Annotated in this window: 89 protein-coding genes (2 of these 89 cut by a window edge); 49 read left to right on the forward strand and 40 right to left on the reverse strand. The window is 69.3% G+C overall.

Annotated features, from left to right (window positions below; genetic code table 11):
- Nucleotides 1-2,198 carry the 5' portion of a DNA mismatch repair protein MutS gene (gene mutS, locus ACX114_RS20440; protein WP_459286937.1) on the reverse strand. It extends 577 nt beyond the left edge of the window, so only the first 2,198 of its 2,775 coding nucleotides appear in the window; it begins with the start codon at nt 2,196-2,198; its stop codon lies beyond the left edge, outside the window.
- A 151-nt stretch (nt 2,199-2,349) separates the two neighbouring features.
- On the opposite strand from mutS, the gene nhaA reads away from it, so the two are divergent.
- From nhaA to ACX114_RS20460, 4 genes are all read left to right on the forward strand, one after another.
- Nucleotides 2,350-3,705 (forward strand): Na+/H+ antiporter NhaA, encoded by a 1,356-nt coding sequence (nhaA, locus tag ACX114_RS20445; protein ID WP_459286939.1) that lies wholly within the window; start codon nt 2,350-2,352, stop codon nt 3,703-3,705.
- Entirely contained in the window at nt 3,702-5,387 is a 1,686-nt protein-coding gene (locus tag ACX114_RS20450) for an ABC1 kinase family protein (protein WP_459286941.1), read from the forward strand. Before nhaA ends, ACX114_RS20450 begins: the two co-directional genes overlap by 4 nt.
- Before the next feature lie 151 nt (nt 5,388-5,538).
- Nucleotides 5,539-6,030, forward strand: coding sequence for a hypothetical protein (locus ACX114_RS20455; RefSeq protein ID WP_459286942.1), 492 nt, complete (start codon nt 5,539-5,541; stop codon nt 6,028-6,030).
- Nucleotides 6,027-7,529 carry a hypothetical protein gene (locus ACX114_RS20460; RefSeq protein WP_459286944.1) on the forward strand — a complete coding sequence of 501 codons (1,503 nt, stop codon included), beginning with the start codon at nt 6,027-6,029 and terminating at the stop codon, nt 7,527-7,529. The genes ACX114_RS20455 and ACX114_RS20460 overlap by 4 nt, the downstream gene beginning before the upstream one ends.
- A 52-nt stretch (nt 7,530-7,581) precedes the next feature.
- Here the strand turns inward: ACX114_RS20460 and ACX114_RS20465 are convergent, their stop codons facing one another.
- Together ACX114_RS20465 and ACX114_RS20470 are read right to left on the reverse strand one after the other, a co-directional pair.
- Nucleotides 7,582-9,012 carry a hypothetical protein gene (locus ACX114_RS20465; protein WP_459286946.1) on the reverse strand — a complete coding sequence of 477 codons (1,431 nt, stop codon included), beginning with the start codon at nt 9,010-9,012 and terminating at the stop codon, nt 7,582-7,584.
- Nucleotides 9,013-9,095: 83 nt separating this feature from the next.
- Nucleotides 9,096-9,965: an alpha/beta hydrolase family protein gene (locus ACX114_RS20470; RefSeq protein WP_459286947.1), complete on the reverse strand. Its 870-nt coding sequence runs from the start codon at nt 9,963-9,965 to the stop codon at nt 9,096-9,098.
- A gap of 135 nt (nt 9,966-10,100) precedes the next feature.
- Between ACX114_RS20470 and ACX114_RS20475 the strand changes: the two genes are divergently transcribed.
- Nucleotides 10,101-10,505, forward strand: a complete 405-nt coding sequence (locus ACX114_RS20475) for a GFA family protein (RefSeq protein WP_459286949.1) — start codon at nt 10,101-10,103, stop codon at nt 10,503-10,505.
- A 7-nt stretch (nt 10,506-10,512) separates the two neighbouring features.
- On the opposite strand, the gene ACX114_RS20480 is transcribed toward ACX114_RS20475, so the two are convergent.
- A complete protein-coding gene (locus ACX114_RS20480) occupies nt 10,513-11,109 on the reverse strand; it encodes a TetR/AcrR family transcriptional regulator (protein ID WP_459286951.1) in 597 nt (198 codons plus the stop codon).
- A 102-nt stretch (nt 11,110-11,211) separates the two neighbouring features.
- Between ACX114_RS20480 and ACX114_RS20485 the strand changes: the two genes are divergently transcribed.
- Nucleotides 11,212-12,738: a flavin-containing monooxygenase gene (locus ACX114_RS20485; RefSeq protein WP_459286953.1), complete on the forward strand. Its 1,527-nt coding sequence runs from the start codon at nt 11,212-11,214 to the stop codon at nt 12,736-12,738.
- Nucleotides 12,731-13,552, forward strand: a complete 822-nt coding sequence (locus tag ACX114_RS20490; protein WP_459286955.1) for an SDR family NAD(P)-dependent oxidoreductase — start codon at nt 12,731-12,733, stop codon at nt 13,550-13,552. The genes ACX114_RS20485 and ACX114_RS20490 overlap by 8 nt, the downstream gene beginning before the upstream one ends.
- A 14-nt stretch (nt 13,553-13,566) precedes the next feature.
- Here ACX114_RS20490 and ACX114_RS20495 read toward each other — a convergent pair whose 3' ends face one another.
- Together ACX114_RS20495 and ACX114_RS20500 are read right to left on the reverse strand one after the other, a co-directional pair.
- The gene (locus ACX114_RS20495) at nt 13,567-14,025 is read right to left on the reverse strand and encodes a DUF2267 domain-containing protein (protein ID WP_459286957.1); all 459 of its coding nucleotides are present in this window, start codon (nt 14,023-14,025) and stop codon (nt 13,567-13,569) included.
- Nucleotides 14,026-14,146: 121 nt separating this feature from the next.
- Entirely contained in the window at nt 14,147-14,665 is a 519-nt protein-coding gene (locus ACX114_RS20500; protein ID WP_459286959.1) for a hypothetical protein, read from the reverse strand.
- A gap of 135 nt (nt 14,666-14,800) precedes the next feature.
- Here ACX114_RS20500 and ACX114_RS20505 point away from each other — a divergent pair, with 135 nt between their 5' ends.
- Complete coding sequence (locus ACX114_RS20505; protein WP_459286961.1) at nt 14,801-16,141, forward strand: hypothetical protein; 1,341 nt, start codon at nt 14,801-14,803, stop codon at nt 16,139-16,141.
- Nucleotides 16,142-16,180: 39 nt separating this feature from the next.
- Here the strand turns inward: ACX114_RS20505 and ACX114_RS20510 are convergent, their stop codons facing one another.
- From ACX114_RS20510 to ACX114_RS20520, 3 genes are read right to left on the reverse strand one after another with little or no spacing between them, the layout of a single operon-like run.
- Nucleotides 16,181-19,297, reverse strand: coding sequence for an efflux RND transporter permease subunit (locus tag ACX114_RS20510; protein ID WP_459286963.1), 3,117 nt, complete (start codon nt 19,295-19,297; stop codon nt 16,181-16,183).
- Nucleotides 19,294-20,481, reverse strand: coding sequence for an efflux RND transporter periplasmic adaptor subunit (locus tag ACX114_RS20515; RefSeq protein WP_459286965.1), 1,188 nt, complete (start codon nt 20,479-20,481; stop codon nt 19,294-19,296). Before ACX114_RS20515 ends, ACX114_RS20510 begins: the two co-directional genes overlap by 4 nt.
- Before the next feature lie 5 nt (nt 20,482-20,486).
- Nucleotides 20,487-21,893: a TolC family protein gene (locus tag ACX114_RS20520; protein WP_459286967.1), complete on the reverse strand. Its 1,407-nt coding sequence runs from the start codon at nt 21,891-21,893 to the stop codon at nt 20,487-20,489.
- 208 nt (nt 21,894-22,101) lie between these two features.
- Between ACX114_RS20520 and ACX114_RS20525 the strand changes: the two genes are divergently transcribed.
- Genes ACX114_RS20525 through ACX114_RS20555 form a run of 7 tightly spaced genes read left to right on the forward strand, consistent with a single transcriptional unit; the run spans nt 22,102 to nt 28,509 of the window.
- Nucleotides 22,102-23,958 (forward strand): putative metal-binding motif-containing protein, encoded by a 1,857-nt coding sequence (locus ACX114_RS20525; RefSeq protein ID WP_459286969.1) that lies wholly within the window; start codon nt 22,102-22,104, stop codon nt 23,956-23,958.
- A 21-nt stretch (nt 23,959-23,979) separates the two neighbouring features.
- A complete protein-coding gene (locus ACX114_RS20530) occupies nt 23,980-24,678 on the forward strand; it encodes an ABC transporter ATP-binding protein (RefSeq protein ID WP_459286971.1) in 699 nt (232 codons plus the stop codon).
- A 19-nt stretch (nt 24,679-24,697) separates the two neighbouring features.
- On the forward strand, nt 24,698-25,477 hold the full coding sequence (locus ACX114_RS20535) for an MlaE family ABC transporter permease (RefSeq protein WP_459286972.1): 780 nt from the start codon (nt 24,698-24,700) through the stop codon (nt 25,475-25,477).
- Nucleotides 25,474-26,220 carry an MlaE family ABC transporter permease gene (locus tag ACX114_RS20540; RefSeq protein WP_459286974.1) on the forward strand — a complete coding sequence of 249 codons (747 nt, stop codon included), beginning with the start codon at nt 25,474-25,476 and terminating at the stop codon, nt 26,218-26,220. Before ACX114_RS20535 ends, ACX114_RS20540 begins: the two co-directional genes overlap by 4 nt.
- Nucleotides 26,217-26,960 (forward strand): ATP-binding cassette domain-containing protein, encoded by a 744-nt coding sequence (locus ACX114_RS20545; RefSeq protein WP_459286976.1) that lies wholly within the window; start codon nt 26,217-26,219, stop codon nt 26,958-26,960. The genes ACX114_RS20540 and ACX114_RS20545 overlap by 4 nt, the downstream gene beginning before the upstream one ends.
- Entirely contained in the window at nt 26,953-27,963 is a 1,011-nt protein-coding gene (locus ACX114_RS20550) for an MlaD family protein (protein WP_459286978.1), read from the forward strand. Before ACX114_RS20545 ends, ACX114_RS20550 begins: the two co-directional genes overlap by 8 nt.
- Nucleotides 27,964-27,978: 15 nt before the next feature.
- Nucleotides 27,979-28,509 (forward strand): hypothetical protein, encoded by a 531-nt coding sequence (locus ACX114_RS20555; RefSeq protein WP_459286980.1) that lies wholly within the window; start codon nt 27,979-27,981, stop codon nt 28,507-28,509.
- Between the two features lie 164 nt (nt 28,510-28,673).
- Here ACX114_RS20555 and ACX114_RS20560 read toward each other — a convergent pair whose 3' ends face one another.
- The 3 genes from ACX114_RS20560 to ACX114_RS20570 form a co-directional block, all read right to left on the reverse strand.
- Entirely contained in the window at nt 28,674-33,125 is a 4,452-nt protein-coding gene (locus ACX114_RS20560; protein ID WP_459286982.1) for a hypothetical protein, read from the reverse strand.
- A gap of 545 nt (nt 33,126-33,670) precedes the next feature.
- Nucleotides 33,671-34,210 carry a hypothetical protein gene (locus ACX114_RS20565; RefSeq protein ID WP_459286984.1) on the reverse strand — a complete coding sequence of 180 codons (540 nt, stop codon included), beginning with the start codon at nt 34,208-34,210 and terminating at the stop codon, nt 33,671-33,673.
- A gap of 65 nt (nt 34,211-34,275) precedes the next feature.
- Nucleotides 34,276-34,476, reverse strand: coding sequence for a hypothetical protein (locus tag ACX114_RS20570; protein ID WP_459286986.1), 201 nt, complete (start codon nt 34,474-34,476; stop codon nt 34,276-34,278).
- A gap of 196 nt (nt 34,477-34,672) precedes the next feature.
- Between ACX114_RS20570 and ACX114_RS20575 the strand changes: the two genes are divergently transcribed.
- Nucleotides 34,673-35,182 (forward strand): DUF2267 domain-containing protein, encoded by a 510-nt coding sequence (locus tag ACX114_RS20575; protein WP_459286988.1) that lies wholly within the window; start codon nt 34,673-34,675, stop codon nt 35,180-35,182.
- A gap of 53 nt (nt 35,183-35,235) precedes the next feature.
- Complete coding sequence (locus tag ACX114_RS20580; RefSeq protein WP_459286990.1) at nt 35,236-36,153, forward strand: LysR family transcriptional regulator; 918 nt, start codon at nt 35,236-35,238, stop codon at nt 36,151-36,153.
- Between the two features lies 1 nt (nt 36,154).
- Here ACX114_RS20580 and ACX114_RS20585 read toward each other — a convergent pair whose 3' ends face one another.
- A complete protein-coding gene (locus ACX114_RS20585) occupies nt 36,155-36,736 on the reverse strand; it encodes an NADPH-dependent F420 reductase (protein ID WP_459286992.1) in 582 nt (193 codons plus the stop codon).
- A 334-nt stretch (nt 36,737-37,070) separates the two neighbouring features.
- Between ACX114_RS20585 and ACX114_RS20590 the strand changes: the two genes are divergently transcribed.
- Entirely contained in the window at nt 37,071-38,123 is a 1,053-nt protein-coding gene (locus tag ACX114_RS20590; protein ID WP_459286993.1) for a hypothetical protein, read from the forward strand.
- A 7-nt stretch (nt 38,124-38,130) separates the two neighbouring features.
- Here the strand turns inward: ACX114_RS20590 and ACX114_RS20595 are convergent, their stop codons facing one another.
- The gene (locus ACX114_RS20595; protein WP_459286995.1) at nt 38,131-38,538 is read right to left on the reverse strand and encodes a PaaI family thioesterase; all 408 of its coding nucleotides are present in this window, start codon (nt 38,536-38,538) and stop codon (nt 38,131-38,133) included.
- 112 nt (nt 38,539-38,650) lie between these two features.
- Here ACX114_RS20595 and ACX114_RS20600 point away from each other — a divergent pair, with 112 nt between their 5' ends.
- Nucleotides 38,651-39,106 carry a MarR family winged helix-turn-helix transcriptional regulator gene (locus ACX114_RS20600; RefSeq protein ID WP_459286997.1) on the forward strand — a complete coding sequence of 152 codons (456 nt, stop codon included), beginning with the start codon at nt 38,651-38,653 and terminating at the stop codon, nt 39,104-39,106.
- A 366-nt stretch (nt 39,107-39,472) separates the two neighbouring features.
- Here the strand turns inward: ACX114_RS20600 and ACX114_RS20605 are convergent, their stop codons facing one another.
- Complete coding sequence (locus tag ACX114_RS20605) at nt 39,473-40,588, reverse strand: Gfo/Idh/MocA family protein (protein WP_459286999.1); 1,116 nt, start codon at nt 40,586-40,588, stop codon at nt 39,473-39,475.
- A gap of 153 nt (nt 40,589-40,741) precedes the next feature.
- On the opposite strand from ACX114_RS20605, the gene ACX114_RS20610 reads away from it, so the two are divergent.
- Together ACX114_RS20610 and ACX114_RS20615 are read left to right on the forward strand one after the other, a co-directional pair.
- On the forward strand, nt 40,742-41,512 hold the full coding sequence (locus ACX114_RS20610) for a sporulation protein (protein ID WP_459287001.1): 771 nt from the start codon (nt 40,742-40,744) through the stop codon (nt 41,510-41,512).
- Nucleotides 41,513-41,603: 91 nt separating this feature from the next.
- A complete protein-coding gene (locus tag ACX114_RS20615) occupies nt 41,604-43,409 on the forward strand; it encodes a DEAD/DEAH box helicase (protein ID WP_459287003.1) in 1,806 nt (601 codons plus the stop codon).
- Between the two features lie 54 nt (nt 43,410-43,463).
- Here ACX114_RS20615 and ACX114_RS20620 read toward each other — a convergent pair whose 3' ends face one another.
- From ACX114_RS20620 to ACX114_RS20630, 3 genes are all read right to left on the reverse strand, one after another.
- The gene (locus ACX114_RS20620; protein ID WP_459287005.1) at nt 43,464-46,307 is read right to left on the reverse strand and encodes a type 2 lanthipeptide synthetase LanM family protein; all 2,844 of its coding nucleotides are present in this window, start codon (nt 46,305-46,307) and stop codon (nt 43,464-43,466) included.
- A 116-nt stretch (nt 46,308-46,423) separates the two neighbouring features.
- Entirely contained in the window at nt 46,424-46,621 is a 198-nt protein-coding gene (locus tag ACX114_RS20625) for a DUF6229 family protein (RefSeq protein ID WP_459287006.1), read from the reverse strand.
- Nucleotides 46,569-47,345, reverse strand: a complete 777-nt coding sequence (locus ACX114_RS20630) for an IS630 family transposase (RefSeq protein ID WP_459287008.1) — start codon at nt 47,343-47,345, stop codon at nt 46,569-46,571. Before ACX114_RS20630 ends, ACX114_RS20625 begins: the two co-directional genes overlap by 53 nt.
- Nucleotides 47,346-47,929: 584 nt before the next feature.
- Between ACX114_RS20630 and ACX114_RS20635 the strand changes: the two genes are divergently transcribed.
- From ACX114_RS20635 to ACX114_RS20655, 5 genes are read left to right on the forward strand one after another with little or no spacing between them, the layout of a single operon-like run.
- On the forward strand, nt 47,930-49,315 hold the full coding sequence (locus ACX114_RS20635) for a hypothetical protein (protein ID WP_459287010.1): 1,386 nt from the start codon (nt 47,930-47,932) through the stop codon (nt 49,313-49,315).
- A gap of 41 nt (nt 49,316-49,356) precedes the next feature.
- Complete coding sequence (locus ACX114_RS20640) at nt 49,357-51,501, forward strand: CHAT domain-containing protein (RefSeq protein WP_459287012.1); 2,145 nt, start codon at nt 49,357-49,359, stop codon at nt 51,499-51,501.
- Nucleotides 51,498-56,696 (forward strand): ATP-binding protein, encoded by a 5,199-nt coding sequence (locus ACX114_RS20645; RefSeq protein WP_459287014.1) that lies wholly within the window; start codon nt 51,498-51,500, stop codon nt 56,694-56,696. The genes ACX114_RS20640 and ACX114_RS20645 overlap by 4 nt, the downstream gene beginning before the upstream one ends.
- Before the next feature lie 26 nt (nt 56,697-56,722).
- Entirely contained in the window at nt 56,723-58,183 is a 1,461-nt protein-coding gene (locus tag ACX114_RS20650; protein WP_459287016.1) for a hypothetical protein, read from the forward strand.
- A 15-nt stretch (nt 58,184-58,198) separates the two neighbouring features.
- Complete coding sequence (locus ACX114_RS20655; protein ID WP_459287018.1) at nt 58,199-59,572, forward strand: metallophosphoesterase; 1,374 nt, start codon at nt 58,199-58,201, stop codon at nt 59,570-59,572.
- Between the two features lie 9 nt (nt 59,573-59,581).
- Here ACX114_RS20655 and ACX114_RS20660 read toward each other — a convergent pair whose 3' ends face one another.
- Nucleotides 59,582-60,781 carry an MFS transporter gene (locus ACX114_RS20660; protein WP_459287020.1) on the reverse strand — a complete coding sequence of 400 codons (1,200 nt, stop codon included), beginning with the start codon at nt 60,779-60,781 and terminating at the stop codon, nt 59,582-59,584.
- 249 nt (nt 60,782-61,030) lie between these two features.
- On the opposite strand from ACX114_RS20660, the gene ACX114_RS20665 reads away from it, so the two are divergent.
- Together ACX114_RS20665 and ACX114_RS20670 are read left to right on the forward strand one after the other, a co-directional pair.
- The gene (locus ACX114_RS20665; protein ID WP_459287022.1) at nt 61,031-61,396 is read left to right on the forward strand and encodes a MerR family transcriptional regulator; all 366 of its coding nucleotides are present in this window, start codon (nt 61,031-61,033) and stop codon (nt 61,394-61,396) included.
- The gene (locus ACX114_RS20670) at nt 61,383-62,306 is read left to right on the forward strand and encodes an alpha/beta fold hydrolase (RefSeq protein WP_459287023.1); all 924 of its coding nucleotides are present in this window, start codon (nt 61,383-61,385) and stop codon (nt 62,304-62,306) included. Before ACX114_RS20665 ends, ACX114_RS20670 begins: the two co-directional genes overlap by 14 nt.
- An 11-nt stretch (nt 62,307-62,317) precedes the next feature.
- Here the strand turns inward: ACX114_RS20670 and ACX114_RS20675 are convergent, their stop codons facing one another.
- Nucleotides 62,318-63,229: a glutaminase gene (locus ACX114_RS20675; RefSeq protein WP_120580796.1), complete on the reverse strand. Its 912-nt coding sequence runs from the start codon at nt 63,227-63,229 to the stop codon at nt 62,318-62,320.
- 70 nt (nt 63,230-63,299) lie between these two features.
- Here ACX114_RS20675 and ACX114_RS20680 point away from each other — a divergent pair, with 70 nt between their 5' ends.
- The 3 genes from ACX114_RS20680 (at nt 63,300) to ACX114_RS20690 (ending at nt 66,273) form a co-directional block, all read left to right on the forward strand.
- Entirely contained in the window at nt 63,300-64,694 is a 1,395-nt protein-coding gene (locus ACX114_RS20680) for an alpha/beta hydrolase family protein (RefSeq protein ID WP_459287026.1), read from the forward strand.
- A 460-nt stretch (nt 64,695-65,154) separates the two neighbouring features.
- On the forward strand, nt 65,155-65,523 hold the full coding sequence (locus tag ACX114_RS20685; RefSeq protein ID WP_459287028.1) for a DUSAM domain-containing protein: 369 nt from the start codon (nt 65,155-65,157) through the stop codon (nt 65,521-65,523).
- A gap of 129 nt (nt 65,524-65,652) precedes the next feature.
- On the forward strand, nt 65,653-66,273 hold the full coding sequence (locus ACX114_RS20690) for a dihydrofolate reductase family protein (protein ID WP_459287030.1): 621 nt from the start codon (nt 65,653-65,655) through the stop codon (nt 66,271-66,273).
- 13 nt (nt 66,274-66,286) lie between these two features.
- On the opposite strand, the gene ACX114_RS20695 is transcribed toward ACX114_RS20690, so the two are convergent.
- Nucleotides 66,287-67,048, reverse strand: a complete 762-nt coding sequence (locus tag ACX114_RS20695) for a ParA family protein (protein ID WP_459287032.1) — start codon at nt 67,046-67,048, stop codon at nt 66,287-66,289.
- Between the two features lie 211 nt (nt 67,049-67,259).
- Here ACX114_RS20695 and ACX114_RS20700 point away from each other — a divergent pair, with 211 nt between their 5' ends.
- The 4 genes from ACX114_RS20700 (at nt 67,260) to ACX114_RS20715 (ending at nt 73,216) form a co-directional block, all read left to right on the forward strand.
- A complete protein-coding gene (locus ACX114_RS20700; RefSeq protein ID WP_459287034.1) occupies nt 67,260-68,096 on the forward strand; it encodes an MBL fold metallo-hydrolase in 837 nt (278 codons plus the stop codon).
- A complete protein-coding gene (locus ACX114_RS20705; protein WP_459287035.1) occupies nt 68,093-69,697 on the forward strand; it encodes a sigma-54-dependent Fis family transcriptional regulator in 1,605 nt (534 codons plus the stop codon). Before ACX114_RS20700 ends, ACX114_RS20705 begins: the two co-directional genes overlap by 4 nt.
- A 250-nt stretch (nt 69,698-69,947) precedes the next feature.
- Entirely contained in the window at nt 69,948-71,288 is a 1,341-nt protein-coding gene (locus tag ACX114_RS20710; protein WP_459287037.1) for a sugar porter family MFS transporter, read from the forward strand.
- A 131-nt stretch (nt 71,289-71,419) separates the two neighbouring features.
- Nucleotides 71,420-73,216 (forward strand): DUF4215 domain-containing protein, encoded by a 1,797-nt coding sequence (locus ACX114_RS20715; RefSeq protein ID WP_459287039.1) that lies wholly within the window; start codon nt 71,420-71,422, stop codon nt 73,214-73,216.
- 15 nt (nt 73,217-73,231) lie between these two features.
- On the opposite strand, the gene ACX114_RS20720 is transcribed toward ACX114_RS20715, so the two are convergent.
- The 4 genes from ACX114_RS20720 to ACX114_RS20735 form a co-directional block, all read right to left on the reverse strand.
- Entirely contained in the window at nt 73,232-74,134 is a 903-nt protein-coding gene (locus ACX114_RS20720; protein ID WP_459287041.1) for a hypothetical protein, read from the reverse strand.
- Nucleotides 74,135-74,247: 113 nt separating this feature from the next.
- Nucleotides 74,248-76,578, reverse strand: a complete 2,331-nt coding sequence (locus ACX114_RS20725) for a serine/threonine-protein kinase (RefSeq protein ID WP_459287043.1) — start codon at nt 76,576-76,578, stop codon at nt 74,248-74,250.
- Nucleotides 76,579-76,595: 17 nt separating this feature from the next.
- The gene (locus tag ACX114_RS20730; protein ID WP_459287045.1) at nt 76,596-78,266 is read right to left on the reverse strand and encodes an adenylate/guanylate cyclase domain-containing protein; all 1,671 of its coding nucleotides are present in this window, start codon (nt 78,264-78,266) and stop codon (nt 76,596-76,598) included.
- A gap of 127 nt (nt 78,267-78,393) precedes the next feature.
- Nucleotides 78,394-79,329, reverse strand: a complete 936-nt coding sequence (locus tag ACX114_RS20735) for a hypothetical protein (RefSeq protein WP_459287047.1) — start codon at nt 79,327-79,329, stop codon at nt 78,394-78,396.
- A gap of 71 nt (nt 79,330-79,400) precedes the next feature.
- Here ACX114_RS20735 and truD point away from each other — a divergent pair, with 71 nt between their 5' ends.
- The 7 genes from truD (at nt 79,401) to ACX114_RS20770 (ending at nt 87,860) form a co-directional block, all read left to right on the forward strand.
- Nucleotides 79,401-81,014, forward strand: coding sequence for a tRNA pseudouridine(13) synthase TruD (gene truD, locus ACX114_RS20740; protein ID WP_459287049.1), 1,614 nt, complete (start codon nt 79,401-79,403; stop codon nt 81,012-81,014).
- Nucleotides 81,015-81,092: 78 nt separating this feature from the next.
- Nucleotides 81,093-81,683 carry an RNA polymerase sigma factor gene (locus ACX114_RS20745; protein ID WP_014396809.1) on the forward strand — a complete coding sequence of 197 codons (591 nt, stop codon included), beginning with the start codon at nt 81,093-81,095 and terminating at the stop codon, nt 81,681-81,683.
- Entirely contained in the window at nt 81,680-82,186 is a 507-nt protein-coding gene (locus ACX114_RS20750; RefSeq protein WP_459287051.1) for a hypothetical protein, read from the forward strand. The genes ACX114_RS20745 and ACX114_RS20750 overlap by 4 nt, the downstream gene beginning before the upstream one ends.
- Nucleotides 82,187-82,194: 8 nt before the next feature.
- Nucleotides 82,195-83,751, forward strand: coding sequence for a bactofilin family protein (locus ACX114_RS20755; protein WP_459287053.1), 1,557 nt, complete (start codon nt 82,195-82,197; stop codon nt 83,749-83,751).
- Nucleotides 83,752-83,962: 211 nt separating this feature from the next.
- Nucleotides 83,963-85,309: a 2Fe-2S iron-sulfur cluster-binding protein gene (locus ACX114_RS20760; RefSeq protein WP_459287054.1), complete on the forward strand. Its 1,347-nt coding sequence runs from the start codon at nt 83,963-83,965 to the stop codon at nt 85,307-85,309.
- On the forward strand, nt 85,306-86,796 hold the full coding sequence (locus tag ACX114_RS20765) for an FAD-dependent oxidoreductase (protein WP_459287056.1): 1,491 nt from the start codon (nt 85,306-85,308) through the stop codon (nt 86,794-86,796). Before ACX114_RS20760 ends, ACX114_RS20765 begins: the two co-directional genes overlap by 4 nt.
- 278 nt (nt 86,797-87,074) lie before the next feature.
- Nucleotides 87,075-87,860 carry a trypsin-like serine peptidase gene (locus tag ACX114_RS20770; protein WP_459287058.1) on the forward strand — a complete coding sequence of 262 codons (786 nt, stop codon included), beginning with the start codon at nt 87,075-87,077 and terminating at the stop codon, nt 87,858-87,860.
- Between the two features lie 26 nt (nt 87,861-87,886).
- On the opposite strand, the gene ACX114_RS20775 is transcribed toward ACX114_RS20770, so the two are convergent.
- A complete protein-coding gene (locus ACX114_RS20775) occupies nt 87,887-88,762 on the reverse strand; it encodes an SDR family NAD(P)-dependent oxidoreductase (RefSeq protein WP_459287060.1) in 876 nt (291 codons plus the stop codon).
- Nucleotides 88,763-88,908: 146 nt separating this feature from the next.
- Here ACX114_RS20775 and ACX114_RS20780 point away from each other — a divergent pair, with 146 nt between their 5' ends.
- Nucleotides 88,909-89,370 carry a universal stress protein gene (locus ACX114_RS20780; protein ID WP_120580698.1) on the forward strand — a complete coding sequence of 154 codons (462 nt, stop codon included), beginning with the start codon at nt 88,909-88,911 and terminating at the stop codon, nt 89,368-89,370.
- Nucleotides 89,371-89,382: 12 nt separating this feature from the next.
- Here the strand turns inward: ACX114_RS20780 and ACX114_RS20785 are convergent, their stop codons facing one another.
- From ACX114_RS20785 to ACX114_RS20805, 5 genes are all read right to left on the reverse strand, one after another.
- On the reverse strand, nt 89,383-90,063 hold the full coding sequence (locus ACX114_RS20785; RefSeq protein WP_206794356.1) for a Fe2+-dependent dioxygenase: 681 nt from the start codon (nt 90,061-90,063) through the stop codon (nt 89,383-89,385).
- 39 nt (nt 90,064-90,102) lie between these two features.
- The gene (locus tag ACX114_RS20790; protein ID WP_459287063.1) at nt 90,103-91,632 is read right to left on the reverse strand and encodes a TonB-dependent receptor; all 1,530 of its coding nucleotides are present in this window, start codon (nt 91,630-91,632) and stop codon (nt 90,103-90,105) included.
- The gene (locus ACX114_RS20795) at nt 91,629-92,375 is read right to left on the reverse strand and encodes a TonB-dependent receptor plug domain-containing protein (protein WP_459287065.1); all 747 of its coding nucleotides are present in this window, start codon (nt 92,373-92,375) and stop codon (nt 91,629-91,631) included. The genes ACX114_RS20790 and ACX114_RS20795 overlap by 4 nt, the downstream gene beginning before the upstream one ends.
- A 301-nt stretch (nt 92,376-92,676) precedes the next feature.
- Nucleotides 92,677-94,173 carry a PepSY-associated TM helix domain-containing protein gene (locus ACX114_RS20800; protein WP_459287067.1) on the reverse strand — a complete coding sequence of 499 codons (1,497 nt, stop codon included), beginning with the start codon at nt 94,171-94,173 and terminating at the stop codon, nt 92,677-92,679.
- A 27-nt stretch (nt 94,174-94,200) separates the two neighbouring features.
- A complete protein-coding gene (locus ACX114_RS20805) occupies nt 94,201-95,073 on the reverse strand; it encodes a TonB family protein (RefSeq protein ID WP_459287069.1) in 873 nt (290 codons plus the stop codon).
- A gap of 281 nt (nt 95,074-95,354) precedes the next feature.
- Between ACX114_RS20805 and ACX114_RS20810 the strand changes: the two genes are divergently transcribed.
- From ACX114_RS20810 to ACX114_RS20820, 3 genes are all read left to right on the forward strand, one after another.
- Nucleotides 95,355-95,786 carry a hypothetical protein gene (locus ACX114_RS20810; RefSeq protein WP_459287071.1) on the forward strand — a complete coding sequence of 144 codons (432 nt, stop codon included), beginning with the start codon at nt 95,355-95,357 and terminating at the stop codon, nt 95,784-95,786.
- Between the two features lie 397 nt (nt 95,787-96,183).
- A complete protein-coding gene (locus ACX114_RS20815) occupies nt 96,184-98,241 on the forward strand; it encodes a cation:proton antiporter domain-containing protein (protein ID WP_459287073.1) in 2,058 nt (685 codons plus the stop codon).
- Between the two features lie 84 nt (nt 98,242-98,325).
- A complete protein-coding gene (locus ACX114_RS20820) occupies nt 98,326-98,871 on the forward strand; it encodes a hypothetical protein (RefSeq protein WP_459287075.1) in 546 nt (181 codons plus the stop codon).
- A gap of 30 nt (nt 98,872-98,901) precedes the next feature.
- Here the strand turns inward: ACX114_RS20820 and ACX114_RS20825 are convergent, their stop codons facing one another.
- Nucleotides 98,902-99,549, reverse strand: coding sequence for a cysteine hydrolase family protein (locus ACX114_RS20825; RefSeq protein WP_459287077.1), 648 nt, complete (start codon nt 99,547-99,549; stop codon nt 98,902-98,904).
- Nucleotides 99,550-99,733: 184 nt separating this feature from the next.
- On the opposite strand from ACX114_RS20825, the gene ACX114_RS20830 reads away from it, so the two are divergent.
- Nucleotides 99,734-100,498, forward strand: a complete 765-nt coding sequence (locus ACX114_RS20830; protein WP_459287079.1) for an SDR family oxidoreductase — start codon at nt 99,734-99,736, stop codon at nt 100,496-100,498.
- On the opposite strand, the gene ACX114_RS20835 is transcribed toward ACX114_RS20830, so the two are convergent.
- The 6 genes from ACX114_RS20835 to ACX114_RS20860 all read right to left on the reverse strand — a co-directional run bounded on the left by ACX114_RS20835 (nt 100,462) and on the right by ACX114_RS20860 (nt 108,949).
- Complete coding sequence (locus ACX114_RS20835; protein ID WP_459287081.1) at nt 100,462-101,331, reverse strand: helix-turn-helix domain-containing protein; 870 nt, start codon at nt 101,329-101,331, stop codon at nt 100,462-100,464. The two genes, ACX114_RS20830 and ACX114_RS20835, sit on opposite strands and share 37 nt — an antisense overlap.
- A gap of 81 nt (nt 101,332-101,412) precedes the next feature.
- Nucleotides 101,413-103,590 (reverse strand): PQQ-dependent sugar dehydrogenase, encoded by a 2,178-nt coding sequence (locus ACX114_RS20840; RefSeq protein ID WP_459287083.1) that lies wholly within the window; start codon nt 103,588-103,590, stop codon nt 101,413-101,415.
- The gene (locus ACX114_RS20845; RefSeq protein WP_459287085.1) at nt 103,478-106,012 is read right to left on the reverse strand and encodes a PQQ-dependent sugar dehydrogenase; all 2,535 of its coding nucleotides are present in this window, start codon (nt 106,010-106,012) and stop codon (nt 103,478-103,480) included. The genes ACX114_RS20840 and ACX114_RS20845 overlap by 113 nt, the downstream gene beginning before the upstream one ends.
- 20 nt (nt 106,013-106,032) lie before the next feature.
- On the reverse strand, nt 106,033-106,989 hold the full coding sequence (locus ACX114_RS20850) for a WD40 repeat domain-containing protein (protein WP_459287087.1): 957 nt from the start codon (nt 106,987-106,989) through the stop codon (nt 106,033-106,035).
- Nucleotides 106,976-107,686: an immunity 52 family protein gene (locus ACX114_RS20855; protein WP_459287089.1), complete on the reverse strand. Its 711-nt coding sequence runs from the start codon at nt 107,684-107,686 to the stop codon at nt 106,976-106,978. The genes ACX114_RS20850 and ACX114_RS20855 overlap by 14 nt, the downstream gene beginning before the upstream one ends.
- Nucleotides 107,687-107,701: 15 nt before the next feature.
- A complete protein-coding gene (locus tag ACX114_RS20860) occupies nt 107,702-108,949 on the reverse strand; it encodes a Tox-REase-5 domain-containing protein (RefSeq protein WP_459287091.1) in 1,248 nt (415 codons plus the stop codon).
- Between the two features lie 296 nt (nt 108,950-109,245).
- On the opposite strand from ACX114_RS20860, the gene ACX114_RS20865 reads away from it, so the two are divergent.
- Together ACX114_RS20865 and ACX114_RS20870 are read left to right on the forward strand one after the other, a co-directional pair.
- Nucleotides 109,246-109,848, forward strand: a complete 603-nt coding sequence (locus ACX114_RS20865; RefSeq protein ID WP_459287093.1) for an SRPBCC family protein — start codon at nt 109,246-109,248, stop codon at nt 109,846-109,848.
- 130 nt (nt 109,849-109,978) lie between these two features.
- The gene (locus tag ACX114_RS20870) at nt 109,979-110,626 is read left to right on the forward strand and encodes an SRPBCC family protein (protein WP_459287095.1); all 648 of its coding nucleotides are present in this window, start codon (nt 109,979-109,981) and stop codon (nt 110,624-110,626) included.
- Nucleotides 110,627-110,693: 67 nt separating this feature from the next.
- On the opposite strand, the gene ACX114_RS20875 is transcribed toward ACX114_RS20870, so the two are convergent.
- Both ACX114_RS20875 and ACX114_RS20880 read right to left on the reverse strand, forming a co-directional pair.
- Nucleotides 110,694-112,352, reverse strand: coding sequence for a M1 family aminopeptidase (locus ACX114_RS20875; RefSeq protein WP_459287097.1), 1,659 nt, complete (start codon nt 112,350-112,352; stop codon nt 110,694-110,696).
- A gap of 101 nt (nt 112,353-112,453) precedes the next feature.
- Nucleotides 112,454-115,343 carry the 3' portion of a discoidin domain-containing protein gene (locus ACX114_RS20880; RefSeq protein ID WP_459287099.1) on the reverse strand. 1,598 nt of this gene lie beyond the right edge of the window, so 2,890 of the gene's 4,488 nt are visible here — the last part of the coding sequence; the start codon falls outside the window, past its right edge; it ends in the stop codon at nt 112,454-112,456.

The following is a 115,343-nucleotide window of genomic DNA, read 5'->3' on the forward strand; positions in this document are numbered from 1 at the left end:
AGGCTCTTCCTCGTGGCGTGATGGAGGATGTGGCTGGTCTCCGTCATCTCCACCATGAACGTGGACTGCCCGCGCGCCAGGTTGTCCGCCGCGCCCACGCGCGTGAAGATGCGGTCGCACAGGCCGATGCGCGCCGACTTCGCCGGCACGAACGAGCCCGCCTGCGCCATCAGCGCCGTCAGCGCCACCTGCCGCATCACCGTGCTCTTGCCCGCCATGTTCGGGCCGGTGATGACCAACAGCTGCGCGTCCTCCGGATCCAAGCGCACGTCGTTGGGGACGAAGGACTCGCCCGAGCCCAGCATCCGCTCCACCACCGGGTGCCGGCCGCCGGTGATGGTCAGCCCCTCCCCTGAGTCCACCTGGGGCCGCGTGTAACCGTACTCCGCCGCGCACCGCGCGAAGGACACCAGCGCGTCCGCCGTGGCCACCGCCTCCGCCGCGGAACGGATGCGCGGCGCCGCGGCGATGACCTTCGTGCGCAGCTCCTCGAACAACTGGAGCTCCAGCACCACGCGGCGCTCCTCCGCCGTGAGGACCTTCTCCTCGTACTCCTTCAGCTCCTCGGTGACGAAGCGCTCCGCGCCCACCGTGGTCTGCTTGCGGATGTAGTCCTTGGGCACCGCGTGGAGGTTCGCCTTCGTCACCTCCAGGTAGTAGCCGAACACCTTGTTGTAGCGGATCTTCAGCGAGGAGATGCCCGTGCGGTCCTTCTCCCGCTGCTCCAGCTTGAGCAGGTAGTCCTTGCCCGTGGTGGACAGCGCCACCAGGTCGTCCAGCTCCGCGTGGAAGCCCGGGCGGATGAAGCCGCCCTCGCGGATGACCACCGGCGGCTCGTCCGTCACCGCGCGCATCAGCAGGTCCGCCAGCTCCGGCAGCGCGCCCAGCGGTCCGGACAGCGACTTCAAGAGCGCCGCGTCACACCGCGCGAGCGCCGCGCCCAGCTTCGGCAGCTGCGTCAGCGACAGCCCCAGCGCGCGCAGATCGCGAGCGTTGCCCGCGCCCAGCGACAGCCGTCCGCACAGCCGCTCCAGGTCGCCCACCTCCTTGAGCGTGGCCACCAGCTCCTCGCGCCACACGCTCTTGCCGGAGAGCTCCTCCACGGCATCCAGCCGCGCTTCGATCTCCGGCAGCGAGCACAGCGGCGCGGACAACCAGCGCGCCAGCTTGCGCGCCCCCAGGCCCGTGGCCGTCCGGTCCAGCACGCCCAAGAGCGACCCCTTGCGGCCACCGTCGCGCAGGCTCTTGAGCACCTCCAGGTTGCCCCGCGAGGACTCGTCCATCACCAGGCAGCCCGCGCGCTCCTGGCGCGACAGCCGGTCCACGTGCGCCGCGGGCGTCTTCTGCGTGTCCTTGAGGTAGCGCAGCGCGGCCCCGGCCGCCCCGGTGGCCAGCGGCGAGCCGTCCAGCCCGAACGCGGACAGCGACTGCACGTTGAAGTGCGAGCGCAGGAACGCGGCGGCCCGCGTGTGCTCGAAGGCCGCGCCCTCGCCTTCCGCCACGGCCGGCACGCGCGACAGCCGCTGGCACACCTGCGCCACCTCCGGCGCGTCCCGCATGCCCTGCGGCACCAGCAGCTCGCGCGGCTCCACGCGCGACAGGCCCTCCACCAGCTCCGACAGCCCCTGCGCTTCGAAGGTGTAGAACTCGCCGGTGGACGCCTCCAGCAGGGCCGCGCCGAAGCCCGCCTCCCCCCAGCACACGGCCGCGAGGAAGTTGCTGGCCTGCGGCTCCAGCACCTCGTCGTCCAGCACCATGCCGGGGGTGATGACCCGGGTGACCTCCCGCTGCACGATGCCCGGCCCCGCGCCCGGCTCCGTCACCTGCTCGCAGATGGCGACCTTGAGCCCGTGCTCCACCAGCTTCGCGATGTAGCGGCGCGAGGAGTGGTACGGCACCCCGCACATGGGGATCTTGTCCGCGCCCTTGGCCCGGGCCGTGAGGGTGATCTGGAGCAGCTCCGAGGCCTTCACCGCGTCCTCGAAGAACATCTCGTAGAAGTCACCCAGCCGGAAGAAGAGCACCGTGTCGGGGTGGAGTGCCTTCACCTCCAGGTACTGGCGCATCATCGGAGTCAGGGAAGCGATCTCCCGCGCACCCGCGGGGGCCTCACCCGTTCCGACTTCCGGAGTCGTGTCCTCGTCGGGCAGCACCACGTCCGCTGCCTTGCCTGTCTTCGTCTGCTGCGTCACCGCCATCCCCGACCTTCTCTCACGACCTTACCCCTGGATCAACGAACCGGATGCCCTACCTGCCGCGTATGCCTACCACCGCCGTCCGACATTTCGGCAGGCGCCTTTCCGAAAACGGTTTGCTGGGCCTCCGCCCCCCGGCAGTCTGCCCTGCGACATGGCGAACGCTCCTCAGACGACGACCCGTCCTCCCGTCCCCGCCCTGTTCAAGGTGGCCCTGGCCCCCGTGCAGGCGTTCTTCCGGCTGGAGGCCAGCAGCGGCATCCTGCTGGCACTCTGCGCGGTGGCCGCGCTCGCCTGGGCCAACTCCCCGTGGGGCGGCACCTACGCCGCCGTCTTCGACGCGCCCCTGCACCTGGAGGTGGTGGGCCACGGCGGCCAGTTCACCTTCCGTGAGTTCATCAACGACGGGCTGATGACGCTCTTCTTCTTCCTCGTGGGAATGGAGATCAAACGCGAGCTGTCCGCGGGCGAGCTGCGCACGTTCTCCCGCGCGCTGCTGCCGCTCATCGCCGCGCTGGGCGGCATGGTGGTGCCCGCGGGCCTCTACTACGCCTTCACGAAAGGCACCCCCGCGGAGGGCGGCTGGGCCATCCCCATGGCCACGGACATCGCGTTCGCCATTGGCTGCCTCACGCTGGTGAAGGCGCGCGTCAGCCAGGGGCTGGTGGTGTTCCTCACCGCGCTCGCCATCTTCGACGACATCGGCGGCATCCTCGTCATCGCGCTCTTCTACGGCACGGGCCTGCACGTGGAGTGGCTCGCGGTGGCCGCGGGCCTGGTCGCGGTGCTCTGGGGGCTCAACCGCTTCTACGTGCGCAACGGGCTGGCCTACGCCGTCGCGGGCGCGGCGCTCTGGTACGCCATGCACCACGGCGGCATCCACGCCACCCTGTCCGGCGTGGTGCTGGGCCTGTGCATCCCCGCGCTGCCCACCCGCCCGGGCCGCGAGGTGCTGGAGGAGCTGGCGGAGTACATCAAGGGGCTGGTGTCCCGGCCAGACGACGAGAGCGCGCGGGGCGCGCAACTGCTCCACATCGAGGAGGCGCTGGAGGACATCGAGCCGCCCCTCAACCGCTTCGTGCACCTGTGGCACGGCTACGTGGCCTACGGCATCGTGCCGCTGTTCGCGCTGGCCAACTCCGGCGTGGACGTGTCCGCCATGTCGCTCTCGGACCTGCTCAAGCCCCTGCCCCTGGGCATCATCGTGGGCCTCTTCGTGGGCAAGCAGCTGGGCATCTTCCTGTTCACCTTCGCGGCGGTGCGGGCGGGCGTGTCCCCGCTGCCCACCGGCGGCAGCGTCGCGCAGCTGCACGGGGTGGCGGTGGTGGCCGGCATCGGCTTCACGGTGGCCCTCTTCGTGGCCGGGCTGGCCTTCGCGGGACAGCCGGGCCTGCTGGCGGAGGCCAAGCTGGGCATCCTGGTAGGCTCGCTGCTCTCCGCCGTCGTGGGCTACGTCCTCTTGCGCTACGTGGCCAGCCCGCCCCAGGCTGCGACACAGGCCTCCTCATGAACCTCCAGGACCTCAACCGCATCCGGCAGATTGCCCTCATCGCCGCCCGCCACGGCTTCGGCGAGGTGACCGAGCGCGCGGGCGTCTGGCGCCTGCTCGGCGGCCGCAAGGAGAAGGTGGAGGTCTCCGAGGAGGCCCGCCGCGAGTCCACCGCGCGCCGCTTCCGCCTCTTCCTGGCGGAGCTGGGCCCCACGTTCATCAAGCTGGGCCAGGTGCTCTCCACCCGCGCGGACCTGCTGCCCGGGGAGTTCGTGGAGGAGCTGGCCACGCTCCAGGACGACGTGGAGGCCATCCCCCTTGAGCAGGTCCACGCGCAGATCCGCGACGCCCTGGGCAAGGAGGTGCAGGAGCTGTTCGCCCAGGTGGATCCGGAGCCGCTCGCCGCCGCGTCCATCGCGCAGGTGCACCGCGCGGTGACGCTGGAGGGCGAGGAGGTCGTCATCAAGGTGCAGCGCCCCGGCATCGACCAGCGCATCGACGCGGACCTGGGCGTGCTGCGCTCGCTGGCGCGCCTGCTGGAGGCCGTGGTGGAGGAGACGGGCATCTACTCGCCCTCCGGCATCGTGGACGAGTTCGACCGGGCCATCCACGAGGAGCTGGACTTCATCAACGAGGCCACCAACATCCGCGCGTTCCTGGAGAACCACAAGGACCGCCCGTACCTCAAGATTCCGCGCGTGCACGCGGCGCTCTCCAGCCGCACCGTGCTCACCATGGAGTTCATCCGCGGGGAGAAGATCAACCCCGCCACGCTGGCGGAAGCCGACCGCAAGCAGATCGCCCAGCACATCCTGGAGGCCAGCTTCCGCCAGCTCTTCGACGACGGCCTGTTCCACGGCGACCCGCACCCCGGCAACGTGCTGCTCATGGAGGGCAACCGGCTGGCGCTCCTGGACTTCGGCGTGGTGGGCCGGCTCACCCGCCCCATGCAGGAGACGCTGGTGATGCTGTGCCTGGCGGTGGCGCTCAAGGACAGCGACTCCGTGGCGCGCATCCTCTACCGCGTGGGCGTGCCGGACGCGCGCGCCAACCTGATGGGCTTCCGCAACGACATCGAGTCCATCCTCGGCCAGCACCTGCCCACCACGCTGGGCCAGGTGGACGCGCGCACGCTCCTGCGCGACCTGCTGGACCTGGCCGTGAAGTACCGCATCCGCATCCCCAAGGAGTACGCGCTGCTGTCGCGCGCCTCCGTCTCCACGGAAGGCATGCTGCGCGGGCTCTACCCGGAGCTGAACATCATCGAGGTCGCGCTGCCGTACGCGAAGGAGCTGATGGCGGGCCGCTATGACCCCACCCAGCTCCAGGGCGGCCTGATGCGCACGCTCCTGCGCTTCCAGTCCATGGCGCAGGACCTGCCCACCCAGCTGTCCCAAATCCTGCTGGACCTGGAGACGGGCAAGTTCAGCGTCACGGTGCGCGCGGAGCAGTTCGACAAGCTCAACGAGAACCTGCGAAGCGTGGCCGTCATCGCCTTCCTGGGCCTGTGCGCGTGCGGCTTCATCGTGGGCGCGTTCATCGCCTTCGCGCCCCGGCCGCCCATGTACGGGAACGTGCCGGTGCTGGGCATCGTCGGCATCGCGCTGGCGGCGGCCCTCTTCGGCGCGGTGCTCACCTGGTACCTGTTCGGCGGCCGGTTCGGGAAGGTCAGCGTGACCCGGTTCCTCAAGAAGCGCAGGTAGCCCCAAGACTTCACCGGCGCTCGGGAGGGGGGGGTGTGACAACAACCCACCTGGGGAGGAGCAGGCGGGCGCGGCGGGCGCGTGTCACGCGAGTGCCAACGGATCCGTTGAAGGGTGCACACTCAGGCGCGCCCCGGGTATTCTGCGGGGCTTGTCGTTCTCCCCTCTTGCCCCCGTGCTCGACTTGTTCGCGAACCCAACCGCCGCCCGTCGTCCGTACCGCGCCCCGCTGGCCACGCTGTTCGCGGCCGCGCTCCTCGCCACCACCGCCGGCTGTGCTGGCGGGCTTGATGAACCCGAGCGCTTCACCGGGGGCAGCAGCGCCTGCGCCACCGGCACCACCGGCGCGAGCATCATCCAGGCGCAGTGCTTGTCGTGTCACTCCACGGCCAGCAGCGGGTCCGCGGGTGGGGGCCTGGACCTGCAGGCAGCCGGCCTCCCCGGGCGGCTCTACACCACCGACGCGGCGTGCAACGACGCGAAGCTGGCGGACAGCGCCAACCCGTCCCAGTCCTTCTTCCTGAAGAAGCTCACGCCGTCGCCGGGCTGCGGCTCGCAGATGCCGCTGGGCGCGTCGCTGAGCGCTTCGGACACCGCGTGCCTCACCGAGTGGCTGGTCGCCGGAAAGCCGAGCTCCCCGTGATGACGCGCACCCGCTTCTCCTCCGCCGCGGCCCTCCTGGGCGCGGCCCTGCTGCTCTCCCCCGCCGCGTACGCCGCCCCGAGGAAGGCGTCCGCGAAGACGGCGCAGTCCTCGAAGAAGAAGGCCCAGCCCGCGGAGGCGCGCCGCGTGGCGGTGCTCGCCTCCGGTCCGCACGCGGACGCCGCGCGGGACGCGCTGGAGGCGGAACTCAACCGCCGTCCGGCCCGCTACGAAGTCGTCCCCGAGTCCGCGGTGCGCGCCGCCGCCTCGCGCATCGGCAGGGACCCGACGCAGCCCGCTGGCGCCGCCGCCGTGGCGAGCGAGCTGGGCCTGAGCGCGGTGCTGGTGGCGGACACGTCCACCGTGGGCCGGAAGCACCAGGTGCGCGTCACCGTGCGCAACGGCAAGGATGGCAAGGCCCTGGCCTCGCCCGCCGCCGCGAAGCCCGCCACGCCGAAGCTGGTGCCCGTGGCGGTGAAGCGCCAGTGGACGGCGCTGGAGCGCGGCCTGCTGAAGTCCAAGGCGCCAGAGGCCGCCCCGGTGGCGCCCCCGCAGCCCCCCACGCCCGTGGAGCCGGAGCCGGCGGTGAAGCCCGCGGCGCCCATCGCGGAGACGCCGGCGCCCGTGAAGACGCCCGACCCGGAGCCCATCCGCAAGCCGGTGGCCGCCGCACCCAAGGAGCCCAAGGAGCCCAAGGCCCCGGAGAAGACGGAGGAGGACTCCCTCTCCACGGAGGCGCAGGTGGCCTCCGCGCCCATCGTGGAGGGCGCGCTGGGCGTGAAGCTCTTCGGCCGGTCGCTGCGCTACAAGGACGACGTGTTCGGCGTGCTGCGTCCGTACACGCTGGGCCCGGACGTGGGCGGCTTCGCGCTGCCGGGCGCGCCCCAGGTGGCGGGTGACGTGACGGTCTATCCGCTCGCGGCCTTCCAGAAGGGCGCGCTGGCGCGGCTGGGCATCATGGGCTCCATCGATCAGTCCTTCGGGCTGAAGTCCACGGGCTCCTCGGGGGAGGTCTCCTACCCCACCACGGCGCGCGAGTGGCAGGCGGGCCTGCGCTACGTCATTCCCTTCGGCGCGGCGAAACAGCACGGCTTCGAGATCACCGGCGCGTACGGGATGAACACCTTCCGCGTCGACGCGGTGGACGGCGAGCGGCCGTTGGACCTGCCCAACGTGGAGTACAAGACGGCGGGCCTGGGGCTGGGCGTGCGCGCGGCGCTGTCGGAGAAGCTCGACTTCAACTTCCGGCTTGGCTACCAGCACCCGCTGGACTCCGGCGAGCTGTCCTCCGACACGTGGTTCCCGCGCATGTCCGCGGGCGCCGTCACGGGCAGCGCCACGGTGGCGTACCGGCTCAACCGCATCCTGGACGTGAGGCTGAAGGCGGACCTGCGCCGCTACTTCTTCAAGTTCAACCCGGAGCCGGGCGACCCGTACGTCGCCGGTGGCGCCGTGGATCAGTACCCCGGCCTGTCGCTCCAGCTGGGCTTCCGCTACTAGCGGGAGCGGTTCACCGCCGGGCCCTGAATCGGGGGCCCGGCGCGGCCAGGGCCTACTGGGACTTGAGCTTCGCGATCCGCCTCTTGAGCGTCAGGACCTGCCCCTCGAGGCGCTCGATCTCATCGTCCTTTTCGCTCAGCGCATTGCGCTTCCGCTTGAGCTTCTTCTTCTGCTCCGCGATCAGCGTGTCCTTCGACTCGAGCTCGGACGTCTTCTGTTTCAACTGCGTCCGCTTCTCCCGGTTCCTGTCGATGAGGTCCCGCAGGCTCCGGGTGCGGCCCAGCGAATGCTCGGTCAGGGCCAGCTTCGTGTTCTCGGCGAGCACGTCCTCGATCTCCGAGTCCTCCTCGTCGCTGGCGAACCCGTCGTCCATGGTGTCCATCATGAGCGTGAGGGCCTTCTCCTTGCGCTCCTTGCCTTCCGCGCGCGAGTCGCCCTTCACCTCGAACAGGAACATCTCGTTGACGCGGTTCTCCCGCTTCATGCTCCCCCGGAAGACATCCCCGTGCATCTGGATGGACTTCCGGTTGCGGGGCGTCTGGTTGAACGCATCCACCTTCGTCCCGAAGCCTCCGCCATCGAGGGTGGCCAGCGTTCCCTCCATCCCCATGGGGTGGTCCTCCACGAAGGCCTCACCGAACGCCATGCTCTCCGACAACATCTGCCGGCCGGTCGTCCGGTTCTTCGACATCTGATTGCAGATCTTGCAACTCAGCACGAGGTTGTCGACGTTGTTGAAGAGCTGGAGCATGCCCTGCGCGCTCCCCTTCCACTTCCCCTTCTTGGTCTTGAAGAAGAACTCGTCGAAGTCACGGCCCTGCGCCACGAGTGAGTCCGTGAGCTCCTGCTTGTAGGCGGCCTCGTTCGTGTCCAGGAGCTTCTCCGTCGCCTGGAACCACTGGCCGATCTCCTCCGCGGTGACGATGTGGTCACTGTCGAGCGTATAGGTCTCGAACCAGCGGTGGCAGTAGCTGCAGTACGTGCCCGACACATCCATCTTCTTGCCGGTGTGGGTCGAGACGAGCTTGAAGTCGAAGACGTCGCCCTTCTGCACGCGGTTATCGATCTGTGGAACGCGGACCGCGCCTGTCGTCTTGGAGTCCGGCTTGTAGTCGAAGGGCCGGACCGAGGGCGTGTCGATCGACTCGAAGCCGCCGCGCGCGACCTTGCCGGTCTTGGTGAGCGGGAGCGCCTTCTCCATCCGCTTGTCCTTCTGCCCCAGGTTCTCGACCTTCGGCGGCAGGTTGAACGACGGGAACGTCGCCACCGCCAGCTGGAAGCAGTCGTCGTCATCCGGGTCGACGTAATAGGTCCGCCCCGACTTTGACGACGTGACCTCCACGAACTTCGCGGTGACCTTGGCGACGGTGAAGACCGTCGGAGAGCCCCCCTCCCCCGTGAACTTCAGCTTCTTCAAGGCCGAGTCCTTGAAGAAGTCCACGTCGCTTTTGACGTAGTACGCAGCGCCTTTGATGAAGGCCATGGGAGGGTGCTCCTGTCAGCCGCCGGGTCGCGGCCTGCATGAGGGAGCAAGGCTAACGGAAGCAGCCTGGGTGCGCGATCCCCTCAGCCGCGCTCTGGGGCGTGGCGGCGCAGCCACTCCCTCACCGTGGGCCAGAGCGTGGTGGCGTGGTGCTCGCGGAAGAAGCCCAGGTGGCAGATGCCCTGGCCGGCGCTGTCCGCGGGGGAGAACTGCCGCCGCTCCACGGCGCAGCCGGTGAGGTGCTCACAGACCAGGTCGATGGCTTCGGGCGGCCCCCAGGGATCATCCTCCAGGCCGATGGCCAACACCGGCATGCGCAGCCGGCCCAGGCGGGCCGCGGCGTCCACGCTCGGATCATCGAAGTAGAAGCGGGGCAGCGACGCCCAGCGGCTCCACTCCAGCGACGCCCGGGCGGGCACGTCCTCGCCGAGCCCCAGCCGCGCATAGGGCATGTAGCCCAGGAACCGCGCGCACAGCGGCCCGATGAACTTGAGGTACAGCCGGATCAGCATCCGCTCCCGGAAGGAGCGGATGAACCGCAGGCTCCCGGCCTGGGACGCCACCGTCACCGCCGCGGTGAGCTGCTGGCTGCTCGCGCTCAACGCGATGGCGTGGCCGCCGAAGCTGTGTCCCACGGCCAGCAGCGGCAGCCCCGGGAATCGCTCCGCCGCCCAGCGGGTCACCGCGTCCACGTCCTGGTCGGCCCAGGTGAGGAACCCGGCACGCGTCCGCTTCGCCACGCCGGACGGGTGCACCCCCCGGTAGTTGTAGGTCACCACTGCGAAGCCGTCGTCCGTCAGCCGCGCGGCGAAAGCGAAGTACATGCTCGCGGGCATGGCCGTGGCGGGATGCATCAGCACCACGCCCCGGACAGGGCCCTCCGGGCTGTGCAGCGTGGCGTGCAGCTCGAAGCCATCGGCGCAGGTGATGCGATGCGGAGTCGAGCGTGCCATGGCCCCCGTGAGCGGCTTCGCGAAAGAACCTATCGGCTAGCATGTGACACCAGGCCGGGCAAGGCCGCGCCCTGGAGTCAGTGCGGAAGGCTTACATGGGTGACACACTCGCCCGCCCCTTCCAGGAGACAGCCCATGTCCCAGCGTCGAGCGTCATGCGTCTGCGGTCAGCTTCGCGTGGAGTGCACGGGAGACCCCGTCCGGGTCTCCATGTGCCACTGCTTCGCCTGTCAACAGCGCTCCGGCAGCGTGTACGCCGTACAGGCCCGCTTCCGGCGCGAAGACATCACCGCCATCGAAGGACGCTCCAGCACGTTCATCCGCAAGGGTGACGAGAGCGGCCTCCCCACCACCTTCCACTTCTGTCCGGAGTGCGGCTCGACGGTCTACTACGTGAGCTCGCAGCAGCCGGAGCTGGTGGCGATCGCCGTGGGAGCTTTCACGGATCCGAAGTTCCCTGCCCCGGCCTTCTCCGTCTACGAGGAGCGGAGCCACGCCTGGGCCGTGCCCCGGGACATCCCCATGGAGCACATGGACTGAGCGCCGTTCACTTCGTGAGAGGCCGCGCCTCCAGCAGGCCCCGCACGAAGGCCGCGACCGGACCCGCCAGCTCCGAGAGCCGGTCGACGCGGTCCTCCTCCACTGCCTCCAGGATGAGCTCGTTGATGCCACCCACGAGCGCCATCGCGATCGCCGGGGACAGCGTCTCCCCGGTGCCCGCCGCGTCGAACTCCCGCCGCATCAGCTCCGCGAAGCTGCGCATCACCTGACGGCGCAGCTCGAAGCCCTTCGGGCCGACGTGGAGGATCTCCACCAGCAGCGTCCGCACGAGCCCCGGCCGGCTCTGGAGGCTGGAGAGATACACGGCCGCGCCGATGGTGGCCCGCATCTCGCCCGGAGGCGCGTGCTGGATGGCCGCCTGGATCTCCGCCAGCAGCCGCGCGCTCTGCGCCGCGTAGAGCGCCAGCAGGCACGCGTCCTTGTCCTCGAAGTGCTCGTAGAACGTGCGCTTCGACACGCGCGCGTGCCGCACGATGTCCGCGATGGTCAGCCGGGCGTAGCCCACCTCGATGATGGCCTGCGCCAGGCCCGCGACGAGCCGCTCCCGGGGGGCTTCGCCTGGCTGGTCGGACGGCGACGTCATGCGGCTCCCGGGGCTGGTACTTGACGGTACCAGACGTCACTGCTACCTCTGTTCAACAGACGCATAGGCTGGGTACCTTCCTGTACCACGAGGAGTCGCGTGATGCCCCTGTCCTCCGCCGAGCCGTCCTCGCACGTCGATGTGTTGATCATTGGCGCGGGCCTGTCGGGCATCGGCGCCGCGTACCATTTGCAGGAGCGCTGCCCCACCCTGAGCTACGCCATCCTGGAGGGGCGCGGGGCCATGGGCGGCACGTGGGACCTGTTCCGCTATCCGGGCATCCGCTCGGACTCGGACATGTACACGCTGGGCTACCGGTTCCGGCCGTGGCTGGGGGGCAAGGCCATCGCGGATGGGCCCTCCATCAAGGCGTACATCGAGGAGACCGCGGCGGAGTACGGCATCGACCAGCGGATCCGCTACCACCACCGCGTCACCCGCGCGGAGTGGTCCTCCGCGGACGCGCGCTGGACCGTGGACGTGGAGGTGGGGCCGGACCGCGCGCCCCTCCGCATGACGTGCGGCTTTCTCTACGCCTGCACCGGCTACTACGACTACGCGAGCGGCTACACGCCCACGTGGCCCGGCACGGAGCGCTTCCAGGGCCGCGTCGTGCACCCGCAGCACTGGCCGGAGGACCTGGACTACGGCGGCAAGCGCGTGGTCGTCATCGGCAGTGGCGCGACGGCGGTGACGCTGGTCCCCGCGATGGCCGGGCGCGCCGCGCACGTCACGATGTTGCAGCGCTCGCCCACGTACATCGCGGATCAACCCGCCGAGGACAGCGTCGCCCGGGCGTTGAGGTACATCCTCCCCCGGCGCGCGGCCTATGCGGTCGCGCGCTGGAAGAACGTCGTGCGCGGCATGCTCCTCTACCGCCTCGCGCGCAGCCGGCCGGGACTCTTCAAGTGGCTCCTGCGCCTGGGCGTACGGAAGGCGCTCGGCAAGACGTTCGACGTCGATACGCACTTCGCCCCCCGCTACAACCCGTGGGACGAACGGCTGTGCGTCGCCCCGGACGGCGACCTCTTCCGCGCAATCCGCGAGGGCCAGGCCTCCGTGGTGACGGACCACATCGAGACCTTCACCGAGAAGGGCCTCCAACTGCGCTCGGGCGCGCACGTGGACGCGGACATCATCGTCACCGCCACGGGGCTGAACGTGAAGATCCTCAGCGGCCTGGCGCTGTCCGTGGACGGCGCGCCCGTCCAGCTGGCCCAGACGCTCGCGTACAAGGGGATGATGTTCAGCGACGTGCCCAACCTCGTCGCGGCCTTCGGGTACACCAACGCGTCGTGGACGCTGAAGTGCGACCTGGTGGCCGAGTACACCTGCCGCCTGCTCAACCACATGAAGCAGCACGGCTACACGCAATGCGTGCCCCGCGTGACGGGCCCGGCCATGACGCCGGAGCCGGTGCTCGACTTCAGCTCCGGCTACGTGCAGCGCGCGCTGGACGCCCTGCCCCGCCAGGGCACGCGCGCCCCGTGGCGCCTGTACCAAAATTACGTGCGCGACCTGGTGATGATGCGCTTTGGCCGCGTGGACGACGAAGCCATGGAGTTCAGGGGACAGGCGCTGCTTCCGGAGGCGGGCACCCGCCCCGACGCGGAGGTGGCGCGTGGCTGAGCGCATGCGGCTTCAGGGCAGGACGGCGGTCGTCACGGGCGCGGCGAGCGGCATCGGCCGCGCCATCGCGGTCTGCCTGGCACGCAAGGGCTGTCACCTCGCGCTCGCGGACGTGAACGAGGCGGGGCTCGCGGAGACGGCGGAGCTCGCGAAGGCGCCGGACGTGCGCATCAGCAGCCACCGGCTGGACGTGTCCGACAAGGAGGCCGTGGAGGCCTTCCCGGCGAAGGTGACGGCGGAGCATCCCGGGGTCGACCTGCTCTTCAACAACGCGGGCGTCGCGCTCGGAGGCACCTTCGAGCAGGTGAGCAGTGACGACTTCGAGTGGCTGTTCGGCATCAACTTCTGGGGCGTGGTGCGCCTGAGCCGCGCCTTCCTCCCCCTGCTGCGCCAGAGCGACGACGCGCGGCTGGTGAACCTCTCCAGCGTCTTCGGCCTGGTGGCCCCACCGGGACAAGTGGCCTACGCGGCCAGCAAGTTCGCCGTGCGCGGCTTCTCGGAAGGCCTGCGCCACGAACTGGAGGGCACCACCGTGGGCGTCACCGTGGTGCACCCGGGCGGCGTCGCGACGTCCATCGCCGCGAGCGCCCGGGTCCCCTCCGGCGCGACGGCCGAGGAGGTCACCCGCCGCCGCAAGTCTTTCCAGAAGATGCTGCGGCTGCCGGCGGAGGCCGCAGGCGACATCATCGTCCGCGGCGTCGAGGCGCGCGAGCAGCGCATCCTCGTGGGCAAGGACGCCGTGGCGCTGGCGATGCTCGCCCGCCTCTTCCCCGTGACGTACTGGAAGCTGCTCGGCTCGCGCCTGCGGTCCTGAAACCTGTCCGACAGTCAGACAGGTCTGCGGAACAGGTCGCCCAGGTCGGCGGGCAGCTGCGACGCCACGGCGGCGACCTCGTCCTCGGGGATGCGGTCGCGCACGGCGGTGAACACCGCGGTGACGACGCGGAAGGCTTGGTCGGGCTTGATGTTCAGGTGGTCCGCCACGTCGGTGATGAACTCATCGCGGCCAATGCGCTTGGCGCGTGAAGGTCCCCGGTGCACCGAGCAGGCCCCCAGGATGGCACCAATGCCGCCGGGCAGCGCGCGGTAGAGCTTCACGTCCTCGCCATCCGACAGCCGCCGGGCGAGCGAGCAGAACACCGCCTTCGCCGCCTCCCGGGCCTCCAGGCCCTGGCTGTGCATGACGGCGTCCCCCTGGATTTCGTCCAGGAACGGCTGGAGCTCGAGCGACTCATCGCGCTCCTTGACGGGCACGGCGTGGGTGTCGGGAGGAACAGTCGAGGCCATGGCAGCGTCTCCGAAGTTCAGGGCCCCCAAGACGGGGCCGTGGTTCCGAAGACGCTGCGCATGTGCCAGGCCCCCTGCATCGTCCACCAGCGCCAGGGGCGCGCGGGCGGCCGGGCCCCCGTCACAGGGGCCGGGTGATGAGCTCCTTCCGGCCAATGGGGCTGATGCCCCGCGCCACCAGCTTGCGGGCCGCGAGCACGGACACGCAGTCATCCGTGCTGTGGATGTCGCCATAGAACGTCAGCAGCGTGGCGGGCTCCACCACGCGCATCTCGCCCACCTGGACGGACGGGACGTGGCGGACGAACACGTCCAGGATGACCTTCGCCCCCTCCAGGTACTTCGCGTACCGGTAGAAGTTCGTGGAGGTCGCGTCGAAGCGCGTCCAGATGCGCGCGAAGCCCCGGGCGTTCAGCAGCCCCACCAGCTCCGCGAAGCGCTCCGGCGCGACGAAGAGGTCCACGTCCTTGTGGTCGTGATCGATCTTCAGCTCTTCGTGCGGAGGAGCCATGAAGTGCCAGGCCCAGCCGCCGGAGAAGGTGACGAGCGGCGCCAGGGCCCGCAGCTCCGCCTCCGAGATGCGAAGGCGTTCCGCGTTCCAGGCCTCTTCCGCCCGCTTTGGATTGCGTGGGTCGCCCATGGCGTCCTCCCGAGTGGCGCGCAAGGACGCGATGCCTCCAGGAACCTGACCAGCCACACCTGGCAGGTGATGTTCCTGACGGAGCGTCCGTGCTCTCATCCCGCGCCGGACAGAAGCAAGACGCGAGGTGGCCCCGTGTTCAGGTATCGCTGCAGGACCTGTCGCCAGAGCTGGCGCTCCACCGCGGCCTGTCCCTTCTGTCCCTTCTGCCCGTTCACCTTCCGCAAGCCGGAGCTGCTCGAAGGGACGGCGCCGTCCGTCCTGGAGAACGAGGCGATGACCTGCCCGGACTGCTCGGCGACGGTGCGGGTGGTCCAGTTGAAGCGCGTCACCGCGTGCCCTACCTGCGGGACCCGCAGGCCCCAACCCGGAGATGAGGGCGGCGGCGACGACGACGGACGCGCCGTCCAGGAGGAGCTCGGCGACGAGCGCATGCGGCTGCTGGAAGGCATCCGGAACATCGTCCGGTGCACCCCCCAGAGCCACGTCCTCTGCCTGGGAGCCAGCAAGCACCTGGCGCTCGTCTACTCCGCGACGCGGGCCGGTCAGTACACCTTCGTGAGCCTGGACGCGAATGACGTGGGGGAGCGGGTCCGGGTCCTCCAGCTCTACCACCCCGAGCTGGATGTGAAGGATCGCAGCTCGATTGGCTCCTATACCGACCGGATCATCCTCAAGGGTCCACCCCCGCTCCAGGTCCAGGTCCGCTTCCTCTGCCTGGGGTATGACGCCTTCTTCGAGAAGAACCCGGACAAGCGCTACGACGTCTTGATCGACAAGGCCTCGTGGATCTTCAGTGACTCGAACGCGGCGGGACGCTACCTCGCGAGCCTGAACGCGGGCGGGTATTGGATCACCGACAACGACCTGGATTACGGCCAGGCGCCATGGCTGCTTTCGCTGCTGGGTCTCACGAACGAGACGGCGCGGTTGAACGGCCTCGCCACGGTTGGCTACGGCTACCTCACGGCCCTCATCTACCGGCGGACCGGAGAGCGCTCCCGGGAGGTGCTCACGTATGTGATGGCCTACTGCCAGAGCATCCGGCAGATCCTCCGCAGCATCCGGGTCGGTCTGCGCTACGACCCGGACGTCCTGGAGCCCTTCGAGGCCAGCGCGATGGCCATCACGCAGATGAAGCCCATGCTCGTGCAGGCGGGGCTGGGCACGCAGTACGAGCAGGCGCTGCGCTACTGGGAGGAGAAGCTGCCGGCCCTCCGGGACAACGAAGTCGATGCAACGGACGAGGAGCCGACGCCGGAGGTGGAGGCTCCCCTCCCCGTACAGCAGACGCTCCAGGGCCACCAGCTCATGTTCCGCTTCGCGAACGCCTCGAAGGAGGAACTGTCGGGCATCAGGGCCAACACCGTCCTGAGGGAGAAGCTGGCCCCGTTCACCGCGTTCACGGTCTTGAGCGTCGAGGAGGCCGAGGGCAAGCCCGCGATGTTCTGGACGTTCAAGCTCGAGCGCCGTTGAGCGGCACACCGCCGCCCACGGCGCTCTATCGATTCAGGGCTACCCGTGCGGCACCGGTCGGGGCTCGTCGTGGACGGAGGGCGAGTCGTCCCCGCCCTTCCCCTTGCTGAACCGGTTGCCCAGCCGCGTCTTGATGCGGTCCGCGACCACGTAGAACGCGGGCACCACGAGCAGGCTCAGGACGGTGGACACGGACAGGCCGCCCAGCACCGCGACGGACATGGGGGCGCGCGTCTCGCTGCCCGCGCCCAGCGCCAGCGCCGCCGGCACCGCGGCCATCATCGTCGCCATGGACGTCATCAGGATGGGCCGCAGGCGCACCGGCCCCGCGCGCAGCATGGCCTGCATCGCGTCCGCGCCCTGCTCGCGCTGCTGGAGCGCGTAGTCCACCAGGATGATGGAGTTCTTCTTCACGATGCCCATCAAGAGCAGTAGGCCGATCATGCTGAAGATGTTCAGCGTGTGCCCCGTGGCGAGCAGCGCGAACGACGCGCCCGCCACCGACAGCGGCAGGATGGTGAGCACCGTCACCGGGTGCAGGAACGAATTGAACTGCGCGCCCAGCACCATGTACGCCACGGCGATGCCCAGGAAGAGCGCGAAGATGAGGCTGCTCATCGAGTCGCGGAACGCCACGCTCGCGCCGCCCGCCACCACGCGGATGCCGCCGGGCAGGTCCTTGCCCAACGACTCCACCGTGGCCAGCGCCTCCTCCTGGTTCGACCCCGGCGCGACGTTGGCGTAGAGGCTGATGGCGCGCTCGCGGTCGCGGCGGGTGATGGCCTGCAGCGCGGGCAGCTCCTCCTGCGTCACCAGCGACGACAGCGGCACCAGCATGTTGTTCGCCGTCCGGACCTTCAAGAGCGACAGGTCCTCCGGCCGCGAGCGCTGGCTGGCCAACAGCCGCATGCGCACGTCGATGCGCCGCCCGCCGCTGCTGTACTTGCCCACGCGCACGCCGCCCACCAGCGCGTTCACCGTGGACGCCACCGCCTGGATGGGCACGCCCAGGTCCGCCGCGCGGGCGCGGTCAGGGGTGATGCGCAGCTCCGGCTGGCCCAGCTGGTAGTCCGTGTCCAGGTCCACCACCTTGCCGGACGCCTGGAGCTGCTCGCGCAGGGACTGGCTCGCCTCCACCAGCTTGTCCCAGTCCGAACCGCGCACGCTGAACTCCACCGGGAAGCCGCGCTGCGCGGTGAAGCCCGCCTGGGACAGGTCCTGCACCACCGCGCGCAGGCCCGGGTAGCTGTTCAGCTCCTTGCGCAGCACCTGCGCGAACTCCGCCTGCGACATGCGCTGATCCGTCGGCACCAGCGTCAGGTTCATGTTGCCGGAGTTCACGGCGGACCCGCTGCCGCCGCCACCCACCACCACGAACACGCGCGTCACCTCCGGACGGCTGGCGACGAACTCCTCCGCGCGCTTGAAGAGGCGGTTGGTCTCCTCCAGGCTGCTGCCCACCGCCGTCTGCAGGCGCACGGACATGCGGCCCTGGTCCTGCGACGGAACGAACTCGCCCGGCAGCGCCTTGAACGCGAACGCGCTCAGGATGAGCATCGCCACCGCGACCAGCAGCACGCGCCAGGGCCGCACCAGCCCCCAGCCCAGCACCCGCGCGTACAGCGCCTCCAGCTTGGAGAAGGCCTTGTCCACCACCACGCCAATGCGGCTGCGGTGCTCGCGCGACGTCTTGAGCAGCTGCGCGCAGCGCGCGGGCGCCAGCGTGATGGCCTCCACGTAGGACAGGAGCACCGCCACGCACAGCGTGACGCCGAACTGGAGGAAGAACCGGCCGATGATGCCCTTCATGAAGACGACGGGCAGGAAGATGGCCACCACCGCCAGCGTCGCCGCCAGGGCCGCGAAGGTGATCTCCGCCGTGCCCTCACGCGCGGCGCTCACTCGGTCCTTCCCCTCCTCCGCGTGCCGGAAGATGTTCTCCAGCACCATGATGGCGTCGTCCACCACGATGCCCACGGCCAGGGCCAATCCCAGCAACGTGAACGTGTTGAGCGTGAAGCCCAGGAAGTAGATGACCGCCACCGTCCCCAACAGCGACATGGGGATTGCGAGCACGACGTTGAGCGTGCTGGACAGCGACCCCAGGAACACCCAGCACACGAACGCGGTCAGGATGCACGCGAGCAACAGCTCGAACTCGATCTCGTGCACGCTCTCCTCGATGAACTGCGTCGAGTCGAAGTTGATGCTCGCGCTCATGCCCTCCGGCAGCTCCTTCTGGAGCTCCGCCAGTTGCTCGCGCACCGCCTGGGCCACCGCCACCGCGTTCGCGCCGCGCTGCTTCTTGATGCCCATGGCCTGCGCGGGCTCGCCGTTCACGCGCGCCAGGCGGCGCTCGTCCTCGAAGCCGTCCTCCACGATGGCCACGTCGTGCAGGTACACCGTGCGCCCGTTCTCCTCGCGCACCGCCACGTTCGCCAGGGTCTCCAGGTCCAGCGCCTCGCCCATGAAGCGGACGTTGACCTCGCGCCCTTGCGTCTCGATGCGGCCGGCGGGCAGCTCCACGTGCTCGCGCTGGAGCGCGGCGATGACGTCCGTCACGGTGAGCGCGTGCGCGTCCAGCTTCTGCGCGTCCACCCAGATGCGCACGTTGCGCTCCAGGAGGCCGCCCAGGATGACCTCGCCCACGCCGGGCACCGTCTGCAGGCGCTCCTTCACGCGGTAGCGGGCGAAGTCGCTCACCACCTGCTGGGAGAAGGGGCCGGCCACGCCCAGCCACATGATGGGCTGGTCCTCCGGGTTGGACTTGGAGACGACGGGCGGATCGATGTCCAGGGGCAGCCGGCGCTGGGCCTGGCTCACCTTGGTCTGCACGTCCTGCAGCGCCAGGTCCACGTTGCGCGACAGGTCCAGCTCCACCGTGATGTTGGCGCTGCCCTGGCGCGCGGAGGACGTGATGCTCTTGACGCCCTCCACCTGCGTCACGGCTTCTTCAATGAACTCGACGACGTCCGACTCGACCGCCTCCGGGTTGGCGCCCTCCCACGACACGGAGATGTTGATGGTGGGGAAGTCGACGTCCGGGAACTGGCTGATGCCGATGCGCTGGGCCGCCACCAGTCCGAAGATGATGGTCGCCGCCATGATCATCCAGGCGAACACCGGCTTCTTGATGCAGACGTCGGTGATGCTCATGGCCTGCCCTCCGGGGCCGTGTTCGCGCGCGTGTCGCCGCGGGCCTCGGCCGGGGGCTGCTCGCCCCCCACCTTGGGCTTCGGGCGCTCCTGCTCCACGCGCACGGGCACGCCGTCACGCAGGGCCTCCGCGCCGCGCACCACCAGCGTCTCACCGGGTTTGAGGCCCTCCTTCACCTCCACCCGCCCGTCCGGCGTGCGCAGGCCCAGCTCCAGGATGCGCTCGCGCGCCTTGTTGTCCGTCACCACGAACGCCAGGAAGCCGCGCTCGCTGGGGCGGATGGCCGTCTGCGGAATCACCGGGCTGTCCCCGCGCGACTCCACCGGCACGCTCACCGTGGCGAAGGCGCCCGGGCGCAGCTTCTGGGCGGCTTCGCCCGTCACCTCCGCGGTCACCGCCACCATGCGGCTCTGCGTGTCCGCGCTCGCGGACACGTAGGTGATCTTCGCCTCGTACGACCCGCCATCCGAGCGCACCGTGAAGCGCGCGGGCATCCCCGGTTGGATCCGCGTCACGTCCGCGGCGGGCACGTTGAAGCGCAGGAGCAGCGGCTCACGGCGCAGGAGCGTGGCCAGCACCACGCCCGGCTGCACGTACTGGCCCGTCTGCACGGTGCGCGTCTGGAGGATGCCGTCCATGGGGGCGCGCACATAGGCGTCGCGCTGGTTGAGCTGCGCCTGATCCAACGCCGCCTTCGCGGCCGCCACATCCGCCTGCGCGGTGGCGGCGCGAGCCTGATACGTCTCCAGCTGTTCCGCGGGCAGCAGGCCCGGGCTCTGCGCGTTGACCTCCGCGCGGCGCTGGGCGCCGGCCTTGGCCTCCACCAGCGCGGCCTGGGCCTTCTGCAGCGCGGCCTCCGCGGCGCGCACGGCGATGGCGTAGCGCGCGGGTTCGATCTCCGCGAGCGTGTCGCCCTTCTTCACCGTCTGGCCTTCCGCGAAGGCCACCTTCTCCAGGGCGCCCGGGACGCGCGCGGTGATCTGCACGCTCTCGAAGGCCTCCACCGCGCCCACGGCGCTGACCGCGTACTCCACGTCGCGCGCCTCCACGGGCGCGACCTCCACGGGGAACTGGGTGGGGCCCCGGCCCGCGCCCTTGCCGCCTTGCGCGGTCGCTTCCTTCTTGCAGCCAGGGGCCAGGGCCAGCACGGCCAGCGACAGGGCCAGCACTCCAGTGCGTTGCATTGCCTTCACGGTTCCTTCCCCAATGGATTCAGTCCGACAGCGGCCCGCAGGCCCAACAACGCCACGCCCAGCCCATACCGGTTCTGCGCGAGCGTCACCTCCGCCTCGAAGAGGCTCAAGGACGCGTCCGCCAGGGTGAGCGCGGTGGACAGGCCCTGGCGGTAGAGGATGCCTGTTTCCGCGGCGTTCTTCCGCGCCGCCTTCGCCGCCTGCTCGCTCTGCGCGAGCGCGGCCCGCGCCGTCTCCAGGTTGACCCTCGCCTGCTCGATGTCCACCGGCACGCGGCGCGTCGAGGCCTGGGTGTTCAGCTCCGCGACGTTGGCGAGGGCCACGCGCTCGTCGCGGTCGGCGTAGCGGGCACCGCCGTCGAAGAGCGTCCAGGTGAGGTCCAGCGCGAGGAAGCCATCACCGACGTTGCCGTTGAGGCCCGCCTCGTTGGTGAGGCGGTACTGCGCGCTCGCTCCCAGCGACGGCAGCAGGCGCGCCAGGGGCTCCTTCGCGTTCTCCCGCAGCGAGCGGACACGCAGCCGCGCGGAGAGGATGTCCGGCCGCCGGTCCGTGGCGCCCTGCGTGAGCATCTCCAGGGACGGCGTGGGCTGGATGGCGTCCGCGAGCAGCGGCTCCGGCGGCGAGAGCTCCCCCTGCACGGGCTCCACGAGGAGGTAGCCCAGCTCCAGGCGGCTCGTCTCCGCGGTGCCCAGGGCGGCGGCGAGGTTGGACTCGGCGGTGGCCAGCTCCAGCTCCGCGCGGGTGACGTCGTTGGTGCTGGCGAGCCCGGCGTTGGCGCGGGCCTGTGCGTCCGCCAGGCTCTGCTTCGCGTAGGCCAGGCGCTGCTCGGCGGCCTGGTACACCTGCTGGTTGGCCAGGGTGACGAGGAAGGCGTTGGCGGCGTTGAAGGCCACCTGGCGGCGCGTCTCCACGGCGTCCAGCTTGGAGGCCTCGCTCTCCAGCTTCGCGGCCTTGTAGAGCGGGAAGCCGCGCGCGTCGAAGAGGGCGACCCGGCCGGAGAAGACCGCGCCCAGGGCGTTGAACTTCTGGAGCACGACGGTCTGTCCGCCAACTTCGCGCGTGGACTCACGCAGGCGCCGCGTGTAGGTGCCAGTCGCCGTGAGGGTGGGCAGGAAGAAGGCGCGGGCGCGGGCGACGCGGGCCTGGGCGGCCTCGGCCGTCTGCCCCGCGGCGAGCACGGCCTCGTTCTTCTGCGAGGCCAGCTCCACGGCGCGCTCCAGGGTCAGCGGCGCGGCCCCGGCGTCCGGCTTCGGCGGCTTGGGGAAGGCGCTGGCGGGAGACTCGGCGGCGGCGGCGGGGGCTCCAGAGGGGGCCGGCGGCGTCTGGGCGAGTGCGTCCGGGGCCAGCGCGCAGAGGCAGGCACCCAGGGGCGCGGCGAAGAGGGCACGGCGGACGGTAGGCATAAGGCGTGCGGTGGAACGGGCCAGTGTTGAAAGGTCAGCGGCCCCTATACACGGAAGCCGTCATCTCGGGGGCTGATGAGCGGAGCGTGTCTGGACGATGCCTCGCGAGGCGGACTATGGGTCGGGAAGAAGACTCTCGGGTTGAATTGCCGACGGGTGGCGACATCGCCCTACTCCGGGTGTGGGCGCGCCCCAGAATGCGTGCCCCATGCGTTTATTCCTGGTCGCTGTGCTCGCGAGCATCCTCGCGGGGTGCTCCAAGGGCGATGAGCTCAAGTCCGCCGCTCTGAAGGTCCAGGTTCATTACGAAGGATTTCGGCCGGGGTGCGTGACGCTGACGGTCACGGATCAGGCGGAGGTGTCCCGCCACGACACGACGGAGGTGAACGTGTCCGCCGGTGCGCCTCCGGGCACGCTGTCCGTGGCGGTGTTCCGGCAGGCCGGCTGGAGCAACGACGTGAAGCTCCTGGCCCGGGCACACGAGCAGTCCTGCGAAGGCGCCCAGGTAGCGACCGCGGAGGCCACCGCGAGCCTCGCGATGGACGGCATCACGCCGGTGGACCTGCTGCTCGGGGCCCTGGACGCGGATGGGGACGGCTTCGTGCGCAAGGAGGATCAGGGCACGGACTGCGACGACCGCGACGGGACCCGGGGCGGCCCCACGCCCTGGTACGCGGACGATGACGGCGATGGTTACGGCAACGCGCTCCTGCCGCCCCGCATGGTGGCCTGCGAAGGGCCCGCGCTGACCGCCTCCCGCACGGGCGACTGCGACGACCGGGACCTGAACGTCCATCCGGATCAGGCGGAGCTCCGGTGCGATGGCAAGGACGACAACTGCGATGGCGTGAAGGACGAGTCGTTCGACGTGGGCGGCACATGCTTCAACGAACTCGACTGCGAGGGCGTGAAGGCCTGTGGCGGGCCGAATGGGAGCGTCGCCTGCGCCGGCACCGCCAATCCCGCGCCCTACTACGTGGACACGGATGGGGACGGAAAGGTCGGCACGCAGATGGGCTCGAAATGCGGAGCGATTCCCGCGAACGCGAGCCGGGAGGTCACCGACTGTGACGAGAGCACCACCTACGTGGCGAACGGGCTCCCGGAGGTCTGCGACCGGCTGGACAACAACTGCATGGGAGGCGTGGACGAGGGCACCGCCTGCGCCACCCGCGCATGGAGTGAGAACCTGAACGTCGGCGGGAACGTCGACTGGAGGTCCATCGCGCTCCACGGCACGCAGGGCGCCTGGTTCACGGGGCAGGACAAGCTGGCCTACGCCACACCCTCCAGCTTGACGAGCTTCAACTGCAATGGGCAGTGGCGGGCGGCATGGACCAGCAGCACCGGGCGGGTGTTCCTGGCGGGCGATGATGGAAAGCTCACGACCCGCCTGCCCACGGACACGCCGACCACGGCCTGCACCGTCGTCACCGCGACCGGAAACACCAGCCATCTCAATGGGATTGTCGGACTGGAGGAACCCGCGGGCAGCGATCCGGTCCTCTACGCCGTGGCGAGCAATGGCAACATCGTGCGCTGGCGGTGGTCCGCCGCGCCCACGGTCGTGACCCAGGTCCAGGCCAACCTGCGAGCCATCGATGGCCTCGGAACGCCTGACACGTTGTTGGCCGTGGGCTTCGAGACCGTCAGCGGCCAGCCGTCCGTGCGGGCCTTCCGCTCCAATTCGGATGGAAGCGCGTGGCAGCCGGAATCATTCAGCGCCCCCATCACGGGCTCCCTGCGCGGGGTGGACGTCGTGAACAGCCGTCTTGCCTTCGCGGCGGGAGATGATGCGGTGGTGCTCCAGCGCTACCTCGGGGTGTGGAGCACCCTGCCCCCACCCAGCTTCCTGGACCTCCGGGTCAACGCCCAGGACGTGCAGGGATTGGCGCAGGGCAAGGTCTATGTGGCTGCTGGACAGGGAGGCGTCTACTTCTACGATGGCAGCACCTGGAGCGCCGTCCACGGAGGGGTGAACGCCCTGCGTTCCCTGGACTCGACGTCTCCGACGAACATCGGCGTCGTGGGCGAACGTGGCACCGTCGCCTACTGGCGGAAGTGAAAGGACCCTCGCCGCCCCACCATGGACCTGCGCGCCGAAGCTTTGACCCTCCGCTACGGTCCCCGCACCGTGCTGGAGCCCACGGATTGCCACATTCCGCCCGGCACGCAGGCGCTGGTGCTGGGGCGTTCGGGCTCGGGCAAGACGACGCTCCTGAAGTCCTTCGCCGGACTCCTGCGCCCCTCCTCCGGACGGGTGACCTGGGATGGTCAGGACGTCGCCAGGCTCTCCGCGCAGGAGCGGCGCGCGCAGCAGGCGTCGTTCGGCTTCGTGTTCCAGACGGACGCGCTCTTCGACTCGCTGACGGTGCGGCAGAACGTGATGCAGCCGCTGCTCCGCCGTCGCGTGCCGGAAGACGAGGCCCGCGAGCGGACGGACGCGGTGCTGCGCTCGGTGGGGCTGGCGGACGCGGCGGACACGCTGCCGGAGCGGCTGTCCGGCGGCATGAAGAAGCGCGCGGGGCTCGCGAGGGCCATCGCGGCGAGGCCGGCGGTGCTCCTGGCGGATGATCCGTTCGCGGGCCTGGATCCCGGCACGGCGCGTCAGGTGGCCAGGGTGCTCCTGGAGGTCGCGGGCCAGGGAACGCTGCTGGTGGCGGCGCCGGAAGCGCCGGTGGATCTTCCCCTGCCCCGCTGGTTGTACCTGCGAAGCGGCAGACTGGTGCACGATGGGGCTCCGGCGCCGCAGCTCGAGAGCGCGCCGGACGAGGCCCTCGCATGACTCCGCGGTCCCAGCACCCGTGAGCACCACCGCCCTGGCGTGGCTGGGACGCTCGGCGATGCAGGCGGTGGGCGGCGTGGGAGCGCTGGCCCTGGTCGCGGGTCGCACGGCCTGGGCTCTGCGCAGGCTGGAGCGGCGCGAGCTGGCGCGAGGCCTGGTGCAGTTCGGCTACGGCTCACTGCCGCTGGCCCTGGCGACGGCGGCGCTGGCGGGCGTCATCGTGGTGGTGCAGGCCGCGCTCTACATCCAGCGCTTCGGGGCCAGGGCCTTCCTGGGCTGGGCCGCGGGCTACGGCGTGCTGTGGGAGTTCGGCCCGCTATTGCTCGGGCTGATCATGTCGGCGCGGATCGGGGCAAGAAACGCGGCGGAGCTGGCCACGCTGAAGGTGGGCGGACAGATTGAAGGCCTGCGAGGCATTGGCCTGGATCCATTCGCGCTCCTGGTGGCGCCACGCGTGGTGGCGATGGAGCTGAGCATGCTGGGGCTGAGCACGTTCACGTTCCTGGTGTCCATCCTCTGCGAGGCGGCGGCGGCGAGGCTCACGTTGGACCTGCCGGTGCGGGTGTTCTTCGGGACGTTCGCGCAGATGCTGAGCCCCTCCGACATCCTGGGGGGCGTGGTGAAGACGGGGGCGTTCGGGCTGGCCATCTCGCTGGTGTCCACGGCGGTGGGGCTCCGGGCGAAGGGAGGAGCCCGAGCGGTGGGAGAGGCCGCGGCAAGCGCGGTGGTGCTGGGCTGCGCGGCCATCTTCCTCTTGGACTTCGTGCTGACGACGCTGCTGTCCAGGGTGCTCGCATGAAGCGCGTGCTGACCTTCTTCGGGGCGCCGGGGGTGATGCTGGCGCGCACGGTGCGGGCGGGCACGCGGGAGGGAATCCCATGGCGTGAAACGCTGGCTCAGATTCATGAGCTGGGCGGACGCAGCGTCTGGCTGGTGATGTCCGGCATGGCCTTCTTCGGCGCGGTGCTGGTGATGATCGCCAACGCGCAGGCGAAGAAGCTGATCGGCAACGTGGCGGTGCTGGGCCCGGCCTACTTCGAGATGCTCATCCGTGAGCTGGGCCCCGCGGTGTCGGCATTGCTGACAGCGTCGCGAGCGGGCGCCAGCCACTCCGCGGAGCTGGCCACGATGAGCGTGAACGAACAGGTGGAGGCGCTGGAGATGTCCGCAGGGGATCCCTACGCGGACCTCGTGGCGCCACGGGTGGTGGCGGGCCTGGTCGGGGTGCCGCTCCTGGGCGCGCTGGGGACGGTGGCGGCGACGGCGTCGGCGGTGCTGGTGGCGAGCGTGGCGTTGAACATCGACGGCCGGGCGTTCATGGACGCGAGGTACGTGGATGGCTGGGACGTGCTGGTCGGAGGGCTGAAAGTCGTGGCCTGCGGGCTGTACATCCCGCTCGCGGCGGCGGTGGCGGGGTTGAATGCCCGGGGCGGCGCGGAGGCGGTGGGCGAGGCCACGACGGAAGGCGTCGTGGCGGCCAGTCTGGGATGTCTGTTGATTGACCTGACGGTGTCGCTTGCGTTCCAGTTCGTGCGCCTGTGAATGACACCGGTCCGGACACGCTGGTCTTCGAGGATGTGGCGATAGCCTTCGAGCAGGGCCGCCGCGTCCTGGACGGCCTGAGCGCGCAGGTCTCCACGAGGGAGCTGACGTTCATCGCGGGAGCGAGCGGCTCCGGAAAGAGCGTGCTGTGCCGGCTGGCGGTGGGCCTGCTGAAGCCCGAAGCAGGCAAGGTGACGTTGTTCGGGGAGCGGGTGGACACGCAGCCGGAGCGGACGTTGGTGACGCTCCGCCGCCGGGCGCCGTATCTGGTGCAGGGCCCCGCGCTGCTGGACTGGAGGACGCTCAGGGAGAACGTGCGCCTCGCGGATCCAAGCGCCCCGGAGGAAGCCGTGGAGACAGCGCTGGAGAAGGTGGGCCTGAAGGAATGGGCGGACCGGCTGCCACCGGAGCTGGGGCCCGGGGCGAAGAAGCGGGCGGCCATCGCGAGAGCCCTGGTGCTGAAGCCGCGCTACCTGCTGTTGGACGAGCCGACGACAGGGTTGGACCGGAGGGCGGCGATGCAGGTGGAGGCGGTGTTGGCGTCGTTGAAGGAGCAGGGCCTGGGGGCGCTGGTGGTGTCACACGACTACCGGCAATTGAGAGGCATCGCGGACCGGGTGTTGGTGGTGGCGAAGGGGCGCAGCGCGTACCTGGGGAGCCCGGAGGGCTTCCTGGAGTCCCCTGCCCCGGAGCTGCGAACGCTGACAGCGCCGTTCATGGAGGGCGCAACGGATGGATGAGCAACGGCTGGAGTTGAAGGTCGGAGCGCTGGTGCTCGCGACGCTGGTGGGAGTGCTGGTGTTGCTCTGGTTGATGGGAGAGCTGACGCTGGGCCGGGGCGCCAGGCTGGAGGTGGACTTCGCGCACACGGGCAACGTGGTGCAGGGAGCCCCGGTGAAGCTGGGAGGTGTCCAGGTGGGCAAGGTGGACACCATCCACCTCCTGGCGGACCGAAGGGACGCGAAGGGCCTCCCCCTCCCCGTCCGCATGGACCTGTCCGTGGAGCCCGAGGCCAGGAGCGCCCTGCGCAAGGACGCCAGGGTGACGGTGGGAACGGTGGGCCTGTTGGGCGAGCCCTATCTGGAGCTGAACCCAGGCAACGCCGAAGCACCGTTGCCGGAGAAAGAAGCGCTCCGGGGAGTGGATGCGCCGCGCCTGGACCTGCTGTCGGAACAGCTCTCCAAGTTCGTGACGCTGCTGTCGGACATGCTGGAGAAGGATCCGGAGGCCGTCACGGGCCTCGCCGCCAACGTGTCGCGATTGGCGAGGACGCTGGACGAAGTCCTGACGGAGAACAAAGGCGACGTAAAGGTCCTGGCCACGGAGCTGGCGGCGGCGTCAAAGGACCTGCGTCAGCTGGCCCAACTGGCCAAGGAATCCATGCAGCCCGGAGGCAAGGGAGCGAGGCTCCTGGACGACGCCTCCGCCGTGGCGGCCCTGATGCGAAAGGACCTCCCCGGCCTGACGAAGTCCGCCGGAACGACCCTGGACGGACTGGCGGCGGTGACAGGCCCGCTGACGCCCGAGGACGGCCAGCAGGTGAAGCTGGCCCTCCAGCGCTTCACTGCTGCAGCGGGCCAGTTGGAGCAGATCGCCACCAAGGCAGACCGGATCCTCGGCCAGCTCGACTCCGGAGAGGGAACCGGCGGCGCGCTGCTCAAGGATCCTGCCCTCTACGACGAACTGAAGACCCTGGTCACGGACCTGCGCAAGCACCCATGGAAGATCCTCTGGAAGGACTGAGCGCCGGAGGTGAATATGAGCCCTCGCAAAATTCGCGCGGACCTGTTGAGCAAAGCGGATGAATTGATCATGAGCGGAGAGATGTTCAGGGCAATCCGACACATCCGGGAGGGGATGCAGTGCGGAATCTCCGATGCATTGGAAATGATTGATATCCGCTCCCAGGAACTCGAAAAGACACATGAAAGCTGGCGGCAATCCCGACTGGCCTACAGACAAACCTTGACGCCTGAGTATTGGCGCGCCCACGCCCTGGCGAGCCTGGAAGCGCTACCGAGTCCCCCATTGGCGATTGAGGCGCTCTGGGATGGAGACAGCTATGGCTGGATGCTCAACCTGCACGCCATCCTTCCAGGTGCATCACGCGAGCATCCGCGGTTTACCGCCGTTTGTCTGGTTTTGATGCGTGGCCCTTCCGAGCATATGAGCGAGGTCGCCCTCGAAATCGGCCGGATCGCTCAGGAGCGGTGGAGGATTACGCTCTACCTTCCGTCCCGCGAACCTTCAATCGATGCCCCTCGGTGGTGGGATTCCCACGCCACTTGATGTTTGTGGTCGTAGTGGCGGGCTGCCTCCGTGATGCTCTGAAACAAGGGCGTGTCCAGCATCCTGCCCTGCGCAGGGTGCCCCTGTGGCGTCTCGACTGAGTGACGAGCTGCTCCGGACCCTCTCCTGATGCGAAGAGTCCGGAGCAGCCTCGCCGCCGTAGCCTACGGCGTCCCCGTCCGCCGGCTCTGGTCGGAATCGAGGTACTCCCACGGGAAGGCGTCGGACGGCGTGGCCGCCCGCAGGTAGCTCATGGGATGGGCCGGGTTGTATTTGAAGGTCTTCTCCATGTCGCGCTCGAACGCGAACATCTGGTGGGCCGTGTACAGGTTGTGCTGGCGGTTCAAGGCGTGGATCCGGGTGTTCTGGGCCGCGGTGACACGGGCGGGCAGCGGCAGCAGCCGGGTCCCCTCGTCAACAAAGGACGGCTTGATCTTCACCGTGACCAGCGGGTCCATGTCGGCAAGCAACTGCTCCAGATCATCGTTCACCGCTTCGTACGTCGCATTGGCGCTCGTGGCGATCTGCCGGTGGTCCTTATGGCTGACCACATCGGAGATGTAGCAGTCGCGAAGCTCCTGGAGCGTCCAGTTAGCGCTCCGGGCGTGGAGAATCGTCTGGCGGTTGCTGAGCCCATGCAGGGCCCACTCATGGGAGATGATCAAGAGGATGCCGCCCGGGTGCGTGGTGGCCTGTCCCCTCATCGAGATATTGACGCGGATCCGCACGTCGCGAGACAGGTCGAACCCGGCGAGGTCCCGGGTGAGCAGGTGAAGCGGAAGCCAGGATCCGCCCGGCGTCGTCGTGTCGGCAGGGTCCCGCACCTCGATGATGCACTGGCCATCGAAGCCGTTCGTGGCGGTCGGAGAAACCTCGATAAGCAACGGGACGTAGTCGGCGGCGCCGTGGTTCGCGAAGGGCTCGATGACGGACTGACGGAAGACGCTCGAGCTTTCGAGGATCTGCGTCAGTCGCGGGTAGGCCGCCGTGATCTGTGAGTAGCCCTCGATGAACGGCCACTCCGTCGGCGGCTGCACCTGCTCGTCCGAAACCGTCGGGGTGGAGGTCGCGGAGCTGGCGCTCCGGGTGCCCGAGCGGTTGCGAACCGCGACCTGGGACGGCCCCACGTCCACCTCCATGCCAGGCGAGGCACGGACCGCGTCGATGGTCTCCCTCAGGTCCAGCTGATCCAGCGGCGACGCCTTCGAGCTCGAAGCCTGCGAATCGCCGCCGAGCTGCGCGTTCAACAGCCGCTCCTTCCACTCCTGGTTCTTCGCCGGGACTCTGGCGACAGGGAAGGCCTTGTCGATCTGCTCGTTCAAGACGGCGGAGTTGCGGCTGCTCTGGGCTGACAGCGCGAGCTTCGTGGCCATCTCTCCGAAGGCCCGCGCGGTCTCCTGGTTGGAGGTCATCGCCGCCAGGGCGTTCTTCTGGTTCTGGTCCAGGCCCGTCAGGTTGGCGAAGGGGCTCACCTGGGTGAGCGCGTTCAGCAGCGAGCCCGCCCCCGTGGGGTCTGGCGCGGCCGGTGCGTTCTGGATGTTGACGATGGGCTGCGGGAGCGCCGTGGGCGTGGTGCTCTGCGGCGCCTGGTAGCGGCTGTCCGTGCTCACCGGGTTGATGGCGGTGGGCTCGTCCGAAGGCGACTGCTCCCATCTCCAGAAGCGCGTGTCATCGATGCGCTCGCAGGCGTTGCAGGCGCCACGCACGGCCTCCGCGAAGACTCCGGGCGTGGGCACGCTCAGGCGGAAGACCGCGCCCTGCCCTCCTTCGCGCTCGGCCTCCGTCTGGTAGTGCTCCAGCAGCGAGGCATGGGCCATGGCCCCACTGCCGCTCTGGTCCGCGGTGCCCATCTCGTAGGTGGGATCCAGGTTGAGCCCCCGGGCCACCGGGAACACGAGCGAATTGCCCGCGACCCCGAGCAGCCGGTTCTCCACCAGCGAGGCCAGGGAGCGGCCCAGCACCCCGCGCTGCGCATAGATGGAGTTGAACTCGTCCTGCGCCAGATGGATGCGGTCCAGCATCATGTACCGGCGGTGCGGCGTGATGCCGTGGCACCAGATGGCGTGGTGGTAGTACTCCAGGTTCTCCTGGTTGAGATGATCCCGGAGCTGCTGGGCCAGCCGCTGGTCCTCCTGCCAGGGATTGCGCTGCTCCTCGGGCGTCATGGGCGTGGGCAGGTAGATCTGATCCGCGAAGCCGATGTCGTTGCGGATGGACTGGTTGTTCACCAGCGTCCCGCTGAAGTGGGGCGTGCGGTAGCGCAGCGTGCCCCGCTCGACGACGGCGAAGCTGCCCGACAGGCTCAGGCTGGGGGAGCTCAGCCGCAGCCCGACAATCTGGCTGCGCTTGAGGTCCGCGGGGGTGCCGGTGAAGGGCTGCTGGGCCACCCCTGCCTTGAGCGCCTTGATGTCCGTGGTCCGCGTGGAGCGCACGGAGACGGTCAACAGCCGGCCCGGGGCGTAGTCGGTGAGCAGGGTGCAGTCCAGCCGCAGATCCTTCACCGTCGTCCCGTTCGCGAGGATGGCCTCGAAGCGAAGCTGCTCGACGAAGTTGCGGGCGAGCGCGGGAGCGTGCTGCGTCTGGAAGGTCCGCTCGCGCTCCTCGAGGGAGAGCTTGACGAACAGGTTGCTGATGCCCCGGATGTCCAGCCCCAGGAAGACATGGCTCAGGGTGGCCCAGGCGCCCGCGTCAATCGACCCGTCCGCTTGATCCGCCGGCCGGCTCAGCGTCAGGCGGAGCTGGAGCTCACCCGAGAACTCCTCGATGGACTCGTCACTGTAGGGAAGGAAGGTCACCGCGCCGGAGGACTCCACGCGGCGGGGGAAGTCCGTGCCCTGGTAGTTCCGCGAGATGCGCTCCAGCGCGTCGAAGCCCCGGCGCAGCTCCTGCCCCCGGGTCGTATCCGCGGCGTAGAGCAGGTGCTCGGACAGGCACTCCCGCCAGCGGAGGATCTTCGCGTCCGTGAAGAGGCTCATCATCAAGGGGACGAAGAGGCACTCCTGGACGTCCACCACCTGCTGCTCGATGACGAAGTGCCGGAGGATTTCGAAGTACTGGATGGTCAACGCGTGGCAGTGGTTGTGATTGGCCACCACTTCGGTCTGCACGGAGAGTGATTCGCCCTGCTTCGCGCTGGTGACGACCGTGGAGCGCTGGCTGCGCACGGAGGACGTGGCCTGCATGGTGGCGTCACGCAGCCGGTTGTGAAGGCTGGACGTCATGTCGCGGGTGTTGTCCTGCCAGGCGGAGGATGTGCCTGAGCCCCCGGAGATGCTGAACCCGGTCGACAACCCCACGGCCACGCCGTTCTTGCTGCCGCTGCCAGCGCCCCCCAGGCCGAAGGAGAAGCCGCGCGTCCTGGCCGAGCTGCCCCCTCGCATGGACTCCTGGACGGTCCCACTGAGGATCTCGTCGATGTCGCGGTCTCTCGACAGGCTGTGGCTCAGCCCCTCTTCGGCCACCGTGGACTCATCACGTGAGGCCCCGTCCTGCCGGTTCCAGTCGTAGATGACGAGCTGCTTCTTCTGCCCGGGGGCCAGCGGCAGGGAGTAGAGCAGGTCTCCCATCGAGTAGCCGTCCGCCTTGAAGGTCTGCTTGAAGTGGAGCACGTGGCCGTGCGCCAGCGACACGGCTTGATACAGCTCATAGTCGGTGGCGTCGTCGTCCCAGCGCAGGGGGTTCTTGCTCCCCAGCGTCTGCCGCAAGGTGCGGTGGAGATGACGGGCGTAGCCGGCGGGGTCGGAGGTGTCGCCATTCCACTCCCAGGCGGGGGCCTCGCGAATGGGGACGAGCTGGCCGCGCGGGTCCGTGGTGCGGACGATGGCGTAGTGGCTGAACTCCTCCAGCGACCGGTTGGGGACCGTGAAGTTGACGCAGGAGCCGCCGATGTCCTGCGAGTAGCTCGACTCGTTGGCGACGAGCTCCTCCGTGCCCGGCAGGCGCGGGGTCGGGTCAGTGCAGGCGCAGTCGTCTTCACCGCTGGCCTCGTCGGCCGGGCTCCCCGTCGCGACGACCAGCAGCGCGAACGCAGGGAAGGTCCCATCCGCGTTGAGGATGATGGGGAGCTCCTCGTCGGGACGCGAGGAGACCACCGCGTGGGCCCCAAGGAACGGCTCGTTGGGGACCACCACGGAGAAGTTGCCGCTGCTGTGCGTGGTGACCGCGGCGAGAGAGACCTTGAGCGGGGGGCTCGTCCCGTCTCCTCGCAATGCCTGGAAGAGGATCTGCTGCCGCGTCAGCGCCCTTCCCGTGGGGTCCACCAGGCGCCCCTTGAGGACACGGGTGGCAGGCGCGCTGGAACTCGGCACGAGGACGTTGGGCGAGAACGGCTCCACCTGCACCTTCACCGACTCCATCTTCGCCGCCTGGCTCACGGTGAGGTGCGTCGGAGAGACGAGCCGGGTGGGCAGACCGTTGGGCGTGCGCACCACGAAGGTGAGCGGGCTGCTGGAGATGCGGCCGGTGATGGCGAGCGCCAACTGGAAGGCACCCGTGGGCCCCAGCAGGATCTCCTGGTGGATGGGCGTGACCTCGCTGTCTCCGGCGATGGAGTCCGGACAGGAGATCTCCAGGGTGTACCCCGAGACAGATCCGGCGGAGCTCTCCACCGCACCCATGACGGAGATGAACTCCACCTTGCAGGGTCGCGGCAGGAGTGAGGGCCGCCTGAGCACTGTCCAGCGAGATCCGGGAAGTGGTCGCGGCCTCCGTCGTCGTGACCGACGTGCGCTGGGCCACCTTCACCTCGGGAGCGCGCTCGGGCAACCGGAGGATGACCCTCCGGCTCGCTTCGGCGGGCTTGCTCTCCGCGAGCAGCACCGCATCCAGCGCGGCCTTGTTCGCGAAGGTGTGCTCCACGACGGAGGTCCCCGAGAGGAGGACATAGATGGAAAGGGGAAAGGGAAGCGCTGAGGAGGTGAGCTTCTGGAAGAAGAACTCACCCTGCGGGCTCGTGAGCACCGCGGTGAAGAGAGGCGCTTTGGGCGACTGGCCCAACAGCACCGTGCAGGCTTCCAGGCTCCCAGGTTCCGAGGTCTCTAGCTGTCCGTGGAGTTTCATGGGTCTCGTCGAGTATTCCCGGCGAGACCGTCAGAAACACGACATTTGTGCTCATAATACATTTCTCAGGAAATGAGACATGTATCAAGGCACGCGGTTCTGCTCAGAGTGTGGTCGGCACCGGCACCTCGTCCTCGGGCGTCGGAACCGGAGCGGGAGCAGGAGCAGGAGCCTGCGCGGGCGTCTCTTCCTGGATTACAGGCGAGTTCAGGGTCCACGAATAGCCATAGCCCGCCTTGAGCAGCCGGTACGTCGCGCGCTTCCCGCAGCCCACGACGCCCGTGGTGATGCGGTCCAGCTTGGACGCCTGGAGTTCCGCCTTCCCGCAGCCCATGTCGAACTCGGCGCGGAGCCTCACGTCCGGAATCCAGGAGCACTGCCCCATGATGCAGCGCAGTTCGTAGACGCCTTCCGTGTTGCAGCCGATCATCCGGTACTGGTTCTCACCCAGGTACTGCGGCGTCAGCTCCTGCTGGCACTGGAGATCCCGGGCGGCGATCTTCTCCAGGTTCGCGTAGCGCTTGGAATTGATGGACGGCCCCATCTGGGAGAAGTCCACCTTGCCGTTGCTCCGGCGGCCCCCGCAGCCCGCCACCAGGAACGCCACGCCCACGCCCACGAACGACAGTCGAATGAGGTTCATGGGCGCCCATCTACCCCATGGCCTCACGGCCTTTCCAGCCCCTCCCCTGCTCTACTGCCTGCGCATCAGGGCGCGGGCGCTCCCGAACCTTCGCTCAAGAGATCGGACAGAAGCATCTGCTCTTCACTCGGCGAGAGGTCGTAGTGGCGGGCCGCCTCCGTGATGATTTCGATCAAGGGCGTGTCCGGTTCCTCGGCCCTCCGTACCGCGATCCTGCGGGCTGCGCCGCGCAGCGCCTCTCCCCTGGGACGAAGACTTTCACGCATGACGACACCTCCTTGGAGAGATTCGGATGCGCTGGCGCCAGTGCAAGGGCCGTGACGGAAAGTGGGAGCAGGCGCTCCCCGTCATCCTCCTCCCACGGGAAGCGGGCGGCTCGCAGGGCGGCGCGTGCCTTCCCCCGGCTTCGGGCGCGCTTCAGCGTTGGGGTTGGACCCCCATCCAAGGAACGAGGCATCGGACATGGCAGCGCGAGACATCCCCGGCTCTGGACAGCAGATAGGAAGCCCCTCGCAGCGCAGGATGGCGGTCCCACTCGACGAACGCCGCCGCCTGCGCCACGAGTCACGCACGTCGCAGACCTACAAGGCCTTCCTCAAGTACCTGCGCGACGTGGGCCAGTTCGAGAGCGAGCAGGCGGCCCAGCAAGCCGCCTTCTCCGTGCTGTGCGTGCTGGAACAGCGCCTCTTCGGCGAGGAGGACAACGACCTGGAGGCCCAGCTGCCCCACAAGCTGCGCGAGCTCCTGGTGCGGTGCGACCGCCACGAAGCCGGGCCGCCGCCCCACAAGTTCGGCCGGGAGGAGATGCTGGCGATGGTCGCCACCGACCTGAACGTGGACGCAGAGAACGCCGAGTCCATCGTCCGCGCCGTCTTCAGCGCCATCCAGGCGCAGATCTCCTCGGGAGAGAGCGACGACATCGCCGGCGAGCTGCCGACGGACATCCGCGACCTGTGGGCACGCCCCATGTGACATGGCTCGCCACGTTGACGCCAGGTCATGAATGGCTGTGAGCTGGCGGCAACATGGACTCCATCTCGGAGATCGAAGTCTTCATCAAGGCCGTCGACCTGGGCGGCTTCACGCGGGCCGCCGAGAACCTGGGCCTGACCCCTTCGGGCGTGAGCCGGATCATCTCGCGGCTCGAAGGCCGGCTGGGCGTCCGGCTCCTGAACAGGACCACCCGCAGCCTCAGCCTCACGGACGAAGGGGCCGTGTACCACGAGCACTGCACGCGCATGCTCGCGGAGCTGGAAGCGGTCAACGCCACCCTGGCCCGGACGAGCGTCACGCCGCGAGGCCGCCTGCGCGTCGATGTCCCCATCCCGCTCGCGGACTATGTCGTCGGGCCCGCGCTGCCCCGATTCCTGGAACGCTACCCGGAGGTGTCCATCGACCTCACGGTCCGCGACCGGATCATCGACCCCACCGCCGAGGGCGTCGACGTGGTCCTCCGCATGGCGCCGACGCGGGACTCCGACCTCGTCTCACGGCGGCTCGGCCGCGCGCGCTCCATCCTGGTCGCCTCCCCTGCCTACCTCGCCGCGCACGGGAGGCCCCGGACGCTCGCCTCGCTGCGCGAGCACACCTGCATCGCGTACCTGTCGAGCACAGGCCCGCTGCCCTGGCGGCTGAAGGGAACCGGGGGCGAGGTCTCCTTCGCCGCCCGGGGCAGGCTCATGGTGGGCTCTGGCAACGTGCTCACCCACGCCGCCCTGGGCGGGCTCGGCATCATCCAGACCTTCGAGTACCACGTCGCCGAACACCTCTCCCGGGGCGAGCTCGAGCTCATCCTCGAAGACCTCGAACCCGAGCCGCGCACCGTCTTCGCCCTCTTCGAGCGGCACAAGTCCGCCGTGCCCAAGGTGCGCGTGTTCCTGGACTTCGTGGCGGAGCTCTTCGCCGCCAGGGCTCCGCTGGCCACGGGACGCAAGCGCCGCTGAATCAGCGCACCAGCCGGAAGCCGATGTCCGGTCCCAGCTTCTGCACGTAGCCGAGCAGGATGTTCAGGTAGCCCAGCGACTCCAGCCACCGGGAGTTGCGCAGCGGCCCCGCGTCGACCGGGTCGAAGCCCAGGTCGCGCCCCAGCCCCAGCACGTGCTCCTTGCCGCCAGCGTCATCCGAGGCGACGAGCAGGCTGAGCTTCTCACCCTTCACCTTCCCCTGGTCCATGTGCTGCGCGAAGACCGTGTTGAAGGCCTTCACCACGCGCGCCCGGGGCGCCTTCTTCTGCAGCTCCTCCGCGCCGCTCGTGGTGAAGCCGAGCGCCAGCTGCATGTCCGCGGTCAGCGCGTTCGTCACGTCCACCACGACCTTGCCGTTCACCGCGTCGCCCAGCGTGCGGAGCGTGTCGTCCAGCGCGCCGAAGGGCACCGCCAGGAACACCACGTCCGCCCATGCCGCCGTCTGCCGCACAGCCGCCGGATCCTTGCCCACCGCCTTCACCTCATGCCCGGCGCGAGCCAGGCCCCGCTGCAACGCGCCGCCCACGTTCCCCTTGCCGATGATTCCGATCTTCGTCGCCATGGTCTTGCCGTCCTCGTGAAGGCCGGAGCGGTGCGCCCCGGAACGGTTGGCAATATGCGGAACGCGGCCCTCGCGAAAAACGCCTGGGTCGTCACGGCACCTGTGACGCGGCGTCATGAAACGCGGGCCGGGCCTCCTGGTGACACGAGTCACCAGCGCTGATGATCCGCATCACCAGTTTCGAGCCGTCCGGGCACCGCTCGAAACACGCGCTTCAGAGGGAAGACGGCTTCACCGGGGGCATGGCACGCGCCGTGCTCTAGGGATTGGTCATCACGGACCGGACGCACTCCGGCCCTTCTTCCAAATCCCTCCGCCTCCCCCGAGGTCTCCCATGCGCGTCGCCAACCGCCCCACGTCCACGCCCGCCTCGAGCTCCCCCGCCGTCTCCGGTCCGTCCGCGGCCACCGAGAAGAAGCCCGGCTTCATCGACAAGAACCAGCCGGACACGAAGTTCAGCCAGCAGTGGGGCCAGGACATCTTCATGGACTCGCGCAAGGGCGATAAGGCCCAGGCCAGCGCGGACAGGAAGGACGGGCGACAGGTCACGCAGGGCAACACCGGTCCCGGCCAGGTGGCGGGCAACGAGAGCAGCAAGTACGTGTCCTGGCAGAAGGACGCGGCGGAGTTCAAGACGGGCACGGGCTTCACGAAGGACGGCACCGGCGCGCAGATCGAAGCGAGCGCCGCCGAGGTCCAGGGCGATGCGTCCTACCGCGTGATGCCGTGGGAGATCGGCGGCCGCGCGGGCGCCGAGGCCAACATCGCCAGCCTTCGCGGTGACGCGGGCTTCGGCAAGGACCTGAAGGACATCGGGCTCGACAAGGTGGAGGGCAAGGTCTACGGCGGCGTGCACGGCGAGGCGCTGGTGGGCGCCAACGCGGACGCGAAGGCCAAGATCGACCTGAACCCCAAGAACGGCGACATGGGCGCCGAGGTCGGCGCGGGCGCACTGGTGGGCGCCGAGGCGAGCGCCACGGCGCGCGGCGAGTTCGGCCCCGTGCAGGGCTCCGTGACGGGCAGCGCCATCGCCGGCGTGGGCGCCGCGGTGGACGCGAAGGTGGCCTTCGAGGACGGCAAGCTCACCATCGGCGGCAAGGCCAAGGCGGCGCTCGGCGTGGGCGTGGGTGTCGGCACCTCGTACACCATCGACTTCAACAAGCTGAAGGGCACGGTCGACAACCTCACCAACGGCAAGGCCAGCGAGGCCGTGAAGAACGTCACGGACAAGGTCGGTGACACCGCCAAGAACGTGACGGACAAGGTCGCTGACACGGCCAAGAACGTGACGGACAAGGTCGCCGACAAGGCCAAGGACGTCACGGACAAGGTCGGCGACACGGCGAAGGACCTGGGCAAGGGCATCAAGGACCTGTTCAAGTTCTGATGCGCCTTCAGGCCGCGGAGACGACGGTCCCTTGCGCCAGGGCACACAGCGTCTCCGCGCCATCCTTCACGGCGAAGACTTCACACTGACACACGGCCTGCCGCTTGCCGGCGGCCTTCGCCTGGGCCCGCGCGATGAGCAGCGAGCCCACGGCGGGCTTCAGGTAGTTGATCTTGTACTCGGAGGTCAGCGCGTTGCCGCCCAGCGCCAGTCCCCCGGCGAACGTGATGGCGTTGTCCGCCAGGTAGCTGAGCACGCCCCCGTGGACGAAGCCGTGCTGCTGCTTCAGGTGGTCCACGATGGGCAGCCGCAGCTCCGCGGTCCCGGGCCCGGAGCTGGCGAGCTGCGCGCCGATGAACTGGCTGAAGGGCTGCGACGCGAACACCTGCTGCGCGAACGCCTGAAGGTCATCCATTCGTGCCTCCCAGATTGATAGACCCGTCCATCAATTCATAGACGGGTCCATGAATCAGGGTCAAGGCGCCCACGGGTTGCCTTGCGTCCCACCTTTCAGCTACGCCTGCGACGTGCCCCGCCGCGAACCGGAGGAAGAGTTCTTCGAGCGCTTCAGCGCCCTGTCCCAGCGCCTGAGGCTGGTCGCCGCGCGCGAGTACGGGTCGTTCGACATCGGTAGCGCCCAGGCGAAGTTCCTGCGCCACATCGGCCGCCACGGCCGCAGCTCCCAGGCGGAGCTGGCTCGCGCCACGGGAACGGACCCGACCCTCACCGGACGGGCGCTGGAACCGCTGATTGAACGTGGTTGGATCCGCCGGGAGCGCAGCGAAGAGGATCGCCGCCAGTACGTGCTGGAGCTGACGGAGGAAGGTCAGCGCGCCCGCAGGCGGGTGGAGGACGCACGCAAGCGCATCATCCGGCGCCTGTTCGCGGAGCTGGACGCGCGCGACCTGGATGACTTCGACCGGCTGACAAAGAAGCTCCTCGCCGCGCTCGAAGGCGTCCCGGACGACAGCATCAAACCCTGACGGATTCCCGCGCGGTCTGCGGATGCGGGCCCTAAACGTGTTGGGAATTCGTCAATGACATGCAGCGTCTTGCCAATGCCTATCCACGACACCCAGGATGGCCCTCGCAGCACAAATCAGACATGCGAGGAATCATGAATCCGTCGCGCCTGAAGCGGACAATCCCTGGCATCGCCTTGCTCATTGGCCTCGCGGCGGGTACAGCCCTCGCGATGGTCCCCCTCTCCTCGGCGGAGAGGGGCGAAACCAGTGCCGCCCCCGCCGTGAAGATCTGCTCCATCAGCTGTGCGCGGTGCACGACGAACGCGGACTGCGGGGGCGGAGCGGGAATCTGCGGAAACTATCTCTGTCCCAGGTAGCGCCAGCCTACCCCTCCGCCGGAGCCGGTGCGTTCACTGGCTCGGGCGGCTCCACCGGCGGCCTGACGATGAGCTGGTCCAACGTTGGCCGCTTCGGCTTTTCGAACGGGGCCAGCTTCACCGGCTTCCCCGTGCGCGCGGACTCCTGCAGCGCGACGATGATGCGCACGTCCGCCAGGCCTTCGATTCCGTTGGGCTCCGGATCCCGGTCCTCCAGGATGCAGCTCGAGAAGTAGACGAGCTCCGGCGCGAACTGGTCGCTGTTCTTGAACGTCCGCGTCTCCGTCTCCCCTCCCACCGTGAGCTCGTGCTGGATGTCCGTGCCGTAGCCGAAGCCGTGCTTCACCAGCAGGTCCCCTTCCGTCCCCACCAGCCGGTAGGTCGACACCGCCGAGGCCTCGTGGCTGATTGCGAACTGCGCCACCCTTCCGTTCGGGAACCGCATCAGCGCGAACGCGGAGGCGTCCACGCCGTGGAAGCGCCCATCCCTGCCTCCCGCCGTGAACGCGAACACCTCGCGCGGCTCGTCGCGGAACAAGTAGCGCGCGGCGTTGATGGGGTATGGCCCCTCGTCCAGCAGCGCCCCGCCTCCCACGTCCACTCGCGTGCGGATGTCCCCTTCTCGCACCTGCTGTGTCAGCGTCCCCGTGAACACCAGCGGGTCCCCCAGCCGCCCTGAACGCACCAGCTCGATGGCGCGGAGGTTCGCCTCCTCGAAGTGCAGCCGGTACGCGACCATCAGCTTCACGTCGTTCTCGTTCGTGGCGCGGATCATCGCCTCGCAGTCCTCCACCGAGGTCGCCATCGGCTTCTCGCAGAGGACGTGCACTCCGGCGCGGGCCGCTCGCTCCGTGAAGGTCCGGTGCATCGTGTTGGGCAACACGATGTAGACCGCGTCCGCCTTCGAGTCGCGCAACACCTGTTCGAAGTTCTCGTAGCCCCCCATGTGCTCCACGCCGTACTTCTCCTGGAGCGCGACCCGCTTCGCCTTGTCGGAGGAGATGATGGCCACCAGCTCGGAGTTCTCCTCCGCGTGCTGGAACGCCGGGAGGATGGCCACCTGCGCGAGGTTGCCCGCTCCCACCACCGCGTACCGCACCCGCCTGGATGTCCCCTGCGCCATGATGCACCTCTCCCGTGGTGAGGCTTTACGCTGGTGACGCGCCGGGCCACCCCGCAAGCCGCGCCCGTCCCTCCGGTGCGGGGGCCGCATGATGAGCAGGCGGCCAGACACACAGGCTTTCGCGCCGCGTCCATCCGGCCTATGCCGTCCCCCATGCCCTTCATGAAGATGCTCGCCCGCCTTGGCATTGGCAGCGCGCGCGTGGACACCCGCCTGGAACACGACACCGTGCGCGCGGGCGGCGACCTGCGCGGACTCGTCCATGTCCAGGGCGGCCACACGCCCCAGCGCATCGACCGCATCGACCTGCACCTGATGGCGCAGTACCTCCAGCGCGACAACGACCGCCGTAGCGCGCTCAACGCCGTCGTGCGCACCTGGCGCGTCGCCAACCCCTTCACCCTCCAGCCCCGCGAGGAGCGCGAGATCCCCTTCTCCCTGCGCATCCCCGCCCACACGCCCATCACCGAACGCGGCACGCCCGTGTGGATCAAGACGGCGCTCGACATCGACAACGCCCTCAACCCCGAGGACAGCGACCGCATCCACGTCCTGCCCCCCCCGTCCCTCCAGACCATCATCGAAGCCGTGCAGAAGCTGGGCTTCCAGTGGCGCAACTCCTACTGCGAGGCCGGGTCTCCCCTGGGCCGCGACGAGCCCTTCGTGCAGGAGCTGGAGTTCCACGCCGGCCCGGAGTGGAACGGCCCGCCTCGCTCGCTCGCCCTCCTGCCGTTCCCCCAGGAGGACGCGCTGGAGCTGGTGCTCGACCTGGACCGCGGCCCCCGGGGCCTCACGTCCCTCCTGGAGGGCACGGCGCTGGACGGCGGCCAGAGGCGGCGGCTGGTCCTGTCATCCTCGGACCTGTCCTCGGGGGCAGGGGCTGTCGCCCGATTGCTGACTCCGCACCTTCGCGGCGGGACGTGAAAGCCCGGAAGGCCCGGTCCTTCGTACAGGCCTGGACGCCCCCGGCGTCCCAAGTCCTCCGTCCGGGCGCGGAAGTGGTACAAGCCGCCGTGTGAAAGCTCCCCCGCCTCCCGCTGCCCCCGAAACCCCCTCGTTCGACGCCCTTGGGCTCAAGCCCGACCTCGTCGAGGCGCTGACGTCGCTCGGCTACGAAGAGCCCACCCCCATCCAGGCCGCCGCGCTCCCGCCGCTGCTGGCCCAGAAGGACCTGCTGGGCATCGCCGCCACGGGCACCGGCAAGACGGCCGCGTTCTCGCTTCCGCTCCTCCAGCACCTGAAGCCCGGCGCCGCCGCGCCGCACAGCACCTCCGCGCTGGTGCTCGTGCCCACGCGCGAGCTGGCCATGCAGGTGTCCGAGGCCATCCACCGCTACGGCCAGAAGCTGGGTGTCAGCGTGCTCCCGCTCTACGGCGGCCAGGAGATCGGCCGGCAGCTGCGCGTGCTCAAGCGCGGCGTGGACGTCATCGTCGCCACGCCGGGCCGCGCGCTGGATCACCTGCGCCGCAAGACGCTGAAGCTGGACCAGGTGCAGACCGTGGTCCTGGACGAGGCGGACGAGATGCTCGACATGGGCTTCGCGGACGACCTGGAGGCCATCCTCTCCGAGACGCCCGAGCAGCGGCAGACGGCGCTGTTCTCCGCCACCCTGCCCCCGCGCATCGCCAGCATCGCGGAGCGCCACCTGCACGAGCCGGTGCGCGTGCGCATCGCGAAGGAGAAGCTGGAGGCGGGAGAGATGCCGCGCGTCCGGCAGACGGCCTACATCGTCCCGCGCGCGTTCAAGATCGCCACGCTGGGGCGCGTGCTGGACCTGGAGTCCCCCACGGCCGCCATCGTGTTCTGCCGCACCCGCACGGAGGTGGATGAGCTCACCACGTCCCTCAACGGCCGGGGCTGGCGCGCGCACGCACTGCACGGCGGCATGAGCCAGGAGCAGCGCGACCGCGTCATCAAGCAGTTCAAGTCGCAGGCGGCGGACCTGCTCATCGCCACGGATGTCGCGGCGCGCGGTCTGGACATCCCCCGGCTGACGCACGTGGTGAACTTCGACGTGCCCAACGCGCCGGAGGCCTACGTGCACCGCATCGGCCGCACGGGCCGCGCCGGCCGCGAGGGCGTGGCCATCACCCTGCTGGAGCCCCGCGAGCACCGGCTCTTGCGCAACATCGAGCGGCTCACCGGCCAGCGCATCGAGGTCACCGCGGTCCCCACCGTGTCGGACCTGCGCGCGCGCCGCCTGGAGATGATCCGCTCGTCGCTGCGCGAGACGCTGGTGGCCGGGGAGCTGGATGGGTTCCGCGGCATCGCGGAGGACCTGTCCGGTGAGTTCAGCGTGATGGACGTGGCCGCCGCCGCCATCAAGCTCCTCCAGGAGAAGGAGGACGAGGGCAAGGAGTCCAACGAGCAGGAGATTCCCCAGGTGTCGGCGCCCGCGGAGCGGAAGTTCTCGCGCACGGAGCGCTCCGGGCCTCCAAGCCGGTTCGGCGACCGTGCCGAGCGCCCGTCGCGAGCCCCCCGCGCCACCGACCGGGGCGAGCGCCCGGAGCGCGGCGAACGGCCCGAGCGCGGCGAGCGGCCCGAGCGCGCCCCCGCGCGTCCCCAGCGCGCGCCGGAGTGGAACGTCACGCGCCTGTTCATCGGCGCGGGCCGCACCGCGGGCATGCGGCCGGCGGACCTGGTGGGCGCCATCGCGGGCGAGGCGGGGCTCGACTCCTCGCGCATCGGCGCGATCCACATCGCGGACATGTACTCCATCGTGGAGGTGCCGGAGCCGGATGCCGCGCGCATCATCTCCGCGCTGAAGGGCTCCACGCTGCGCGGCCGCAAGGTCACCGTGCGCCGCGACACCCGCGACTGATGTCGCAACCGCGTCACCGGCCTTTTCGTCACGGACGGGCCGGTGACGCGCGCTTCAGAACGCGTCCGGGTCCATGTCCCCCGCGCGCCCCAGCAGCAGCGGCGACGCGAGCCGGCTCTCCGGGTGCATGCGCAGCAGCGTGTGGATGACGCCGCCCAGCCCCGCCATCAAGCCGGGCGAGAAGGCGTCTCGGGCCAGGCCCGCCACCGGGCCCCGCGCCTCCAGGCCGGAGATGAGCTCCGCGTCCAGCGTCTCCCGGTCCGGTGAAAGCGGCTCCGAGGACAGCCGCCGCGCCGTCTCCAGGAGCTCCCACAAACCCAGGTCGCCGTGGCACAGGGTGTGGGTCCAGCCGAAGCCCTCGCGCACGGCCGCGGCCCGGGCCCGCTGGAACAGGTCCCCGTAGCGCGGCATCCCGGTGCGCACGAAGACGTCCGCCGCCGCCAGGCCAATGCCCGTGCTCCCGTGGCACCAGCTCGTCAGCTGATCCGTGTCGTCCGGGCGGCGCAGGTCCGTCCAGTTGCCCAGGTCCGGCCGGTAGAGCCCGTCCACGAAGTCGAAGGCGCGCTCGGCCAGGCTGCGCCACCGCCGCCGGTCCGCCGCCGTCCCCGCCGCGCTCAGGCCCAGCCGCGCCAGCGCCCAGCCGATGCCCGCCGTGCCGTGCGCGAAGCCACCGATGGGCTCCGGGAACATCGACGTGGACCACCGCGCGTCCCCCGCCACGCTCCGCGCCGTGTCCTCCAGCCGCCGCCCCGCGTGCGCGGCGATGTCCAGCCACTTCGATTCGCCCGTCTGGTCCACCAGGTTGAGCAGCGGGACGATGACGCCCGCCACGCCGCCCAGCACCTCCAGCAGCCCGTCGGCATCCAGCACCTGGGGCGTCAGCGCCGCCGCGCGCTCGCGGGCCCGGTCCAACGCGCCAGGGACGGTGCCCAGGTCGTGCAGCGTGGACCAGATCCACACCTGCGACGCGAGCCCGGCGAAGCCACCCGGTGACTTCACCGGCACGCGGTCCTCCGTGGCGCGCAGCACCGCGAGCGTGCCGTCGAGCAGCTCGGGCAGCCCCTCCACCGCGTCCGCGCGGCCGTGGTGGACCTCGCGCAGGTACTGGGCCAGCACCACCGCGACGCCGCCCTGTCCGCTGTAGTGCTCGGCGGAGAGTGGCCGCACCGCCCAGCCGAACTCGGCGAGCACCGGGCTGATCCACGTCACCGTCCCGTCAGGCCCACGCACGGCCGCGTCGCGTACGCGGCGGAGCAGCTTGGAGAGCTGGGCCCGGCGCCGCGTGTCCAGGCGTTCGCGGCGCGCGGGCGTGGCCGGCGCGGGGACGCGTGGCGGCACGGTCTTCTCGTTGAGGTAGGCGCTGATCAGCGTGCTCTGGATGGTCATCTCCTCCAGGGACTCATCCACCGAACGCCATGCCTCCAGCGTGCCGTCCAGCATCCTCCGGGTCACGGGCTGGGTGAACACGGGGATGTCGCCCACGCACAGGTCCGAAAGCTCCTCGTCGATGACGGACGTCGCGGAGGGCGCGCCGGGGGAAACGCCGGCGTTCTTTCGCAGCACCTCCCGCGCCCGGGCGTGGGCCTTGGGCGCGTCGTACAGCGAGGCCGGGTGCCAGAGCATGCGCAGCAGCTCCGCGTACGTCTGCGTGGGCCGCAGGATGCGCCGGACCACCGCGCCCGTGAAGGGCTCCAGCAGCGGGCGCAGCCCTCCGTACCCGTCCAGCGCCTTCATGCGCGCGGTCAGCTCGTGGAAGCCCTCCACGACCTGGTCCCAGTGCCGCGCGAGCACGGGGTCCGGGCTGGGGTGGTTCTTCGCGTGCGGGCGCTCCAGCATCGTCATGCCCAGGCGGGCGCGGTCCGTGCCGCCCTCGACGATGAGGGGCGCCGGGACGCGCGGCTGCTGTCCCGGAAGCGAACCCGCCGCGGAGATGTCCAGGCCGCCCAGGCCCGGGCCTTCGCTTCGCACGGGGAGCAGGCCCGTGCGCAGGACGGTGCCACGGATGGCCTTCGCGGCCAGGTCCACCGCGAGTCCGCGCTCCGCCGGAGGGACGGGCGGATCGGGAGCGAAGAGGCTCTCCACGTCCACCACCACGGGCACCGGCCCGTGCGCGATGAGGTTCTCCGAGTGCAGGTCCGTGCCGCCCATCAGGCGCATCACCGCGAGCCAGTGGCCCAGGTTCCGGTAGAAGCGCGCGAGCTCGGCCTCGTTCGCGCAGAAGCGGTGCTCCACGAACTCCGCCCAGCCATAGCCGGCGCGCACCAGCACGGACGGCACGCGGATCCGCGTGGACTCGGCGTCCGGCGCCAGCACGCGCGCGAGCAGGCCCTCCAGCGCGCGATCCACGCGCATGCACCGGGGCTTGTAGAGCACCGTGCCCTCTTCCAGGTCCAGCAGCGCCACCGTCTGGCCACCCCGGTGGGCATCCCCCTCCCCCAACCGCAGGCGCTTCAGCGCGCCGCGAGGGCGGCCGGGCAGGTCCGTCAGCGACTCCCGGTCCGCGACGAACCGCTCCGCCAGGCGCAGCACCGCCTGGGTCTGGAGCCGGCCCAGCGTCGCCAGCCGCTCCAGGAGCGGCGGATAGCGTCCGCGCAGGTGCGTGTGGAAGTCGGAGGAGCAGGCCTGCTCCAGGAACCGCGCCCACCGTCCCGGCGAGTCCGCGGCGTCGAGCCGTCCCTCCATCGACGCGGCGTGCAGCTCCAGGAGGAGCACGCGGTTGAGCTTGAGCTGGGCGCTGAACCCCAGCGTCTCCCGGGCCGCGGCCTCCACCACGCCGCGCTCCGCCGGGGAGAGCCCTTCCATCCGGGACAGCCGCTCCGCGAGCGAGTCCAGATGCGGCGCTAGCAGGACGTTCACGGGGCGCGCGAGCCATCCCTCGGGAGGGACCTCGGCAGCCATCGACGCTTCCTCGTGGACCATGAAGGGGGCTCCCTGGGGGTGGGAAAGGCGGAAGACCCTCCGGCACTCGCACGGCGCCGGAGGGGCGATTCATGCGGACGGGGGTCCGCGATGGATCAACAGCAGAAGCCGGTGGTGGAGGCGCTGCAGCTGCTGCAGCCCGTGTTCTCCACGAGGTTGGACTCCGTGAGCGCCTGCTCCGTGCGCATACCTCCCACGAACACCGGGCCCGCCGGGTTCGTCATGCCATGGGACTCCTCATCACCGGACAGCCAGCCCTGCACGACATCCTGGACCGAGGCCTTCTTCGTCATGAGTGTTCTCCCTCGCGTCCGGACGGATCATGGCGAGGGGTGCCATGGGCGCCGGACGCGGATCGAACGTGAACACAGACACGCCCCGCAATGCCAGACGCAGCAGGTCAAAGTCAGACACTCCACAATGGCTTGCGTTCGCACGCCACAAGTCCAGCGAGGCTCGAACGGGACGTAAGGGATTGCCACCACACCGTAGCCCTGGGGGGCGAGGAGGTGTCAGGCAGACGACTTGACGCCGGGAACGGTTGAGTTGAAGCAAGCAGAGGCAGTGGCGGAACCAAGCCGCGAGCTTTGCGAGCGGGGTGGCTGCGCGTAACTGCCTCACCGTTCGTGCCAGGTCCTCAATGGACCAAGGCGCAAGTTGACGAATCTGCCGCTTCAGGTCTGCCCACCACAGCTCGATGGGATTGAAGTCCGGGCTGTAGGTGGGCAGGTGTACGACGCAGGCCCCCACGGCTTCGACTGCCTGGCGCACACCGGCCACTTTGTGGGCACCCAGGTTGTCCATCAGCACGACGTCGCCTGGATGGAGCCAGGGGCAAAGCTTCTGGCGGACGAAGCGCATGAAGGTGCGGCGATTGATGGCTCCTCGGTGAGTCATCAACTTGGGCCGGCAGCCCACTCGGATGGCCCCCACGAGCGTCAGGTTCGTCCAGCGGCCTCCAGGGCACACGCCTTGGGCGCGTTGGCCCACCGGTGCCCAGCCGTACTCGCGTGCCATGGCTGAGCCACCAGACGCTTGAGCTCGCTGGCCACCTTGCCCCGGATGGGCAAGAGCCTGCCTCCACCTTTGGGCCGAGGCGCCACGTCTCCTGTCTCTCGGTAGATCCGGAGGACGCAGCTGACTGTCGCCTCGCCAATGCCCAGCAAGTAGGCAACCTGCGCGTACGATAGGCCCTAGTCATGGAAGGCACGCACGATGGCCCGTCGCAGCTTCTCCTGGGTGGGATGTCCTTCGCTCATCCCCAGAGAAGATCAAGCCTCGACGATCGCGTCAAACGAGCCCCGGGTTAGTCGCTAGAGAGGGGGAACGTCACGACTGCGGGCTCCGCTGTAGTCGATGCTCTTCGAGCATCGGATACTCGGTCCACCCGCGACGCCCACCAGAGTGGCCACTGTGTAGATCTGGTACCCAGTGGCTGCATTCCAGTTGCCGTAGACGCGGAAGAACCATGCCTGCGTCTGGTCCGCGTATGCAACCTTGCGGATCCCAGTCGTGCCGAGATCTACCGTCACTGAGTTTCAGCCGTATTGCCGAGCTAAGCGGGGCACCCAGTGCGCAGCCGGTCTAGGATGGCGGGCACAATGAGTGATGTGGAGGATCGAAACCGCCGGAAGCTTGAACGGCTACGCCGTGAGCTGCGGGCACTGCGCACTGAGTTCGCGGCGTGGCTCGAGCAGCGGCGCGCGAAGGACGTGTGCGGACAGCACGCCAGCCAGTACGCGGCATTGGAAGACTGCGTAACCGGGGCGGCCCAAGGGCTGGAGAAGCACCTGGGCGGATTGCGGCTAGATCAGCCCCGGGGCGAGTTCGCTGAGGAGTGCCGACGGCATGGTCAGCGCATCCTGTGGCTGCGCCGGCTCTGGAAATACTTCCGCGATCGGCTCGACCAGCGCGACGACCCAAGGCTCGCACCACTGCTACTGGCGGCTGACGAGGTGGTCTGGAGCGCTTGGCGTCCCGTGTTCGAGCGGGCTCCGGCCTTGGGGTTGAGCGTAACGGGCGGTCCCACGCCCCTGCCCTTCATCGATCTGGAGTACTCCGCTGCTGCCACACCTAGGGCCCTGGTGGGCCGCGAGCTCCGCCGGGATGGCGGGCCGCTGCTAGCCGATTACCTAGAGCAGCTACCCATGGCACTTCTCCACCTGCCCATCTCCTGCGTAGCCTCGCCGTGGTGGCTTGTCTTCATTGGTCACGAAGTGGGCCACCAGCTCCAATTTCAGCTGGGGCTCGTAGCGGGCTTCCGCGCACTGCTAGAGCAGGCGGTCCATGCAGCCTCGAACGCCTTTACCCTGGAGGACGCCAGCGTCGCCGCCCAACGCTGGGGCAGATGGTCGGAAGAGGTCTTCGCGGACGTGTACTCGGTGCTCTCCTTCGGCACCGCCGCCGTGCGGGCCATGGCAGAGTTCGAACAGCACTCCGACGCACGGATGCGGGCGGAGCGCGAGCGCTATCCCCCCGCAGCCGTCCGGCTGCACCTGCTCGTTCGGGTCGCGGAGGCGCTAGGCCTATCCGGTGCACGCGCAGCCCTGGACGGCTGGGAACCCCACCGACTGGTCGCGGAGGGCGCCCCATCGGAGGAGGACTACCGGCTCGTCGATGCGGTAGTTGAGGCGTCGCTCGCGGACCTGCCCGGTCACGATGTGTCCTTGAAGGATCTGCTGGGCTTCGACGTGGGAACGTTCGCGTTGGAGTGGCCCACGGTGCCCTCGCCGTTCGATCTCACCGGTCCCCGGCGGATGATTAGCGCTGCACTCGCCGCGTGGGACCGCGTCGACGCGGAAGAGGACGCGGAGGCACTCGAAGCCCTGGCGGTGGCAGTGCCACAGCTGTTGGGCGAGAAGCGGCTGCCGGGTCGGCGCAGCGCTCCTCGGATATCGGACTCCACGCGCGTGGACGGTGACCGGCTCTCCGAACTCCTCCTGGATCTGGACGCGGAACACCTCGAAGCCGCCACGGGGGCCGCGTGAGAACGCTCATCTCGGTGATCAGGGAAGACGTCCCGTCGCCCATGGCCTACTGGCGCGTGGAGGTGGACGGCACGCTGCTCCACTCCCTGCGGCGCCTGGACAAGGGATTCCCCTTCCCCACCGCGGAGGCGGCATTGGATGGCCTTCCGGAGGTGCAGGCGCTCTGGCAGGGAACCACCCCCGAAAAGGGGCTGCGCGGCGCCTTCGCCAGCATCCAGGCGGGAACACCGACCCAGGGGCAGCTGAGCGGTTTCGGCCGATACCTGTTGGAAACGCTCCTGGGCGGGAGCTTCTGGAAGCAGCTCCAGGGGCGCTGCCCTCCGGGAGACTTCCTGGAGCTGGTGCTCGAATGGGACGTCGGCGAGTGGGAGCTAGGCCGACTGCACTGGGAGCTGATGCGGGACGCGATGGGCTTCCTCGCGGAGCAGCACGCACCAGAGGTGGCTATGGTCCGGCGGGTTCCTGCTACGGGCCCCACGCCGCCACGAACTCCCATCGACCTACGAGTGCTATTTGTGGTGGGCACAGACCTAGCGGACACGAAGATCCGCGCTGGCGCTGAGTACCTGGGCCTGCTGCGACATCTGCGCACCCGGCAACGCGGCTTGGACCACCGTGTCCTCATCGCGGCCAATGGGGAGGACCTGCACGAGGCCGTGAAGCACTACAAGCCCACAGTCCTCCACTTCATCTGTCATGGCGAATGGGGCTGTATTCATCTCAAGCCGGGTCGGACGGCCTCCCCCACCGAAGAGCGTGAAGGGCTTAAGCGCTGGAGTGCACAGGATCTCTATGCGTATCTCCTGAGCACAGGAGTGCCTCTGCCCTCCGTGGTAGTGGTCAATGCTTGTGATTCTGCGAGTGGCCGGATGCCCACTCCGCAGGAAACAGCGGCAGGTAGCGTGCCTCAAGAGTCCTTCGCAGTGGAGTTGGCCCGGCTGGGCATCTCGATGGTAGTGGGCATGGCAGGACAGGTAGCCGATCACGCCTCGCGCCTCTTCACTCGCCGCCTCTATGAGTCGCTGCTGGAGAGCCCCGCGAACGTACCCGTGGACCTGGGACGCGCAACCGCCACAGGCCGCCGCGCAGGGCTCCAGTTGCTAGACGGGCGTCACTCCACCAGCGACTGGGCCTATTCCCAGCTTGTCGTCCGTGGAGACACCGATCCCCGCTTGGAACTGGTGGATGTGCAGCAGTCTTCCGTCCGGCAACAGATTGCGAACAATCTACGTTTAAAACAACCGTTCTGCGACCGACTGGACGCATTCCGCGACTTCGGGCGCTGGTTGGACTCAGGCCGCTGTGCGGAGACACACTTTGCCATTGTCGGACCGCCTATGGAACCGGTGCCGGTGAAGTACGGGGCTACACACCTGATGCGCGAATTGGCAGTACACGCGCTTTACGCGGGCTACGTGCCCGTCCTCGTTGGCCTCCCGGAGGTGAGCGGGAATCCAAGCACCGAGGACCTTGTCCGTGAGCTGTACAGGCGACTGCGGGACATCCGAATCGATTGGAGCCTACCGACCGCACAGGACTCGCAACTGCGTGCACTCCTACGACAGAAGGAGTTGCCCAAGGCAGCGCTCCACCCGGACGTGGCCGAGGCATTTGACCTGGGAGGCCTGACGGACCCGATGGTTCTGCGGCTCGCGCTGGCAATGGACTTGGCGGCCCTGGCGAAGGAGGCGAACTGCAAGGGGGCGCTGCTGATGCTGGATGGCATCCACCACTGGGCGCCTGCGCTGAAAACGGTGGTAGGCATGCTGGAGCGTCGGCTGCGCGCCGACGCCATGACGACTCCCGTGGTGCTGAGCTGTCGTCGCTATCCGGGCAGGGTCCAGGACGACATGGACATCAAGTCGCTTCTGGAACGTACATCAGTGGAGAGCCACGACATCGGCCGGTTCCCGGAGGATCTGGAGCCTCTAATCTACAACCAATACATCCTTTTGCGGCATCCCCCACAGGTACCGAACCCCTTGGATACCAAGGCGAGCAGACTCTTCGAAAGACTCGTCAAGGATGCGGTAAAGGGCCTGCCTTCACAGCTCCACGACAATGAGCGCCTGGATGCCGTGCTCAAGGCGCTCAGCGATTTGGAGATGCTGATCCAGGCGGATGACGAGGCAACCATGAGCGCATTGTTCCAGGGCCCGCTCCCGAGCCGGAGCGGAGCGTCATGAGCACCGACCTGAGCAAGGAACTGGCGCGCATAGACCAACTCGTCGAACAGAACATCTTGGTGACCCGCAAGGAGCGTGACGAAACCCTACGCGACTTTGGAGCCGCCGTCCGGTGGATGCTGCTCGTTCCAGTGTGGACTCAAGCGCTGGCGCATGCCTGTGAATTCCCCCAAGGAACGGACCCGACAGCCCCTATCCTGGAGCGGCTACGTGAGAAGGGACTATGCCAGTCCCGTGAGGTGCCCGGGCTTGACCTGGATGCGCGTCCCTTTCCCGAGTACTGGATGCCTCCCGACCTCCGCCAGCGTGAGTTACGGCGCATGCAGGAGGAGGCTCTCGCAGATGGGCAATCCCTGCGCGATCTGAGCCACAAGCTCGGGTTGAAACTCTCTGCACTCGAGGCGCGGCAACAGGTCCCCGCCCCCACCCGCCGCTGGGCGCAACTGGCGGTGCGCGGAACAGAACCGAAGGCCCTAGTCGATGAATTCCAGGCGCGGATCGAGGGCTTGCTGGGAGCAGGTTTCACGCCCACCTCTCCAGAGGCCGAGGAGGCATTGATTGCTGAGGCAATGAGCTGGGTGCGCACAGCCCAGTACATGGAGCCCATCTTCGGACCCATGCTTGGTGCGGTCGCCACGGCTGCGTCCCGGCGCATCGACTTCCTCCAGATCCGCCGGGAGGATGAACGTCGGCTGAAGCACTACATCCCACGCGAGGAGCAGCTTCGCGCCTTCCTGGAGCTACGGCTCGCCCCCTTGAACACCTCCGCCTGGGCACTTCACTTCGTGGGCAAGGCAGGAGTTGGCAAGACGATGCTGGTACGCCACCTGTGCACACAGATCAGTTCCACGGAGGGAGGCACCTGGGCCCGAGTGGACTTCGATCACCTTAACCCCGCATACCCGACCCAGGCACCGTGGCTACTCATCGAACAGCTCGCGGAGCAACTCTTTCTGCAGGGAGGCCCCGGCCGGCTCAGCCGGAACCTGAACTGGTTCGACCGGACGCGCCTGATGGTGCGGGAAATCGCAGGAGCTTCAGCACGGTCGTGGCAGGCCATCCAGCGGACACCGCCCTGGCAGGAGATGCTCCGTGCCTTCGCGGGTATTCTGCATGAGTTGGATGGCCCGATCTTCCTGCTCTTCGACACATGCGAAGAGCTAGCGAAGCTCTCTTCGGGGGAAGAGCCCGCGAACGTCTCCGCCACCTTCCAATTGCTTGAGGCGCTTCACCAGCAGGTGCCTCAACTCCGTGTCCTGTTCTTCGGCCGCCGGGCGCTCGCGTCCAAGGGAAGAAACTGGCGGCTAGCGAATCCCACTCCCTGGCTTCCCACGCGCAGCTTTCTTCGGCTGCATGAGATGCAGTCGTTCACCCAGCAGGAAGTGGAGCGTTACTTCGCTCAGCCACGTGAGCATCAACGCCCCCTGACGCCCGAGCTGCGGACGGCCCTCCTGGCCAGGACGCGCGAGGACGCTTGGACGTCAGCCTTCCGGGTCGCCGAGTCCTTTAGCGCCACGGGCGTGGAGCGCTTCAATCCCTTCGACGTCGTTCTCTACACGGACTGGGCACGCGAAGACGCCGACGTGACGCCGGAGGATTTGGTGGCGTCCGGCCGAGATCGCTACGTCGAACTGCGCATTGTAGGGCGGCTCGACAACGCGGACTTGATGAAGTTGCTGCCCATTGTCGCAGTCTTGGGCCGCTTCGATGAGGCGCTGCTGCGCGACACTTGGACAGGTGCGCCTGAAGCCTTCGAGGCCGCATTCCAGGAACTGATCCGCCAGGATTGGGTTCAACTGGAGACGTCACATTTTCAGGTAGACGAAAGGCTGCGGCGAAGGCTCGAAGCCCACTTCCGCACCACGAAGCCAGCAGTACTTTGGGAGGCCTCCCGGTGCGCGGCAGATAGAATCGAACGGCTCACGATCGAACAGCGCGTCGAAACGACAGCGGGCTTTCTCTACATCCTGGGTGCCAAGTTACTTCGGGATGCGCCGGAACGGGCCATAGCATGGTGGCGAGGTATTGAGCAGCGAGCGATTAGAACCGGCGGCTTCCTGTTCCTCCGTGAGGTCTGTGTCGCGCTGCTGGCGGACGAGGCCCCCCTGGCGAGCGACAGCCCCGCGAGCGTCCGGCCCTTCCGGGCCCAAGTGCTAGCAACTCTCGCCGCGAGCAGGAGCCACTGGGGCCGAGCGTCACCTGACGATTGGATGGAAGTCGAACGCTCGACGGACGACACCAGCTTGCGCATCCGAGCTCTGCTTGGGCAACTCATCGCGTCGAATGCCAGCGGTTTGACTATCCCTCCCGCCCGCGTGCAGCGTCTATGGGAGCAAGCGGATCATTGGCAACTGGAAACCTGGGACGAACCACTTCAGGCCGCATGGGTTGGCGCCTTGGAGGCCATCATCGAGCAAGTTGAGCGGGACCAAGCCCGCATAAACCTATCCGTTCCGCTCCTTTCGCGGACTGCGAACTGGGCCGCCACAGCGAACATCCCATCGGCACTCGCGGGCTTCGCCCTCGCGACAGTCGCGCGTGCATTCGTCCTTCTGCGCAAGAAGCCGAAGGAGGCGGCGAAGTATTTCCTCAAGGCGATTGCGCAGGTTCGCGTTGGACAGACGAGACAGCAATGGATGGATTGGAAAGCGCCCGATGACATAGGGGCCCGCATCCGCCTTGAGATGGTCCGTTCACTATATCCGAACGTGTCCTCCGCAGTTCAGCTCTTGAAAAACTGGGCGAAAGTGGACGGGGAAGGCATTGTCAGTCAGTGGGGACGCCTCGACCCCAGCATTCCGGACCACGATCGCCTCTGTAGTGCATTCCTGCACCTGACGAGCGCGTTGCATCCCCCTCACGAACAACTCAGCCAACTCGAAGCCATGGGCTGGACTGCCCAGCGCTCTCAGTTCGGAACACCAGCCTGCAACGCGCATTGGGAGCTTCCGATTTCCTCAATTACATACTCCCGCTGCCTAGGGGAGATGGGTCTATTGAACACGGCGCTAGATGCACTACGTGAATCCGTTGCGCGCGAACAACAGGTCGCCCACACTGTCACTGGAGCCATCGAGGCTGACACGGTTCGTCTTGAAGTTTTGCGCCGCATGCGCGACTTCCGGCGGAGGATGTCGCGAGACAAATTGTTGAGGACCGGCCCACTCTCAGAGTCAGAATCGCGGTTCGCGCAGTACGACTCTGCGTTCGCCTACATAGGACTGGAGCAGCCCTATCTGACAGGAATGCTTGGGGAGTGGACCCAGCACGAAGCTCAGCTGACACGCGGGTTCCACCATGCCTGCTGGCGTGCCCTTCCCGTGCTGGATGCCGCGAGCGCACGACTCGCGGTGACCTGGGCCGTCGAACATCCTGCCCCCGTAGAAGATTCAGCGAAGGACTTCGGGGCGCTATCCCTGCTGCTGGATAGCGTCGAAGCAGCACTGATCGAAAGCCAGTTTGGCATGGACCCACTCGTTACGACCCAGTGGACGTTCGATGCCTGGCGATGGACAAAGGGCTTCTCTACGCCTCAAGCACTCCGCCTGCTTCTTCGAGCGCAAGCTCTGGGTCTCCAGGTTCCGCCCCGGCGGACTGCCCAGCTCATTCACAAGCTGGGGCCCCGTGCCGCAGCCCAGCTCGCGATGGATGAAGGCGAACTGCTGGCCTTGAGACTGCCGGGCCCCGGAGCCCAATTGCTGGCTACGGCGGTCGAGTGGTTCTGGCAGAGCGAAGACCGTGAGAGCTTCTTCCTGTCCTCCCTAACAAGAATCATGACCCTCCTGCGGCTTCCCCACCCAAACCTGAATCGGATCCAGAAAGAGTTGCACTCGAGCCTCGATTTGCTGCCGTTGACATCAGGGCTGGGCAGTACCGCACCATTCCTCTCGGACGGCCTCGTACCTGCCCCCCTCCTCGAGCAGCTTCTGGCTCTCGCTGACGCCAACGCGGATTGGCGACAGATCCTTCTGCGTGCCGCTGCTGTGCAGGCGGCCATCCAGGATTTGTCCGACGGCAGCTCTCTTTTCGAGCGCATGATTCTGGGCGACCCACTTGTCAAGCGACCGCTGCCCACGGAGCTTCAAGCGCTCTCGGAAGTGCTCTCAAGGGCCAAGGCAAGGTCGATTTCCCCTCCCGTGAGCATGAACCCGCTCGCGCCCATGCCTCCGCACCAACCAGCACCACCACTGCGTCGTTTGCCCCTGCTCATCACCGCCCGCCATTCAGGCCCGAGGTCAGAGGATGCACCTATCGGCGGAGCGGGCCCCGTCCATGTGGAGCTAAAGGCGAACGAGGGCAGGCTCGAACCCACCGTGCTTTACCAGCACCGGGCCTACGAAACGATGGCGTGGAGGCTGCGCCCGTTACTCAGCACGCTGCCGTCCTTCGAGCAATGGACGGGAGGCGAAGCCACCATCGCAGTGGCGACCCAGGTCTCCGGGCTGTGCTGGGAGGCCGTGATCGCGACCGCGCTTCGATCCCAACCCTTGGAACAGCTCTCCGTGGATCTTCACCGCGTCAGCGTTCTTAGGATGCCTGCATCCACCCTGTGGGTGCGCCCGCTCCAGCACGTCGGCGTCGAGTTGGGGCACGCCCTATCCCAGCGGCGCCTCATGCAGCGCTGGCTGGACACCGCGCCGCAGCGAACACCTCGCGTCCTGGGTGGGGGCGAGGACTTGGCGCCCGAGGCCACCACAGCCTCCGTGGACCTGCTGTACCTTCGGGCCTCCGCCCTTCCCACGGCAAGCGGTCCCCGGATGGAACTCACCACGTCCGAACACTCCGAGCATCGCTCCCTGGAGCGCCAGAAGCTCTTATCCACGGAGCACCTGCTTGCTTGGATGCCGAACCTCCGGGTCTGCGTGCTTTCTGGTCCGCAGTTGTTGGACACCCAACGCGTGGAGAGTGACCGCCTGCGGGCCGCCACTGCGAGAGGCTTCGCGGCCGAACTCGCGGCCTCCGGACAGCTCACCGCCGTCCTGGTGATTCCCTCGCTACCTGAGGGGCTGGAGTTCGAAGTGAATGCGCTCGTCGCCCAGGCATTCACCCATCCGGAATGGGCCAACGCGCTGGTCTCTGCGGTGAGAGAGATACGTACCCACGTCTATCGTGCACTCCATCAGACCGACGACGCATGGGAAGTCGCCATGGATTGTTGTCTCTATATGCCTCCCCAGTCGCAACTGCACTCCTGATACCTGCCGACACCGTGGAGCGACCCATGCCACTTCCGGAAGATCCGCTGGTCTTCAACGGCATCGATGGCGTCACCGGGCAGTACCTGGTGCCGCCCATCGCGCTGCCCGCGGCCGCGGAGGTGGCGGAGCCCCGGGGTGAGGCCGCGTACTTCGAGGCGTGGAGGAAGTGGCTCGAATGCCTCCCCATGCGCCTGAGCTTCGGCCTGCCGCCCGACGCGCCTCCGGAGGACTACACGAAGGCCGGCTGGGGCGTGGTGTTCCCCGCGTCCGCGTCCGAGGAGCTTCGCAAGAGCCTGGAGCCGCTGCTCGCCCACCGGCGCGAGCGCATGGAGGAAGCGGACCGGTGCCACGTCCTCACCTACCAGCCCGGTGAGACGGCGCATCAGTTCCTGGAGCGGCACGGGGCGCCCATCGGCGACGTGGAACCGACCATCGTTCCCTATTACCTCCTGCTCGTCGGCGGGCCTGACGTCATCCCGTTCGACGTGCAGCACTCGCTGTCCCTGTCGTACGCCGTGGGCCGCCTCTCCTTCGACACGCCCGCGGAGTACGCGCGCTACGCGGACAGCGTGGTGGCGTATGAGACGGGCGCGTCCGTGCCCAATCACCGGCAGGTGAGCTGGTGGGGACCCAAGCACCCCGGGGACCGCTCCACGGAGCTCAGCGCGGACAGCCTCGTGGCACCGCTGGCCCGGGGCGCGCCGTTGGATCAGCCTCCCCAGTTGGCGAAGACGGTCGCCGCGAAGGCCCGCTTCGCCAGCCGTGACGCCATCGAGGACGACGCGACCCGGGAGTGGCTGCTGGCCGCGCTCCACGGCCGGGACGTGCGCCCGGCGGTGCTCTTCACCGCGTCGCATGGCGTGGGCTTCAAGGCGAATGATCCGCTCCAGCTCACGAAGCAGGGCGCGCTGCTGAGCCAGGACTGGGCCGGCTTTGGCGCGATGGCCCCCGCGCACTACGTCGCCGCGTCGGACATCCAGGACGACGCGCGGCTCCACGGCCTGGTGGCGTTCTTCTTCGCCTGCTTCGGCATGGGCACGCCCGCGAACGACGAGTTCCCGCTCACGGCCTCACGCACCGGCGACACGCTCGCGAGCGCGCCCTTCGTCGCGGCCCTGCCCCGGCGGCTCCTGGCGCATCCCAACGGCGGCGCGCTGGCGGTGATTGGCCACGTGGAGCGGGCCTGGGGCTTCTCCATCAAGCCCCTGCAGATGACCCAGACGACCATCCACCCGTTCCGCAACACGCTCTGGAAGATCATGGCGGGCATGCCGGTGGGCCACGCGCTGCGCGACTTCCGCGACCGGTTCTCCGCCGCCAACAACATCCTGCTGACCCACCTGGACGCCAACACGTCCAACGGCAAGCTCGCGCCGCGCGAGCTGCTGCACCGGTGGATCGAACGCAACGACGCTCGCAACTACGTGGTGCTCGGCGATCCCGCCGTGAGCATCCGGCACAACGACCTGCAGGCGCTTCCCTGAAAGGAGCATCGACCCATGCGAACGCTCATTCTCAGCGACCTCCACCTCGGCAACGGTGGCCCCTACGACATCTTCGCGGGCGCCGCCGAGCTGCCCGCCCTCTTCGACTCCTTCACCCGCACGCCCACCCACGTCGTCCTCAACGGCGACAGCTTCGACTTCCTGCTCAACGATGACCCGCTGGCGGTGGATCCCCAACGGACGCTGGAGCAGGCCCGTGCGCTGGTGACGTCCGCGGCGACGGCGCCCGCGTTGAAGGCGCTCGGGCGGGTGCTGGCGGCCGGGGGCCGGGCGACGATGGTGGTGGGCAACCACGACCTGGAGCTGGCGCTGCCGGACGTCCAGGAGGTGATCCGCTCCGCGCTGGGCCAGCCCCGGGAGGTCGCCTCGCGGCTGGAGTTCCGGGACGGCACCGCACCCCTGCAACTGGAGGTCGGCGGGTCGCGCGTGCTCGTCACCCACGGTGAGCACACCGACGTGGCGAACCGCATCGACTACGACTCGCTCCTGTCCTCGGAGCGGGCGAACCGCTTCCGCTATCCGCCAGGCTCCGTGCTGGTGAAGACGCTGCTCAACCCGCTCAAGCACCAGCACCGCATGCGGTACATGGACCTGCTCAAGCCGGACTTCGAGGGCGCGGTGATGGTGGCGCTCGGCGTGAAGCCGGACGCGCTCAAGGTCCTGTTCAACGCGGGGACGCTCACGCTCATCCGGCGCCTGCTGGAGAACCGGGGGCTCGCGCCGGCCTTCGCGCTGGAACCGATGGACGTGGTGGGCGGCTCGCCCGCGGACGTGCACCTGGCGCGCAGCCTGGCGCGCGTGGACCTGAAGGACGACGAGGTGGACGCCCTGCTGTCGGTGCTTGACCCGGAGAAGCTCAACGCCTTCGACAACCCGGAGGCCCTGGGCCGCGCCCGGTTGAAGCTGGCCAAGGCCGGGTTCGCGCTCTACGCACGCCTGCACCGCGCGGTCGCGGGCAGGACCGGCACGGACTACTTCGCCCTGGAGCCCGGCAAGGACGAGCTCGCGGAGACCGCGCGGCTGGGCAAGAAGTACAGCCCGCAGGCGGTGGTGATGGGCCACACGCACGCGGCCCGCTGGCACGAGGGCAACGGCCCCCTCTACGCCAACACCGGCACGTGGATCTCCCTCCTGCGGCTCCCGGCGCCGGAGGCCTCCGACGATGAGTGGGGCGAGTACCTCGCGGAGCTCCAGGGCAATCCGTCGCTGGATCCGGCGAAGCAGAAGCACGCGAAGCTGGAGCAGCGCTTCACCTTCGTGGAGGTGGAGCCGCACGCCTCGGCGCGGGGCGCGACGCTGCGGCTGTCGCAGTGGACGGACCAGGGCCCGAAGACGCTGCGCAGCGCGGAGCTTCCGGCCGGGAGCTGAGGTCCGCGCTCAGCGGGAGAGCTGGGGCCGGTCCGCCACGGCGGACAGCACGCCGTGCAGCAGGGCCAGCACCACGGCCACCCCGAGCATGTACGGGGCGACGAACTGAAGGCCCCATCGCTCGGCGATGATCCCCGCGAGGCTGGGCAGCGCCGCGACGCCCGTCGTCGCCGCGCTGACCTGGAAGCCCACCGCGTGGGCGGAGACATCCAACCCCACGCGGGCCGGCGTCACCGACATCAGGGCCGGGAAGATGGGCGCCAGCGCGAGTCCCAGCAACGCGAGCCCCAGCGCGGGCGGCACGGCGGGAATCGCGAACAGGGCCGCGCCCACCACCGCCAGCACCGTGCTCGCGCGCAGCATCCGCACCGGCCCGATGTGCTCGACGACGAAGCCGGAGAGGACGCGCCCCACCAGCAGGCTGCCCCAGTAGATGCTGACGCAGGTGCCCGCGGCGGCGGTGTGCAGGCCCCGGCCTTCGGTGAGCACGGTGAAGCTCCACTGGCCCGCCGTCACCTCCACGCCCGTGTAGAAGAAGAACGTGAAGATCTGCAGCCACACGCGGGGCCGGCGCACGGCCTCCATGGCGGACGCGGTGGGCACCTCCGCGCGAGGCTCCTCGCCCGGCGCTCCCGCTGGCGCGCCCCACAGCCGGCGCATCACCAGGAACGTCAGGGCCAGCGTCCCCAGCACCACGGCGAGGACGGCGTAGCCGGTCCGCCAATCCGCTCCCCGAGCCAGCAGCGCCGTCATCAACACCGGGCCCATCGCGGCGCCAACGCTGTACGCCGCGTGCAACCAGCTCATGTGCTTGGGGCCGAAGTTCTGGGCCGCGTAGTTGTTGAGCGCGGAGTCGATGGCGCCTGAACCGAAGCCGATGAAGCACGCCGCGGCCAGGAACAGCACGAACAGGGGCACGGTCGCGTAGCCCGTGAGCCCCAGCGCCACCGAGCCGGTGCTCAGCGCCAGCAGCAGCCCCAGGTTCATCGCGCGCATCAGCCGGCCCGCGAACAACCCGGAGGTGAAGTAGGCGACCGCCGCCGCCCCCAGGATGGCGCCCATCGCCGCCTGCGACAGGCCGAACGTGCTTCGCAGTGAAGGCCACGCGACCCCCAGCACCGCGTCCGGCAACCCCAGGCTGACGAACGCCAGGTAGGCAAGCGAGAGAAGCGCGGGACGCGGACGGGGCACGGGCGAAGACGGGCTCACGCGGCGCACCGTAGATCGCGGTCACGCATCCCGTGGGGACAACCCCGTCACATTCCCCACCGGGGTCTTGACCTTGACACCAGTGGCAGGCCCGAAGCTCTGGGCCATGGAGTCTTCAGCGATGAGAAGGAAAGAACCCGACCGGGGCGCCCCGCCGGGAGCGGACCGAAAAAACCTGTCCGACAGTCGGACAGGTTTGGAACAAGTCGGCCGGGAGCGGGTCCTGCCATCCGGCGTCAGGAGTGCAGGATGAACATCGGAGAGCTCGTCCGGCGCACGGGCAGCAGCGCGCGGTCCATTCGCCACTACGACAAGGCGGGGCTCCTCGCCTCGCACCGCCGCGACAACGGCTACCGCGACTTCGACGAGGTCGCTGTCCCCCAGGTCATGCAGGTGGCCCGGATGATCCGCCTGGGCTTCTCGCTGGAGGAGATCGCCACCTTCCCGCCCTGCATGCTCCGGCAGGTCACGGACGCCATCTGCCCGGATGCGCTCGCGGCCCACCGGGAGCGGCTGGCGGAGGTGGAGCGGCAGCTCTTCGACCTCGCCCGCCTGCGCGAGCGGCTCCTCACCCTGCTTCCCCCCAACGAACGAGTCACCCATGAACCGTCGTGACGTGATGAAGAGCGCCCTGCTGGGCACGGCCGTGCTGCCTGGCCTGAGCCGTGCAGCCACGCCCGCGAAGGCGCCGCGCAACCCGAAGACGTTCCTCCTGGTCCACGGTGCGTGGCACAACGCCCTGCACTGGACGCGTGTCTCCGAAGCGCTCTCCGCGAAGGGGCACCGGGTGGTGGCCATCGACCTGCCCGGTCACGGCCTCAACGCGCGCTTCCCCGCGTCCTACCTCACGGGCGACGCTGCGCGCTTCAAGGAGGAGCGCTCGCCCCTGGCCGACGTCACGCTGGACGACTGCGCTGACGCGGTGGTCGCCGCGCTGGAGAAGCTCCAGGGCGGTCCAAAGCCCGTGCTCGTGGGACACAGCGCGGGCGGCACCGTCATCACCCGCGCGGCGGAGAAGGCCCCGCACCTCATTGGCCGGCTGGTGTACCTGAGCGCCTACGTCCCGCTGCGCCTCCAGAGCGCCAGCGGCTACGGCGCCCTGCCCGAGGCCCACACGCCCTACAGCGCCGCGCTCTTCATCGGTGACGCCGCGAAGCTGGGCGCGGTGCGGATCAATCCTCGCGGCGACGCGGCGTACCGGGAGGCCCTGCGCGCGGGCTTCTACCACGACGTGGACGAAGCAGCCTTCCTGCCCTTCGCGCTCACGCTCACACCTGACATCCCGGTGTCCCTGTGGATTGGCAAGGTCGGCGCCACGAAGGAGCGCTGGGGCCGCGTCCCACGCAGCTACGTGCGCTGCGCCCAGGACCGCGCCCTGGTCCCCGCGCTCCAGGACCTGATGATCCGCGAAGCGGACGCGTTCACGCCCGGCAACGCCTTCACCGTGGACACGCTGGACTCATCGCACTCGCCCTTCGCGTCCCAGCCCCAGAAGCTGGCCACGCTGCTGGACGGACTGCGCTGAAGCCGCGGCCTTTAGAAGATGGACAGGCCGGTCAGCGTCGTGAACCGGTCCAGTGCCTCCACGCCCGCCACCGAGTTGCCCCGCGCGTCCAGCCCGGGGCTCCACACGCACAGGCCGCAGCGGTTGGGGATGACGGCGATGATGCCTCCGCCCACTCCGCTCTTGCCCGGCAGCCCGACGCGGTAGGCGAACTCTCCCGCTGCGTCGTACGTGCCGCAGGTGAGCATCACCGCGTTGACCTGCTTGGCCTGGCTGCGCGTGAGCAGCCTCGACCCGTCCGCGCGCTGACCGTGGCGGGCGAGGAATCCACAGGCCCGCGCCAGGTCCGCGCAGCTCATCGCCAGTGAGCACTGCCAGAAGTAGTGCTCCAGCACCTCCGGCACGGCGCTCTCCATGTTGCCGTAGCTCGCCATGAAGTGGGCCAGTGCGCGGTTGCGGTGGCCGTGATCCGCCTCCGAGGCCGCGATGATCGGATCGAAGTCCACGGACGGATTGCCGCTCTCCGCGCGGAGGAAGTCCCTCAGCGTGCCGCGCGCATCGCCGGTAAGCCGCTGCAGCCGGTCCGTGATGACCAGCGCCCCCGCGTTGATGAACGGGTTGCGCGGGATGCCCTGCTCGTACTCCAGCTGCACCAGCGAGTTGAACGGATTGCCCGACGGCTCCTTGCCCACGCGCTTCCACAGCGCGTCCCCGTCCCGCGACAGCGCGAGCGCCAGCGTGAACACCTTGGAGATGCTCTGGATGGAGAACGGCTCGCGCCAATCTCCCACGCCGTACACGTCCCCCTCCACCGTCGCGAGCGCCATGCCGAAACGGCCCGGGTCCACCGCCGCCAACGCCGGGATGTACGTCGCCACGCGGCCCTGCCCCACCACCGGCCGCACCGCGTCCCAGACCTCCGACAACACCGCCTGGTAGTCCATGTGCCGCCATCCTCGTCCGGAAAGGACGGGGACGCTTTCAGAAATTCCGCGCCGTGGTGTCTGCTGGGGCATGCGCTTCCTCCCGACCACGCTCCTGGCCCTCTCCTTCCTGGGCTCCCTCCCCACCGCGTGCTGCAGCAACCCAAGCCCGTCCACCAACGCCTGTCAGACCCCGGAAGAGACGCCGACGGACCCGGTAGCGGTCCAGGTGACGCAGCTCGGCTCCGGGGAGTACAGCGCCGCGGGCCAGACCTGGACCTACCAGTTGCTCAAGCTGGAGGTTCCCGGCCGCGCCGCCACCTATGCGCAGTGGTTCCCGCCCCGGAAGTCCGGCGTGTCCCCCACCGTGGTGCTCACCAAGCCCTACGACGGCATCGCCTGGACCGGTGAAGCCGTGGACGCGAAGTGGGCCGCGCGCGGCGCCGGCATCCACCCGGACGACAGCGAGCCGCACTACGGACCGGGCTCGTCGCCCATCGCGTTCACGCCCACCACGCCGGAGCTCATCGCGGGCGAGGCCTTCATCCACCTGGCCCATGACTTCGGCGTGCTCGCCCTCTTCGGCCGCTTCTACGCGGGCGGAGACCTCCAGAACGACCGCGACGACATGAACGCGGGCATGCGCTTCCTGGCCCAGGCCCCCAACGTGGACACGAAACGCATCGGCATCTTCGGCGGCTCCTGGGGCGGCTACGAAGCGCTCTACGCCGCGGCGGATGCCCCCTCCACCGTGGTGCCCGCCGTGGGCGTCGCCCTGTCCCCGCTGTCCGACTTCGCCGCGGAGGTGGACTACGTGAGCCGCTGGGTCCCGGCGCGCGTGAGCGACCCGGCCATGCGCTCGCGCTACCAGCAGTTCTTCGAGCCCTACTTCCGCCGCATCTACGCCACCACCGGCGGAGACCCCATCACCCCGGGCACGGACTACACGCGCTGGACCGCCGCCCACCTGGCCAGCACCGTCCAGACGCCGTTCCTCATCCTCCACGACGACTGGGACACGCTCATCCCCGTGGAGCACACGCGCGCGCTCGTCGCCCAGGCCCCGCAGCGCTTCACGCCCATGTACCTCCAGAACCTCCCGGCCGTGGACTGGAACACCCTGCCGCCGGACCACGGGCCACTGCTCACCCAGCACGGCAACGTCGTCATCACGCTGAGCCTGGGACACCTCTACGTGACGCTGGGCGCGGCGGAGCAGCCCCTCTACGTCCCCCACGCCCAGGGCACCGTGCGCACATGGCTGCAGGGCGTGCGCGCCGCCCAAATGCAAGGCCGCGACGTGAGCGACGTGGTCCCGCGCCTGCAGGAGCTCACCGACCCGCGCGTGCTGATGTTCGAGCCCTCGCAGGGAACGTTCCAGCCGGGCGCCGCCTTCATCGCCCAGGAGATCAACGCCGTCTGGGGCACGAGCTTCACCGACGCCAACGTGCGCTCGTCGCTCGGCCCCGGCCTGCCCACGCCCTGAGTCAGAACATGCCCGTCTCCCTTGGCATCGGAAAACGTCAAAACGCCCGACTCATGGGCATGCTCGCGGCGGCGCTCTCCTTCGCGGTCGTGGGCTGTGGTGGCGGCGCCCATGCGAGGGCGAATGACACCCAGACTTGCGCCACCGCGGTGTAGCTGGCCCAGGCGCAGTGCGGCTCCCAGGACTCCACCATCAGCTGCTGCGTGAAGACGCACCCAGGCAATCCTGCTCGCTGTGGGGCCACGGAGTTGGAGGCCGAGGACATCCTCCTGTTCGCCCGGGCCGCCAAGGAGCTTTCCCGAGACCTTCCGGAGTGGAAGCGCGCCTGCCTGGAGACATACGTGCAATGTCAGGAGGAGCACTGGTCAGGCTCCTGCTACGACTGCTGCCGGTACTGCGAGGGACAACAGGGCGACTGGCCTCGCGACAAATGCCGGAAGAGAAAGGGCGGTCGCTGAGCATGTCCGAGGACATTGACTGGGACCCGGTGCGGGAACTTGCCTCGCGCGTGGAGGCGGGAGAAGCGCTGGTGCTTACTCCCGAGGTGCGCGACCTGCTGCTGCGCACGGCCCGGCAGGTCGCCATCCCCGAATCCGATGCGCAGGCAGCCGTCCAGGACGTGGCCACCGCAACCGCGCTGCTGCGCGAGGCGCGCGGACGAATCCGCGAGGGCTCCATCCAGCTGAACATCACGGAGATGAGGGCGCGGGCTTTCGTGCGAGCAGGAGACAAGCCCGGAGCCCGGAAGCTGCTGATGGACCTGCTCGCCGTGGAGACGGTGCCGCTCTACCGCGAGCAGGTAGAGCTGGCCCTGGAGGACCTGGACTGAGAAGCGCTCCCACTTCCTGAGTCAGCGCCCGCCCGCCCGTTCCCCATGGCCCAGAAAACACGGGTGTGTCGATCCGCGCCCGGCTCATTCGTCGCCAATTTGAACGGGCGAGTGGATGGCCCGGAAGGGATGGATGCGACGATGGAACTGACGGTGACGGAGTTCGTGACGCTGGACGGAGTGATGCAGGCTCCCGGGGGACCGGACGAGGACAGGAGCGGCGGCTTCGCCTTCGGCGGTTGGGTGGAGCCCCATTTCAGCGACGAGTTCGGCGCGCACGTCGTGGACATCTTCAGCCGGGCGGACGCGTTCCTGCTCGGGCGCGGGACGTACGACATCTTCTCCAGCTACTGGCCGCGCGTGACGGCGCCGAACGACCCCATCGCCGGGCCGCTCAACACGCTGCCCAAGTACGTGGCGTCCACCACGCTGCGCCGCGTGGAGTGGGCGAACTCCACGCTGCTGGAGGGAGACACGGTGGAGGCGGTGCGCCGTCTCAAGGCCTCCCCCGGCCGCGAGCTGCAGGTGCATGGCAGTGGTGGCCTGCTCCAGACCCTGCTGGCGCATGACCTGGTGGACGTGATGCACCTGCACGTCATCCCCGTGACGATTGGCAGCGGCCGGCGCCTCTTCGGAGCGGGAACTCAGCCGCGCATGCTTCAGCTCACCGCGTCCCAGATCACGCCCAAGGGGGTGGCGCTGCTCACCTACCGGCGCGCCGGGCCCCTGCGGACGGGAACCATGGGCTAAGCGGACCGAGGCGTCAGCGCAGCCCCGCGAGCTTCGCCAGCTCGCGGGCCATGGCGCGCAGCTCCTCCGCGCCCGCCGCGCTCGGGCTCACGTCGAACACCACCTCGTAGCCCAGCCCCGCCTGGTTGATGGCCTCCGAGCGCGGGATGCGGGCCTTCAGCACCGGCACCGTCACGTCCTTCAGCGCCTCCTCCATCGCCACGTTGGTCGCGGGCGTGCGCCGATCCCACAAGTTCACCGCGGCCACCAGCTGGCCGCCCTCCTCGCGCACATCGCGCCACGCGGTTTCAATCTCGCCCAGGCCCTGCAACGCGAACGCCCCCGTGGGCACCGGCGCCACCACCACGTCCGCAGAGGCCAGCACGGCCTCCGTGAACGCGCCGATGCTCGGCGGCGTGTCCACGACGATGACGTCCGGCGTCCACGACAGCGTCTTCAGCGCGCGCGGAATCGCCTGGAGCCGGTGCCCCCAGCCGAACAGCTCGCGCTCCAGCGCCGCCATGCGCGGGGCCCCGGGCGCGATGAACAACCCCGGCCGCTTCGGTGACGCCACCACGACTTCATCCAGCTTGTGCTTCGGCCGCGGCCCGAAGGCATCCGCCACGCACGGGCCCTCCCGCGACTCCAGGCCCAGCACCAGCGACGCATGCGCCTGCGGATCCAGGTCCAACAGCAGCACCCGGCGGCCCGCGTCCGCCAGCGCCGCCGCCACGTGCGAACACAGCGTCGTCTTCCCGACGCCTCCCTTGATGGTGCAGAACGCGATGACCGGCATGGCCCGGGGTCTACCAGGAATCCCCCACGGCGCGGGGCCGCTCCGGATTGGACCGCCCGCCCCATCCGGAGCGCTCCAGAATGGAGCGGCCCGCCCGGTCCGCCCCCACAACTCCAATGATTCCAGCCCCTTGGCGCTGGCACCGGACGTGCTCTGTCCCCTCCACGTCAGGGCGCCCCCAGCGGGCGTTCCGCGCATCTGGAGACCCATCATGGAAATCCGCTTCTTTGGCGTTCGGGGCAGCATCGCGGTGTCGGGCTCGCGCATCGGTGGCAACACGGCGTGCGTGGAGGTGACGAGCCAGGGCGAGCGGCTGATCCTCGACGCGGGCACGGGCATCCGGACGCTGGGCGAGGTCATGATGCGCGAGGGCGCTCCGCAGAAGGCGACGATGTTCTTCTCGCACCTGCACTGGGACCACGTGCAGGGCTTCCCCTTCTTCACGCCCGCGTACCTGCCCACCACGTCGCTGATGATGTACGGCCCCGGCGCGAATGGTGCCCAGGCGCTGGAGTCCACGCTGTCGCAGCAGATGCGCCCGCCGCAGTTCCCGGTGCCGCTGTCCACCATGCGCTCGAAGATGTCCTTCGGCGCCGCGCTGCACGGCCGCACCGTGGAGGTGGGTCCCTTCAAGGTGACGCCCATCGACGTGCCGCACCCGGACGGCTGCATGGCCTACCGGGTCGAAGCGGACGGCCACTCCTTCGTGTACGCCACGGACGTGGAATTGCCGGAGCGCCTCACCTCCGACGTGGCCCGCCACTTCGAGGGCGCGGACGCGCTGTGCCTGGACGCGCAGTACACGCCCGACGAGTACGAGGGCAGGAAGGGCATGTCCAAGAAGGGCTGGGGCCACTCGACGATGATGGACGCGGCCAAGGTGGCCAAGGACCTGCACGCCGGGCGCCTCTTCCTCTTCCACCATGACCCGTCCCACGCGGACGAGCTGCTGGAGGACATGGCGCAGCAGGCGCGGGGGCTGTTCCCCTTCACCGAGCCCGCGCGTGAAGGCCAGCGCATGCTCCTGGGCCGCGCGGCGGGCGCATGAGCGGCGCGAGCCCGGAGCCGTGCGATAGACTGTCTCCAGCGCCCTTCTCACTTCCGCCGCTGCCCGCCGCCATGCCCTCGTCCCCGCCGGATGTGTCCCAGGTCCTGCTCCCCCTTGGCGGCCTCGTCGGGCGCGAGGTGGACCTGGACGCCTTCCTCCAGACGCTCGTGGACCGCATCGCCATCACGCTCCAGGCGGACCGGGGCACGCTGTGGCTGCTGGATCCGGTGCGCCGCGAGCTGTTCAGCCGCGCGGCGCACCTGCCGGAGGTCGCGCAGATCCGCGTGAAGCTGGGCCAGGGCGTGGCGGGCTACGTGGCGGAGGCCGGCGAGCCCGTGCACGTGCCGGATCCGCGCGGCGAGCGCCGCTTCTTCGCGGACATCGACCGGATGACGGGCTACCGCACCATCAGCCTGGCCGCGGTGCCCCTGCGCGACGCGGCGGGCGCCGTGTACGGCGTGCTCCAGGTGCTCAACCGCCTGGGCGGGGGTCCCTTCACGGAGGACGACACCCGGAAGCTCACCGACATCGCGGCGCAGGTGAGCACCGCCCTCCAGAGCACCAGCCTCTACCAGGAGCTCCAGCGCGCGAAGGATCAGCCCCAGGCCCCGGTGGGCTACTTCTTCAACCGCATCATCGGAGAGGCCCCGCCGCTCAAGGCGCTCTACCGCCTGGTGCAGAAGGCCGCGCCCACGGACGCCACCGTGCTGCTGCGCGGAGAGAGCGGCTGCGGCAAGGAGCTCTTCGCGCGCGCCATCCACGTCAACGGCCCCAGGCGCGACAAGCCCTTCGTGAAGGTGGACTGCGCGGCCCTGCCCGCGGCCCTCATCGAGAACGAGCTCTTCGGCCACGAGAAGGGCGCCTTCACCGGCGCCGACCACCGCGTGCCCGGCAAGTTCGAGGCGGCCGACGGAGGCACCGTCTTCATCGACGAGCTGGGTGAGCTGCCCCAGGCCGTGCAGGGCAAGCTGCTGCGCGTGCTCCAGGACCGCGAGTTCGAACGCGTGGGCGGCACGCAGGCCGTCAAGGTGGATGTGCGCATCGTCGCGGCCACCCACCGCGACCTGCCGCGCATGGTGGCGGAGGGCCGGTTCCGCGAGGACCTCTACTACCGCATCAAGGTCGTGGAGCTGCTCCTGCCCCCACTGCGCGAGCGCGGCGCGGAGGACATCGAGCGGCTCGCCCGCCACTTCGTCGCCACCGCCGCGAAGCGCCACCGCCTGCCCGTGCCGCGCCTCGGCGCCACCGCGCTCGCGAGGCTCAAGCGCTACCGCTGGCCCGGCAACGTGCGCGAGTTGGAGAACTGCATCGAGAGCGCCGTGGTGCTATCCGAGGGCGAGATCCTGGAGGAGCACCTGCCCCTGCCCTCTTTGGACCGGGCGACCTCCCCCACCGAACCCGGCGCGCCCACCCCCCCGGAAGCGCCCGCCGCGCCGGACGCACCGCTCCTGCTTCCGCTGGCGGAGGTGGAGCGCCGCCACATCCTGCGCGTGCTGGAGGCCGTGAAGGGCAACCGCACCGCGGCGGCGCGCACGTTGGAGATCGGCCGCAACACGCTCGCCCGCAAGCTCAAGGAGTACGGCCTGGCGGACGAGGGCTGAGCTTCGAATCGCCCTCGAAGCCCCGAGCCCCGCCCCCCAGCGGGCGGCCATCAGGGCGGTGGCCTGTCCGGGAGTGCCTTTCGGCGGGCACCGGGGCCACCTCTCCTCTGGGCCGCTGTGCGTACCGCGAGGGCCGGACACGTGCCCGTCCCAGGGGGAAGGAGCACGTCATGGCGGATGTCCTCGATGCCCGGTCAAGCGGACCCAGGCGCATCACGAGGCGCGGACCGGCAGGATCATCGGCATCTCCGTGGTGGCCGCCCTGGGCGGCTTCCTCTTCGGCTTCGACACCGCCGTCATCAACGGCACGGTCGCCGCACTGAAGGCCGAGTTCGCCGCGAGCAGCCTGGGCCTGGGGCTGGCGGTGTCCTCCGCGCTCATCGGCTCGGCGGCGGGCGCCTTCGCCGCGGGCCCCTTCGCGGACCGCTACGGCCGCCGGCGCGCGATGATGCTCGCGGCGGCGTTGTTCATCATCAGCGCCATCGGCTCGGGGTTCGCGTTCTCCCTCTGGGACCTGAGCTTCTGGCGGCTGGTGGGCGGCCTGGGGGTGGGCTTCGCCAGCGTCGTGGCGCCCACCTACATCGCGGAGGTCGCCCCGGCGTACCTGCGTGGCCGCCTGGCGTCCCTGCAACAGCTGGCCATCGTGGTCGGCATCTTCGTGGCCCTGCTGAGTGACTTCGCGATCGCGCTCTACGCGGGCTCCGCCTCCAACCCCACCTGGCTGGGCTTCACCGCGTGGCGGTGGATGTTCTTCAGCGGCCTGCCGCCCGCGCTCTTCTACGGCATCGGCGCCGTCTTCATCTCGGAGTCCCCGCGCTTCCTCGTGGCCAAGGGCCGTGAGCAGGAGGCCCTGAGCGTGCTGCGCGACATCGAGGGGGACACCGCGCCGTCCAAGGTCGTGGAGATCCGCCGCTCGCTGCGCACCAACTATACGCCGCACCTGGCGGACCTGAAGGGCGGCCGCTTCGGGTTCCTGCCCATCGTGTGGGTCGGCATCGTGCTCGCGATGCTCCAGCAGTTCGTGGGCATCAACGTCATCTTCTACTACTCCAGCGTCCTCTGGCAGGCGGTGGGCTTCTCCGAGCACAACTCGCTGGCCATCACCGTCATCACCAGCGTCACCAACATCCTCACCACGCTGGTGGCCATCGCGTTCGTGGACCGGGTGGGAAGAAAGCCCCTGCTGATCATCGGCTCCGTGGGCATGGCGCTCACGCTGGGCCTGATGGCGTACCTGTTCGGCACCGCGCCGCTGGACGCCGCGGGCAAGCCCGTGCTCCAGGGCGCGGCCGGCACCACCGCGCTCATCGCCGCCAACCTCTACGTCGTCTTCTTCGGCTTCTCGTGGGGCCCCGTCGTCTGGGTGCTCTTGGGCGAGATGTTCCCCAACAGCATCCGAGCGCTCGCGCTCTCCATCGCGGCCATGGCGCAGTGGCTGGCCAACTTCCTGGTGTCCGCCACGTTCCCGTCACTGCAGGCCGTTGGCCTGGGCTGGGCCTACGCCCTGTATGCCGCAGCCGCCGTGTTCTCCGTCTTCTTCGCCGCGAAGTTCATCCGCGAGACGAAGGGTCGTGAGCTGGAACAGATGTAGCCCCGCGAGACAGGGCGAAGCATGGAAGCCTGTACACCCGTACGGGCTTTCTGCATTTTTACGCACCGGCTGGGTGAGAAAACACCTGTTCCATTTGACACGTGGGGTCACCGGCTTTCAGCATCACCTTCATGCTGAAACATTCCCCCCCGCTCCCCCGGCTCGCGAGCGTCCTGCTCGCTTCGCTCCTCCTCACCCTGACAGCCTGTCCCGGCAACGACGACGACGACAACGACGGCGGCACGAACATCACGGACGGTGGCAGCGACGGTGGCTCCACCGATGGCGGCAACGCGCTGCCTGACGGCGGTTCGTACGATCCGGGCCCCCAGGTCTGTGGCGACGGCAAGATCCAGAAGGGCGAAGTCTGTGACGACGCCAACACCGTGAGCGGTGACGGCTGCACCTTCGACTGCAAGGAGATTGAGGTCGGCTTCGAGTGTCCCGAGTGGGGCCGGCCCTGCGTCGTGGCGACGGCGTGCGGCAACGGCATCGTCGAGGAAGGCGAGGTGTGCGACGACCGCAACAACGAGTCCAACGACGGCTGCAAGGCGGACTGCTCCACCGTGGAGACCGGCTGGACCTGCCCCTTCCAGGGCCAGCGCTGCCGCGCGGCCGAGTGCGGGGACAAGATCATCGCCGGCGAGGAGGAGTGCGAGGACGGCAACACCGCCAACGGCGACGGCTGCAGCAACACCTGCCGCCTGGAGCAGGGCTACAAGTGCGACACCGTGGGCCAGCCGTGCACGAAGACGACCTGCGGCGACGGCAAGAAGGAAGGCACCGAGCAGTGCGACGACGGCAACCACGACATGGGCGACGGCTGCTCGCCGCTGTGCGTGCTGGAGCCCAAGTGCGTGAACGGCACCTGCGAGGCCCGCTGCGGTGACGGCGTCATCCTCCCCGGCGACACCACCGAGCAGTGCGACGACGGCAACACCCGCGCCAACGACGGCTGCTCGTCCACGTGCCAGCTGGAAGCGGGCTTCGCCTGCGTCCGCGTCACGGAGTCCCCGCCAGCCACGGTGGAGATCCCCGTCGTCTACCGCGACTTCTGCGGCGTGAACTCGGGTTGCAAGGCTCCCGCCATCCTGCACCCGGACTTCAATGACGCGAACGGCTCCGAGCAGGGCATCGTCGGTCCGAAGTACGGCCCGCTGGGCGCGGACGGCAAGCCCATCTACGCCAAGGGCGCTGGCTCCGCCGTCACCCACGGCAAGACGGCCTTCGACCAGTGGTACCGCGACACGCCGAACGTCAACGTGACGGAGGTCGGAACCCTGAAGCTGAACCGGCAGGGCAACGGCTCCTACCTGTTCGACGACCAGACCTTCTTCCCGCTCGACGCCACCGGCTGGGTGGGCCTGGGCAAGGAGAACCTGCTCAAGGACAACAACAACATCGACCGCAACTTCAGCTTCACCAGCGAGACGCGCTACTGGTTCGAGTTCAAGGGCAACGAGGTGCTGACGTTCCTGGGTGACGACGACGTCTGGGTGTTCATCAACGGCAAGCTCGCCCTGGACCTGGGCGGCGTGCACGGCGCCACGTCCGGCACGGTGTCCCTGGCGGACGGGCCCACGGTCGCCGGCCTGGGCAATCTGGTGAAGGGGAAGATCTACGAGGTCGTCGTGTTCCAGGCGGAGCGCCACACGTCCCAGTCCTCGTACAAGCTGACCCTGAACAACTTCGAGACCCAGCGCACCGAGTGCAAGTCCACCTGCGGCAACGGCACGGTCGATCCGGGCGAGACGTGCGACAACGGCAACGCCAACGGCCCGGGCTACGGCAAGTGCAGCCTCACCTGCATCTGGAACGCCCGCTGCGGCGACGGCATCACCCAGTACAACTACGGTGAGACGTGCGACGACGGTAACTCCAACGATCGCGACAGCTGCCCGAACAACTGCCAGGTCGATCCGGGGTAGTCCTCCGGCCGGACCTCACAGGGTCCGGGCGAGCATGAACACGGCGGCCAGGGACAGCGCCCCGGCCGCCGCGAAGTGCCTCCAGGCCCGGCGGGACAACACCCCGCCGGTGCCGGTGGCCCCCTCCCCCAGCACCATCAGCGCCGGACGCCCGCCGCGCCCGCGCAGCGCGTAGGTGCCGTCGCGGGAACCCCGCTGAAGCTCCCCCACCACCAGGCACGCCTCCCCGGGGACGCCCACGCGCTCCCAGGACAGCGCCTGCGCGGGCGCCCCCAGGAGTTCCTCCCGGGTGAGCGCGGGCGGCGCCGGACACCGCCGCACCTCCACCGGCGCCAGCAGCGCGGACGGCGCGAAGCCCACCGCCGCCCGCGTGCGCTCGCCCTTCAGCAGCAGCACCGGCGAGTACGCGCGCTCACGCGAAAGAAGCGGCCCCCTGCAGCCATGCGCCCCCACCGCGTGCACCGCCGCGTCGTAGAAGGCGCACGGCACGCCGCCCGGCGACGTCAGCGTCTCCACCGAATCCAGCTGGCCCCGGTACACACCGAAGCCCGGGGACCGCCCCGCGCGCAGGGCCTCCACCGCCTCATCCAGGGGCATGGGCGCGGCGCCTCGCAGCGCATCCGCCCGCAGGCGCACCCGGGCCCCCCGGGCGGACACGCCCGCGGCCAGCACCAGCAGCACGGAGCCCAGCGCCTTCACCAGCACGTCCGGCGACACCGGCACCAGCGGCGTCCCGCGCATCCAGGGAACGAAGAGCACCAACCCCAGGGCCAGCGCCCCGAAGCCCGCGAGCATCCAGCGAGGCCGCGCGCCCGTGGGCGTCCGCCCCAGGGTGAAGGTCGCCCAGAGCAGCAGGGCCAGGCCCACGCCACAGAGCGGCAGCAGGAGCACGCGCCCCAGGTCCAGGTCCACGGCCATGCCCCACCCCCGCCCCAGTGCCAGAAGCGGCCCCGCGACGAACGGAGCCCGGCGGGAGCAAGGTGGGAACGGGAGGACGGGGTGGCAAGCCCCCTCCTCCGGAGCGGCGGCGGCTACTCGGCGGGGACGCGGCGCACGGGGCGTTCTTGCAACTGCCCCACGACCTTCAGGTCATCGAAGGTGCACTCGAGGTTGCGGCAGCCCAGGGCCAGCTTGCCCACGCGGCCCTCGAAGCCCGGCAGCACCTTGGAGGCGAAGAGCTTCTTGTTGAGGAAGGCGTCCACCCGCACGCCGCTCTTCTGCCGCTTGAGCTGGAGCTTCACCAGGAAGGGGCCCGTCTTGGGCACCGGCATCTCGTCCTGGACCAGGTTCTTGGTGTCCTCCGCGCTGTTGCCCACCACCTCATGCCCGTCGTCCGGGGAGAAGTAGCGCCACGACAGGCGCATGCCCGCGTCGGGGATGGCGAAGACGGACACCTGCACGTCGCGGATGCGGAACGCCAGCTCACCGAAGTGCTGCCCGTCCTCCTCCACCGACCACTGCTTGCCCAGCGGGTTCACGTCCATCAGCACCTCGGCCGTGAAGTCGTCGCTCGAGAAGTAGCGGTGCGCCAGGTACGCGCGCGGCACCAGCTTGCCGTCCGCCTCCCGTCCGGCCTGCACGGCGCGCAGCTCGCCCTGGTCCAGGGTCCACGTGCCGCTGTGGACGTTGATCTCCTCCTCGCCCTGCTCGAAGCCCAGCTCCAGGGTGCTGTTGGCCGAGCCGGCCGCGGGCGGCGTGAGCTTCAGCCCGGAGAACACCTCCCCTTCCGTGTTGGCCGGGAAGTGCATGACCGGAGGGGTCGGATCCGCGACGACCGGGGTGCCCGTCAGGCTCCCGAACCCCACGAAGGCGCGCACCGCGAAGCCCAGCACGGCCAGGCCGCCCACCACGGACAGGCCGGTGCGCACCCGGCCCCAGCCCGCGTGGAGCGCCTCCAGCACGGCGGCCTCGGGGGCCGTGATGGACTTCATGGAGGCCACGTGCGAGGGCTGCGCGCGCGCCAGCGCCGACGCGGGCGCCACCACGTGCGGCGACGACGAGGCGGACACCAGCGCCTCCAGCGCGTCGCACACCTCCGTGGCGGTGGCATAGCGGGCCTCGCGGTCCGTCTCCAGCAGCCGCTCCACCACCGGATCCAGGCGGGGGTCCAGGCCGCGCACGCGCTCGGACGGCAGCTTGAAGCGGCCCACGGGCAGCTCGCCCGTGAGCGCCTCGTACATCATCACGCCCAGGGAGAAGAGGTCCGCGCGCCCATCCACGTTCTTCGCGTCCCGGCGCTGCTCCGGGGCCATGTAGTTGAGCGTGCCCATGGCCACCGCGGTCGCGGTGAGCTGCTTCTCCGAGTCCGGCTCGCGGATCCCCGCCAGGCCGAAGTCCGCCACCTTCGCGTGCAGCCGCCCGTCCAGCAGGATGTTCTCCGGCTTGAGGTCGCGGTGGATGATGTTCTTCGCGTGCGCGCACTCCACGGCGCGCGCCACCTGGAGCAGCACCTTCAGCGCCTGCGCGGGCGAGATGGGATCCCGGCCGCTCAGCGCGTGGCGCAGCGACTGGCCCTCCACGTACTCCATGACGAAGTAGTAGTGCTCGCCCGCCACACCCCGGTCGATGATCTGCACGATGTTCGGGTGGCTCAGGGACGCGAGCGCCGTCGCTTCCTTGTCGAAGCGCGACACGAACTCCTCGTCCTTCGCCAGCCGGGGCGGCAGCACCTTCACCGCCACCGTGCGGCCCAGGGACCGCTGGCGCGCGAGCCACACCTCGCCCATGCCGCCGCGCCCCAGGATCTCCAGGAGCTCCAGGCCCGGCAGCTGGGGCTTCGCGCCCGTCAGCATCGTCTCCGCGTTCTCGATTTCACGGAGGCCCGTGTTCACCGGCGCGCGAGGGGCCTTCACCCCCAACGTCTCCGCGCGCACCAGCGTGGCGCTGATCAACTCCGCGGCCGAAGGGTCCGCCGCGGGCAATGCCACTCCGGACGAAGGCGCGTCGTGGCCCCCGGAGGAGGCAGGCACCGCCCCCGCGGCAACCTCGCCCTCGTCCGCCTTCCCCACGCCATCCGGTCGCGGGATGTTCATCTCGTTGCCCCCTGGGACGGAGCCGGCCCTCATCTCCTGTCCCACCGAGTCCTCCCTGCCGGCTCCAACACGCGGAGCAGCGGAAGGTGACGTCGATTCTGGCGGATACTCCGCCGTGCGCGGCGTGAAAGTCACCGCGATGCCTGCTTCGTCGTGGCCCCTGTCGGCCGGACGGATGCCCGACGGCTCGGCCGGGCGGTGGATGCCGGACACGTCCGCGCGCCGCACCTCGAAGCGGATGCCGCAGCGACACGTGGCCTTCTGGCCGCTCACGTACACCCGGGTGTCGTGCACCGTGCCGCAGTTGGGGCACGACTGGGTGGTCGTCATGGGCGGGGGGCGCACCGTCAGCGCACCTTGCGGGAGGTGGAAGTGGTCAGCTCCGCGCCATGCACGCGGAAGGTCTGCACGCCCTTCTCCTTGCCCTTCACCTGCAGCACCGGCAGCTCCTCCACGTCGAAGCCCGGCCCGGACTTGCGCACCGTGGCCTCCGACGCCAGCACCTCGCCGCTCTTCGCGATGCCGCACAGCCGCGACGCGGTGTTCACGGTGTCGCCGATGGCGGTGAACTCGTGCCGCTCCGCGCTGCCCATGTAGCCCACGACGGCCTGGCCCGTGTTGACGCCAATGCCCACTTCGATGGGCTTCTTGCCGTCCAGCACGCGCTGCCGGTTGAGCTCCGTGACGGCGTCCTGCATCTCCAGCGCGGCCCTCAGCGCCCGGGCCGGATCATCCGGGTGCGACGACGGCGGTCCCCACACCGCCATCACGCAGTCCCCGATGAACTTGTCCAGGTTGCCCTCGTAGCGGAACACCACGTCCGCCATGGCGCTGAAGAAGCTGTTCAGCATGGACACCACCTCCTGCGGCGAGTCGCTCTCCGCCAGGGTGGTGAAGCCACGGATGTCCGCGAACAGGCAGCTCACCTCCGCGAGCCGGCTCTGGCGCAGGTCCTCCGTGCCGCCGTTGATCACCGCGTCCGCCACCGCCTTGGACAGGAAGCGCGACAGCTCCGCGCGCGTCACCGCCTCGTTGCGGATCTGCTCCGCCAGGGCCGCGTTCTCCAGCGCGATGCCCGCCTGCGCGGCGATGCCGGAGAGGATGGTCAGGTCCTTCTCCGAGAAGGCGTTGATCTGCTGGCGGCTGTCCAGGAACAGCACCGCCATGATGTCGCCATTCACGAGCAGCGGCACCGCCATGGCGGAGCGGATGCCCTGCGCCACGATGCTCTCCGCGGCGGAGAAGCGCTCGTCGATGATGGCGTCCGCCGTGAGCACCGCCTTGCCCGTCTCCACCACGCGCTTGAGCACGGTGTCCGACAGCATGACGTTCACCTGCTTGCCCTGCCGGTGGTGCACCGCGGCCGGGATGAACTCCCCCTCCGGGCCCACCTTCAGGATGACGCCGTGGTCGGCCGCGAGCAGCTCGAAGGCGACCTTCAGAATCTGTTCGAACAGGTCGTCCTGGGTGCCCTTGAGGCTCACCTGCCGGTGGAACTCGTGGACGATGCGCAGCTTCTCGTAGTCCCGGCGCAGCGCGGCGACGTCCGTCACCTGGTCGGCCGGACGGAAGTTCTGCGGCACCTGGTCCATCTGCGCCAGGAAGGCCGGCATGGAGACGGCGTTGGCCACCACCGTCACGCCCGGCAGCGTGGGCGGGTTGGCTCCGCCGGGCGCGGCCTCGCCGCTGTGGAAGACGAGCCGGGAGGAGCCCAGGGCGATCTCATCCCCGTCCCGCAGCCGCATCTCCCCCGTCACCCGGCGCCCGTTGACGAAGGTGCCGTTGGACGAGTTCAGGTCGCGCAGCACGAAGTCGCGCCCCACCTTCTCGATGGTGGCGTGCTCCTTGGAGACCTCGCGGTCCACCAGCCGCAGCGTGTTGGACGGATGGCGGCCGAGCGACGTGGTGGGGCCCAGGGGAAACTCCCCCAGCGTCCCGTCCGCGAACCGCCCCGTCAGGTGCGGCCCGCGCGGGTGCGACCCGGACCTGGGCGGGAATGGGGCGGGTGCCTGGTTCACGCGCGAATCCTCACCGGCCCGGACACTACCAGAGCCTTCCGCCCCAAAGGAACGCTCGCGAAGCTACCCCGGTTCCAGGCCGCCAACGCCCTGCACGGCCGGTCAGTCTCCCCCCCGCTCCGGCCTCTCATGTGGAGGGCGGGGCCAGCGTTCCCGGGGTGGCGGGGTCCGCCGACGCGGCCGGGCGGCGCTCGGGAGCCCGGAACCCCAGGCCAATGGACGGCAGGAAGGTCATCCCGCCCAGGTCCCGCTTCTGCCCGAAGACGTGGGGGTTGCAGAAGACGTAGCCCCCGGTGAGCTCCGCGTAGAAGTGCACGTACTTGTAGCCCACCGCGAAGCCCACCGTGGAGCCCACGAAGTGGCTGTTCACCGTGGACGGCAGGGTCGCGTCGAAGCCCGTCACCGGCTTGCCCTGCTCGGAGAAGTCCACCAGCTGGGCGTCCAGCCGGGTGTGGCTGAAGACGTACTTGGGGGCGCCGTAGAGCTTGAACACGTCCCCGTACTCGGCGCTCAGGTACAGCGGCACCTCCACGTCCGTCCGGCTGAAGTCCCCCAGTTGGACCACCTCCAGGACGTCCATCACCGCCCCGGAGAACAGGTACTTGGACACTCCCAGCCCCAGCGCCAGGTCATAGGAGCGGCGCGGCCCCGGCCCGCCGTGGGCCAGGCGCACCTTGCCGTCGAAGCGCAGCGCGTTGCCGTTGTAGCGCCCGCCCACGTCGAACCCGTCCAGGAGCCCCACCCGCACCATCAGCTCCGGGTTCACCCCCGGCGGGGCCACCGCCAGGGCCAGGCCCGCCGTCAGCAGGCGCTGCTGGTCCTCCTCCGTGAGGGTGTAGGGCCGGTCCTCCTCGATGGCGCGCTTCGCCTCGAGCCCCTGGTCGATGCCCACGTCCACCACCGACGCCAGCGTCCCCACGGGGACGAACACGCCCATGCTGCCCGTCACCTGGACCTGCCCCGGTGCGAGCGTCTTCGCGGTCTGCATGGTGGACAGCGGGGTCGCGCACCCCACGGCGAGGCCGGCGAGCCCCAAAAGGATCAGGGTGGGAAGGTTTCTCATGGGGTTGCAGGTTAAGCCCATTTCCGGCGCGAACGCTTCAATCCGGGCGTCCACGTGGTAAGGGGGCTGTCGTGCGAATCAAGCAAAAACCCGAGGACTTCTCCGTGAAGGAGTCCTACCGCTTCGACGAAGTCGAGAGCGGCAAGCATCGCGTCTACCTGATGGACAAGCAGAAGCTGTCCACGTTCGACGCGGTGAACCGAATCCGTGACGCGTTCGGTCTGAAGCCCGGCGCCATCAGCTACTGCGGCCTGAAGGACAAGCAGGGCCGCACCGAGCAGATCATCGCCGTGGATGGCGCGGACGTGGACATGCAGGAGCCCGACCTGCGCCTGAAGTTCCTGGGCCGGACGGACAAGCCGCTGTCCGCGAAGAACATCACCTCCAACCGCTTCTCCGTCACCGTGCGCGCCCTCACGCGTGACTCGCTGGCGCCCTTGAACCTGGCCGCCGCGGAGATCAACCGGCTGGGCGTGGTGAACTACTTCGACAGCCAGCGCTTCGGCGCGATCAAGCACGGCCAGGGCTTCATCGCCAAGGACCTCATCCGGGGCGACTTCGAGGCCGCGCTGCACAACTACTTCGCCCGCCCCTCGGACCTGGACCGCACCGAGGACGCCAAGGTGAAGGGCTTCTGGCGCGACAACTGGGGCAAGTGGGACGCGCGCGTGCCCTTCGAGGGCGCGAAGAAGTACCACCGCATCCTGCGCAGCCTGCGCGAGCACCCGGGCGACTGGCTCCGCGCGTTCCTGCAGATCGACTCGGACTACCGGGCGATGATCCTCTTCGAGTACCAGAGCTTCCTCTGGAACGAGGGCGTCCGGCGCTACCTCCAGCTGATGCTGCCGCGCGAAGCCATGTTCCCCATGCGCTACCAGGCCGGCACGCTGCTGCACTACCGGGACGCGACCCCGGACGTGCTGCACATCCTGCGCGAGAAGACCTTCCCGCTCGTGGGGCCGGACACCACCTTCGAGGATCCGAAGGTGGCGGAGGCCATGACCTGGGTGCTGGGCAAGGAGAAGCTCAAGCTCCCCGACCTGCGCATCAAGGGCGCGGAGCGGATGCTCTACTTCAAGGAGGAGCAGCGCCCGCTGGTGATGTTCCCGCACAAGCTCGTCGTGGGCCGCACGCAGAACGACGACGTGAACCGCGGCGACATCAAGGTCAACGTGGCCTTCACGCTGCCCCCGGGCGCGTACGCCACGCTGGTCATCAAGCGCCTGTTCCACTTCGAGTACACGGAGGACTCGAAGGAGGACATCCGCACCTCGCAGCGCCCGCGGCTCGTCACCACCGAGCGCGAGGAGGCCCGGGTGGAAGAGGCCCGGAGCGCCGCGCGCGCCTCCGAAGGCCCTTCGCGCCACCGCGCGCTCGCGGACCGCGCCACCAGCCGCGCGTCCCGTCCGGCCTCGTCCGAGCGCCCCGCCCGTCCGGGCACTCCCGCCAGGGACGCCCGGCCCCCCAGCCGCATTGGCCGGCCGGCCCGCGCTCCCCGTGAAGAGCTCCCGGACATGGATGAGGTCCGGGCCGCCCCCCCGCCTGCCCCGGAAGCGGAGATTCCGCTGGGCTTCCGGGCGAAGCAGAAGCAGCGCAAGCAGGCGAAGGCCGAAAGCCGGGCGGAAAAGGCCGAAAAGCAGCGCCTGGCCGCCGCCAAGTCCGCGAAAAAACAGAAGCGGAAGTGATGATCGAGGGCGGCGCAATGGCCTTTCGCCGCGCCCGTAGTCCAGGGCGTGAACGCTCTTGCCCTCGACTCGCTCCCCATGGCCATCGGAATGCTGATGGCTGAGGACGCCGCCCCGCTCCCCTGGAAGGCGGACGTGCAGGCCGCCCGCAAGGGGGACCCGTCCGCTTTCGAAGCGCTCGTTCGCAGCGTGCAGCGCCCGGTGTACGGCCTGGCGCTGCGCCTGCTGCAGAGCGAGGCGGAGGCCGCGGAGGTCGCGCAGGAGGCCCTCCTCCGCGCGTACCAGAACCTCCACCGCTACGACGACGCGCGCCCGTTCGACCTCTGGGTGCTCGCCATCACGCGCAACCTCTGCCTGGACCTGCTCCGCCGCCGCACCAAGGTGCGCACGGAGGAGCTGGAGCCCATGAAGGAGGTGCTCCCCAGCAACGAGGCGTCCCAGGAGGACGGGGCCATCGCGCGCGAGGAGCGGCAGTCGCTGGAGGCCGCCATGGAGACGCTCTCCGTGGACGACCGTGAGGTGCTGGCCCTCTATTACGTCCAGAAGCGCACCACGAAGGAGATCGCGCAGATCATGGGCTGCGCGCCCGGGACCATCATGGCGCGCCTGTTCCGCGCCCGTGAGAAGCTTCGCAAGAAGATGGCGCCCGCCGAGGAGGAGACGCGATGAGCCCCACCCCCTGCCCCGACCTGGAGGTCCTCTTCGCGGAGCTGGAGGCCGGTGAGGGCCCCGCCCTGGATCACGCCGCGGAGTGCGAGGCGTGCGCCGCCCTGATGGAGGACCACCGCCTGCTGGAGAACGACCTGTTCCGGCTGGCGGATCCGCTGCCGCCCCCGTCGCTGGTCGTGAACGTGATGGCCCGCGTCGCGGAGAGCCCCGCTCCCCAGCGCCGCGAGGTGTGGACGGGCCTCTGCATCCTGCTCACGTCCCTGGGCGTGGGCCTGGGCTTCCTGTTCAGCAACGACAGGGCGCTCGGCCGCATGGGCACCGCGTTCGCGTCCAGCGTGCGTGACAGCCGTGCGTTCATGGAAGGCCTGTTCAGCGGTGCGCACGCCCTGTGGAGCACCGCGGGGCTGGCGGTGGCCTGCATCGTCGCGTTCGTCGTGTTCACGTCGCTGTTCGGCCTGAAGCGCCTGGCCGGCTCCCCTCCTCCGTCCCTCTCCGAAGCCTGAGCGTGACCATGAAGATCCTCCCCCGCCTGTTGCTTCCGACCCTCCTCCTCGGCGCCCCCGTGGCGCTCGCGGAAGGCGCCCCGGCCCCCGCCGCTGCCGCCACCGCGCCGGTCCGCACCATCGACGTGAGCTTCCGCGGTTCGCTGCGCGACGCGCTCAAGACCATCGCGGAGAAGGGCGGCCTGAACCTGGTCGTCACCGGTGACCTGGACACCCCCGCCGAGGTGCGGCTGCGCGGCATCAGCGCCGAGCAGGCCCTGCGCACCGTGGCCCGCGCCTACTCGCTCCACCTGGAGCAGGACGGCTCCATCTTCACGCTGCGCCCGCTCACCGCGAAGGAGAAGGAGTCCGGCGTCAGCCCCACGGCCAACGCCCCCACGCCCCCCGTCGCTCCGCCCGTCATCGCCGCCACCCCGCCCGCGCCGCCGGCACCTCCCGCGCCGCCCACCGTGGACGCGAACGCGACGCCCGAGGAGCGTGCCCTGGCCCGCGAGGAGGCGGACCGGCTGCGTGAGGAGGCCCGCGAAGAGGAGAAGCGCGCCCGCGACGAGGCCAAGCTGGCCGCGAAGGAAGAGGCGGAAGCGGCCAAGGAGCGCGTCCGCGAGGAGCTGCGCAACTTCCGCGACAGCTTCAAGCACAAGAAGGGCAAGCGCGGCGCCCGGGACGTGGTGGCGCGCGGACAGAACCTGGAGGTGAAGGAGGGCGAGTCCGTGGAGAGCGCCGTCGTGTACGGCGGCAACCTCATCGTGAAGGGCACCGTGGAGGACGACGCGGTCGCCTTCGGCGGCAACCTGGAGATCCAGGGCCACGTGGAGGGAGACGCGCACGCCTTCGGCGGCAACGTCATCCTGGGGCCCAACGCGCAGGTGGAGGGCGACGTGTCCGCCTTCGGCGGTCAGGTGCAGAAGGCGGACGGCGCCATCGTGGAGGGCAGCCTGGAGTCCTTCGGCGGCGCGGACCTGGGCCGCATGGTGGCCGGGGAGATCAAGCGCGGCATGCAGGAAGGGCAGCACCACGACGCGTCGGCGGACGCCGACGACGAGGATGACGACCGCGGCCGCGGCGGCGGGGGCCTCGCGTCCTTCATCCTCCAGTTCGCGCTGCTCTTCGGCCTGGGCTTCCTGGGGCAGATGTTCTTCCCGGCGCGCATGAAGGAGCTGGGCGATGAGATCCGCGCCAACCCCGCCCGCAACTTCTGGGTGGGCCTGGTGGGCATGGCGGCCCTCATCCCGCTGACCATCGTCCTGTGCGTCACGCTCATCGGCATCCCGGTGGCGTTCGCCCTCCTGGTCGCCTCCATGCTGGGCACGGCGCTGGGCTACGCGGCCATCGCCAGCGAGGTGGGCACGCGGCTGCCGGTGCTGCGCGGACGCAAGACGCAGGCGGTGGTGCTCGCCCTGGGCCTGGGCCTCATCCTCCTGGTGAGCCACATCCCGGTGCTGGGCGTCTTCCTCAACCTCATCCTCACCCCGCTGGCCTTCGGCGCGGTCATCCGCACCCGGTTCGGCTACCGCGGCCGGGGCATGCCGGAGCCCATCTTCCCCCGGAGCGAGAACCCGGTTTGACGCACCCGGCCTCACGGCCGCCCGGACCTTGCCACACCGCATCATGAAGCCCCGCTCCCAAGCGCACCGGGAGTGGGGCTTTTCCTTCTCCAACAAGTGCCACGCTCGCGCGCCATCACCTGCGCTGTCGGCAGCGGGTGTTGACGGAGAGCGGGCGGCCGCTGACAGGCTTTGACCCGCCTCGTCCGGTGCGCCATTTTGCGCGGCACCCATGCGACGCCTCCCAGACGCAACCCCGCGCGGCAGGGCCATCACCGTGGACCTCGAGGGCGAGAGCATCCCCGCCATCGAAGGCGAGCCGGTGGCGTGCTCCCTCATCGCCGCGGGCGAGAACGTCCTCTCCCGCTCCGTGAAGTACCACCGCCCGCGAGGGCCGTACTGCTTCTCCGCGGCCTGCTCGCACTGCCTCATGCGCGTGGACGGGCTGCCCAACGTCTACACCTGCCGCACCCCCGCGAAGGAGGGCATGCGGCTGGAGCGGCAGAACGCGTACCCGTCCGCGAAGGTGGACATCTTCGAGACCATCGACTGGTTCTTCCCCAAGCGCCTGGACCACCACGAGATGTTCGCGGGCGTGCCGGTGGCGGAGGACGTGATGGCGCGCGTGGCCCGGCAGCTGGCCGGCCTGGGCCTGCTGCCCAAGGAAGCAGGCCCACAGCCCCTGCCCCCTCGCACCTTCCACACCACCGTCGCGATGGTGGGCGGCGGCGCGGCGGGCCTGGAGGCGGCGCGGGTGCTCGCCGGCAAGGGCGTGCCGTTCATGCTCTTCGAGCGCGACGCGACCCTGGGCGGACGGCTGGCCCACGGCGCCCCCGAGGACGGCGCGCCCTTCGTCCCGGAGGCCACCGCGTTTCCGCAGGGTAGCGTGGTGCGAAGCGCCACCGTCATCGGCCTCTATGACGACGAGCACGGCCGCTACCTGGCGGTCGCGTCGCAGGAGGCTTCCAACCTGCGGCTGCTCAAGGTCTACGCGAAGCGCTTCCTGCTGACGGTGGGCGGCCATCCCCCCACCCTCCCCTTCGAGAACAACGACCTGCCCGGCGTCATCGCGGGCCGCGCGGCGAGCCTGCTGTTGCGCAAGCACGACGTGGCGCCCCAGGTCGCGGCGCTGGTGGGCCACGGCCCGGAGTTGCACGCGCTGGCGCACCTGTTCACCCAGCGCGGCGTGGAGGTGGCGGCGGTGGTGGACCTGAAGGGTCCGCTGCCCGCGAACGCTCACCCGAAGGCCGTCGTCGGTGACGGGCTCAAGGCCCACGGCCTGCGCGGCGTGACGGCCCTGAGCTTCACGCCCCAGGGAGGACGCAAGCAGAAGGTGTCGTGCGACGCGGTGGTGGTGTCCGTGCCGGTGACGCCGGGCTTCGAGCTGGCGCGCCAGGGCGGCGCGAAGGTGGAGTTCGACGCGGACGCGGGCCACTTCCGCGTGGATGCGGACGCGGACGGGCGCACGCAGGCGGCGGACGTGTTCGTCGCGGGCGACGTGGCGAAGGTCGGTACAGCGAAGGACGCCGCGGCCATGGGCGCACGCGCGGCGCAGGCGTTGATGGGAGGGCTGTCATGAGCAAGGCGCTCGTCTGCACCTGCGAGGACGTCACCGTCACGGACGTGGAGCACGCCATCGAGCGCGGTTACCACGACGTGGAGTCGGTGAAGCGCTACACGGGCTTCGGCACCGGCATCTGCCAGGGCAAGAGCTGCCACGCCGCGGTGGCCGCGCTGCTCAAGCAGAAGGCCCCGGCGCTCAAGCCGGAGGCCGTCGTTCCCTTCACGCCGCGCCCGCCGCTGTACCCCACGGAGCTGCGCGTGCTCGCCAGCGCCCCCGTGGACGAGTCCGTCCCGCCCGTGGGCGGCGTGCCCCAGGAGCTGGAGCACTTCCCGTCCGCGCTGCGCCCGGAAGGGCCGGTGCCGCAGAAGGCGAAGGTGGTCATCATCGGCGGCGGCATCATGGGCCTGTCGCTGGCGTACAACCTGGCGCTGCGCGGAGAGACGGACGTCGTCGTGCTGGAGCGCGGCTACCTGTGCGCGGGCGCGTCCGGCCGCAACGGCGGCGGCGTGCGCATGCAGTGGGGCACCCCGGCGCTGATTGAATTGGCCAAGCGCTCCATCGACCTGATGAAGGGCTTCGCGCGCGAACTGGGCGTCAACGTGTGGCTGCGCCAGGGGGGCTACCTCTTCCTGGCCAAGCGCAAGGACACCGCGTACCGCCTGGACCGCAACGCCGCCCTGCACAACAAGTACGGCGTGCCCACGCGCATCATCACCGCGGACGAGGCGCGGCAGATCGTCCCGGACCTCACGATGAAGGACTGCGTGACGGCGGCCTACAACCCGGAGGACGGCGTCATCTTCCCCTGGGCCTTCCTGTGGGGCTACGCGCAGGGCTGCGTGAAGCGCGGCGTGAAGGTGGAGACGTACACCAACGTCACCGGCTTCGAGACGAGCAACGGCCAGGTGCGCAAGGTGAAGACGGACCGGGGCGACATCGCCTGCGACACCGTCGTGCTCGCCTCCGGCGCGTGGAGCCCGGCGGTCGCGAAGCTGGCGGACGTGAAGCTGCCCAACGAGCCGCACCGCCACGAGATCCTCAGCACCGAACCGCTCAAGCCCTTCCTGTCGCCGCTGGTGTCGGTGCTCGACACGGGCCTGTACTTCAGCCAGTCCATGCGCGGCGAAATCGTGGGCGGCATGGGCGACCCGAAGGAGCCCGCCGGCCCCAACATGGGCAGCACCCTGCGCTTCGTGGCGCGCTTCGCCCAGGCCCTCACGGAGCAGTTGCCGCACGTGGGCCAGGTGAAGGTGCTGCGCCAGTGGGGCGGCCTCTACGACGTCACCCCGGACAACAACCCCATCCTCGGGCGCACCCCCGGCCTGGACAACCTGCTCCAGCTGTCCGGCTTCGTGGGCCACGGCTTCATGATGGCCCCCGCCGTCGCGGAGCGGATGGCCCAGTGGATGACCTCCGGCGGCTCCGACGAGCTCTTCACCCGCTTCAACCTCCGCCGCTTCGAGGAAGGCACCCTCGAGCGCGAGGACATGATCATCGGCTGAAGAATTCCGCCCTCCCCGCCCCTGTCTCCGCCTGGGACAGGGGCGCACCCCGCATGTCCGCAAAAGCGGCACTCCCGGAAAATCATGCAAGCCCCCGGGATGGCTGGGGATTCGCCGCGGAACGTGACGTTTCTTTACAAACGCAACCGGGTTGCACGGAGCATCCACGCACCACCGTCACGGGGGCGTGACGCCGGGCCTCCTCTGACGGACGCCATGGCACGGGGCGTGCGTAGGCCCCCCGCGCCGCGCAATGCCGCGCGGGGGGAGACTCACAGATGGCCGCGAAGAAGCTCTTGGGTGCGATGCTGGTGATGGGCCTGACGGCGTGTGGTTCCGTGGAGCCCATGGACGTGCCGGACGCGGAGCCGCTCGCGTCGCAGGAGTCCGAGGTCATCGTGGGGACGCTGAACTGGGTGAGCGCCACGTCGCTGACGGGCACGCAGCGCACGAAGTCCAAGGCGGTGGGTTACCTCTCCATCCCGGCGGTGGGCAGCCGCTGCACGGCGTGGCTCGTCTCCAACGACGTGGTCATCACCAACAACCACTGCGTGGGCAGCTCCTCGGAGGCGGTGGGCGCGCGCGTGTCGTTCAACTACGAGGACGGCGTCGCGTCCGCCTCGCGCGTCTGGTACCCGTGCGCCACGTTCATCAAGACGTGGAGCGGTGACGACATGACGGCGCTGCGCTGCTCGGCCGTGAATGGCCAGCTGCCCGGCCAGGTGTACGGCTTCCTCACCGTCGCCAGCGCCAACGCGGCGACGAACGCCACCGTGTACGTGGTGAACCAGAACTGCGACTACTACACGACGCCGTCCTGCACGCCGACGAAGAAGTCCTCGCCGGGCAAGGTGCTCAACGGCAACTACAGCACCACGGACATCTCCTACGACGCGGACACGCTGGGCGGCTCGTCCGGCTCGCCCGTCCTCTCCACGTCGTCGAACGAGGTGGTGGCGCTGCACCACATCGGCATCGGCGGCAACTCGCAGGGCCGCGGCACGGCCAACACCGGCGTGAAGGCCACGCGCGTGAAGGCGCGCCTGGCTGAAATCGGCCTGTAGTCGCCGAAGGAAATCGCCAAGGCGTCTCAGGTCGCGGACGAGGGCTCCCCTCCGGCCAGCAGCACCGGCTGGGGGGGCGCATCCGTTCCGGTGGGCCCGGTCGGACTCAGGAGCAGCGTCCGCTTCAGGCCGCCCAGCGCCAGCCGCCCCAGGCCCCGCTTGAAGGAGCGCGGCAGGAAGCGCAACAGCCGCATCACCCAGCGGTGTCCCAGGCCGGGGTACACCAGCGCCTCGCCCCGCTCGAAGCCCGCCAGGGCCTCGCGGGCGCACTGGCGCAGGGACAATTCGAAGAACGGCGTCACCTCTCCCTCCAGGTGCGGCTCCAGCGCCAGCGGGCCGGGGGCCACGAAGGTGACGGGGATGCCCGCGTCCTTCAGCTCCAGGCGCAGGGACTCACTGAAGCCGTCCAGGAAGCGCTGCGTGGCGGAGAACGTCACCGCGCCCGGGAGGAACAGGCGCGCCGCGCCCGAGCCCACCGTGAGGATGCCTCCCCGCCCGCGCTCCAGCATGGGGCCCAGCAGGCGATGGGTGATCATCGCCGGGGCCAGCACATTCGCCTGCACCAGCTCCTCGATGCGCTTCCAGCGCTCGTCCGCGTACAGCCCGCTGGAGGCGTAGTCCGCGTTGTTGATGAGAACGTCCACGCGGACGTAGTGGCGCTCCAGGTGCTCGAAGAGCGCGTCCACGGCGCGCGGATCATCCAGCCGGCACGCGCGGATCATCACCCCCAGGGTCGGATTGCGGACGAGCAGCTCCTCCCTCAGGCTCCCCAGGTCGTCCACGTCGCGCGCGACGAGCACCAGGGTCCTGACCCGTGGAGAGAGCAGCCGGGCAAGCTCGCGGCCGATGCCGCCAGCAGCGCCGATGATGAGCACGGTACCGTTGTCGATGGGAGGGCGCATATGGGGGCAGGACCTCGGACAGGAAGCTGTCCATGCGCGGGTGACCCTGCGCGCCCGCCCCGCTGCTCGGCTCCTCCTGGATGCCCCCTTGCCCTGGAGGCGGGCGGGCATTAAGCGTTCCGTGTTCCCGCTGGAGGAGGACTCCCATGGCTGGCCCTTCACGCATCCTCGTGCCGGTGGACCTGAAGGACGGTTCCCGGTCCGTCGTGGACTACGCGCTGCAACTCGCCCGCCCCTTCGGCGCGACGGTGGACGTCCTGCACGCCTGGGAGCCGCCGCAGTACGTGGCGCCGGATCTGCTGGTGGCCTCGCCCGGCTGGGACGCCACCTCGCTGGAGGCGATGGCGCGCGACACCGCGGGCAAGGAACTGGAATCGCTGCTGCGCAAGGTGGACGGCACCGCGCCCGTGGCGCTGTCCCACCGCGTGGTGATTGGCGAGGCGGGCAACGTGGTGCTGGAGGAGGCCGAGCGCGGGAAGTACGACCTCATCGTGATGGGCACGCACCAGCGCAAGGGGCTCACCCGCATGCTGCTGGGCAGCGTGGCGCAGAAGGTGGTGGGCCGCGCCGCGTGCCCGGTGCTCACCCTGCACGTCAGCCCCGAGTAGAGCGACTGACGGCTAGGGCTCCGCCCACTGGCGCAGGAGGTTGTGGTACACGCCCGTGAGCATCACCAGCGCGGGGCTCTTGGGCACCTCGCGGGTGAGCTGCATGATGGACGTGTCCATGTCGAAGAGCAGCGAGCGCTGCCCCGCGTCGCGGATCATGCTCTGGACCCAGAAGAACGACGCCAGCCGCACCCCACGCGTCACCGGCGTGACGTGGTGCAGGCTGGTGGACGGGTAGACGATGAGGTCCCCCGCCGGCAGCTTCGCCGAGTGGTTGCCGTAGGTGTCCTCCACCACCAGCTCACCGCCGTCGTAGCTGTCCGGGTCGCTCAAGAAGAGCGTGGCGGACACGTCCGTGCGGATGCGCTGGTTCGAGCCCAGCAGCGGCCGGATGGCGTTGTCCACGTGCGAGCCGAAGTCCATCCCCTGCTCGTAGCGGTTGAACAGCGGGGGGAACACGCGCTGGGGCAGCACGGCGGAGATGAACAGCGGGCTCTTCTCCAGGCCGGCCAGCACCAGGTCCCCCAGCTCCCGGGCGGCGGGGCTGCCTTCGGGCAGCTGGAGGTTCTTCTTCACCTGCGCGGACTGCTTGCCGGCGGTGGTCCGGCCATCCTCCCACGCCGCCTTGTCGAAGACGGCGCGGCAGTGGGCCACCTGCTCGGGCGTGAGGACCTGCGGGATGTGCACCATCATGATGAACGTCCTCCTACGCCCGGCAGGCAAAGCGCGCGACTAGAACCGCACGTGCGCGGAGAGCAGCGCCGAAACGCCGTCCGCCGGCACGGCCTGACCGCCGTAGTACGAGTCGTAGTAGAGCTTGTCGGTCAGGTTGTAGACGTTGAGCTGCAGGTCCACCTTCTTGATGCTGTAGGACGCGAACGCGTCGAAGCGCCAGTAGTTGGGCACCTTGCTGAGCAGCACCGTCGCGTTGGCCGGGTTGTTCACCGTGGCCACGTCCTGGTAGGTGGCGCCGCCGCCCACGGACAGGTTGTCCAGGATGGCGTACGTGGTCCACAGCGAGAAGCTGCGCTTGGGCGTGTTCACCAGGCGCTGGCCCTCCAGGAAGTCATTGGTGTGCTCCTGGATGCTCGCGTCCAGGAACGTGTAGTTGGCGAACACGTTCCAGCGGCGCACCGGCGAACCGGCGATGCCGAGCGCGTAGCCCTGCACCCGCTGCTTGCCCTCCAGCACCGTGGGCGGGCCGTCCGGATCCGAGTTCGGCACGCGCGCGTTCAGCTTGTTGGTGCGGAAGATGGCGGCGTTGACGCTCAGGCGCTCCGCGATGAGGTCGGACTTGGCGCCGATCTCGAAGGTCTCGTTCTTCTCCGGATCCAACGTGACGGTGTCGTTGGACAGCGTCGCCAGCTCCGCGCTCGGGTTCTGGGACGTGCCGTACATGCCATAGACGCTGGTGTTCTCCGCCGGGTGGAGCACCAGGCCCACGCGCCAGTTGAACAGGCTGTTCTCCTGCTCGAAGGCGGCCACGGTGCCGTTGGCGGCGATGGTCTCGTAGTCGCTGTGCAGGTTGTCCAGGCGCAGCGTGCCCAGGACCTCCACGTACTTGCCGATCTGGATCTGATCCGACGCGTACGCGCCCAGGTTCCACTGGCGGCTGTAGTTGGTGGCGCCCGGGACGCGCGTCACGCCGGACAGGTCCGGGCTGTTGTCCGGATCGAACAGGTCCGCCGGCAGGTTGCCGCCGTTCACGGTGAGGTTGGTGCGGCCCTGCTCACGCTGCTCGCGCGACACGTCCAGGCCGATGTTGGCGGTGTGCTTGAGGAAGCCCGTGTTGAACACGCCGCGCACGTCCAGCTGGTCCGCGAAGTAGGTGTTGTCCGCGGTCGTCTCGAAGCGCTGGCGGCCGATGGTGGTGGGGTTCGTGGCGGGCGTCAGGCCGCGCGGCGCGGTGGGCCGGGCGAAGCGGTCCACGCCGCCGTAGCGCAGCGTGTTGGTCAGGCGGAACGTGTTGCCCAGGTCCGCCAGCAGGCGCGCGGAGCCGATGTGGACGTTCACGAGCTCCGTGTCGCTGTCCTTCACGCCGTAGAAGTTCTCACGGGGCACGTCCAGGGTGACGCCCACGGGGTAGCCGTTGAAGTACGGCTGGCCGTAGTCCGGCACGCTGTTCTCGTGCTGGTAGAAGTAGTCCACTTCCAGGGCGACCTTCTCCGCCAGTTGGAAGCGCGCGGACGGCGCGATGCCCGCCCGGTTCTCCTTCACCACGTCACGGCCGGCGACGCCGGACAGCTGCCCCACGGCGCTCACGCGGAACTGGACGCTGTCGTTGATCTCCTGGTTGACGTCCGCCTCGATGCGGCCGGTCGGGACGTGCCGCCCGACAGGCGCAGGTCCATGAAGGAGCCCTTGCGCGCCTTCTTCGTCACCAGGTTGATGGCGCCGCCCGTGGAGCCGCGGCCGAACAGCACCGACGACGGGCCGAAGTAGACCTCCACGCCCTCCAGGTTGAACGTGTCGCGGGTGAACCAGCCCAGGTCGCGCACGCCGTCGCGCAGCGTGTCCGTCTGGGCGGAGAAGCCGCGCAGCGAGAAGGAGTCACCCTGGCGGCCACCCTCGCCCGCCGTCACCGTGATGCCGGACACGTTGCGCAGGGCATCGCGCAGCGTCGTCGCCTGCTGCTCCTCCATCACGCGCTCGGGGACCACCGTGATGGTCTGCGGCGTGTCCACCAGCGGCCGCGGCAGGCGGGCCAGGCTGGGCTCCGTGACGTTATATTTCTCCGTTTCACCCTCCACGGACACTTCCGGCAGGACGTAGGCGTCGTCCTGGTTGGCCTGCGCCGCCGTCTCCCCCGTGGGCGCGGACTCCGGGGTGCGCTCGGGGGCCGGGGCCTCCTGGCCCACCGGGGCGGTCTCCGCCGGCCGGGACTCCTGCACCGGCGCCGCCGTCTCGCCCGTCACCGGCGTCTCCTGCGCCACCGCGCCGCCCGCCGCCAGGGCGGAGGCAAGGCCTACGGCGGCGGGGCCCCAGGGCCAGAGCGCGCCACGCACGCCTCCAGGGTTGCCATTCGAAGAGCGGATACCAGGACGACCGGGCTTTGCTGTGGACACGAATCCCCTCGGGATAGGAAGCACTGCCTAAATGAGAATGATTCTCATATGCAGGACCCTGATTCGCGTTACAAGAAATTTCTTCCCGCCAACACTGTGAGGGGCAAAGACAGGCGATCGTTACAACACTGCCTTGCATCAGCCTGCCGAATGCCACACGCCGCCGAGTGAAAACGACGAAGCCCGGATCCGCTCTCGCGGTCCGGGCCTCGGGGATGTCTGGGTTTACTGAGTTGTGACTTCAGGCGGCGTTTGTATTCGATTCCGCGGGCGGGGCCACCGGAGCGGCGGAGGCCACGGGCTGCGTCTTGCGGCGCGGGACGAAGCGGCGCCAGGAGAGCGCGTAGCCGGTGTAGACGAGGAACACGGCGCCGAAGGACGCGAGCGCCGCGATGAGCTGGCCCACCCATCCGAGCGCCTCGCCGGTGTGCAGGAAGCGCAGCCACGTGCGCAGCTTCCGGCCGCTGTTGAAGTCCGCGTAGGTCTCCGTCTTCAGCGTCTGGGCGGTGAACGGATCCAGCGACACCGTGTTGGTGGCGAAGAGCGGCCAGCGCTCCTGCTCGCGGACGGTGAAGGCGCTGGCCTGCGGGCCCTTCGGACCGCCGCGGCCTTCCGCACGGCCTTCGCCGCGAGGACCACCCTCACCGCGCGCTCCCCCTTCGGCCCGAGGACCGCCCTCACCGCGCGCCCCTCCTTCGGCCCGGGGACCACCCTCACCGCGAGGGGCACCCTCGCCCTGCGGAGCGCCCTCGGCGCGAGCCATGCGTTCGCCGCGCGGAGCGCCTTCGCCACGCTGGCCACCCTCGCCGCGCGATGCACCTTCAGCGCGAGGGCCACCTTCACCGCGCGGGGCGCCTTCGGGACGGCCGCCGGGGCCGCCAGCGCCCTGGGGCGTGGCCAGGCGCAGGGTGATGGCCTCCCAGGCGTTGGACTGCTTCATCACCGCCGCGAACTGCGCGTCCAGCGGCTGGGGCTGCGTCCCAGGCGCGGGCGTGGGCACGGCCACGGGCGCGGCGGTCATGGGCCCCTGCGCCGCGGGCGGCTCGTTGCCGGTGAGCGTGAAGACCAGGTTCGACGCCCACTTGTAGGAAATCACCGCGCCGGACGCCGTCAGCACCACCAGCACCGGCAGCGACCAGAAGCCGATCACGTTGTGCCAGTTGAAGTCGCGCGCCTTGCCCTTGAGCCCGCGGCGGAACCACAGGATGGGCCGCATGGCGCGCAGGTTCCACTTGCGCGGCCACCACAGGAACAGGCCGGTGATGCCCAGGAACAGGAACGCCAGGTTCGCCACGCCGGTGATGGCCTTGCCCACCGCGCGGTTGTCACCCGACGCCGCGAGCCAGCGGTGCAGGTCCTCCATCGTGTGGAAGAACGAGCGCCAGCCCTGCGCGCCCGGCTCGCGCACTTCACCCGTGTAGGGGTGGACGTAGACGGAAGCACCGCGGCCCAGGGCCACCGTCACCATGCTGTCCGCTTCCGGGTACACCGTCACGCCGGAGGGAGCAACGGCGGGCTTCGCCTCCTTCACCTTCGCGAGCATCTCCTCCATCGTCAGGCGGGGAGTCCCCTGCGCGGGAGGCGCCGCGTGGCGGGCGTCACGGTCCGCCCAGTCGACGATCTCCGACTCGAAGGCGATCGCCGCGCCCGTGAACGACATGACCCCGACCACGAGCCCCACGATGAGGCCGCTAATCAGGTGGATCCAGAAGAGAATCGAGCGGAGCTTGGGGTTCATGAAGGCGTCTGCGGGACTGCGAAGGAACTACCTGAGAGCGAACTTCACCGGGATCACGACCTTCACGCGCACCGGCGCGCCGTCGTGCCCCAGCGCCGGCGAGAAGCGCCAGCCCGCCACGGACTCGAGCGCGGCCTCGTCCAGGCCCGGCACCGAGCGGTGGATGCGCGGCGAGCCCGGCTCCACCGTGCCGTCCGTGCCAATGACGACCATCACCATCACCACGCCGGTGATGCCATCCTCCCGGGCGCGGCGCGGATACTCCGGCTTGCCGGACAGCAGCGCCGGCAGCTTCATCACCTCGCGCGGCGTGTAGATGGGCGGCGCGGTGCCCGTCCCACCGAGCTTGCCACCCACGATTCCGCCCACCACGCCCCCGACGACACCACCCACCGCGCCGTCCGGCACCCCCGGCCCCACGGGCGCCTGCGACGCGACCGCGGCCACCTCCGTCGCGGGCGGGGTCTCCACCTGCTCCACCACCGGCTCCGTCTCCTTCACCGGCTCCGGAACCTTCGCGGGCACCACCAGCTCCCGGTGCTTGGGGCGCGGCCTCTGCACCACCGGCTTCACGGGCTGCGGGGTCGCCTGCTTCAGCGCGCCACCACCCAGCGGCGGCGGAGGCGGCGCGTACGCCATCAGCACCAGCTCCGGCTCCGGCTTCTTGACCTGCGGCGGCGCCTGGGTCGACACCATCAACCCCACCGCCACCGCCACCACGTGCGCCGCGGTCGCGGTCAGCAGGGCCCCGCTCCAACGACCCCATCCCGCATCCGCCGTGGCGGTCGCGGACTGGAAGAGCCCCACCGGGCTCCGCACCGCATCCGCACGGGCGGTCACAGCCTGCGGCAGCGTCGGGGCAGCACCCAGTCCGTCGTCGAAGTTGAGAATGGTTCGCATTTTCGGTTGCCGAAAGGGGATATCCCCTGGGGGGTGGCAACGTCAATCTGGAGCGATGCTGAAATCATCCCCGCGCGTCCTCACGTGACAGTTTCGCGGCCAAGGGCGCGATTTTCCGAGGTGCGTGGGAACCCGGGTGCGTATAAAGGCCATCCGCTGACTCGTTTTTTTGTCGTCGCCCGACTGTCGCATCGGGTGCGACACGCTTAGCCCCCCCATCCATGACGCCGGTCCGTCCCCACACCGGGCGTGAAGCCCCCCGCGAGATCAGGTTCGCCCTGATGGCGGTCGTGTGCGCGGCGGTGCTGGCCGGGCTCCTGGGGATGGTGGGGCTTTCGTCAGCGCCCATCACCGGAGCTCCAGGGCGAGCCCCACAGCAGGCCACGGCGCCCCGGACGCCCGCGCTGTCGCGCACGTCTTCCAACCCGAAGCTGGGGTGGGAGGAAGCGGGGCTGCTGCATGGCTCGCACGTGGCCGCGCCGCGTGCGGGCTCGCGCGATCAGGTGGAGGGAGGTGGCGCCGGCCTCCGTCCCCAGACACCCTTCACGCCCCGGCCGGACTCGCTGCGCGCGATCCTCGCGCGCCATGACGCGCGGATGCTGGCGCGGGCCGAGTGCCTGCTTGCCCGCGCGCTCCCCTCAAGGCTCACGCCGCTGGCGGACCGTCCGCGGACGGTGAACTGCCCGGCGCAGGGTCCACCCGTCCAGGGCTGAGCGGCTCTTCCGGTCCCTCTTCTTTCGTGGGCCCGTGCCTGCCTTCCGCCCCGGTGTGACTCCTGGGGACCCAGGCGGGCAGGCCCTTCCCACCCCACAACCCTTTCAGCACGCGGTGCGCTCCTCGCGGCCGCGCGAGACCTTCTTTCATGTCTGTATCCCCTTCCCCCGAACCCACCTCCTCCCCTTCGCAGCAGCCCCAGCAGGGCGGCGCCACCCACGATCAGTGGCAGGGCGCGCGCCTGTTGTGGAGCGGACTGCTGTGCCTGCTCATCATCGTCGGCGCTATTGCCCTCGAGCGATGCAGCTGAGTCCGCCCTAACTTCCAGTGGATCCGGCCCCGCGCAGCGCGGGCGGGGCCGGTCATCGCGAGCCCATCACCTCCAGAGGCGCCCCCATGCACGACGCCCACGCGTTCCTCCAAGCCCTCGCCACCGTCCTTTGTGTCGCGGCGGTCACCACGGTCCTCTTCCAGCGCCTGCGTCAGCCGGTGGTGCTCGGCTACATCCTCGCGGGCTTCATCATAGGGCCGCACGTCCCCATCCCCCTGGTGGCGGACCCGGGCATCGTGCAGACGCTGTCGGAGCTGGGCGTCATCCTGCTGATGTTCTCCCTGGGGCTGGAGTTCAGCCTGCGCAAGCTGTTCCAGGTGGGGCCCACCGCGGGGCTCACCGCCGTCATCCAGTGCAGCGTGATGGTGTGGCTGGGCTTCGTCACCGGCCGCGCCTTTGGCTGGACGATGCTGGAGAGCCTGTTCACCGGCTGCTGCATCGCCATCTCCAGCACCACCATCATCGCCAAGGCCTTTGACGAGCAGAACATCCGGGGCGCGCTGCGCGGCATCGTGGTGGGCATCCTCATCGTGGAGGACCTCATCGGCATCCTGCTGATGGCCATGCTCACCGCGGTGTCCAGCGGCACCGGCATGTCCGCCGGGGACCTGGCGTACACCGTGGGACGGCTGGCCGCGTTCCTCGTGGGCCTGGTCGCCATTGGCCTGTTCGTCGTGCCCCGCCTGATGCGCTACATCACGAAGCTCCAGCGGCCGGAGACGACGCTCGTCACCAGCGTGGGCATCTGCTTCGCGGGCGCGCTATTGGCGCAGACGTTCGGCTACTCGGTGGCGCTGGGCGCGTTCCTCGCGGGCTCGCTGGTGGCGGAGTCCGGCGAGGGCAAGGAGATCGAGCACCTGGTGCAGCCGGTGCGCGACCTGTTCGGCGCGGTGTTCTTCGTGTCGGTGGGCATGCTGATCGACCCGGCGCTCATCCGCGAGCACTGGCTGGCCATCGCGGTGCTCACCGGCGTGGTCGTCCTGGGGAAGATCCTCAGCGTGTCGCTGGGCGCGTTCTTCACCGGCAACGGCACGCGCACGTCCGTGCAGGCGGGCCTGAGCCTGTCCCAGATTGGCGAGTTCTCCTTCATCATCGCGGGCCTGGGCCTGTCCCTGAAGGCCACGGGCACGTTCCTCTACCCGGTGGCGGTGGCCGTGTCCGCCATCACCACGCTGACGACGCCGTGGCTCATCCGCGCGTCCGGCCCCATCGCCAACTGGGTGGACCGCAAGCTGCCGGCGCCACTCCAGACGTTCGCGTCGCTGTACGGCAGCTGGGTGGAGAACCTGCGCACGTCGCCGCGCCAGAAGACGGTGGGCGCGCGCGTGCGGCGCATGGCGCTGCTGATGCTGCTGGACGCGGCGCTCATCACCATCATCGTCATCGGCACGTCCCTGCTGCTGCCCCAGGTGACGGAGTTCATCGACGAGCGCATGGGCTGGGGCAAGACGCTGACGCCGTGGATCGTCATCGGCCTGGCCACGGCGCTGGCCCTGCCCTTCTGCGTGGGCATCGTGCGGATGGGGCGGCGGCTGGGCGTGGTGCTGGCGGAGGGCGCGCTGCCGGCGGCCGCCAACGGCAAGGTGGACCTGGCGGCGGCGCCCCGGCGGGTGCTGGTGGTGGCGCTCCAGTTGGCCAGCGTCTTCATGGTGGGCGTGCCGGTGCTGGCCATCACCCAGCCGTTCCTCCCCGGCGTGCCGGGCGCGGTGCTGCTGCTGGTGTCCCTGGCCGTGATGGGCTTCGCCTTCTGGAAGAGCGCCACGAACCTTCAGGGCCACATGCGCGCGGGCGCGCAGGTCATCGTGGAGGCGCTCGCGGCCCAGTCCCACGCCAAGGGCGACGAGGACGAGCCGGCACCGGACGTGCTGCACGGCGTGCGTCAGATGCTGCCCGGCATTGGCGAACCGGAGTCGGTGGCGCTCGGCGCGTCCAGCGCGGCGGTGGGCCGCACCCTGGCGGAGCTCAACCTGCGCGGCATGACGGGGGCCACGGTGCTGGCCATCCGGCGGGGCGACGCGGGCGTGCTGGTGCCCACCGCGCAGGAGGTGCTGCGCGCGGGTGACATCCTCGCGCTCGCGGGGACGCACGAGGCCATCGACGCGGCGAAGGGCGTGCTCGGCTGACGCGGGGCACCGGATGCAATGGGGGACGCGGCCGTCCGTAGCAAGGGCATGCCGCTCCCCTTCCGCGTTCCGGAGGTCTCCGCCATGCGCCGCCCGTTCCTTCCCACCCTGTTGCTCGCCTGCTCGCTGGCCGTGCCCGCCCTGGCGGCCGAACCGGCGAAGAAGCCGGCCAAGGCTCCCGCCAAGGCCATCTGCGTCAACGTCAAGGACGGGAGCAAGGCGGTCCAGGGGACGAACCTGGTCATCGAGCCCGGAGAGAAGGTCCGGGACGCGGTCGCCGTGGACGGCGACGTCATCGTGAAGAAGGGCGCCGTGGTGGACAACGACGTGGCCGCCATCCGGGGCCGCGTCATCCTGGAGCCCGGCGCGAGGGTGAAGGGCGACGTGGTGTCCATCGGCGGCGAGGTGCGGGTGCCCGCGGGCGCGCACGTCGACGGGGACGCGACGGCGCTGGGCGGCAAGCTCGTCCTGGACAAGAAGGAGGACGTGAGCGGTGAGCAGAACTCCCTGTCCCTGGTCTTCAACGGCGACGACCTGGTGAAGGAGTTCATCGGCAAGGCGCTCGACGAGGATGCGGGCAAGTGCCACATCCTCGACGACGAGGATGACGACGACGACAAGGACGTCTGAGCCGTCCTGTCGCGAGTCAGGTGGCCCCCGTCACTTCCATTCTGGCGGGGGCTTGCGCGTGGCGCGGCGGCGCGAGCGGGGTTGCAGGTGCACCTCGTCCCCCCGGCAGACGCGCACGCGCAGGAAGCGCTGGAGCTGATCCAGGGCCAGGTCGTGGTCCTTGTCGCTCTCCGCGCAGCAGCAGTCGCTGAGCACGGTGATCTTGTACTCGTGCATGTGCGCGTCGTGGGCGCTGAAGAAGACGCACAGGTTGGTGGCGATGCCCGCGAGCAGCAGCTTCTTCGTGCCCAGGTGCTCCAGGAGGGGCACCAGCGACGTGGCGAAGAAGGCCGAGTGCTTGGGCTTGAGGATGAAGTAGTCGTCCGGCCGGGGCTTGAGCGCGCGGGCGACCCGCTGGCCCCGGCTGTCCCGCCGGGTGCAGTGCTTGTAGACGTCCGTGAAGCTGCTGCGCCACAGGTCGAAGTTGTCGTTGACGTAGATGACCGGGACGCCCGCCTTGCGCATCCGCTCCGCGAAGGGGCCCAGGCGCTCCACCATGCGCAGCGCCCAGGGCAGGACGTTCTCCCCGCCGGGGAACTCCAGGTCGTTGATGACGTCGATGATGAGCAACGCGGTGTCATGCCGCCGCTCGTGCGGCGCGCGCGTCTGCTTCCGGACCGCCTGGCGCGGCTTCGCCACGTCCACCTCCCCGTGGCGGAACGCTAATCATCCGGCCGCCAGGGGTGGAGTCCCCGCGCGGGCGGTGTTCGCTGGCCGCCAACATCGCCCAAGTCCCGCGCGCGGCAGGCGGGCAATTTGTCTCCATCGCGAGCGGCCCTGCAGGCCGTGCGGGACCCGCGCCACGCGCGGCGGAGGAGACATCATGGCGGACACGAAACGCATCGCGCTCATCACGGGTGGCAGCCGGGGACTGGGCAAGAACAGCGCGCTGAAGCTGGCGCGGGCCGGGGTTGGCGTCGTCCTCACCTTCCACAGCCGGCGGGCGGAAGCGGAGGCGGTCGTCGCGGAGATCGAGCGGACGGGCCAGAAGGCGGTGGCCTTGCAGTTGGACACGTCCAAGCCGGCGGGCTTCGAGGACTTCGCGGCGCGCTTGAAGGAGGCGCTGCGCCAGAAGTGGGACCGGACGACGTTCGACTTCCTGGTGAACAACGCGGGGACGGAGCACTGGTCGCTGGTGGGCCAGACGGAGGAGGCCGCCATCGACGCGATGTTCCACATCCACTTCAAGGGCGTGTACCTGCTGACGAAGCAGCTGCTGTCCCTGCTGGAGGACGGAGGCCGGGTGATCAACTTCTCCACCGGGCTCGCGCGCTTCACCTTCCCGGGCTACGCGGCGTACGCGTCCATGAAGGCCGCCATCGAGGCGTTCACCCGCTACCTGGCGAAGGAGCTGGGCCCGCGCCGCATCTCCTGCAACACCGTCGCGCCCGGGCCCGTGGAGACGGACTTCACGAAGGGCGCGTTCGAGCACAACCCCGGGCTGCGCGGGATGCTCAGCGAGCAGACGGCGCTGGGGCGCGTGGGCGTGCCCGACGACATCGGGGGCGTGGTCGCGTTCCTGTGCTCGGAGGACGCGCGGTGGATCACCGGTCAGCGGCTGGAGGCGTCCGGCGGCCTGTTCCTGTAGCCACTCCGGACAGGCTTGACCGACGTGCAGCGGGCGTAGTGCGCCGGGGTGGTGCCCATGAGCCGGCGGAAGTGCCGGTTGAGCTGGCTCTGATCATAGAGCCCGACGGCGTACGCGGTGTCGCCCGCGGACATCCCCTTGGACAGGAGCTGGCACGCGCGGCCGATGCGCAAAAGGGTGAGGTATTCGTACGGAGGCGCGCCCAGGCTGTGGCGGAACGCGCGGGTGAGGTGGAACTTGTCCATGCCCGCGTGGGCCGCGAGATCATCCAAGGTGACCTTCTGGTCCAGGTGTTCCCGGAGGTATTCGCGCGCACGGCGCACGGCGACGGGGGCATGGACCTGGGACGCAGAGGGTGCGAGCTCGGCGCAGTTGGACAGCACCGCGTCCAGGGCCTCCGTGACGCGGGTTTCGACGAACAGGGGATCGGCGTGGGGGTCGCCCAGGGCGGCGTGCATCGCGTAGACGCTCTGGGCGGACCTCGCGCCGCCATCGCGCGGCTCCTGGAAGTGGATGGTGCCCCGGAAGCCGAGGGCCTGGGCGGCCCGTTCGACGACGGACTCCGGGATGCGCGCGACCTGGACGGTGATGGGCGCGTGGATGTGGAGGTCGCGGTAGAGGTTGCCGGGCTCCTTGAGCTTCAGGCTGCCAGGCGACCAGGTGCGGCGCGCGCCCCGGTACCAGCCGTCGAAGGCCCCGGCGTACAGGGCCACGAAGGCATACGCATCCGCATAGGTCTCACGGAGGCGGGTGTCGTCCTCGACGCGGATGAGCTCCAGCTCGGGCGCCGCGGGGTGGCGGAAGTACGTGACGTTGGAGGCAAGCTCGCTCACGGGGTGGGCTCCGGGCAGTGACCCGAGGGAGGGTAACCGCCAGTCCCCTCCCCCGCTTGGGCGATCTTGGCGGAGGGCTGGCTACCGCCGGGCGCGGCGGGGCCGCCACACAAGTCCCGCGAGCAGCCACCAGGCCAGGACACCCGGAAGCGCGGTAGCACCGGCACTGCACCCGCCGGAGTCATCCTCCAGGAGAACAGGAGCCATGCCGCCATCCTTCGCGGAGCCCGCGTCCACCTGGGTTCCCGCGTCCATGACCGCCCCGGCGTCCTCGATGGTTCCCGCGTCCTCCGCGGTCCCAGCATCCTCGAAAGTCCCCGCGTCCTCGAAGGCCCCCGCGTCCTCGAAAGTCCCCGCGTCCTCGAGGGTCCCCGCATCCTCGGTGGGCCCGGCGTCCACGCCGGCATCGCCCTCCACGCCGCCGTCCTGGACAGGCTCCTCGGGAACTTCGTCCTCCTCCGTGCGTGCCAGGACGGTCACCACGGGGAAGTCCTGCGTCGGGGTGAACGTGAAGGACGCGTGCTCGACGTTCGCGTCCGCGTCCTGCGCCGCGCCCAGCGTCACGAATTGGGGAACGCTCCAGTTCTCACGCGTGAAGCGAAGCGATCCGCCCTCCATCACGGACAGGTCGCCGTCGCCCCCCTGCACCGCCACCTTGACCCAGACATCCACCATGGGCGGCATCGCCAGGGACACCATGACCGTCTGGGTTTCGCCCTCCGGGATGATCAGGTCCGACGGCGACACGACCAGGGCCTGGCCTCCCGGCACCGGCGTCACCCGGTTGATTCCGCCGTAATAGCTCAGCACGTAGAGCGCCCCGTCCGGTCCTTCATTCACGTCGACGAGGCCTCCGTAAGCAGACCCCGTATTGGTGATGATGTCATCCGCGGCCACGGAACCATCCGCCGCGAACCTGATCCGGTGCAGCATCCCGCGGAAGTCCGTGTACAAGTAGTTGCCGGAGTAGCTCGCGGGGAAGCGCGTCCCCTCGTAGAACGTGCCACCCATGGTGAATTCGCCCTCCGGCCAGCGCTTGAGCTGACCGCCACCGCTCACCGCATCCGGCTCCGGTTGGTTCACGGTGATGGACTGCGAGGAGGGATGCCCCGTGACGTAGAACTCGCCGTTGAAGCTGGGGTCCGCCACGTCCTGGACCTGGATCCATGTCCCCTTGCGATACCAGGACGAGTCGTAGATGCCGGGCTCGAATGTGAAGGTCGCGACGCCGCTCTGCCGCACCGCGCCTGTTGGCGTGAACGTATACTCGTCAAAGTTGTTGGGGATGTATGAATGAACAGGCGAAAGGTAGCCTGCGGGCTGGTTGTTCTCGTAGTCGGGCCAGCCCCCGTGGTCACCCGGACCGACGCTGAAGATCTGATTGGCCTCCTTGCCTGAAACATTGGCCCACAAGCGTCCGGTTCCCGGCTGGAACACCAGTCCGTAGAGGTTGCAGAATCCCCGCGCCCAGATGCTGTCCACGTTGGGCCCCGCCCCATCGTAGAAGGGATTGTCCGTGGGTACGGTGCCATCCGGGCGCACGCGGTGGATCTTGCCCTTCGCGTTCGTCAGGACGTCTGCCTCACGATAGCCGTGGAGACTCCCCACGCCGAAGTACAGCATGCCATCCGGACCGAAGGTCATCCCTCCGCCGTCGTAGTCGAGCACTCCCGCCTGGAGCCCATCCACGATGATGGTGCGATTCACGCCGACGCCGCCGACGTCCGTGTACCGGAAGATCTGCAGCGTGTAGCCCGGCATCGCCGCGAAGAAGTAGACGTAATGGTTGTTCGCGAAGTCCGGATCGAAGGCCATGCCCAGAAGGCCTTGCTGCTCGTGTCCCTGGGTGAATGACTCGGAGATGAAGGGGGCCGGCTGCAAGACTCCATTCTCCACGACGAGGACCTTCCCAGACATCGTCGTCACGAACAGACGGCCAGAGCCGTCTGGAACCCATCCCATCCGGGTTGCGTCACCAGCCACCCATTCGAAGCCGACCCAGTTTTCCTGGATCTCCAGGTCACGAGCTGTCTCGATGGGTTGGGAATAGGCGGGGAAGGCAGCCAGCAATGCCAGGGCAAGCCAGGGGACAATGATTCGCATGCCAAGCACGCTAGCGTGCCTTCCCGTCTGTCCGTCAGTCTTTTCAGCTCCGCCGGGCGCGGCGGGGCCTCCACACGACCCCCGCGAGCAGCCACCAGGCCAGGACCCCCGGAAGCGCGGTGGCGCCGGCACTGCACCCGCTGGAGTCAGCCTCATCCGGGCCCGTCACCGTGCCGCCGTCCTGCTTGACGCCCGCGTCCGCGCCACTTCCGCCGTCCGTGCCGGTCCCCGCATCCGCATTGGTTCCGGCATCCGTCTGGGCGCCCGCGTCCACGGCGCTGCCTGCATCCGAGCTGGTGCCGGCGTCGAGGACGGTCGAGGCCCGGACCTGGATCTGGAACGTCTGGACCGCATCCGGCGTCTGTCCATTGCTGGCGCGCACGGAGACGGTCACGGTCCCTTCAGCCGCGGGCGTCCAGGACAGCCGTCCGCTGACAGGGTCCAGCGTCATGCCTTGCGGCCCCTGCACCAGCGTCAGTGAAGCCGCGGGCTTCCCGATCGCCGTGACCGTGTATGCATAGGGCGTCCCCACGGTCGCCGTCGTCAGCGGCGCGGAGGTGATGGCAGGCACCCCGAGCACGTCCCTGGCGATGACGGTGACCACCCGCGAGGCGAGTCCCGGCGAGGACACCGTCAACAGGGCCACGTCGTCCTCGCTGTCCGTGTCGCGCACGGTCGCCACGGTGACGGTCTTCGCCGTGGTGCCGTCCTCGGGCGTGAAGGTCAGGGAGGTCCCGCCGGTGACGGTCACATCCGCGCTCCCCGAGGTCCGGGCCACGGTGACCGTCACGGGAGCCGTCGGCGCGTAGGTCAGGCGGACGGTGAAGGTGCCGCCCATCCCCTCATCCAGGTCGAACGACGGGGTGGAGAGCTGGAGCGCCTGGACTTCGTCCTCCTCGGTGCGCGCGTGGATCTCCACGCCGGGCACGCCCGCCGGAAAACCCTGGTCCATGGTGACGATGAACGTGGCGTGGTCGACCTCCGAGTCCGCGTCCTGGGCCGCGCTGAGGGTGATGAACTGCGGGACGCTCCAGTTGGTTGCGTCGAAGAGGACCGGCTGCCCGGCGCTCACCCGGATGTCCGAGTCCACTTCACGCCTCACCAGGGCCACATTCGTTGGAGTCGTGGGCGGCATGGCCAGGGAGACCATGAGCGTCTTCGATCCTGCTTCGGGGACGACCAGGTCCTGGGTGGAGACGACGACACCCTGCCCCACGGGCAGTGGCGTGACACGGTAGATGGTGTTGCCGAAGGACAGGACATACAGCGCGCCGTCCGGACCCACCGCGACGTCGGTGAACGACTCCCAGTCGGAGTAGTTCACCACCAGGTCCACCTTGCTCACCGAGCCATCCGCTCCCAGGTCGACCCGGAACAGGCTCCCATCGAAATCGGCGAAGAAGTAATCGCCCTGGTACTCGGAGGGAAAGCGCGTGCCCGCGTAGAACGCGCCACCGACGACGGCGTCGCCCATCGGGTCTGTCTTCAGCCCACCGCCGCCGCTCACCGCATCCGGGCCGGACTGCGCCACGGTGAAGGACAAGGGCGTGGGAAAGCCCGTGATGAAGCCGACCCCGTTGAAGCTGGGGTCCCGCACATCCCGCAGGTGCACCTTCTTGCCCTTGCGCAGATAGGACACCGGATAGGTGCCAGCCACGGTGAAGGTCGCGACCCCATTCTTGCGCACGGCGCCGCTCGCCGTGAAGCCGTACTCCTCCCACTGCCCTGGCGTGTACGCGACGAGCGGCGTCAGGAAGCCCGCGGGCTGGTTGTTCTCGTACTGCCACCAGCCCCCATGCTCGCCCCGGCCCACGCTGAAGATCTGCTCGGCGGCTTCCCCGGCGACATTGGCCCAGAGCTTCCCGGTTGCCGGCTGGAAGCGGATCCGGAAGGGATTGCGGAAGCCCCGCGCCCAGATGAGGTCGTGGTTCGGTCCCCAGTCGTCGTAGAAGGGGTTGTCCGTGGGAACGGTCCCGTCCTTGTTGACGCGGAGGATCTTCGACGACATCTGGGTCAGGTCATCATTGCCGCCCTCGGACGTCCCCCGGTCCCCGACTCCAAAATACAAGCGCCCATCCGGACCGAAAGCCAGACCTCCACCGTTGTGGGTCACGCCCGAGGGGATGTTGTCGACGATGACGGTCCGCTCGACACCGACGCCACCGGACTCCCTGAACCGGAGGATCTGCGCGATGTACCGGACGACGCCATTCACCGTGATGTTCGGCTGGCTGGCGAAGACGTAGACATAGCGGTTGGTCGTGAAGGCCGGATCGAAGACCAGACTCTGCAGCCCCTGCTCTCCATCCGTCGCCACCACCTCATTGATGAAAGGCGTGGGCAGGAGCGCGCCGTTCTGGATGACCCGGACCGTTCCCCCCTTGAGCACCACGAAGAGACGGTTGGAACCGTCCGGTGCCCAGGTCAGCCCGGACGCCTCCTGGAGCGCATTCGTTTCGATGAACTTCGCGACCTCAACGCCATAGGCGCCAGAAGCCGGAGGAGGGATATGGGTCTGGGCCTGGGCGGTGAAGGCCGCAAGGCATGCCAGAACAAGCAGGGACGGGGCTGAACGCATGGCAGCCACGCTACCACCAGCTACGGTCTGGGCTTCACGCCCCAGATGCCCACCTTGCCATCGTCCATTCCCCAGCACACGAAGCGACCGTCGGGAGAGAAGTTCGCGTTGCTGCCCTGCATGTCATCCAGGTCCGAATAGGCGAAGACCTTGCGCCCTTCGTGGACATCGATGACCACGAACGCGCTCGTGTCCGCGCTGGCGGCCAGAAGGGAACCCTCGGGGCTGAACTCCAGCTGCATCGCGCCGGAGGCCGGAGCCTCGATGACCCGCAGGGTCTCCAGTCCGGGGAGGCCCAGGAACAACAACTCGCCACCAGAGTTCGCGGCGACCAGCGACTCTCCAGACGGCGTGAACGCCACGTTCCAGATCCGCTGGGTGTCGAACGCACGGGTCCCCACGGGCTTGCCGGTCCTGGCATCCCAGAGGCGAACAGCCCCGCGAGTCGCGGCACCGTCCTGTTCCTCGGCGACGCCCGCGGCCGCGAACCGGCCATCCGGCGACAGCGCGCAGCCATGGAGGAACGCGCGGTCCTCCAGCCGCCACACGAGCCAGCCGCGCTCCAGGTCCCACAGCAGGACCCGGCCCTGGGCGGACGCGAGCAGCAGGCGAGTCCCGTCCAAGGACAGGCATGCGTTGGCGACGAACCCACCAATCTCCACCGAGGACACCAGCGTGCCATCGGTGACGGACCAGGTCTGGAGGGTGCCGCGCGCCGTCACGGACAGCAGGCGCTGGGAGCCGGGCAGGAACCACGCGGCCACGCAGCGGGAGACCGGATGCGCGAAGAGCGGAGCTGTCGTGTGCGAGCGCAGGTCCCACCAGCGCAACGGCGTCCCACCCTGCTTCTGGACGGACAGCAGGTAGCGCGAAGACGCATCCCACCCCAGCCACTGCCACCGTGTGTACTCCGATAGCTCCGGCGTCCCCAGCGTCCGCAGCAGGGACAACTGTTTCGCGGTGTCAGGGGTCAGCATTACGGCGGGCTCCAAGCGCTTCCAGCAATCCGGTTCGTCGCAACTGGTCCCGCACTTCTTCCGCGAGCGCGACATGCTCGGGCCTGCTCAGCGTGAATCGCTCCGGTGTCAGGATGACGAGGGTGCCTTGGTTTCCCAAGGGTTCGACGCGCGCGGGGCTGGGAAGCGGCGGCACCGGACCGAGGTCGCGGGAGAAGTAGGTCATCCATCCGATGAACGTGCCGACCTCGCCGGACTCGGACGACGAGTCCCGGTGCTCGTCGGAGACAACGATCCCCCATTGCGGCTCCCAGGCCAGCACCATCGCCTTCAGCACCTGGGACGCCCTCTGCTCGGAAAGGAGCCCTCGTGCGGCGGGAGTCCAAACGCAGAGGTCCACGGCGTCCGGCACCGGGGCCCCGCAGGAGAAATTGACGACACTGCTGTCGTCAGCGCTCCCGTTCCACGCAGCGAAGGAGATCTCGCCTTCGCCAATCTGATACTTCGCCTTCGTGAACAGCTGCTGCAACGAATGGGCATCCGGGCTGATGCGGCTGTTGAGCGCCGACTCCCGGGAACGGGCCTGCTCGTACCAGGTCGCGAGGCTCGGGTCCGTGGAAGCCAATCGCTGGAACAGGGCCTCGGCCCGCCGGGCATAGGTCGCCAGTGGCTCGGGCCTTCCGGGCCAGTACACGCCTGCGTAGTAGGTTTCGGTCATCAGCCGCCAAGCCGTTCAGCGCGGAGAAGTGAAGTGGACGGGAATTCGCCCCAGACCGTTTCTCTTGAAGAGCGCTCGTACGTAGTCCGCGACCTTGCGCTCCGCGAAGTGCCATTCCACGGGAAATCCACGGGCGACCCGCTGCTGCCGCTTGGCTTGCCGGACCATGTCCGTGAATCCCTCGAACCATCCGCCCTGCTCAACGGCCAGTTCGAGGAACTTCTCATAGCCCGGCCCTTTGGCCTCCAGCAACACGCCGTTGGTGAACCCATCGAACTTGACGCCATCGACTTCGTAGACCTGTCCCTCTGGGGCGTGGGTGATCTGGGACTGATACTTCCGGGCCGCGTCCTCCATGTGCTCGGTCGCGGGCCGCCACTTCCCCGGTCCTCCGGAAGAGGAAGCCCCGCCGCCTGGGGCGTTTGACTTCAACAGGATGACGGTCGCCCCAGGAGCTCCGCTCAAGACCGTCGTCGCACGTCCCACGGGGACCGAGACGAGCTCCAGCACCAGCGCTCCCTCCGCGGACAGTGAGAGCATCGGCGCGGTGGCCTCCACGCCCACGGTCAGCCCCTTCAACGAGCGCGTTGTGGCAGAAGCCGTTCCCCACAGCGCGACGACATTCGTGGTCAGCCGCGCGGTCTCGCGGATCTGCTCGCCGCGCGTCATGTTCTGGAAGCGCTCCCAATAGGCGGGAGAGTTCGTGATGAGGGCCACGATTCCCGCTGGCAGGTGCCGCAGCCCAGCGATGCTATCCGCTGGACGCGACAGCACTTGCCCCAACGCGTGGTACAGTTCCACGAAGGCGTCCTCGGCGCCGTCCAGAGAGCGGTTGATGAGGTCCGCGTCGTCGTATACCTCGGCGAGAGGTCTCGGGTCGGTGGCGCGCAACTGCGCATCCACCTGACGGAAGACTCCGCCACGGCCGCTGTAGAAGCGGCCCAATTCGAAGTTTCCCGCGCGGAAGGCGCCGTCCCTCCACTTCACCTCCGAAACCTTCTGCTGCGTGCGGCCATCCAGCGCCCAGGCGAGATAGCCGTCCGGCCGAAGCACCGCCACCTGCTCGCGGGCGAAGCGTTCCACCCTCAGCTCCAGTTCCTCACGCGACACGTCGCCGTCCGCCAGCACCTCGCGCATGAGAAAGCCCGCGGCCAAACGCGGAGGGAAGGAGCCCAATGTCACGGGCGTCTCCGTCAGCCGTTCGAGCACTCCCATCGCATCCTCGGGCGTGAAGGGATTGCGGCGAGGGGGCAGTTCGTCCACCTCCTCCAGCCCGGCGTGGATCAGGACCTCTTCGAAGGCATCTGGGCGGAGGAACTGTGTGCTTCCTCTTCCGGAAGCAGCTTCCACACCCGCACAGCCATTGCAGAACAGAGCGACGAAGACCGCCAAGACCGCCGTGCGCATCGGCCTATTCTAAGCCGCCAGGACAATGGCGGCCTCAATGACGTGCTCCGCAGGGTGCGTCAAAGTGGGCCGAGCGGAAGGGGGACTTGAGCACGACCAGACCGGCGACCTAAGACAGTGACTCCCGTCCAGGCACCGTTCCGGAGATATCCATGCTCAAGAAGATTGCCATCGTAGCCATGGCCGCGCTCCTGCTGCTCGCTGGCTACATCTCCAGTCGCCCGGATGCCTTCGTCGTCACACGGGCCGCCATCGTGCCGGGCACACCTGACATTGCGTATGGGCTGGTCAAGGACTTCCACCTGTGGAGCCAATGGTCTCCCTGGGAGAAGATTGACCCGAACATGAAGCGGACCTACGGCGGCCGGGTGGAATCTGGCGTCGACGCAACCTATGCGTGGGCTGGCAATAGCGAGGCGGGCGAGGGCCGCATGCTCATTACGACGACCCTCACCAACGAGATGGTCACCATCAAGTTGGACTTCACCAGGCCCTTCGTTGCCACCAACATCGTTCATTTCACGTTCGAGCCCGCCAAGAGCGGCACCCGCGTCGTCTGGTCCATGACCGGCCGGCGCAACTTCATGAGCAAGGCGTTCGGTCTGTTCATGGACATGGACCAGAGGGTGGGCAAGGACTTCGAGAAGGGTCTCGCCAACATGGCGGTCGCCGCCCAGGCCGAGGTCACGAAGCGCGCGGAGGCCGAAGCCGTCCCCTCGGAAGGCACGCCCGCCGTCGCTGTGCCCACCCCGTAGCCCCAGGTCGTCTCCCCATGGCTCCGCACACTGCGTCATGGTGAGGTGCGCCCTGGGGGGCTTGAGCCGGACCGAACGGGCGGCCTAAGACGCGGCCTCCCCTTCCAGGGGACCCTTTTCGAGGAACTTCATGTTCAAGAAGATTGCCATTGGCGTTGTCGCCGTGCTCGCGCTGCTCGCCGGCTTCATCACCACCCGTCCCGATACCTACACCGTCACGCGCACCGCCACGGTGTCGGGGACGCCGGACATCGCGTTCGGTCTGGTCAATGACTTCCACCAGTGGAACCAGTGGTCTCCCTGGGACAACCTCGACCCGAACATGAAGAAAACCTTTGGCGGCGCGGAGTCGGGCGTTGGCGCCACCTATGGGTGGGTGGGCAACAACGACGTCGGGGAGGGCCGCATGACCATCCTGGAGGCCACCGCCAACGCGTCCGTCCGCATCAAGCTGGAGTTCATCAAGCCCTTCGAAGACAGCAGCATCACCACCTTCACGTTCAATCCCGCCACGGACGGCACCACCGTCACCTGGGCCATGGCCGGCGACCATAACTTCATGAGCAAGGCGATGTGCCTCGTCATGGACATGGACCAGATGATCGGCAAGGACTTCGAGAAGGGCCTCGCCAGCATGAAGACCGCTGCCCAGGCCGAGGTCACGAAGCGCGCGGAGGCCGAAGCCGCCCGCAAGGTCGCCGAGGCCAAGGCCGCCCAGGAAGCCGCCGCCGCTGCCCCCGCGGAAGGCGCGCCCGCCGTCGCCGCGCCGACCCCGTAGTCCCGCCACCATCTCGCGGCCACCGGCCCCTCGCGCCTCCCTGGCTCGAGGGGTTTTCCTTTTCGACTCACAACCGCCAGCGCTGGGGCGCGGGCTCCCGGGCCAGCCCCGGGCTCCTGCGATTGACCAGGCGGTTGCGCGGATCCACCGCGACCTGCTGGACCTTCCACGGCAGCCCCTCCACCGAGAGGCCCGCCGTCGCGGCCCCAGGCTCCAGGCCGTAGGAGACCGTGACCCGCCGCCGCTCTTCCGGCGCCGGGCCCTGGAGCTCCAACTCCACCTCGCAGGGATACACCTTCCCGGTCGCCGTCCGCTGCGTCACGGTCAACGTGAGCGCTTCGTCCTGGCTCCACTCCACCTGGAAGTACGGCCAGTCCGGCTCCCCTTCCCCATCCACCCAGGTGTCGAAGTAGCGCCGCAGGCTCCTTCCCGAAGCGCCTTCGAGCGCCTGGCGCAGGTCCTCGATGCTCCGGACGCCCGGCTCCGCCAGGAACGCCTGGAGCCCCGCCAGCACCTGCTCCCGCCCCAGCAGGGACTCCAACTGCACCAGGAGGATCAGCGGGCCCGTGCCGTAGATGTCATTCACGAAGGAGAGGAAGGGCGGCGCGGGCGTGTCTCTTGGACGCAGATGGTAGGACGCCGTCCGCGCCAGCCGGTCCCAGTACGCCAGCGTGACCGCGGCCTCTTCGTCCCGGTGCTCGTCCTCGAAGACATACGTGAGGTACTCCGCCACCGCCTCCTTCCACGGGTAGTCCCGCGCGCTCGCCAGCGTCGTCCGGTCTCCGGCCCACTGGTGCACGATTTCATGCATCAACGTGTGCAACGTCACGTTGGCGTAGACCCCGCCAATCCCTGGCAGATCGTCGCGCAGCACGATGTTGGCCGGGTGCTCCATGCCCAGCCAGTCCGTGCGCCCGCTGGCCACGCGCAGCTCCGGGCCATAAGGCAACGGCCCGAAGCGCGCCGTCATCCACACCAGGAACTCCGCCACCGCGCCCGCGTCGATCGCCGCCTTGAGCGGTCCTCCGGGCAGCTCATATAGCTCCACGCGCCCCGCGTCCGTGTCCACCAGCCGGGTGCGCTCCCACGCGGGATGCGACGCGACCATGAAGGCGGAGTACGTGGGGGCTCGCGTCCCCAGGAGCTCACATCGCGTATGTGTTTCATCCCGCCTCGACAAGCTCCCTGAACACAACACGCTCTCCCCAGGCGCGTGCGTGATGTCGAAGGTGAAGTGCGCCAGCCGTCCGGGCGCCGCGTCACACGGGCCGAAGAGGTCGCAGGACTCCACCCACCCCAGCAGATACGTGAAGGGACGGCCCTGCGCATCCAACCGCCGTGAGAACCCCACCTGCGTGTACGGCACCGTGGCTTCCGGCACACGCAACCGGCTGTCGAGCCACAACGGCCCTTCCACCGGCGCCACGCCACAGACCTCCAGCCGGCCATCCGCCACGCGGAAGCCTTCAGGCGGTGCCCCATCCCACCGCACCTCCATCACCTCCGCGCGAGCCGGAAGCGATACGCAGCCCCGCGCGCCCGCCTCCACGTCCAGCCACAACCGGGACGACGCCTCCCCCGTGGGGAGGTCGAAGGCGAAGTCGTAGCGCTCCACGGTGGACGCAAGCGCCATCCCCGCCGAGTCCGGCGGTTCACCGGACTCACAGCCCGTCACGCCCAGGATGAAGCACGGCAGCGCGAAGCGTCTGAGCCAGGGCGGGAGCACGGCCTGGATACGGTCCCGGCCACCGCCACGGGTCGTCCTGGAACAAAAAGAAGGGCGGCCATCGCTCCGGCCGCCCCTCCCCCTTACCTCAAGGCCTCACCCTACTTCGTGAAGGTGATGGGCCCCGACGACAGCGTGGTGTTGTTCGCGCCATCCACCGCGCGCACACGCCACGTGTGCGAGCCCGTGGACAGACCGTTCAGCGTCGTCTGCTCCGTGCCCACGCCGTAGACCTCGAACTCCCACAGCGAGTAGCCGTACGCCGTCGCGCGCTGCACGCCGCGCATGCGCACGAAGCGGCCCACGCCGGCCACCGTCCAGTCGTCGATGCCTCCGTCGCCGGTGTCCACCGTCTTCAGCGCCGTCCAGTTGGTAGAGCCGTCCAGCGACGCCTCCAGCACGTAGCGGCGGCCGTACGCGGCCTCCCAGTTCAGCACGATGCGCTTGAGCGAGTAGATGGCGCCCAGGTCGATGGTGATGGACTCCGTGTCACCCGTGGTCGCCGTGCCCACGCTGGACCAGCGCGTCGCCAGGCTGCCGTCCACCGCGTCGTTCGCGCTGCCGAACTCCACGGACGTGGCGTAGGCATTCTTGCCCCGCGCCAGGTTCGTGCCCGCCGGCACCGGCGTGCTGCGCAGGATGGAGGGGGTGCGGTCCGTGCCGTCCACGATGAGGACGTACTCCGCCACGCCCGCGCCCACGTCCGTCGTCTGCTCCCAGATGAAGCGCGTGGACGTTCCCGGCACCGACTGCCCGGCCGAGGGCGACAGCGCCGCGAAGGCCGCGGGCGGCGTCGTGTCGTTCAGCGTGAAGGTGAACGTCGCGGACTGCGTGACGCCGTTCGCCCAGTTGAACGCCTTCACGAACCAGGTGTGCGTCCCGTTCGCCAGCTTCAGCCCGTCCAGCGCCGCCGACGGCGTCTTGGTGATGGCCACCGGCATCGAGCCACCGTCCAGGAACACCTCGTAGCGCTGGATGCCCGTCTGCGGGTCGCTGCTCGCCGCCCAGGTGAACGCCGGACGCGTGCCGGTGATCACCAGGTTGTTCGACGGCGTCAGCAGGTTGAACGCCACGGGGGGCGTCGCGTCCGTCAGGCCGAAGCCCTGGATGCCCGCGCCATACTGGTACAGCGGGTTGCCGTACGTGGGCGGCACCGGCTGGCCCGTCGCGATCTTCTGGCGGATGGCCGCGCGCTCGGCGTCCGTCGCGCCCAGGTCATACGGCAGGTCCCACTTCTCCAACTGGTTGTTCTCCACGTCCGTGCCGATCTGGCTCATGGAGCGCGGCAACTGCCACGGCGTCTTGCCGCGCGGCAGCACGTCACCGAACAGCACGTCCGCCACCGCGTAGCCGCCCATGTCGCCGGGGCGGTACGCCAGCATCAGCGCGTTGGAGAGCGGCACCACGTTCGTCAGCACGTAGGGACGCGGGCTGATGAGGACCACCGTCGTGGGGATGCCCCGCGACCTGAAGCTGTTGATGATGCCGTACTGGTCGCCCCACTTCGCGTCGTGGGCAGGGCCAATCGGGTCGCCCGGCAGGTACGGCTTCTCCTTGTCCCACTCCGTGCCGTGGGTGAAGTAGCTCTCGCCCACCACCACGATGGCCGCGTCCGGCGTCACACCCGCGGGGGCGTTGTCCTTGTAGACCGTGAGCCCCGCTGCCTCCGCGCGAGCCTTCACCGCCGCGTAGATGGTCGGGTCGCCGAACTCGGTGCCGTGGAAGTCCGAACGCCAGGTCACCATGCAGGACATGTCGTCCGCACGCGGGCCCGCGATGACCAGCTTGCCGCCCGCGGGCAGGCGGATGGGCAGCGCGCCGTCGTTCTTGAGCAGCGTCATGGCCTCCTGGGACGCCCGGCGCACCGCCGCCTTGCTGTCCGCGGTGTGCCACTGGGACGTGCCCGCGGGGCCCTGCTTGTACGGGTCCTCGAAGATGCCCAGGCGGAACTTCAGGTCCAGGATGCGGCGCACGGAGTCGTTGATGCGCGCCACAGGCACTTCGTTCTCGAAGTTGGCCATGGCCTGCGGCGTGGCGCCGCCCATCACGTCCGAGCCCGCCGTGGCGGAGCGCACCCACGAACCCGACGGCAGCCAGTCCGAGCAGATGACGCCGTCGTACTTCAGCTGGTTGCGCAGGTAGTTGAGGATGCCCGGGTTGTCACCCGCGCCATAGCCCTCCGGCCCCAGCAGCCAGCTGCCCGCGTAGCCCGGCATGATGCCGCTGGTGCCCGCCTCGATGGCCGCGTGCCACGGACGCATGTGGTAGTGGATGGTGGTGCCGTCGTAGGTGATGCCCGCCTCACCGCCAGCGCCCTGCCCCGGCCAGTGCTTCGTCGTCACCCAGATGGAGGACGGGTTCACCTCCGGGCCGCCCTGGAGGCCCGCGATGAGCGCGCGGGTGATGCCCGCCGCCAGGTCCGCGTCCTCGCCGTTGCCTTCCTGCGTGCGCGGATAGAGGACCTTGGTGTTCACCTCCGCCAGCGGCGACAGCGTGCCTCGGCTGCCAATGGCCAACTGCTCACGGCGCTGGATGTCCCCCATCTCGTAGATGGTGTCCAGGTCGCGCGTGGCCGCCAGCGCCGGCTGCGTGGGCCAGCTCGTCTTGTAGCCGTGGATGGTGTCACCCGCGTCGATGTGCGGGATGCCCAGGCGCGTGGCCGCGGACGCCTTCTGGAACATGGGGATGTCCGTGGGCGACAGGGGCCCCATCTGGAAGCCAGCCTCCGGGTACGTCTTGGCGTCGTAGAACATCTGCAGCGCCTTCTCGCGCAGCGTCATGCGGCCCAGCAGGTCGTTCACGCGCACGGAGACGGGGTTGTGCCAGTCCTCGTACGGTTCAATCGTCCCGTTCTTGTTCAGGTCGCGGATGCCATTGATGAGGTTGACGCCGTCCGCCTGCGTCTCCACCACTGGCAGGTACACGCTGAAGTTGCCGATGTCCGAGCGCGACGTGCCGCCGCCCGACAGCGTGGCCACCACGTACCACTTG

It is taken from the genome of Corallococcus sp. M7 (assembly GCF_054512695.1).

Bases quoted from the DNA above. Each gene is read 5' to 3' on its own strand.
- nhaA (WP_459286939.1), top strand. From the start codon at position 2,350: ATGGCGAACGCTCCTCAGACGACGACCCGTCCTCCCGTCCCCGCCCTG.
- ACX114_RS20450 (WP_459286941.1), top strand. From the start codon at position 3,702: ATGAACCTCCAGGACCTCAACCGCATCCGGCAGATTGCCCTCATCGCC.
- ACX114_RS20465 (WP_459286946.1), bottom strand. From the start codon at position 9,012: ATGGCCTTCATCAAAGGCGCTGCGTACTACGTCAAAAGCGACGTGGAC.
- ACX114_RS20470 (WP_459286947.1), bottom strand. From the start codon at position 9,965: ATGGCACGCTCGACTCCGCATCGCATCACCTGCGCCGATGGCTTCGAG.
- ACX114_RS20475 (WP_459286949.1), top strand. From the start codon at position 10,101: ATGTCCCAGCGTCGAGCGTCATGCGTCTGCGGTCAGCTTCGCGTGGAG.
- ACX114_RS20480 (WP_459286951.1), bottom strand. From the start codon at position 11,109: ATGACGTCGCCGTCCGACCAGCCAGGCGAAGCCCCCCGGGAGCGGCTC.
- ACX114_RS20485 (WP_459286953.1), top strand. From the start codon at position 11,212: ATGCCCCTGTCCTCCGCCGAGCCGTCCTCGCACGTCGATGTGTTGATC.
- ACX114_RS20495 (WP_459286957.1), bottom strand. From the start codon at position 14,025: ATGGCCTCGACTGTTCCTCCCGACACCCACGCCGTGCCCGTCAAGGAG.
- ACX114_RS20500 (WP_459286959.1), bottom strand. From the start codon at position 14,665: ATGGGCGACCCACGCAATCCAAAGCGGGCGGAAGAGGCCTGGAACGCG.
- ACX114_RS20510 (WP_459286963.1), bottom strand. From the start codon at position 19,297: ATGAGCATCACCGACGTCTGCATCAAGAAGCCGGTGTTCGCCTGGATG.
- ACX114_RS20515 (WP_459286965.1), bottom strand. From the start codon at position 20,481: ATGCAACGCACTGGAGTGCTGGCCCTGTCGCTGGCCGTGCTGGCCCTG.
- ACX114_RS20520 (WP_459286967.1), bottom strand. From the start codon at position 21,893: ATGCCTACCGTCCGCCGTGCCCTCTTCGCCGCGCCCCTGGGTGCCTGC.
- ACX114_RS20525 (WP_459286969.1), top strand. From the start codon at position 22,102: ATGCGTTTATTCCTGGTCGCTGTGCTCGCGAGCATCCTCGCGGGGTGC.
- ACX114_RS20530 (WP_459286971.1), top strand. From the start codon at position 23,980: ATGGACCTGCGCGCCGAAGCTTTGACCCTCCGCTACGGTCCCCGCACC.
- ACX114_RS20540 (WP_459286974.1), top strand. From the start codon at position 25,474: ATGAAGCGCGTGCTGACCTTCTTCGGGGCGCCGGGGGTGATGCTGGCG.
- ACX114_RS20550 (WP_459286978.1), top strand. From the start codon at position 26,953: ATGGATGAGCAACGGCTGGAGTTGAAGGTCGGAGCGCTGGTGCTCGCG.
- ACX114_RS20555 (WP_459286980.1), top strand. From the start codon at position 27,979: ATGAGCCCTCGCAAAATTCGCGCGGACCTGTTGAGCAAAGCGGATGAA.
- ACX114_RS20560 (WP_459286982.1), bottom strand. From the start codon at position 33,125: ATGGGTGCGGTGGAGAGCTCCGCCGGATCTGTCTCGGGGTACACCCTG.
- ACX114_RS20565 (WP_459286984.1), bottom strand. From the start codon at position 34,210: ATGAACCTCATTCGACTGTCGTTCGTGGGCGTGGGCGTGGCGTTCCTG.
- ACX114_RS20570 (WP_459286986.1), bottom strand. From the start codon at position 34,476: ATGCGTGAAAGTCTTCGTCCCAGGGGAGAGGCGCTGCGCGGCGCAGCC.
- ACX114_RS20575 (WP_459286988.1), top strand. From the start codon at position 34,673: ATGGCAGCGCGAGACATCCCCGGCTCTGGACAGCAGATAGGAAGCCCC.
- ACX114_RS20580 (WP_459286990.1), top strand. From the start codon at position 35,236: ATGGACTCCATCTCGGAGATCGAAGTCTTCATCAAGGCCGTCGACCTG.
- ACX114_RS20585 (WP_459286992.1), bottom strand. From the start codon at position 36,736: ATGGCGACGAAGATCGGAATCATCGGCAAGGGGAACGTGGGCGGCGCG.
- ACX114_RS20590 (WP_459286993.1), top strand. From the start codon at position 37,071: ATGCGCGTCGCCAACCGCCCCACGTCCACGCCCGCCTCGAGCTCCCCC.
- ACX114_RS20595 (WP_459286995.1), bottom strand. From the start codon at position 38,538: ATGGATGACCTTCAGGCGTTCGCGCAGCAGGTGTTCGCGTCGCAGCCC.
- ACX114_RS20605 (WP_459286999.1), bottom strand. From the start codon at position 40,588: ATGGCGCAGGGGACATCCAGGCGGGTGCGGTACGCGGTGGTGGGAGCG.
- ACX114_RS20610 (WP_459287001.1), top strand. From the start codon at position 40,742: ATGCCCTTCATGAAGATGCTCGCCCGCCTTGGCATTGGCAGCGCGCGC.
- ACX114_RS20620 (WP_459287005.1), bottom strand. From the start codon at position 46,307: ATGGCTGCCGAGGTCCCTCCCGAGGGATGGCTCGCGCGCCCCGTGAAC.
- ACX114_RS20625 (WP_459287006.1), bottom strand. From the start codon at position 46,621: ATGACGAAGAAGGCCTCGGTCCAGGATGTCGTGCAGGGCTGGCTGTCC.
- ACX114_RS20630 (WP_459287008.1), bottom strand. From the start codon at position 47,345: ATGGCACGCGAGTACGGCTGGGCACCGGTGGGCCAACGCGCCCAAGGC.
- ACX114_RS20635 (WP_459287010.1), top strand. From the start codon at position 47,930: ATGAGTGATGTGGAGGATCGAAACCGCCGGAAGCTTGAACGGCTACGC.
- ACX114_RS20640 (WP_459287012.1), top strand. From the start codon at position 49,357: ATGGCCTACTGGCGCGTGGAGGTGGACGGCACGCTGCTCCACTCCCTG.
- ACX114_RS20645 (WP_459287014.1), top strand. From the start codon at position 51,498: ATGAGCACCGACCTGAGCAAGGAACTGGCGCGCATAGACCAACTCGTC.
- ACX114_RS20650 (WP_459287016.1), top strand. From the start codon at position 56,723: ATGCCACTTCCGGAAGATCCGCTGGTCTTCAACGGCATCGATGGCGTC.
- ACX114_RS20655 (WP_459287018.1), top strand. From the start codon at position 58,199: ATGCGAACGCTCATTCTCAGCGACCTCCACCTCGGCAACGGTGGCCCC.
- ACX114_RS20665 (WP_459287022.1), top strand. From the start codon at position 61,031: ATGAACATCGGAGAGCTCGTCCGGCGCACGGGCAGCAGCGCGCGGTCC.
- ACX114_RS20670 (WP_459287023.1), top strand. From the start codon at position 61,383: ATGAACCGTCGTGACGTGATGAAGAGCGCCCTGCTGGGCACGGCCGTG.
- ACX114_RS20675 (WP_120580796.1), bottom strand. From the start codon at position 63,229: ATGGACTACCAGGCGGTGTTGTCGGAGGTCTGGGACGCGGTGCGGCCG.
- ACX114_RS20680 (WP_459287026.1), top strand. From the start codon at position 63,300: ATGCGCTTCCTCCCGACCACGCTCCTGGCCCTCTCCTTCCTGGGCTCC.
- ACX114_RS20685 (WP_459287028.1), top strand. From the start codon at position 65,155: ATGTCCGAGGACATTGACTGGGACCCGGTGCGGGAACTTGCCTCGCGC.
- ACX114_RS20690 (WP_459287030.1), top strand. From the start codon at position 65,653: ATGGATGCGACGATGGAACTGACGGTGACGGAGTTCGTGACGCTGGAC.
- ACX114_RS20695 (WP_459287032.1), bottom strand. From the start codon at position 67,048: ATGCCGGTCATCGCGTTCTGCACCATCAAGGGAGGCGTCGGGAAGACG.
- ACX114_RS20700 (WP_459287034.1), top strand. From the start codon at position 67,260: ATGGAAATCCGCTTCTTTGGCGTTCGGGGCAGCATCGCGGTGTCGGGC.
- ACX114_RS20705 (WP_459287035.1), top strand. From the start codon at position 68,093: ATGAGCGGCGCGAGCCCGGAGCCGTGCGATAGACTGTCTCCAGCGCCC.
- ACX114_RS20715 (WP_459287039.1), top strand. From the start codon at position 71,420: ATGCTGAAACATTCCCCCCCGCTCCCCCGGCTCGCGAGCGTCCTGCTC.
- ACX114_RS20720 (WP_459287041.1), bottom strand. From the start codon at position 74,134: ATGGCCGTGGACCTGGACCTGGGGCGCGTGCTCCTGCTGCCGCTCTGT.
- ACX114_RS20725 (WP_459287043.1), bottom strand. From the start codon at position 76,578: ATGACGACCACCCAGTCGTGCCCCAACTGCGGCACGGTGCACGACACC.
- ACX114_RS20735 (WP_459287047.1), bottom strand. From the start codon at position 79,329: ATGAGAAACCTTCCCACCCTGATCCTTTTGGGGCTCGCCGGCCTCGCC.
- ACX114_RS20745 (WP_014396809.1), top strand. From the start codon at position 81,093: ATGGCCATCGGAATGCTGATGGCTGAGGACGCCGCCCCGCTCCCCTGG.
- ACX114_RS20750 (WP_459287051.1), top strand. From the start codon at position 81,680: ATGAGCCCCACCCCCTGCCCCGACCTGGAGGTCCTCTTCGCGGAGCTG.
- ACX114_RS20755 (WP_459287053.1), top strand. From the start codon at position 82,195: ATGAAGATCCTCCCCCGCCTGTTGCTTCCGACCCTCCTCCTCGGCGCC.
- ACX114_RS20760 (WP_459287054.1), top strand. From the start codon at position 83,963: ATGCGACGCCTCCCAGACGCAACCCCGCGCGGCAGGGCCATCACCGTG.
- ACX114_RS20765 (WP_459287056.1), top strand. From the start codon at position 85,306: ATGAGCAAGGCGCTCGTCTGCACCTGCGAGGACGTCACCGTCACGGAC.
- ACX114_RS20770 (WP_459287058.1), top strand. From the start codon at position 87,075: ATGGCCGCGAAGAAGCTCTTGGGTGCGATGCTGGTGATGGGCCTGACG.
- ACX114_RS20775 (WP_459287060.1), bottom strand. From the start codon at position 88,762: ATGCGCCCTCCCATCGACAACGGTACCGTGCTCATCATCGGCGCTGCT.
- ACX114_RS20780 (WP_120580698.1), top strand. From the start codon at position 88,909: ATGGCTGGCCCTTCACGCATCCTCGTGCCGGTGGACCTGAAGGACGGT.
- ACX114_RS20785 (WP_206794356.1), bottom strand. From the start codon at position 90,063: ATGATGGTGCACATCCCGCAGGTCCTCACGCCCGAGCAGGTGGCCCAC.
- ACX114_RS20800 (WP_459287067.1), bottom strand. From the start codon at position 94,173: ATGAACCCCAAGCTCCGCTCGATTCTCTTCTGGATCCACCTGATTAGC.
- ACX114_RS20805 (WP_459287069.1), bottom strand. From the start codon at position 95,073: ATGCGAACCATTCTCAACTTCGACGACGGACTGGGTGCTGCCCCGACG.
- ACX114_RS20810 (WP_459287071.1), top strand. From the start codon at position 95,355: ATGGCGGTCGTGTGCGCGGCGGTGCTGGCCGGGCTCCTGGGGATGGTG.
- ACX114_RS20815 (WP_459287073.1), top strand. From the start codon at position 96,184: ATGCACGACGCCCACGCGTTCCTCCAAGCCCTCGCCACCGTCCTTTGT.
- ACX114_RS20820 (WP_459287075.1), top strand. From the start codon at position 98,326: ATGCGCCGCCCGTTCCTTCCCACCCTGTTGCTCGCCTGCTCGCTGGCC.
- ACX114_RS20830 (WP_459287079.1), top strand. From the start codon at position 99,734: ATGGCGGACACGAAACGCATCGCGCTCATCACGGGTGGCAGCCGGGGA.
- ACX114_RS20840 (WP_459287083.1), bottom strand. From the start codon at position 103,590: ATGAGGCTGACTCCAGCGGGTGCAGTGCCGGCGCCACCGCGCTTCCGG.
- ACX114_RS20845 (WP_459287085.1), bottom strand. From the start codon at position 106,012: ATGCGTTCAGCCCCGTCCCTGCTTGTTCTGGCATGCCTTGCGGCCTTC.
- ACX114_RS20850 (WP_459287087.1), bottom strand. From the start codon at position 106,989: ATGCTGACCCCTGACACCGCGAAACAGTTGTCCCTGCTGCGGACGCTG.
- ACX114_RS20855 (WP_459287089.1), bottom strand. From the start codon at position 107,686: ATGACCGAAACCTACTACGCAGGCGTGTACTGGCCCGGAAGGCCCGAG.
- ACX114_RS20865 (WP_459287093.1), top strand. From the start codon at position 109,246: ATGCTCAAGAAGATTGCCATCGTAGCCATGGCCGCGCTCCTGCTGCTC.
- ACX114_RS20870 (WP_459287095.1), top strand. From the start codon at position 109,979: ATGTTCAAGAAGATTGCCATTGGCGTTGTCGCCGTGCTCGCGCTGCTC.